Here is a 105204-nt window from a genome sequence, read left to right as displayed (position 1 = left end):
GTTTTTCATCGTGACAGTTTGAATTTAAAGTTAATAAATTCGAATTATGAACTGTCCTATTTTTTGGGAAGCCTACAGAAGCATACGAGAAAATTGAATTCACAGAATCAAGTATTGTTCAGTTGAACAAATCTGTAAAATTTATTCATGATAATCTTGACACGCTTTATTCTTTTGGCTGTTCAAGAGATAGTGAATGTGATTCTACTTCTACAAATGACAGAAATTATGTTTATTTAAATTCACATTTAATTGAAAAGAGTGTAAATACCAACGACCTAAAATATTGGAATAAATTAACCGAAATTACCACGAAGAAAAACACCTATAAAATAGACGAAGTCAACTTTAGTAGAGACAAGGTTATAAATTTTTCTAATTTTAAAACTGAAACCAAATGCGATACCACAATAAAACATAGTTTACTATATTTACCTAAAGGTATAATACTGAACAAAAGAGGCTATTATGTAGAACATTCTTATTCTGAAAAGCTAACTGATAATTGGGTTTATATAATTACTAAATGCCTTTATAATGGTGACCATTGCGAATACATAATGGAGAAATAAAGTTATACGACGCTTTATTAAAATTAATAAGGGTGTGCTCTTACCGCAAATTATATGGTGTTTTCAATCCAATTTATATTTAAAAAAAAATTTACGATTGAGTAGAATATATGAAACTACGCAAAGCAAGTTGTAACGCACAAGAAATAACGTTGTCAAAATCAGAAATCGTTTTTTTTAAAAAGCATTTGCATAAATCAATACTTGATATAATACTTACGCTGCTATACTTTTTTATAGTTTATTCATTTCTATTTTTCATTGCTGATAAACATGGCGTTAGTTCGATAGATAATCATGGTTTTTTTAAAGTATTCTCTTGGCTGTTTTTAGTAACAGGAACAATTGCCTTTTTAATGATTAAATATTTAAAAATTTATGAATTAAAAGTAGATTTAAAAGAGAAATTGAAGTTGAGAACACATGGCACTGTTAAAAGGGCAGGTAGTTATAAAGATGAATATTATTTAATACTTGTAACTGGTAAACCTATTAGATTACGCTCTCGAAAACAAAGTTTTTATCACTTATGTAAAGGTGATAAAATTGAGTTTGAAGCATATAAAAATTCATCAGGCTTTGTATATCATCATAACTAGACTATAAAATTAAAATAAACCAGCAATTCAATTAGCTAAGGGCAGCGAGACAGGCTTTATGCTAAAGCCCGCAACATACCAATATTAAAAACTACTTATGTCTAACAAACCAGTATTATTATTTACTTTAATTTTCATTCTTGCAATTACGAAAACATATGCAGGTTGGTATAAGTGTTACACCTATAAGGGAACCATAGGAAAATCTCCCATAACACTTTCTATTCAAGTTACAGAGGGCTATTTTGGTATAAAAGACAAGCAAGGTTTTAATGTTAATGGTGTTTATAAATATGATAAATACAATAATCCCATTAAACTGGAAGGCATCTTAAAAAACAATAATATTCAACTCTACGAAATCTATGACGATAAAAAATCTGCTATTTTAGAATTTAATATATCAGAAGATAGTGTTATTGGTACTTGGCGAAGCTTACAAAATCAAAAAACTATACCGTTAAAATTAAAATATATATCTAAACTCATAGATACCTCAGATGATAATGTATTTGAAAATATAGAAATTTTACAAATAAACACTCTTAAAGATTATTACTTTGTTGGTATTTATTCCAAAAATAAAAATGAGGAAAGAGCTCGAATGTTAACGTTAGAAATTTTTAATAAACGAGATAATTCATTATTTCAAGTTCTTGATTTTAGCGATTTAGACTTTGGTGTAGGTAATGTTATTACAATAATATATCAGAATATAGAAGCTAATAGTTCCACAAATAATAAATTAGATATCTGGTGTGATGTTGGAAGAATGGGTGGATGGTTCTCACTTTATTATGATGATCATAAAAGACAATTTATTCCAAATTATGAGCTAAATCTAGATGGAGAATAACCAAAAAACCGTAAATATATAATGAATAAACTATTTGTTTTATTTTTATTAATGTCATTGAACATGACGTATGGCCAGGTTCTTCAGAGTGGCCTTATTTTACCAGAAGAAAATGATGATAATGAAATATGTTGCATTTATTCACCAAAGAACGGCTTCACTGTTTATAGTGAACCAAATGGAGAATCAATTGGTCTATTAACAAAAAACGTATATCAGAATATTGGAGACCAATCTCCTTACAGAATCTACTTTGTAGACCAAAAAGACAATACAGAAACACAAATTGAATTACAATACTTTCGAGAAATAGGATACGAACTTTGGGCTTTGACCTATACCGAGAGACAAGATGAATTCGTTAAAATTAAGTATAAAAACAAGAATTTTTGGTTAAAAGAAAGTGAGCTTCATGAAGTTGGTTTCCAGTTAGTTGAATGGCAATCTTTTATTACTGATAATGTTAATAATCTTTTGGGCTTTTATGCTAATGAACCTGGATTAAATTTAAGAGAAAAACCAAATACTAATGCAAGAATAATTAAAACCCTAAAAGGAGATAACGTTCAAATTTTACCAACAAAAGAACACAATGGTCTATGGACAAAGGTCAAAGTAATTATTACTAAAAAACACCCTTGCAAAACTGACTTAACAGAAGAAGAAAATAGAATGGAAGAATTAGAAGGATGGGTAAAAATTATAGATGATAGTGGTCTTCCCAATATATGGTATTATTCTCGTGGATGTTAAAAAATTGGCTTGCTACTATTGCTTTATAAATATGCTTTTCGGAACATTTTTTAATATGCGAGAACGAGGTGACGGATTAATAAAATAAATTTTATTCGTACTAACCTATAACTTACTCGCGTTATAAAAAGACACAATGCACAAAATTTAAAATAATTCTATGAGATTAACCCTTTCAAACATTTTAATCATTGCAGTTCTTTCTTATTTTTTGATTGCCGATGGTCAAATATTAAAGGGTAATTATCAAGAAAACACCTTTGAACATCTGATTGAGAAAAAGGTAATTTCAGATAGTCTAAATTGGAATAGAAAAAAAGCAAAAATTACGGTTGTTAATGAGATTTATGGTAGAAAAAACTTTTATAACAAAGTCCTTTTAGGGGTAGAGTACAATTTTAAAACTTCAACAAATCGCAAAGCCTATAACCTCATAGAAATACCATACTTGCTACTCATTGGAACCACAAAAAAAGTTGGTGACAGTGTTGATATAATCTATAATGACAACATAGAATGGTCAGAAAGAATTAATGCAATTTATTTACCCTCAAAAAAAGATTTATTAGATAAAAAGATGATAAGCGGAATTAGACTAATGATCATGCTTATTTTCTTAGTACTGTTTATACGTGATGAAAGAAAAAAAAGAAGCCTTAAGCATTACTACTGATTTCCAGTTAATACCTTATTATGAAAAAATTTATAAGAATCGCAGTATATATAGTATCCTGGTCCGTTATCATATATGCATCAATTTTGACTTTAAAATATGCAAAGGCTGCAATATGTAAAGAACTAGACAAGTTTTTTATAGAACTATATATAGTTTTTTCAGGGCTTTATAGTGCCTTATCCATTATACCTGTATTTTTACTTATAGATTACTACATATACATTCCAAAAATTAAAAGGAGAAGCCTATTAAACGTTGCTCGCATTCTAACACTTTTATTGATGATTACGGCTGTAGCAGTTATTGAATATTTCTTTTTTTAAGCATAAAAATTTCTTACGAACCCGTGTACTTCCCTTTCTTTTTCACTAGTATAAAATGCAAGAACCACAATATAATTTATTACTAGAAAGACTCAAGATAAGGCAACTTTTCGCTCGATTGTAAAAGCTGTAATTCTATTAAAAAAGGAAAGTTAATTCTATAACAGCCACCACTTAGTTTGTTTAATGCCTAATCACTCGTTTAACTTCATTCGCTTTCCATTATATCCATACAATTGCGATTGCTGTCGTTAGTTTCGAAGATGTATCACATATTTTACAAATTAAAAAAGATTGGTTGGTTATTGATTTTTGAGGTAATTCTCTTCTGAGTTCAAATAATGACTAGTTAACCCATTAAAAATTAGAGCGATTATAGATCCCGAAATAAAATTAAACATGTAAAATTGTAGATTTATTCTTAAATAGAATATTCGCTAGATACTCTTTAACCACCAAAACAAAAGATAAACGTACTCTGGTACGTTTATACGTACGTTAACAAAAACCACCTAGGCGTACTTTCTCACTCAAATAAAAAGTCCGATTAGAGATGTAAGTCCCGATTTTTTTTTACTTTTTCACCAATCTATGTTTAAATAGATTTCACCCCTAATCAAACTTATTAATGAAGGCTGAATATCCGTAAGGAACTTGACCTTAATAATAAATTTTATGGCTTTTGTTTAAATAGGAATAATCTATTTAATAAATTAATCCCAGTCCATTTTCATAACTCTCAATGCTTATTATTTTTTTTAAAAAAATGCTTGGAATAAAAAAATCGAAACACTAACCTCTATGTTTTTTTCACTAAATTGCTAACTAATAGAAAACTAAAACTGCATACGTTTTTGCATACGATTTTATAATTTGATAGCGGCTGAGCCCAATAAAACCGTTGGAAATTTTCCATACGAGGAGCTCATAACCCGAAGGTCGCTGGTTCGAGTCCAGTCTCCGCTACTAAGAAAAAGCCTCTGAAAATTCAGAGGCTTTTTTTATGCTCAAAACTTTTGAAAGACTTAGAGTATTTTTAGGCTTGACAGCAATTATCTACTATCCTATGAAACATAATATATTTAGTACACTACTCAGCGCATATAATTTCACAAAAATAGCTTACTTCAAATCGGGCACAAAATCTGGCTAATTTAATATTCTATGGACTAAAAAAAACTATGAGGACGAAATGATTTTGCCATATGTTCTTGTGGCAATACCCCTACCTCATAGAACTAAACATATTATAAATTCTTAAAGATTTCATTTAACCTAAAATGCCATATTTAAACCTTACCAATGGTCATCAACTCCCCCCATTGCGTGGTAAACCGCGGACTGCGATGTTCTTTAATTAGTGCCCACTCTTTACTTCGATTACCTACCGTAGCGACCTTAATTTTATTCTTACCATACTTACCGTTTAGATTATCGATTAGATTGGTAATAACATCACTCTCGCTCTTATGCGGATTATCGAACATGTTGGTCTGAACCTCGTTTCGGTGCACTAACTGTGTTAAGTTTATACCCACTTTTTTATAGCGATACCCTGGTTTAAATATCTGCCGCAAACCTTTCAAAGCTTCTTTTGTTAGCTTAATAGTGCTATCGGTCGGTGTATCTAGATTTATACTAATACTGTTTCTATACTGCTTATCTATCGCACTATGTTGATTGGTCTGTAATGAAATCTCTAGTTGAGCGGCTAGACTATGTTGCTGCCGCAATAAATCTGCCACTTCGGCTACATAATAACTACAAGCTTCCTCTATTAGCGAGTAGTCGGAGAGCTTGAATCCGAATGATTTCGCAGTTCCGATACCCTTTTTAGCATTTGCTTCGGTCTCCAATTCTAAACAAGGTATATTATTCAATTCTCGCCATAAACGCTCACCGATAACGGTCATTTCTTTTCTTACCCAAGCTACGGGCATATTGGCAAAATCCAATGCTGTATGTATGCCATTGTTTTGAAGACGAATAGCATGTTTCTTACCTATTCCCCATATATCCTTCACTTGAAGGTTACGTAATAAATGCTGCCTTTTCTGCTCACTATCTACCACATAGACATTGTTGTTTTTCGGGATTTTCTTAGCGTACTTATTAGCTAATTTCGATAACGATTTTGTCTTAGCAATACCTACGCCCACGGGTATTCCTGTATTTTTATAGACCGTATCTTTGATGGTATGGGCAATTGTAGTGTAGTCATCAACCTTAATACATCCTAAATCTACCCAACTTTCGTCAATACTATATTCTTCTACTCTTGGCGAAAATGTCATTAAAGTATCCATCACCCTTCTAGACATATCACTATACAAAGTATAATTCGATGAGAAATAGGTAACATCGTTATCATCAAGCAATTTCTTTATCTTAAATATGGGCTGAAACATGGGGATTTCGGTCAACGCCTTTGCTTCTTTATTTGCCGCAATAATACATCCGTCATTATTACTTAAAACAACTACTGGTCTGTTGATCAAATCTGGTCTAAATACTTGTTCGCATGAAGCATAAAAACTATTACAATCTACTAATGCTATCATAATACCGACTTTATTATAAAGGTGAGTACTCCCCATATATTCAATTCAGCGTCATTAATTTTATCTATTCTAACAATTTTGAAGCTATCATCTACGGCAGCTAATACGAGTTGATTTAATTTCGGAGTCAACGATTTATCGACAATTAAAACATCGTTCTTAAAAGCACCGAACTCCCTATATTCATCATCTGCTACCCTTATAAAAAAAGTGGAAGATGAATTGGATACCAACACTTCGTTCAAATCGATTCGAGGTTCACTATAATGCGTTGCAGGACTCGAAAAACCTGTCTGCGTCGGACTTTTGACCCTATGATTATTATCAGATTTTTTAATCAAGTGTTTATCTTCTACCATCATAACTTAAAACATAATTTATTTTCGTTCCCTTACCCAAAAATCATTCGGAACATTCCAAAAGCCCAGTACCGGCATTATATAACATACTACTCGCGATGGGTATTTATAATATAGATTAACATCGTGGGTATCGGTCTCATACTCGACAAAAAAACCATCCATTGATATTGGTTTATTTTCGAACAGCCCATTATCCTTTAAGGCGCATTCATAGCGCTCCTTCCCTATCTCCTTTAAAAGAGCTTTTATGGAAGTGATATCATAATTTCTAAACACTGTTTTGGACATTGTCCAAATTTCAGGATATATTCCAAATAAAGTAAATCATTTTCGAAAATATTATTAACAATGGAGCAGAAAAATAAAAACCACCTTAAGGCAAGAGGTTCAACCAAATCTAAATAACAGACTTTGAAAGGTATTGAAGAACTTCAAAAACTCAATTGATGTAAAATATATATCATGAACAATAATAAGGAGTAAATTTTTAGAGGTTTTAAGAATGTAAAAGCGGTTATTCAATCAGGTTAATTATTAACCAGTTAGAGTTATCAAGCTTAAAATCGCTTTCATAAATTGACCCATATTAAATCTCTTCTTACGTAAAGACTAAGATGATATTATGCACAAGTAACCTTAAATTAAAATCTATGAGATCAATTTGGAACGGCTCTATTAGCTTCGGATTAGTATCTATACCCATAAAACTATTTTCAGGTTCTGAGGATAGAAAACTTGATTTAGACATGTTAGACAGCCATGATGGCGCACGCATACGCTACAAAAGGGTGAATGAAGAAACTGGTAAGGAAGTAGAATGGAAAGATATTGTTAAGGGCTATAAAAAAGACGATGAATACATTGTATTGGAAAAAGAAGATTTTGAAAATGCCAATATGAAGAAAAGTAAAACCATCGACATTGAGCAGTTTATAGCCGAAGATGAAGTATCTGATGTTCTTTTTAAAAAACCTTATTTCATTAAACCTCAAAAAGGTGGAGAAAAGTCATATTCATTACTACGCGACGCCTTAAAGAAAACTGAAAAGTTAGGGGTAGCTACATTTGTCATGCGACAAAAAGAACACTTATCGCTCATCGGTATTTATCAAGATGCGCTGGTATTACATGTTTTACGATTTGATGATGAAATTAGAAGTACCAAAGAACTTGAACTACCAAAAACAAAAATTATAAAAAAGGAAATGGATATGGCCATTTCTCTAATCGACCAATACACCGAGAAGTTCAATTTCGCCAAATTCAAGGATGTCTATAACCAACAACTTTTAAAAATCATAGAATCTAAGGCTACAGGCAAAGTTACAAAGCCAGAAAAATTTGAATCTAAACCTACACCTGCAAAAGACTTAATGGCACAACTAAAAGCAAGTCTAGAAAAAAGAGAGAAAAAAGCATCTTAAACTGTGAGCTTAAAAAAGTATTACGAGAAAAGAGATTTTGAGAACACCCCAGAGCCTAAAGGGGTGCTACAGCCTATTTCTCAAAATCAACGTTTCGTTATACAACGCCATGCCGCAAGTAGATTGCATTATGATCTGCGGTTAGAAATAAATGGCACGCTAAAAAGTTGGGCAATACCAAAAGGACCTTCTATGAACCCAAACGACAAACGTTTGGCAGTTAGAACCGAAGATCACCCGTTAGAATATTTAACTTTTTACGGCACTATACCCAAGGGTAATTATGGCGCTGGGAACATGATTATTTGGGATACAGGTACTTTTGAAATAGACATCACAGAAACAGATAAACCGCTTTCGGAACAACTGGCAATCGGTAATATTAAATTGAAGTTTTACGGTAAAAAAATTGGCGGTCGTTTTGCCCTAGTTCGTACCTCAGCTAAAAACGATACAGAGCAATGGCTGTTACTTAAAAAGAAAGATGACTTCGCAATTTCTACTTTTTACGATGCAGAAATATTAGTGCCGTTATCTGAAACTAGAACAAAAAAATTTACAACCCAGTTAAAACTAGGTTCGATAATACAGCCTATGTTGGCATCTACCTCTAAAAAGATATTTAATGACCCTAACTATATATATGAGCTTAAATGGGACGGTTACAGAGTTATCTCGCACATAAACAACACTAAAGTTTTATTACAATCAAGAAACGGTATTAATTACAATTCAAAGTTTTCAAAATTATATGATGAACTCTCTACCATAGAACATGATGTCATCTTAGATGGCGAAGTGGTTCTTGTAGACAAGAACGGTGTTTCAAAATTTGCAGAACTACAAAATTACCCCAATAGCAAGGGTGAATTACGCTATTATGTTTTTGACATGTTATTTCTAAACGGTCATAGTATGCTTGACCTAAAGTTAATTGAAAGAAAAAGTCTTATTCTAGATGTCATTGGTGATTTAAACATTGTTCAATATTGTGATCATATTGAAGGTATGGGAACTGCTTTATATGAAAAAGCAATTGAAGTAGGTATGGAGGGTGTTATGGCCAAAGAAAAAAGTTCTAATTATGTTGTAGGATCAAGAACAGAAAAATGGCTAAAAGTAAAGGCTATTCAAAGTATCGATGCCATTATTTGCGGTTATACCGAATCTACAAATAGTCCTGAATTAGTTGGTTCGTTAATTCTTGGCCAGTACGAAAACAATACATTAAAATATATTGGCAATTGCGGCTCGGGCTTTACAGATAAAAGTCGCAGAGAACTGCAAATGCTGCTATCTAATTATGCGGTCAGTACCAGTGTATTCGATAAAAAAATACCATTAAAGGGAAGAAAAGCGTATTGGACACAACCTATATTAGAATGTGAGGTCACCTTTTCAGAACGTACAAAAAACGATTTACTTAGAAATCCTGTTTTAAAACGGATAAAAAGTGAAATCCCTAAATTAAATTCTGAGCCGAATACCCTGGCGGTTCAAAAGAAAAAAATATCTCCTTCGAAAGATATTATTACTATCGATGGCTTAAAAGTACCCATTAGTAATTTAGATAAAATTTATTGGCCAGAATCAAACCTTACCAAGTATGATTTAATTGACTATTACCTAAACGTTTCTGAATACATATTACCGCATTTAATAGATAGACCGCAAAATTTACATCGACACCCTAACGGTATTGATCAAGAAAGTTTTTACCAAAAGGATAATGAATATTTGCCCGATTGGTTTGAAACTATCTCTATTTACTCAAAATCTTCTGAACGGGAAATAAACTATTTACTGTGTCAAAATGCTGCTTCATTAATCTACATGGCAAATTTGGGTTGTATCGAAATCAATCCGTGGAGCTCAAGAAAGTTAAGTTTAGATTATCCCGATTACGGAATTATTGATTTAGACCCTCCGAAGAACATGGATTTTAAAAAGGTAATTCTGGTAGCGAAGACATTCCATAAAATTTTAATAGACCTAGACATTAAGAGCTTCTGCAAAGTATCTGGTTCTAAGGGTATTCATATTTATCTACCTATGGGGCATGCATACACCTATGAAGAAGTTCGAAATTTCATTAAACTGCTATGTCATTTGGTAGAAGAACGTTTGCCTGAACTTACTACCTTAGAACGCACCATTAGCAAAAGAAATGGTAAAATATACCTAGACTATTTACAGAATCGCAGAGGGCATACCATTGCATCGGTGCACTCGGTTAGACCGATCATGAAAGCACCTGTTTCAGCACCCGTACATTGGGATGAATTAGATGAAGACCTTTATCCGCGAAAATTTCTAATGAAAGGGTACATCAAAAGATTAGAAGAAATAGGCGATTTATTTAATGGTGTATCTGCGTCATATTTTGATATGGCTTTGACTTTAAATAAATTAGATGCTACACTTAATTAAAGGATCAAGCTTAGCCAATAACTGTAAATAACATGAATACCGCTTTTTTTAGCAGACTTTATAATAAGTTGTATCATAGGGCTAAAAAAGAAAAAATAAGTTATTTTTAAAACCATATTGTCAGAAGTTAGCAGTAAAAATATAGGTAATACTTTCGAATATGGGGTACAAGAATAAGTTACACATACTATTAGTTGATGATGATAAAGACGATTGTGATATATTTAAAGAGGCATTAGAGGAGTTAGATGTATCTTCTGCTCTTACAATTCTGCATAATGGAATTGAACTTCTAGAATTTTTATCTTCTGAAGAAGGTAGCAATCCAGATATATTATTTCTTGATTTGAATATGCCAAGAAAAACTGGATTAGAATGTATTAAAGAAATGAAATCATCCACTTCATTACCCAGCATTTCAACTGTAATTTATTCTACATCTTATAACACTAATGTTGTTGATGAACTTTATGATTTGGGTGCTCATTATTACATTCAAAAACCAAGCTCATACAAATGTTTAAAAAAAGTTATTGAACAAGCTATACTTTTATTAAGCGAAGAAAACAATACTTCAATTTCTAGGGCTAATTTTGTCATCAAACCTTAAACTAACTTATGCACGCTGGCGACTCTTCATTTATTTTTTTACAAGGAGGCGGAGAAATGGGGAAACTCATAGAATCGTACAATTGGAAAGAAACCCCTTTAGGTGAATTAAAAAATTGGGCGCAAACATTAAAAGCAAATGTTAGTACAATGCTCAATACCCCATATAGTATGTGTATTGCGTGGGGTAATGAATCTATCGAAATATGTAACGATAGCTTTTGCTCGACCTTAGGCTTAAGCAGAAACCATAATACTTTAGGGAATGGAATGAAATTGAAATTTGCCAAAGATTGGCAAAGTATAGATTCTGCCCTGAAAAATGTAAGAAACGGTAACACTACCAATCGTCAATTAGTTTCGTTACCTCTTAATAGAAATAATAAAACATACAATTATCAATTCGAATTCACCTATAGCCCAATTCGATTAGAGACAGGTGAAATTGGGGGTGTCTTAATTATAGTGCAAGAAAAAGGTTTTACCGATCAAAAATCGTTTGAATCAGAATTACAAGAAAGTAAAAATCAATTACAATTTGCCATTGCAGCAGCTGAGTTGGGCACGTGGGACTATAACCCGCAAACCAATATTTTTACCGCTAACGATAGACTAAAAGATTGGTTTGGGCTACCTCATAAGAACGAGCTTGAATTAACAGATGCGCTTAATGCCATTAATGAACAAGATAGGGGTCGGGTTGCCTCTGAAATTCAAATAGCATTAGATTATTCTTCGGGCGGCAGTTATGATATTGAATTCAGAATTAACAACCTGATCAACAAAAAAGAGATTATTTTACATGCTAAAGGTAGAGCATGGTTTAATGACGACTCTATTGCCTATCGCCTAAACGGTACATTAGAAGATGTAACTACGCGCGTATTGGCAAGAAAGAAGGTTGAAGAAAGTGAAACCCGTTATCACAATCTTATACAATCATCACCATCCTCAATTGCTATTTTATCTGGTGAAGATTTAGTGATCACCATTGCCAACAATACCATTATTGAGTATTGGGGAAAAGGTGAAGATGTAATTGGCAAACCATATTTCGAATTATTGCCAGAACTGATCGATCAGGGTTATGATAAAATATTTAAAGAGGTTTATGAAACCGGCAATCCTTTTACCGCATTAGAAACTCCTCTATATTTAGTACAAGACGGTGTAGCTAAGACGAAATATTACAACTTCATTGTTTATCCGCAGAGAGATTTAGAAAAGAATATTAATGGTCTTGGTATCATTGCGACAGAGGTAACCACGCAAGCACTTTTAAACAATAAGATTAAGGAAAGTGAACAAAATATACGAGCCTTGGTCGAAAGTGCCCCATTCCCTATTGCCGTATATGTTGGAGATGAAATGATGATCTCATTGGCAAACCAGTCTGTTATGGATGCCTGGGGGAAAGGAAATGACGTAATTGGTAAGTTATTTTCAGATATCTTACCAGAATTAGAAAATCAACAAATATTCAAACAAGTTCGTGGGGTATTCCATACAGGAATTCCATTTCACACTAAAAACCAAAGAGTTGAATTAAGAATAGATGGTATTTTAAAAACGTTCTTTTTCAATTATAGTTTTACTCCTTTATTCGATGAATCTGGCAAAGTGTATGCGGTAATGAACACTGCTGCAGAAGTTACTGAATTACACGAAGCTAAAATTAAGGTCGAAGAAAGCGAAAAGAGATTTAGAAATACGGTTATGCAAGCGCCATTAGGCATTACTATTTTTAGAGGACCTGACCATATAGTGGAAATAGCTAACAAAAGTTATCTAGAAATTATAGATAAAACAGATAAAGAATTTATAGGAAAACCAGTTTTTGATAGCTTGCCAGAGCTTAAAACTCTTATTGAACCTATAATCGATGATGTATACAAATCAGGCGAAGCTTTTTATGGTTATGAATTTCCGGTGGTATTAAACACCCAAGGCACTCCTGAAACAAAATATTTTAATTTTGTTTATCATCCGTTAAAAGAGGATAATAAAATTACGGGCATCATGGCCATCGCCACCGAAGTAACCGCAATGGTAAAGGCTAAACATGTTATTGAAGAAAGTGAAGAAAAATTGGGCCTAATTATTGAAGCTAGCGAGTTAGGGGTCTTTGATGTCGATTTAAAAACTGACGATATCATAGCTTCTAAAAGATGTTATGAAATTTTAGGTTTTGATTACGAAACAGACTTAACGCATGAGGTTATGGTGAATTCTATTCACCCAGATGATCTTAACCTACGAAAAGAAGCTTTTGAAACTGCATTTAAAGATGGAACATTACAATACCAATCTCGGGTAATATGGAAAGACCAATCGATACATTGGATCGATGCAAAAGGAAAAATATTCTACGATGAAGACAACAACCCGATAAGATTGTTGGGTACTGTACGCGATATTACAGAAGAGCGTAATTTTCAACAACAGCTATTAGAGCGAGAAGAAAAGTTTAGATTATTGGCAGACTCTATGCCCCAATTTGTTTGGACATCTGATGCCGAAGGAAACTTAAATTATTTTAATAAATCGGTTTTTGACTTCTCAGGATTAACGCCTGAACAAGTTTATAAAGAAGGATGGATTCAAATTGTACATTCTGATGATCGGGAAGAAAATATTAGACTCTGGACAGAAGCTATAAGTACTGGAACCGACTTCTTACTCGAACATCGCTTTAGAAATGCAATTGGAGAATACCGATGGCAATTAAGTCGCGCTATCCCTCAAAAGGATAGTGATGGCAATATAAAAATGTGGGTAGGTACCAGCACCGATATTCAAGAACAAAAAATGTTCACTAACGAATTAGAGAAGATGGTTCAAACACGAACCAACGAACTACAACATAAAAATGTAGACCTCGAAAAAATGAATAAAGAGCTACAGTCGTTTGTTTATATCTCTAGTCATGATTTGCAAGAACCGCTGCGCAAAATTCAAATATTCGCCTCTCGTATTCTAGAAACAGAATTTGAAAGTTTATCAGATAGGGCAAAGCATGATTTTACAAGAATGCAGAAAGCTGCATTTAGAATGCAAACCCTAATCCAAGATCTACTTGCGTATTCTAGAACAAAAGTTGAAGATATCACCTACGAAATTTTAAACCTTAACGAAGTAATTGAAGATGTACAAGAAACGTTAAGTGAAGATTTGAAAAATAACGAGGTTACTTTCAATTTGAATATTCAATGCAAGGTTAGAATTATCCCCATACAGTTCAAACAAATTATACATAATTTAATTAGTAACTCCATTAAGTTCGCTCGCGAAGAGCAACCGTTAGTAATTGAAATTGATTGTGAGCATGTAAAAGGTAAAGATCTGGATATAGAAACCTTAGATAACAATAAGAAATATTGCCACATTCGCTTTGCCGACAATGGTATCGGATTCGAGCAAGAATTCAGTGAAAAAATATTTGAGGTATTTCAACGATTACATAGTAACGATGAATACACAGGGACAGGTATTGGACTTGCAATCGTCAAAAAAATAATTGAAAATCATAAAGGTCATATTATGGCAAAAAGTACCGTAAATGAAGGTGCTGTTTTTCATATTTACATTCCGGCTTAAGTAAGAATTTTGCAATTCGTATTCATCAAAAGCATTATTCACTTAGTTAAAACACTTTTATAAGTTACATTATCATCGTGCATAAGTACCATGGCCTTTTGAATAGTGACACTATTCTATAATCGAAGTTATTTGATTAATTTTGTAGTTTACAATCAACCACTCTTACAGTTTCATCTGACCATTTGGTATTAATAGCTACTTCGTTTGCTATATATACTCAGAATTAATTTTATATGGATTGGCATTTATGCTCGGTCTACAAATTTACTAGAATAGTATAAATGCATTTAAAAGAGGAACTTAACAAGCAACAGTTAAAAGCTGTCGAATTTTCGGGTAAACATCTTCTGGTGCTTGCAGGTGCGGGTACAGGAAAAACACGTACGATAATTGCCAGGGCTGCCTATTTAATTGAAAATGGTGCTAACCCGTCGAAAATTCAAATACTCACGTTTACCAAGAAAGCTGCCAATGAAATTGTTGAGCGAGTAAAAGCTAGCTTGCCACAATCTAGCGGGCGTACGCTTAACGGCGCTACTTTTCACTCGTGGTGCAATCAGTTAATTATTAAATACCCTAATCTGTTCGGTGCAGCCAATTTTACGGTAATCGACCCAGATGATCAATTAGGTTTAATGAAAATGGTTTCTGGTAGCCATAGCGATGTTTATGGTAAGCTTCGTATAAAACCTCAACAGCTATTAGATGTCTATTCTTATGCGAGAAACACTAAAAAGAATTTGACCGAATCTATACGGACCCTTATTTATAAGGGAAAAGAGGATAAGGATACCGAGTATGAGATAACCGCTATGAAACCTAATGTAGAAATTTTACTTAGGGCATATCAAAAGAAAAAGATGGAGCAACGTTATCTAGATTATGATGATCTGTTGTTAGTGGTATCGACTCAATTAAAATCTAACCCCGAAGCTAGAAAGTTATTATCTCAGGATCTTGATTATCTTCTAGTTGATGAAATGCAAGATACCAACCCTTTGCAATGGGAGTTGCTTTCTCCATTCATAGATATCTGTAGTTTGTTCTGCGTTGGTGATGATGCCCAATCGATCTATTCTTTTAGAGGGGCAGATTTTAGAAATGTGCATCAATTTAAGGAGCGTGTACCCAACTCTGAGGTTTATAAGCTTGAAAAAAATTACCGCTCTACGCAAGAGATATTAGATATTTCAAATTGGTTACTAAACAAATCGCCCATAGATTATAAAAAACAACTACAGTCGGTACGAGGAAGCGGAGAAACACCAATATTGCTGAACGTAAGTGATGATTGGCAAGAAGCAAATTGGGTAGCCGATGAAATCTTAAAAAATTATACGGATGAGGACCGTAAGTTTGCAGATCATTTAATATTATCGCGTTCTCAGTATTATACGAAAACATTACAAGCTGTTTTCATAAGAAGAAAAATACCCTATGTTACCTATGGCGGACGTAAATTTTTACAAGCTGCACATATAAAAGATTTGGTTTCATTATTGCGAATAGTCAACAACCCATACGATGAAATTGCTTGGGTGAGATTCCTGACTTTTTGGGAAGGTATCGGTGAGGTGAGAGCTTCTAGAATTATGGCCGTTATTATTGCCGATGAAGGTAAAACCGATATCCCTACGCTACTACAAGGTGCTATACCTGGAACAGACGGAATCAAAATTGCCGAGCTATATAATGCCGTTCAAAAAGAAAAAGGTAAAGTCGGTAAAATGGTAGACATCGCCTATGAAGCCATGTCATTAGGCTTGGCTTTTAGATACCGAAAAGATTGGATAGAAAAGCGTAAGGGTGATTTTCCTGTATTAAAACTTTTGGCAAATAGCTACTCAAGCTTAGGGGAATTTATTGGCGAGGGACTTTTAGATAATGCTGAAAAAATGAATGGTGCACCTGTTTTAAGTGAATCGCAATTAGAAACCGACGAAGAAAAAGATCACGTTATTATATCGACCATTCACTCCGCCAAAGGATTGGAAGCCTACGTTTGTATTGTTCTTAATGTATCGCCGAAGGCATTTCCCTCCGCTTGGTCTTTAGACGATGTAGATGCCATTGAAGAAGACCGCAGGGTGCTGTATGTTGCATTAACTCGTGCTAAGAATAGATTGATAATTACCCGAAATACCGCTTCTATATCGGCAATTCATGGTAAATCTATTCCCACAAATTCGGGGCAGAAAGCAGATGACGCAGAAACGTATTTTTTAACGTCTATACCTGACGGATTGGTAAAACAAGAAACCATTGGCTACGATTTTAAGCCTGTGAAGGATGCCGCAGAACCGAACAATATGGACTTATCTTCAGGTATGGATTTTAGCTAAACATCAAAAATGCCGGAAAGAAAATTTGCCATTATTTCGATGACCACTTTTGGTTACAAACCAAATCCTTTGAGAATAGTTCAGCTGACTATAAGTAAACTTAAAGGTGAATACTACGAACCTATATTACAAACAAAGATCGATCCTGAAGAACGCATACCAAATTACATTCAGCAAAAAACAGGATTGACCGATACCTTGTTGTTGAAGGCACCTACGTTCTCAGAAGTTGCCAATACTATTTTAAGAGAACTTGATGACCACATATTGGTGGGTCATAATGCGTCATTTCTACATTATGCTTTACAATCTGAATTCAAATATTTGGGGTATTCTTTTAATACTCCCCAGCTATGTACCGTGCGATTGGCAAAGAAGCTTATACCGAATATGACCAGTTATGAATTACCCTATTTGAGCAGTGTTCTGAATATTCCGTACACAGAATCTAACGATTTAGATGATGACAATGCTGCGGTTGCCATACTATTTCAAAGATTGAATTTGCTTGATGATGACGAAATGGTCATCTCTAAATTCTTAGAACCTAAAGCTGAGGTCGAAAATATAGCACCCAAAAATATAGCTTATCAAAAACTAAACTCTTTACCTAATTCTCCTGGTATTTATAAGTTTCAAGATGAAAGAGGTGAAGTGGTTTACGTGGGTAAGGCAAAGGATATTAAAAAAAGAGTATTGAGCCATTTCTATAACTCGAGCGAGAAAGAAATAACACTTTGTGATGCTACCTACCACATAGATTTTGAAACTACCGGTAGCGAACTGATTGCCCTATTACGAGAGGCGGACCTAATCGATAAATTAGACCCATCATTTAATTATATTCAAAAGAAAAGTTATGTAACCTACCATATCGTACCACAAAAAAATAGAAAGGGAATTCTACAATTAAAAATTGAAAGAAGTCCTTTTCAACACTCCCCCACCGAAATATTCTTAAAGCGAGGTGATGCTATTAAACGCTTATTAGAACTGACGAAGAAGTTTAGATTATGTCCCTTACAAACAGGATTAAAGAGTAAATTAGGAAGATGTACCCATGGTGAATATAATGAATGTGATGGCGTCTGTACCGGTGATGAAGAACTGGGACTTTATAACGAGAAAGTTGAAAATGCATTAGATTATCTCAACAACGATAATGAAAATTATGTACTTTTTGAAAAAGGGCGTACTAAAGAAGAACGAGGTTTTGTCTTAATTCTTCATGGTGTGTATCAAGGCTTTGGTTTCCTCGATAATTCTCAAACAGTTTCTAGTTTAGAAGATTTAAAAACTATGCTTGACCCGAAAAAACATTCCTATCATACAGCAAAAATAATTTCAGCTTACACACAGCGAAATCCATGGAAAATTAAGCCTTTGGAAACTGCGGGTATAAATCAATTTTGAAATTTAAAATTTAGGTAATAAAAGCGTAATTTCTGTACCAACATTGCTTGTTGATTCTATTGAGATGCTTCCTTTATGTAACGTCATTATTCGTTTGGCATACGTAAGACCAATACCCAAACCTTCGCTCAAATCAAGTTTTTCGAATAAATTAAAAACCTTATCCGCATATTTTTTATCAAAACCAATACCGTTATCGGCATAGACAATACGAACAAATTTTCCATATTCAAATTTATCTTCTGTTTCGCTAAAAATGTTTTGCATAAAGTAATCTGTGGTCACCGAAATCTTCAATGGTACATTGGGTCTTTGAAATTTCAGCGAGTTGTCGACCAATTCAATGAACAAGCTTTCTAGATAGATAGCATCTGCAGGGAAATCGAAAAAATCTCCTTCTACCGTAATCATTTCATTATTCGATATCGATAACTTTTTTCTAACGTTTTCTATAACAAGATTTAAATCGACATTCGAAATTTTGAAATTTTCGCTATCGATGGCATGTAACCGTTGAATACTAATCAAAAGATTTCGGAGCCGTTCTGAAGATTTTAAAATCTTGGAGAGGTTTAATTTAACTTCTGCATCTAAATTTTGCATTAAGCTACCAAATAGTCCAATTTTTCTAAGAGGTTCTTGTAAATCATGCGAAAGAACCTTGGCTATTTGTTTATGCTGCTCATTGAATTCTACAATTTGCTGAAGCTGACGTTCAATTAATTCATCGCTCGCATTAAGTGCCTTTTTTAACTTTACATTTTCAGTATTTTCTAACAGCTCTTTTAGTGCCTTATCTCTTGATTGAATAATTTCTGATTCATATTCATTTCTATTCGGTATGCTTACTCCTGTAAAATAAATTTTGACAATATCATTTTCACAAACCCGAATTGCATCTAAAACTACTGGTAAAGATTTACCCTCTTTTGTTTTAAATGACAAAAATACCTCACTTGCTTTTTCTTGTAATTCAATTAATGGTTTTAGATGTACGCGAAAATAAATCATACTCCCAGAATCAAGAATATCATTGATTTTTATATGCTGCGAATTTTTAAACCCTAAAGAATCTTTAAAATTATTATTCGATAAAAGTAGTTCTCCACTATCTGATAATGTAAAATTAAATCCTGGAGAGTTGGTGTACAACCTCTTCCATTCATTTTCAGAAGTTTCGCTCATGCTTTTAATTTTATCCAGCTTTGGTTAAAAAATTTTTAATGGCAGCAATAGTTTCTTCAGGATGGCTCATATGCGGACAATGTCCGGTAGCATTCATCCTAACAATTGTACTCCCACTAATTTTCTTATGAATAAATTCGCCAACAGTATCTGGTGCAATATCATCATCAGAACATTGCAGAATTAAAGTCGGCAACTTCACTCTTACGATATCATCACGATTATCAGAAAAAAATGTCACCCTCGCGAAATTTCTATTTATTGCAGGATCAGCTGCGCAAAAACTATTTTCTAACTCTTCGGTTAGTTCAGGCCTCTCAGCATTCTTCATAACCATTAGTGCTAGAAATTTTGCCCATCCGGTGTAGTTATTATCCATCACATCTAGCAAACCTTCTAAATCTTCTTCCGAGAAGCCACCAACATAATCTGTATCATCAATATATTTCGAGGAAGGTGATACCAGTATTAAGTTCTTAAAAACTTTAGGAGCCTGCAAACTTGCCAAAACCCCAATCATGGAACTTACAGAGTGACCAATAAAAATAACATTCTGCAGATTTAATACATCACAGATATCTAAAACATCTTGAGCATACCCATATAAAGAACCATATTTACCTTCGTTATATGCGCTGGTGTCTGAATTACCACAACCCACATAATCAAATTGGACTATTTTATAATCATCCACAAAGGCCGGTGAGATAAAACGCCACATATTCTGATCACAGCCAAAACCATGAGCGAACATGATCACTTGGGTACCATTACCAAAAACCTTTACGTTATTTCTTTTTAAAATATCCATCCGTAAAATTAATAATCAAAAATAATAAAATATGGAATAATAGACCACAGTAAATTATAGACCTAATTAGGGACTTTTATTGTCGATTTTAACAGACATTACTAACAAATTGTTCGACATTTTAAGAATAATACACACGAAAAGACTGCTAAAATATATTCATACCAGAATTGATATCTTTAAGTGGTGCCCTTTTATAAAATGATAATTAGAACACTGTGATGAATAAAACGCACTTTGGTTTTAATCTATTCACCGGTATGTATAGTAACAAAAAATGTTACCCTTACTTAATAACAATAACTCGGTTAATTAAGGGTAATATTATATCTAGAAAAACACTGATTAAAGGTGTGTATTTTCACTATACACTTTAGAAACTTGTTCAATAGAACCTTGATTAAGACCTTCTCGATTACTGAAATTAACCCAATTTGTCACCATTATTTCGGTTGTGGCACTGCAAGCCTGTAACCCGTATGAATACGGTCTTAAACCAGAGGCATGAGTAAAAGAAACATCATAAATAGTATCGTTAGGTATACCATCTGTATTTCGAATTCGATAAGATGCATCTATAGCTATACCCCCAATTTCTATAAATGATTTAGAACCTTCGGTAATGATATTATAGTTGTCTTTATCTAATTTATCTGGCTCTGTTAAAATAGCTTTTGCCGAACTTATATAGTTTTCGCTGACTAATGTTTTAAATGGATAATCGCTAAGTTCTAAATCTTTTTGACCACCACAACTAATGAACATTTTGTATTCAAATTGCTCGCAAGAATCGTTCTGTGAAATCTTAATTTTTGTAACCTCATCAGTAGGTAATGGTTCTTCAATTTCTACCATTCCGCTTTGTAATGTCAATTTACCAGCCTCGTAAAGGGAAAGTAGAATTTCGCCAGATTGAAGTGGCAAGGCGGCAATAACATTCATTAAAAATGGCTTTACTTCTTTGCGAAAAAATACATGGTCGTCTGCAGGCATAAGCTCTGCATGATAGTTGAGAGTGTACATTAAGTCATCTATAACCTCTTTCCAATGAATAGGTTTGTTGTTTAGAACAGAATTTTTAGCCTCTACCATCTCTATTTTCATGCCTTCAAAAGCATTTTCATACTCGTGCCTTTCAGACATGCGGGTAACGAACTCTTTAAATCCGAAATTGGGATCCTTTAATGCAATAGCGAGCGCAGAAAGATTGTCTTTTAAAAACGCCTTTTGAAGCGCAGGTTTGCAAATTTTATCAAAATACATATGTATTCTTAAATGTTTTTGATCATCTAAAATCTGAAAGATATCTTCTCTTGAAGCATGCCGATAAATTTCTCGCATGGGCTCATCTTGTTCGTATTGCAAATTTGGCAACCAACCATTTGCATCATGCAGTACCAGTTTAAACTCGGTGGTGTTTTCAAAAGGATGATACACCAACTTTTGTCCGTTTTTAGAAAAAGTACCATGGCGATTTGCAATAGAGGCAACAACATCAAAAGCGCTCAAAGAGGCACCCAAAATACCAATTGGAAAATTATAGATTTCACCATCGGAAGGGAGAATTTTTGATATAGGCCAAGGTGAACTATAAAAATTGGTTTTTAAATTATCTTGCTCTGACCAAGAATGACCGGTAGCTATGATCACCTTATCGGTTATAAAAGATGACATGTTTTTAGTGATAAGCTCATACGTGTCATTTTTAGGAATAATATCAATTATTTCTACCGACGGATGTTCTACTATACGAATGCCACTATTTTGTAAACTCGCAATACAATGCTCATACTGAGACCGAAAATACAAGCCCAAAGCTAAACGGCTATACACCTTAGCATCGCTTATTTCTGATTTCTGAATATGGAATCGTTGCAAAGTGTCTTCTGGCTGCTCTCTTAACCAATCTGCAAAACTTATAAATAGCTCTGGTATTTCTTCTGAAGAAATGTTGGCCATGTTATAAATATCTGTGGTATTGGGGCTATATGGCATTCCCATACCTGTAATATCCGCCTTTTCAAAAATGGAAATTTGCGTAATTTCTGATTTTAAAACAGCTATGTTTTTAAAAATATGTCTAAGCAAATATATAGTCGTTGCACCACTACCTATTATAGACACTTTTGCAGGTTTGAATGTCATACAGATATAAATTACAATACGTAAAATTAGCTGCAGTACCATTCAAAATTTAATTCAATCAAGCGTAATTTTAACCATAAGTACCATTAAGTGATACTTAATTTTAATGTATAAGAAACAGTGCGATGAGGGAACAATTGAAATTAGAATTGACCGTAATTAACTACTGAAGTATTCTAGACTTCCCCAAATATTTTAAAAACTAACTCTTTGGTCAGTGGTCGCCCATTTGCTTTTTCACGAATAGTATCGAAACTACACCTAAAGTCGCAACCAGCTTTGTATTCGCTGCAACCATAAGCCGATTTTCCTTTTAAAATAATTCCCTTATTGCATTTCGGACAACTATTTTCTTCTGATGTGGGCTTTGCTTGAACTTTACCATTTTTAGGTTCTAACTTCAGCTTAAAACCATCATCAAATCTAACTAACCCTTCAACTGAAGGATTGTTGACTTTAAAGCCTTTTAAGTTTACGGTAGACCCTTTTTGAAACAACCTAATAAATTGCTTTTCTGAAATAGTTTTACTTTCGAATACAAACGGAACTACAAAATCGCAAGACTTATTAAATTCAGAGCAACCATAAGCTGATTTCCCTTTTCGAATGGTTCCTTTTTTACATTTAGGGCATACCTCTGATGTAATACCCGTAGCCTTTTCAACTGCTTTTTTCTTAGCCGCTGTTGCTGACTTATTATTTACAGCTGAGATATTTGCCTTTCTAGTTTCACTACGCACATCATAAACCAATCGGTCTACCATTTGCTTCATCTGTTTAATAAAACTACCAGCGCTAAATGTACCTTTTTCGATATCCTTTAATTGCTTTTCCCATTTACCGGTAAGCTCGGCAGATTTAAGCATTTCATTTTGAATGGTATCTATTAACTGAATACCAGTGACGGTCGGTAAAACCAGTTTTTTATCTCTCTTAATATATTTTCTACGAAACAAGGTTTCAATTATATTGGCACGCGTAGAAGGTCGACCAATACCATTTTCTTTCATTAACTCGCGAAGTTCATCATCATCGACCTTTTTACCTGCGGTTTCCATGGCACGTAAGAGCGAAGCTTCGGTATATTGTTTCGGTGGCTTGGTTTGTTTCTCGAGAAAAGAGGGTACATGTGGTCCTTTTTCGCCTTTCTTAAACGTTGGTAATATTCCTGATTCTTTACTTTTTTGGTTACTGAGCGTATTCGAAGTATCGAAAACAACTCGCCATCCTTTTTCTAAAATCTCTTTTCCAGTGGTTTTAAAATTTACTGTGTCCGCCTTTCCTATAACGGTAGTATTCGAGACTTTACAATCTGGATAAAACACGGCAATAAAACGACGTACAATAATATCATAAACTTGCTGCTGATTGTATTGCAAGTTCATTTGCTGACCTGTGGGAATAATGGCATGGTGATCTGTAACCTTACTATCATCAAAAACCTTTTTTGTTTTCTTTAATTTCTTACCCTCAAGAGGCTTCGATAGCGTATCGTACTTCGTAAGGTTCTTAAGTATACCTGGTACTTTAGGGTATACATCATTTGGTAAAAATGTAGTATCTACTCTAGGGTAGGTTACTACTTTTTGCTCATATAATTTCTGAACGATCTTTAACGTTTCGTCAGCACTGAATCCGAATTTGGTGTTACAATACACTTGCAAACCTGTTAGATCGAAAAGCTTTGGTGCATATTCATTGCCCGCTTTTTTTGTCGTGGAAACAATTTCGAAATCATGTTCTTTAACAATATTAGCAAGTTTCTCACCATCTTCTACTTTTAAAAAACGACCTTCTTCATAACTGAATAAGGTTTCGCGATATAATGTTTGTAGCTCCCAATAGGGTTGCGGCTTAAAATTCTCTATCTCTTTAAACCGGTCTACTAACATTGCCAAGGTTGGGGTTTGCACACGACCCACAGATAACACTTGTTTGTACCCACCATGTTTTAAGGTATACAAACGGGTTGCGTTCATACCCAAAAGCCAATCGCCAATAGCACGAGAAAAACCTGCGTAATATAAATTATCATAGTCTGTAGATGGTTTTAAATTATTGAAACCTTCTTTTATAGCTTCAGTGGTCAATGACGAAATCCAAAGTCGCTCAACCTTGCCTTTATAGTTCGCTTGGTTCAATACCCAGCGTTGAATTAATTCTCCTTCTTGCCCGGCATCACCACAGTTTATGACGACTTCTGCTTTATCGAATAATTTTTTTATGATTTTAAACTGTTTTTGAATACCAGCATCTTTAGTCACTTTGGTTTCAAAATGTTCGGGTAACATTGGTAGGTTATTTAAATCCCAACTTTTCCAATGCGGTTTATAATCGTTTGGCTCTTTTAATGTGCAAAGATGCCCAAATGTATAGGTAACTGCATAACCATTACCTTCATAATAGCCATCATGTTTGGAATTTGCCCCAAGAACAGAAGCAATTTCTCGAGCTACAGATGGTTTTTCGGCAATACAGACTTTCATTTTATGTGTTGAAAATTAAAGATTTAGGCATGGTTTTCGCCGAAGCGAATACCACATAATAATATTAACCGTAGTGGTAATTATGAATTAAAAACACACCTTTGGTCTAACATTATAATTAGACAAATATAGAAATTGTTTATAGAAGCAACTATGATATAAAAAGCCGCTAAAACAGAGTTTTAGCGGCTTTTCATTTGTATTATTTAGCTATAGGTAAAATAGGAGCTAATACCTTAGCTTATATACCGATAACAAATCTAGAAACTAGCTATCGATTCGTATTTATTTCTTAATAGGTCAACGTATTGTAACCGTTTGCTTGTAATTGGAGCATGCGTACCGAAGCGGTCGGGGTTACATCGAGACCATCAAAAAGGGTTTCTTCTGCTACGCCTAATTTTTCCATGGCAACACTGCACACACTTACTTTTACCTTACCCTTATATTTTTGAAAAAACTCTTCAAGTTCAGAGTTTTTGGTCAATAACGTTACCACTTTGCCTTTTACAACAATTTCGTATTCCTCAATTTCTACTCCGTTTTCAATTAGAAGGTCATACATACTTAACACGCCTTTAAAATGCCTTTCTGTGGTGAGTATAAAACCATATTTAGGTGTTTTCTGTAAATCTGTAACAGCTTGTTGGTCTAATTTCTTTTGACCTTGTACTTCTGTAATACTTGTAGCCATGAACATAATGACTAAAGCAATTTGAAAAAAAGTTTTCATAATGGTTATTTTGATAGCTATTTTGGTGAATTAAAAATACAGATTATAATTTCCAATAGCGATTTAAAGATCTAAAAAATGATTCTTTAATTCCCCCTAAAATCTCATTATCAAATAATTATTATGAGCATAGTATAAACGTTCAAATTAGATTAATACTACAAATTCATCTTTTAAGATCACCTGTTTATTCTGTATCGGTACCTGTTTTAAAGACTTGAGCAATAATTCTTTTAGCTCTTTTAAAGAAGATGATTTTTTCAAGAATTGATTAGCTCCATCCTCTTTTAGTTGATTCACTTCTCGGTCTCTATATATGGAAGAATAGGCGATAATATAAATGTTATTGAATTTCTTGAAATTTCTAATGTCGATAAGGCACTCAAAACCATCCATAATAGGCATATATAAATCTAAAAATATTATTTGTGGCAATATATCATCAGAGAATAGTCTATCCATTAAATCGACTCCATTATTAAATTGAGATACTTCTGTTTCTATAGAAATATCATTCAATGCCTCAATAAAAAAATCACGATCATCTAAATCGTCATCCGCAATATATATACTTAATTTTTCCATTATTTCTATATAAGAACAGTATGTCCTCCAAAAATAAGAGGAAATCGCATTTAAAATTCTACCAATAAAATAGAAAAATAACTCAATAACATAATTATTATAAATACCTTCTAAAAATATAAATATATGTAGTAAAATACTTACATTTAATATTTTGCGTTAGTTAACAAATGCTCCCCCATTTAATTTATAAAATAAGTTATGGCATTTAAAAACAGTAATGAACTCTCATTGCATCTGCAACAATATCAGCTTGACTACTACACTAAGGGTAATGCTTTAAAAGTGCATGTGTTACTTACAGAATTAATGCCGACAATCGAATTTGAAAATGAGAAGTTTGCTTTAGAATTTAGCAAGAGATGCGAATATTTAAAAAGTGTCGAGAGTCTAACTGACATACGTGACTATTCTAATAAATTTGCTGAAAATCTACTTAAAATAATTCTTTTGTTAAATAGCTCTACATTATCAACAAACCTCGGCTAATTCGGCTTATCTAATACGCCAGAAAGCCAAAAACAATTTTGAAATTCAGTTATCTTGAATCTTAGTATAAAATGAATTATTGATTACAATCGGTAGCGCGATTACGAAATGGATATGTTATCGATCTTTATTGAAATTCTCATGCCCTATTTTATTCAATAACAGCTTAGCCGCCAACCAAAATCGTTTTGAAGTTGGATTTGGTACAACGGACATATTAGGAATGTCGAATTCAGGATTAACCATTAGTTTTATATACTGAAATGCTTCATTCGGAAGATTATTTGATAGATAGGCCATACTCCAAGTATCAAACTCTCTAGTATAAATACTGCCTTTAGAAAGCAGGATAACTTCATAGTGACGAGCATCTATCCTAATTTTTTCAAAGAGAGTCGAAACAATATCTACATTGCCTTCTAAGTATTGGATAAAAAATCCGTCATGATAGATAAGACATCCGGTAATATCATGCTTACCATTGAAGTTTCTAGACTCAACTAAAATTTCATCAATTTGTGTCGGTGAAAGGGAATTTGCTACAGATTTATATACAAGATTGAACATATATCGCTTTGAAGAATGAACTGCCAAATAAAATATAAGATACCAACTTTCACCTAATATCAAGTATTAAAAAGTATTCTTTTTCTTACAAAAAATACTCAATAATCACATCTATAAATTTTAATATTAATCTAGTACTGCTATTAGTTGCGTCAATTATTAATTTGATTGCGACTAATGACCCGTGTTTTAAGATATAATTTCACCAAAGAATCTTTAAATAAACACGTTATGAAAATTAAAATGATATCGATGTTAGCATTAACCATAGTATTAACATCATGCTCTAGCACTAAGAAAACAAGTACAGAAAACTCGAAAGATAGCATGGTTGCTCAAGAAACTTCTAATACCACTTCAAACACTGCGGTTATAAATAATAATAGGACTACGCTAAATAATGAAACATCGACAGCGAGAAAATCATCAAATTCTACAAACGAATACGCACCCATGTATTCATCTTTAGAAATGACCGATGAGCAAATACGCAAATTTAGCACTGCAATGGACCAATTTAAAGGCAAACAAGCCAATATGGCAAGCGGCGAAATGTTAGGAACGATTGAAAATGAGCGTACTCGTCAATTAGAAACTATACTATCTAGCTCGCAATTGGCTAAGTACGAGAAATGGTTAATGGACAATCAATAAATAGCTGTTTACATATTTATGTATTGCATCAATTCTAAAAAGTATGCAACAAAGCTTTTGTAAAAGCCTAGCATACCTTTATGAAATACTAATAATAAGATAATATTATCATGATAAAACCCACAACACAAGTACCTGAACTAAAATTACCTTTAATTAATGATACGCAATGGAGTTTGTATGATCAGACTAGTAAATCGTTTACAATGCTGGTCTTTTACCGAGGTCTTCATTGCCCAGTTTGTAAGAGTTACCTAGAAGCTTTAACAAAAAGACTAAAAGATTTTAGTGACCGAGGAGTGCACTTAATTGCTATTAGTAGCGATAGTGAAGAACGTGCAAAAAAAGCTGGAAAAGAATGGAAAATTGCAGAACTGCCTGTAGGATATAATTTACCTATTGAAACTGCTCGAGAATGGGGATTATTTATTTCTAAAAAAACATCTGAAAAAGAACCCGATGCATTTTCTGAACCTGGTCTATTTTTAATCAGACCTGATAATACCCTCTATGCAAGTGCAGTACAAACGATGCCTTTTGCTAGACCAAATTGGGACGATATATTAAATGCTATCGATTATGTCAACAAAAACGATTATCCTGCTAGAGGGGGCGAATAGAATAAACTTCTAAAATATTTTACATAAAAAAAAGGTGATAAGTTCTGTTATAGCGCTTATCACCTTTTTTATTATTTACTTAAATGAGTAATTACATCTTACTTGACTTCCATTTCTCGAACTTTGCTTTTGCCTCTTCACTTACCATGGGGTAGAGTCCTATCACAGGTTCTCCTCCTTGCACCATTTCCAAAACAAAATCTTCATACAGCGTCATCTGAATACATTCATCGGCAACCTCATCGGCAAGATGTGCCGGTATTACCATTACTCCATCATCATCTCCTAGTATAATATCACCAGGAAAAACGGCTACGTCGCCACAACCAATAGGGTCATTTATAGCAATAGCTTGGTGTAAAGTTAGATTTGTAGGTGCTGTTGGTCTATTGTGATATGATGAAAAATCTAAATCTGCGATCTCGGCAGAATCTCGAAAACCACCATCGGTAATAATACCCGCAGCTTTTCTTACCATTAATCGTGTCACCAAAATAGAACCTGCAGAGGCCGCTCTTGCATTTTGCCTACTATCTATAACCATTACACTACCTTCTGGACATTCTTCAACGGCTACTCTCTGTAAATGCTTAGGATCCCTAAAAACAGTAATGGGATTTAAATCTTCTCGTGCAGGTATATACCGCAATGTATACGCCTCGCCCACCATGGTTGGTCTACCTAATTTTAATGGTCTTACACTTTGTATAAACTGATTTTTAAGTCCTTTTTTAAAGAGGCAGGTGGCAACGGTTGCCGTGCTTACCTTTCTTAATTTCTCTCTTGTTGCGGTTGATAGTTTGGTCATTATAAGTGTGTATACGTTTTTATTATTCAGCGCTTTGCCAAGCATTCTTGATAAAAATCAAATCTCTTTTCATGCTTGCAAAGACTTCTTTTTATCTATTGTAATTTCTGAAGCTCCGTGTTCGGCTCCTCCCAAATCATATTCTAAATGTAGCGATATTGGCACATCGATATTATACTTTTTAAGTAATGAAAAATAGCTGCTAAAATCTACCATACCCTCCCCTAGCGGAGTGTTTATCGGTTGCCATTTTCTGTCTTTGTATCCCCATTTAAAATCTTTTATAACTATTGATTTTATAAAAGATTCTATACGACGTAGGTCTAATTGCCAACTGTTACCGCCTTCGACTACCGCGTGTCTAATATCATACTGGCATCCTAAATAATCAGTATCAGATTTTGATAAAATGGGTGGTAGATCCCAAATTGGTGCCCCAACATGATTGCCTGCATGATTTTGATAACACCCTATCAAGCCCAATTTTTTATTGACCTCTGACAGATTAATTGCCTCGCCTGCATATTTCGCCTGACTTTCTTCTATTGATATCTCTTCGGGATACGTCAACCAACCGGTACGGTAATGACTAAAACCAGTTGAGCTCGCTGTTGATAACACTTTCATTTCTGTGTTATCGGCTAATCCCCAAACATTTGTGGTCAGCATTTGCGGATTCAAGCCATACTTTTTCATTGCCTCTACCGCTTTAGGTAGATCATCGGCAACTCTTTCTGGTAATACATGCCCTTTTGGGCGTACGGTCAAATCTAGTCCGTTAAAACCGATTTCTGCCGCCGCAGCCGACATTTCATTATAATCTAAAAATTGTAAATGCTTAGAAAATACATTTACCTGAATGTCTTCAATTACTTTTTTACTCGAATTAAAAAGCTCATTAGGTAGCCCTATAAATGGTACACTTGCAAGAGCTGCAGCAGATAACTTCGTAAAATTCCTTCTTGATAATACTTTTTTATCTTCTATCATTTTTAATTACCTTTTTATACTTGGATAATTGGTTTTATGTTAAATAGTTGCGATTCTTACAAATATATGTATTTTTGGTAAACCAAACTGGTTTACCAGTTTATTGCTTTTACATCTATAAACCCCTCTTTTTTAAGCCTTTTAAAGTTCAACCAATCTAACAATTCTATAATGAAAAAGTGCTTCATACTATTAGCTCCCCTTCTTTTACTCATCTCATGCGGTGAAAATTCTAATGACCGTGCGATAACCGTAAAAGATATTAATGAGTTGAACACTGCCATATCTAAAGCAAAAGCCGGCGATGATATTGTTATGGCCAATGGAGACTGGAAAGATGTGAATATCAAATTTGTTGCCTACGGAAAAGAGCAAAATCCTATTACTTTACGTGCAGAAACGCCTGGCGAAGTTAGAATTACCGGCACCTCTGATTTGAAACTTGCTGGCGAGTATTTAGTAGTCAACGGACTCCAATTTATCAATGGATCATCGCCTTCAGAAGCGGTTATCGATTTCGGTATTAGTGAAGACTCTGTCGCAAATCATAGTAAGATTACCAATTCTGCTATTATAGATTTTAACAAAGCACAGCGAAATCAAACAGATTTATGGGTGTTGTTTAAAGGTCGACACAATGAGCTAGACCATTGCTATATTACCGGAAAATCTAATAGAGGACCAACTGTAAGAGTTGACCTTGCCGGAAACAATAGTATAAAGAACTACCATAAAATAACAAATAACTATTTCGGCCCTCGACCACCAAAAGGTGGTCCAAGTGCAGAGACCATACAAATTGGCAATAGTTTTACCTCAATGGCACCAAGCTATACTCTTGTTGCCAATAATTATTTTGACCACTGTAATGGCGAAGTAGAAGTCATTTCTAGTAAGACTAATTTCAATGAATTTAGAAACAATGTATTTTTCAAAAGCGAAGGTTCTTTAGTTACTAGGCATGGTAATTACTGCATTATCGATGGTAATATGTTTATTGGGGATGAAAATTCTGAACAAATTGGTGGTGTACGATTAATAGGAACGGGACACTGGGTGACCAATAACTATTTCTACAATTTAAACGGAAAAACTTTTAGGAGTCCGCTTGCAGTAATGAACGGTATTCCAAAATCTCCCCTGAATAGATATTTACAGGTTACCGATGTTGTTGTCGCTAATAATTCGTGGGTGAATTGTGTATCGCCATGGCAATTTGGCGTGGGATCCAATACTGACCAAATAGATATTTTGCCTAAATCTGAGATTCGATCTGCTACACCAATACGAACTATTGTTGCAAATAACCTTATTTACAATGATAAGGGCGATAAGCAACCTATTGTTGAACACGACTTTATCAACGGTATTGATTTCAAAAGCAATGTCATCAATAATCAAGGTGTGATGTTAAAGGCTGTTGACGGACTAATTCAAAAAGATTTTGGTACAGCTGTAGCAGACGGAGATATTTTAATGCCCGATAATTCATTAGCTGACTTTGAACTTTATAACGGATTTGAATTTGACCAGATCACTGCCGATTTATTCGGTAACTCTAGAGCTGACAAAAATTTGGTTGGTGCTGTAATAGGTAAGCCAGTCAATAAAAAAGATATGATGAACGTATCTCAATATGGTCCTGACTGGTATGCTAACACAACTTCTAAGAACAACGAAAACAAAACTCATTCAGCAAGTACCGTTGCCGAACTTACCAGTGCTCTTACAAATGCAAGTAGTGGAGATACTATTCTTTTATCATCTGCTCGTTATGATATAAGTTCCCCTTTAAAAATTGATAAAATAGTTACCATACAAGCTGCGCAAAAAACTACTATCCAATACAACGGAGCTGCTGAAACTGCCGCTTTTGAAATGAACCCAAAAGGTCAACTTACCCTTAAAAATGTTCATCTAATTGGCAACAACCAACAATATGCTTTTGCCAGTTTAAAGAATAATATGTCTAGCCTTTACAACCTTACCGTTGTTGACTGTGAAATATCGAATTTCGATTATGTTTTAAAAGCCTACAAATTGTCGTTCTCAGAGTACATTACTTTTAAGTCTACACAAATTAAAGATTGTGCCAATGGTTTAGAACTGTCTGAAGAAACTGATGACAAAGGTGAGTACAATGCCGAAAATATCATCATTGACGATTGCCTATTCGATGGCGTTGCAAGTAACGTGGTCGACTATTATAGAGGCGGCTACGACGAATCTACCGTTGGTGGTAATTTAATAGTGACCAATAGCACATTTACTAATTGTGGATCACAAGCTGAAGAAGCTCTACTACTTAACACCTATGGTATTGTCAATGTAAATCTTGCCAACAATAAATTCATTGACAACCCTGTACAAATAGTAGCTCGCCTTTGGGGCGCTAAAAACAACAGGTATTCTGATAACGAAATAAAAAACTCTGGTAAAATTCTAGTTGAAGAAAATTTACCTCTTAAACTGATGTATTAAACTCACTCTCGTAAGAACATTATAAAATGAAAAAATCACTATTTACCATCATTGCAGTATTCGTATTATTTGCCTGCAAAGACAATTCAAAGAAAGCTTCAGATACTAACGAAGAAGCAACAACCGAAATTGAAACGGCTGTAAAATATCCTAGCGATATTATTCCGTTTATGAACGAATGGAAAATTCTATTAGGTGATGGCACCTACGAGGATAATCTTAAAGATTACGCCAAAGATGATTTCTTTTATGTTGCTAATGACGGAAAAACCGGTTGGGTAGTTTACAAAACACCTAACAGTGGTATTACTTCAAAAACATCTAGTAATACCAGAACAGAATTAGGACAAAAAGCACATTGGATTCCTGAGACCGGTGGCAAATTAACCGGAACTTTAAAAGTACAACACGTGTCTACTTCTGGCGATGCAAGAGTTGCCGCTTCTTATGCTGTTGTGGTAGGACAGATACATAGTGATGAGGGACATGAGAATGAGCCGATAAAAATATTCTATAAGAAATTTCCGGGACATACAAAAGGTTCTGTTTTCTGGAATTATGAGATTAACACAGCAGGTGATAATTCAAAAAGATGGGACTACTCCTCGGCTGTTTGGGGTAATGACATGTCTGTTGTTGGATTAGACGCAACAACACCTCCTGCAGAACCAGTAAATGGTATCGAATTGGGTGAAGAGTTCAGCTATGAAATCAATGTTTACAAAGGCATCATGTACCTGACTTTTAAAAGTGACGGACATGAAACTGTCAGATTCACTAAGAATCTATTAGCATCAGAATTTACTAAAACAATACCCGAACAGATTAAGACATTATACGCCTCTATTGGTCGTGATGGTCTTGAGCGTGAGAATGCTTATGCTGGTGAAATTCAATATTTCAAACAAGGTGCATATAATCAAACTAATGGTAAATCTCCTGAAGATAATATTGTTTGGAGTACAGGTGCAGACACCTATGATGGCGATATTGCAAAACAATATGCAAATGGCGATTACACTGAAGTATGGTTTAGAGAAGCAAGTGTAGGTGCGGGCACACCACCAAGTGAAGAATAACAAAAACTTTTCTTATATGGTAATTTAAAGTCAATTGAAGTAGTATATAAAACGCTCTTTTGCTGACTTAATTATCATCTAATAATAGAAGTATTTGGCTTTACATATTTTATCGAATTGATGATTTATCAAGCAAATACTTATCAATCCGTAATTATAACACCCCTTTTTCTGTTAAATATTTGCTAGTCTTACAAATATCCTTATTTTTGGTAAACCAATTTGGTAAACCAATTCTAATCTATGAGACGCTACCACCTTTTATTTCTATCCGCTTTTTTGTGCGCGATATATTCTTTTACTACTCCGCAACCTAGTAAACTAGTAAAAAATGTAGCTGAATTTGAAGAGATGCTAACCAAAGTTCAACCAGGTGATAGCATTGTTCTTGCAAATGGTATTTGGATGGATGCAGAACTGGTCTTCGAAGCAAACGGTACAGCAGAAAAACCTATTACACTTATCGCAGAAGAAAAGGGAAAAGTGACTCTTTCTGGAGCTTCAAACTTAAGAATCGCCGGCAATCATTTAATCGTTAAAGGTCTCGTATTCAAAAATGGCTATACGCCTACAAACGCTGTAATATCCTTCAGAAAAAGTAGAGAACAAATGGCTAATAATTCTCGACTGACTGAATGTGTCATCGATAACTTTAATAATCCTGAGCGTCAAGTTCAAGATTATTGGATAACCATTTATGGAAAAAATAACCGAATTGACCATAACCATATTGCAGGTAAAAAGAATTTAGGGGTTACAATGATCGTTGGTTTAGATACTGAAGATAGCAGAGCAAATAATCATCAAATAGATCATAATTATTTTGGACCACGCCCTACCTACGGAAACAACGGAGGTGAAACTTTAAGAATAGGAACTAGCCACCATGCATTGGAAAAATCGAACACCTTGGTTGAATCTAACTATTTTGACAGAACCAACGGCGAGCATGAAATCATCTCCAATAAGTCGTGCAATAACACTTTTAAATACAATACATTTTTTGAATGCACTGGTACTTTAACCATGCGCCATGGTAACGAAACATTGGTAGATGGTAATGTGTTTATTGGCAATAACAAACCTAGTACTGGTGGAGTTCGTGTCATTAATGAAACACAAACTGTTATTAACAACTACCATATTGGTTTAACAGGATATCGTTTTAGAGGTGCCTTTGTAATGATGAACGGTGTACCAAATTCACCACCAAACAGATATGTACCGGTGATAGATTCTAAAGTAAACAACAACACTTTTGTAAACTGTGACAACATACTTTTTGGTGCAGGTAGCGATGCAGAAAGAAGTCAGGCACCACGTACTTCTGAGTTTTCAGAAAATATCATTTATAACGACACAAAGAAAGATGTTTTTACTATTGATGATGATATTAGTGGTATCACTTTCAAAAACAATATTCTTGGTGAAAACTCAGAAACTACTATTGCAGAAGGATTTAAGAATGCCAAAATTAAACTGGTAAAAGACAAAAACGGATTCCCGATTCCTACTTCAAGTAAGATTAAAACTAAGGTTGTTATAAGTCCGAATATCGCAACTAAAGAGAATACAGGTATATCATGGTATTCAAAGGCAAATAATACTGTTGCGTTAAACTCTGGTAATACTATCAATGTTGCCGCAGGTATTAATACGCTGTACGATAAAGTAAAAGAAACGAAAGCAGGTGATATTATCATTCTTGAAGATGGCGGCACCTACTTATTGACTAAAGCCGTTCAAATTAATCATCCACTTACCTTTAAAACACTAGGCAAAGAAAAAGCTACGATCTTATTTGAAAGAATGATGGCTTTTGAAATTGAAAATGGCGGTAGTCTATCTCTAGAAAACATCACTTTTGATGGTACCAAATCGCCAGATTACGCAGGTAACTCTGTTATCAGTACCAGCAAAAAATCTATGATCGATAATTATAAGTTATTCATTAATAGATGTGAGTTTAAAGATATGGTAGTAAACCACTCTTTTGATTTATTACGTGTTGCTAAAGGAACTTTTGCCGATACTATTAGCATTCAAAACTCTACCTTCAAAAATATCTCTGGTAGCATTGCAGCCTTAGATAAGGAAAGTGATGATATCGGTGCTTACAACGTAGAGTATTTCTTAATGAAGAATAATGCTATTACCGACTTACAAGGTGCAGCTTTACGGCTGTATAGAGGTGGTAAAGATGAAAGTACTTTTGGTCCGTTTTTAGAAATGGAGCATAATGTATTTGACCATGTCGGTTATGGTTCTAAAAATAAATATGATGCTACCGTTTCTTTATACGGCGTTCAAGAAACAGCTATTAAAAACAACATTTTTAAAGATAGTAAGGCCATTAACATGCATCTGGTAGTCGGTGAACCAATGGTCAAAGTTCTTAATAATGCTTTGAGCAATTCAGAAAAACTTATGGTCACTGGCGATCAGAAATACCAAGTAGAAAATCAATGGGAACTAGCCCCTGAATTTTCTAAGGACACCAACTATTCATTACCTTCAGATTCTCCATTGAAAGGGAAAGGTACTGATGGTAAAGACTTAGGGCTACTAAAAATCGAATAACAAGCATGATTAAATACTTAAAAACAGTACACGTTTTTATTTGCGCAATTTTAATAACGTTCAGCGCAGCTGCACAAGAACACCCTAGCCTTATTCTCACCAAAGAAGGGGTTGAAAAAATAAGAGCAGAATTAGGTTCTGTACCTCTATTTGATGCCTCGTTACAACAGTTAAAAGAAGAGATCGATGCCGAAATCGCTTTGGGTATCGATACACCAATACCTAAAGATTATTCTGGTGGTTACACTCATGTGCGACATAAACGCAATATGATCGTAATGCAACAGGCTGGTGTCTTATATCAAATATTAGATGATGAAAAATATGCGATCTATGTAAAAGACATGCTCATGCAATATGAAGGCATGTATAAAACTTTACCACTACACCCAAAAACAAGATCTTATGCTCGAGGTAAATTGTTTTGGCAATGTTTAAACGATTCTAACTGGTTGGTTTATGTTAGCCAAGCTTACGACTGCGTATATAATTACTTAAGTTCCGCTGAAAGAAAAAAACTAGAAAAAAATCTTTTTAGACCATTTGCAGATCACATTTCAGTCGATAGTCCCCAATTTTACCAAAGAGTACACAACCATAGTACATGGGGTAATGCAGCTGTTGGTATGATTGGTTTAGTAATGAACGATAAAGAATTAATTGATCGCGCTTTATACGGTATTCCAGATTTAGAGATGGACAAAACTGCTAAAGACGATGATGGCGGATTTATTAATAAGGAAGGTAAAGCCGGATTCTTAGCGAACATAGAGGAACCTTTTTCACCTAATGGATACTATAACGAAGGTCCATATTATCAGCGTTATGCCATGTATCCATTTTTGATTTTTGCAGAAGGCCTACACAATGTAAAACCAGAATTGAAAATTTTTGAATACAAAGACGGAGTACTTTTAAAATCAATAAATGCCCTTTTAAATTTATCTGATGCAGATGGAGATTTCTTTCCCCTTAACGATGGTCAAAAAGGAATGTCTTATTACAATAATGCTTTGGTTACCGCTGTAGATATTTCTTATTATTTCGGAAACCAAGACCCAGGTTTATTAAGTATCGCAGAAAAGCAAAACAAGGTTTTACTAGACGACTCTGGATTGGCAGTTGCACTTGGTGTAAAAAATGGAAAAGCAAAACCTTTCGATAAAAAATCAATTAATCTATGTGATGGACCTAACGGAAAACAAGGTGGTGTTGGTATTTTACGAAGTGATGACTTAGAACTTGTTTTTAAATATGCCGCTCAAGGCTCAAGCCATGGCCACTATGATAAGTTATCGTACTCCTTCTACGAAAATGGTGATGAAGTATTGCAGGATTACGGATTAGCTCGTTTTGTAAATATTGAACAAAAAGGTGGTGGTAATTATCTGAAAGAAAATAAAACTTGGGCGAAGCAAACCATTGCCCATAACACCCTTGTGCAGAATGAGAAATCTCACTACCAAGGCAAATTTGATATTGGTAGTAAGTACAATCCAGAGTTGTATCTTTTTGATGATTCTAATGCCGATATACAAATTGTTAGTGCAATAGAAACTAATGCGTATCCTGGAACAGAAATGTACAGAACAATGGCTATTATTAAAGATGCTGAATTTGAAAAGCCTTTCATGCTTGATATTCTACGAGTTAAGTCTGATAGCACCAACCAATATGATCTGCCCTTTTATTTTATGGGTCAAGTATTGAACACAAATTTTGAATACGAAGTTCCGAAAACACTTGAGCCTTTAGGTGCTGATAACGGCTATCAACATTTATGGTCAGAAGGCTGTGGAAGTACAACAGAAGAAAACACTAAATTAAGTTGGCTAGAAAAAGGGAAGTTCTATACCTTAACATCTGCAACATCAAAAGATGATGAGCTACGATTTGTACGAATAGGCGCCAATGACCCTGAATTTAATTTAAGAAGAGAAGCTGGTTTTATTATCCGCAGAAAAGATACTCAAAACACAACTTTTGTTTCAGCTATAGAAGCACATGGAAGCTATAGCCCGGTTTCAGAGTCTGCTGTTAATTCTAATAGTTCTATCTCAGCGTTAAAAGTGGTTTTAGATACTATAGGTTACACCGCAATTTCAATAACTACCGTAAAAGATAAGACCAAACTATTTATTTTAGCAAACACAAACGCTTCAAAAGAAGCAAAACATAAAGTTAAAATTGAGGATAAGAATTATGAGTGGTCTGGTTCTTATTATTTTAAATAGAATATAGAAAAATTAATATTATGAAAAGATTTAGCGAAAAATATGTCATCACTAAAGACATGGAATGGGAAGTGCTTGGCGGCGGAGTATCAAGAAAATTCTTAGGGTATGACAACCAAATAATGATGGTACGGGTAAAATTCGATAAGGGTGCTTTAGGTGCACCTCACCAACATTTTCACACACAAGCTACCTATTGTGTTTCGGGCAAATTTGAATTTGTAATCGATGGCGAAAAGCAAATTATTGAAGCGGGTGACGGAGTTTATATTGAACCAAATTTATTACATAGTGCAGTTTGCTTAGAAGAAGGCGAACTAATTGACACTTTTAGCCCTGTACGAGAAGATTTCTTAAGTGGTGATGCAGTTTCTTACTTTGGAGACAAGGCATAGGTTAAAATTTAGCTTGTAGCCTCTGCTGGTGTTTTATGCAAATTTTTGAAGTAATTCTTAAATAACATTCTGAATGCTGAATCTAAAATCATGACAACTGAAAATTGTTCCCTTACAGGAAAATTTAAGAAACGTCTCAAAGATTTTGGTCCAGCATTTTTTATTATTGGTAATGTTGTAGGTACTGGTAGTGTAACTTCAATGGTAGTTTCTGGTGCTAAGTTTAGCTTTTTTTGAGAACTATTACCCTCTTTAATACTCAGCACATACCTTAACCCTGTTTTCCTAAAAGGGAAATTAAACCGTGTCTGCATATTCATTAATCAAATGTACTTGCATCGTTGGTATTTATTTAGAATTGAGTTTTTTAATCAATACTTCTATAGCTTTAACCAAGTAAAATCTATCATTTTCTAGTCTTCCATTTCTTCTTGCAGTTATGGTAGACATAATCCACTCTTCTGGCATGCTTCCATCTACTTCTTGCGTGTCTTTTTTCCACATATCAATCAGTTCCCCTCCTTCATAAGTTCGCCAGACTCTGTTCGAAAATTATTTAAGGGGCATATAAGCGTAGTGTTTAAAAACTTTCTTTATAAATGCAGTATGTATTGCTCACTTAACATGGACAGAAAACAATGAAAATCAAAATATTGAGATTATTAAATGTTATAATAAACCAAATAAATAATTGAAATATAGCGCGAAAAACACGTCAAAACTAACGAATAACCAGTAAAATTTTACTGAAAAATTAGCTTGAAATTGTATATAGTGAAATAAAACAAATAATAATTAAAATGTTAACCAAATACCATATCCTCAATATAACGGGGTTTTACAGAGCGTTTCAAAAATTAAAATCGACCAAATCTTGTTAAAATGTAAAATTCTATTTTTTTAACGAATAAATAACATATATTTGGTAAACCAGTTTGGAAAACCAATTTGGAAAACCAAAATTAAATGAATACTACTCAAATTGAATTCGAACTTAAAACACTATAAAAAAGTTATGATAAAAAACTAAGAAATACACCTTCATCACATCACAGCTTATTTAAGTGATAGAATTATTACAACATGTACTATTTAACTGAATATGTTTCTCAAAAAAATTTGAAAAAAACATTACAGTAGTAAAAAATGAATCTAAACTCAATATTCATTTTAAATGCTTTAATCAGACTTTATCAAGTCGAACTTAAATTAACATAACAAGACAACAAATGAATTTAAAAACGAAATTAGTATTAATGATGATTATGTTATTCAACATATCATTATTCGCACAAGACGGGTACAACGTGACCGGTACTGTTAATGACAACACCGGCATACCGGTACCAGGTGCCAATGTTGTTATTAAAAATATAACGACTGGTACTTCTACAGATTTTGATGGTAATTTTTCTATTACTGTTAAAAATGGTGATGTATTGGTATTTTCTTCGATTGGTTATTCTAAAAAAGAAGTTGCAATAACTGAACAACAAACCATAGACGTTGTGCTTACAGAAGACGCTAGCCAACTTGAAGAGGTTGTTGTTGTTGGTTACGGTACTATTAAAAAATCACATCTTACAGGTGCAGTGGCAAAAATTGGTGGAGCTGAGGTTGCTGCCGTTCAAGTTGCGCGTGTTGATGATGCTTTAGCTGGTAAGTTACCTGGGGTAAGAATTCAAAACCAAAGTGGTGAGCCAGGTTCTGCACCAAAAATTCAAATTAGAGCTGCTTCTTCTGTTTCTGGAGATTCTGACCCACTTATTGTGGTTGATGGTTTTCCTATTTCAGGTAATTTGGCTACCGTTAACCCAAATGATATTGAGAGTTTAGAGGTGCTAAAAGATGCTGCCTCTGCTGCTATTTATGGATCCTTAGGTGCTAATGGGGTTATTTTAGTAACTACTAAAAAAGGAAAAAAAGGAAAAGTTAATTTTAACTATAACACCTATACCAGTACTTCTAGCAAATATGTTAAAGACATTGAAATGCTTAAGACTGCAGGAGAATGGGCACAAGATCTACAATCGGGTGACTATGATTTATCTAATACCGACCCAGCATTGTTACAATATAGATTAGATGCATATACTAATGCACCTGATGTAATTAGTATGGAAGATTGGCTTTTTAGAAATGGTAGTTCAACTAGCCATGACGTTAGCGTTAGCGGTGGTTCTGAAAATTTAAAAGCATTTGCTTCTTTGGGTTATCTAAATACCGATGGTATTGTAAGAGGTCAAGGTTATGAAAGATATAATGGCCGTGTAAACATAGAAGCTAACTTAAGCGAAAAGTTAAAAGCTGGTATCAGTATGAACGGATTTGTTGGTGATCAAGAAATTGTGCCTTGGGAAATGAGAGATCTTTTAAGAGCCTATAGTATTAGCCCTGTTTATCATACACAAGAGTCTATCGACTTCATTCAACAATTAGATCAAACTAGACAATCGGTTTACGACGCTAGTGTTGCACGTGGCGAGCCAATATCGCAACTAAGTAGCTCATTTGACAGTAACTATCGAGGTATTGGTTTAGATCCTACAAGTATTTATGATTTACAACCAGGTGATGTAGTTCATGATTGGCAATATGGTAGAAACCAAAATGGTATCGGTGGTACTGGTGATGCTGGTGTAGGTGCTAAATTTAACGAATCAAGAAGATTTAAAAAGACATACTTCGCCAACGCAAGCTCTTATTTACAATATGAACTTTTAGACGGTTTAAATTTAAAAACCATTTTCGGAGCTGATATTCAAGATACTCAAACCTATGAGTACCATGGTCAAGTAACTGATGGTCAACAACGTTCAGATCGTTCGCAATTGTCGAATTCAAGTATTAAAAAATCTACGGTTTTAAGCACCACTACTTTAAGTTATGCGAAAACATTTGCTGAGAAGCATGATATATCTGCAGTGGTAGGTATGGAATTTGTAAATACGTATTTTAAGGGCACTTCATCAGATGGAACGAATTTACAATTTGGTCTACCGCTTAATTATTCTTTTGTTAATCCTGCAGATGTAAATACAACTACTATCGATGCTAAGCAATCAAGAAGAGGTTATTTTGGTAGAGTTGCCTACGCATACGACGATCGTTATTTAGTTTCTGCTTCGCTTAGAACAGATGGTGATTCGCGTTTTGGTGCAAATGAGAAATACGCTGTTTTCCCAGCGCTTTCTTTAGGATGGAATGTAAGTAATGAATCATTTTTAGAAAATAATGAGAAATTAAGTCTTTTAAAGTTACGTTTTAGTACTGGTTCTTTAGGTACTGCCGCTTTCTTAGGTTCTTATCAATCACTAAGTATTTTAGGTACTTCAGCAACTGCTTTCGGTACAGGTTTCCTTATTCCAGAAGATGTAGCAAATCCGAACTTAACATGGCAGACAAACACAGAGACGAACTATGGTGTTGATTTAGGTTTTATAAACAACCGTTTCAGATTTAGCGCAGATTATTATACTTCTGATGTTAACGATATGTTGATCAACCAAAGTATTTCTGAAGTTAACGGTACACCTTCTATCGCACTTAACCGTGGCGATGTTACAAGTTCTGGTTTAGAACTTGAATTAACTACTAAACTAATATCAAATGAAAATTTCTCTTGGAATGTTAGTGCTAATTACTCAACAGTTAATTCTGAAATTACAAGCTTAGGTGATTTAGATGAATTACCTAGACAAGTTTATGGTGGTCCAAGTGGTAGAGGTGCTGAGTTCAGAAACTATGTAGGTGGTGAAGTTGGTGAAATGTGGGGCTACGCTGTAACTAGCGAGGTTGAAACACAATTCATTAACGATCCTTCTAGAAATATCGGTTTTGGTAGCTCAGAATGGTACGTTGTTGATCAAAACGGAGATGGTGAAATTACGTATGAAGGTGACTATGTGAAACTAGGATCTGCAACGCCAGATTTTTTCTGGGGACTTTCTAGTGATATGACCTACAAGAATTTTGATTTTGCATTTCAATTTCAAGGTTCTCAAGGGGCAGAAGTTTACAACCTTGATCCTATTTACTGGAAATCTCAATTTGGTGGTAGGTTAACAGATGCCTTTGATCCAGATGGTGATCGTATTGCAGATATAGGCCCTAATGCAGGTAAGCATTATGTTGAAACTAGAAATGCACATGGTGCAATGGTTCAAGATGCCTCTTTTATCGCATTAAGAAACCTAACCTTAGGTTATTCTCTTAATTCAGATTTAATAGATAGAATAGGTCTTAGTTCTTTAAGAGTGTATGCTGCAGCAACTAACTTGTTGTACATTTTTGCAGATGATTATACTTCGTTTAACCCTGAGGGTGTAGAAATCGAAAATTCAGGATATGCAGGACCAACAACCTACGGTTATCAAGAAGGTGCAAGCCCAATTGTAAGAAGCTTCACGCTTGGTCTTAATGTTAATTTTTAATAAAGAAAAGATGATAAAAATAAAAACTATATCTATAGTAGCAATTTCTATGCTGTTGATGACAGCATGTGAGAATGAACTAGATCAAACACCCCCTGTAGAACTTGAATCTAGTGCTTTAACCAATTTTGATGGTGTTTTAAATGCCGCATACTATTACCATACAGGTGTTGTTACACCGCAAGCGGTAATGGGTGAATTTAGAGCAGACAACATAACATTTGATGATGAACCACCTTACCCAGATTTTCATAAATATAATTCAGATTTAGGCGGGTTAGCGATATCAGAAATATTCTTTCGTCCGTTTTATAGTAATTTATATAAGTCTATTCTAAGTGCAAACAATGTAATTGACAATTCTGACGATGCAACTCAAGTAGCAGAAGCTCAGTTTTTAAGAGGCTTATCTTATTTTAAGTTAGTACTAGCATTTGGTGATGTAACTTTGAACTTATCTCCTTCACCAGATTCATCAGATTTGACTCTTTTAACGAGACAGCCAGCAGCTGACATTTATACAACTGTTATCATTCCAGATTTAACGAATGCAATTGCAGGTTTAGACAATTCTGGATTAGGTAGTGGTCGTGCTTCTAAAATTGCAGCTCAAAGTTTATTAGGTAAAGTGTATATGTTCCTTAATGATTTTCCTAATGCAAAAATAGCACTTGAAAATGCTGTAAATGCCGCATCTGGTGCAGGGGTATCTTTAGAACCTGATTTCGCTAATGTTGTTATCGATGAGAGTTCAGAAATTATTTTTGCAACTCAGATATCTAGCTCTATTTCTAATTCAGCCGGTGGTACTATTTTTTCTGGTTGGTTTCAAGGTGGAGATACTAAAGCAGATGAACAAAATATTACTTTAAGCTTAATAGAAGCTTTTGATGCAAATAGCACCGCTGGTGGTGGTACAGATTTAAGAGAAGCTTTAACCATTGATGTAGAAGCAAGAAAAGGCGTGAAGTATTTAGGAGGTCTTGATCAAGATTTTATAGAGCTAAGGCTATCTGATGTGATATTAATGTATGCAGAAGCTTTAAATGAAACGAACTCACCTGCTTCAACTGTTTTACCATTATTAGACCCTATTAGAACAAGAGCTGGTTTAACTAGCTTAACTGGTACTGCAAGTTCACAAACTGATGTAAGAGCAGCAATCGCGCAAGAAAGAAGACTAGAATTAGCCTTAGAAGGCCATAGATGGTTCGATTTGGTTAGAACGGGTACTGTTGATACTACCATGGGACAAACCATTGATAGCAACTATTATGTATTTCCAATTCCACCTTCAGAAGTACTTGCTAGTGGTGGTGTTATTACACAAAACCCAGGGTATTAAGTTATACGCTGTAATTTTTACTATCTGTAAATTCATGAATTAGCTTACATAATTTAATAGGTAATGAAAATTAAAGTATTTATTAGACAAAGTTGTTTGAGTTAGTTTTTTAAGATTGCTGGCTTGTTAAGCGGGCCAGCAAATCTTTATTAGTCATTATTTTAAGTGAATTCGCAAGATTAAAGTCTTGAAAAATTTGTTTGCACAGTTAATTTCTTAAATTTGAGAAACCAATCTGGTTAACCAATTATTTTAGATAAAATGTGATATATGAAGTTAGAAATCCTCACTAAAAATGACAACCAAGAACTACAACACGAGATTATTTCAAAAATTCGTGATCTAATAAATCACAAAAACCTGGAACCAGGTGATAAGTTACCTTCAGAACGAATGTTATCAGAACGTTTTGAAGTTAGTAGAAGTAATGTTCGCGAAGCAATTCAAAAACTTGAATTCTACGGTATATTAAAATCAAAACCACAAAGTGGAACTTTCGTAGCAGATATTGGGCAAGTAGCTATGAACGGTATGATGGATGACATTCTTGGTTTAGAAGACCCCGATTTTAAATCTTTGGTCGAGACAAGAATTCTTCTTGAACTTAAAACCGTAAGATTAGCGGCTCAAAGAAGAACTGACGACGATTTAGAAAAAATGCAAGCTGCCTTAGAGGCTTATAAAGAAAAAGTATCGAACAACGAAGACGCTGTTCAAGAAGATTTACTTTTTCATTTAGCAATCGCCCAGGCATGTAGAAATAGTACGATTAATAGGATGATGCTGATAATTACACCAGAAATCATTAACAACTTTGAAAAATATCATGTTTGTGATAAAGATCAAGGAGCTATTAGAGTAATAGAGCATCAAAATATTTTTGAAGCTATAAAAGAACAAAATACGCAGAAAGCAAAAGATATGATGAAAGTTCATTTTAAAGAGCTTTATAGATATTGTTATAATATTTAGAATGTACAAACCATACGCTCTAATTACCAATCAAATTACATGGTACTTCTAGAAAATTCAAAAGATTATAATAGTCGAGCCAAAACCAAAAAAATAGAATTATGAAAATAAAAGGTCTAAGATGGTGGGTTATTGCTTTAATTGCAATAGCCACTATAATCAACTACATTGACCGTCAATCAATTGGCGTTCTTTGGCCCGACATTGCAGAAGACCTATTTCCTGAAAGTTCAAATGATGAACGAAAAGAAATTTTCGCAACTATTTCAGTTGTTTTTATGTTCGCATATGCTTTTGGGCAAGCCATTTTTGGTAAAATTTTAGATTGGGTCGGGACAAGAATTGGTTTTGCCATTTCTATTGGCGTTTGGTCTATTGCAACCGCACTTCATGCATTAGCTCAAGGGGTTCTAAGTTTTGGTTTTTTCAGAACAATTTTGGGTATTGCAGAGGCTGGTAACTGGCCAGGTGCCGCAAAGGCAAATGCAGAATGGTTCCCTACAGAAGAACGCGCATTTGCACAGGGCTTATTTAATTCAGGCGCTGCTATTGGCGGTATTATAGCTATACCGGCTATTGCTTTTATGACTGTTTATTTCAGTTGGCAAATGATATTTGTATTAGTGGGTCTTTTAGGGTTGTTATGGCTTATTCCATGGATGATTTTAGTTAAAGCTCCACCAAAAAAACACCCTTGGATTTCTGATAAAGAAAGAAACTACATTCTAACAGGTCAAAAAAATCAAGATATTGACAACGATGGTACGCCAGACGAAGGGTTTAATCCAGATACCGCTAAACTTTTAAAGCATAAACAAAGTTGGGGCGTAATCATTGCCTCAGCAGCAATTGATCCTATCTGGTGGTTATTCGTGGTTTGGATACCTATTTATCTAAACGAAGTTTACGGTATGGATGTAAAAACAATTGGTATTTATGGATGGGTACCTTATGTAGGTGCTATGCTAGGTGCTTGGTTTGGAGGTCTATTTGCTCAAAATCGTTTAAAAGCAGGATGGACTGTCGATAAAACTAGAAAAATAATAATTACCATAGGTTGCTTAATTATGTTACCAAGTTTGTTAGCGATGGCTAACCCAGGTGGACCTACCGGAGCCGTATTAATTATGGCACTAATTTTATTTGGTTTTCAGACCGCAATCGGAAATGTTCAGACTTTACCGAGTGATTTTTTCGGAGGAAAAACAATAGGTACTTTATCAGGTATTGCAGGAATGGCTGCTAAGTTAACAGCTGCAGCATTAATTTATTTAGTGCCTTGGTTAACTTCTGGCGGTAACTATACTCCAGCATTCGTAATAGGTGCAACAATGGCTATAATTGCTTTAGCAAGTATTTGGTTATTATGCGGTAAAATTGAACCGTTAAAAGGATAAAAATATTGAATTAAGAATTGATTAAAATAAAATATATCATGAGTACAGAAGGAAAAGTAGCAGTAATTACAGGCGCAACTGGAGGAATCGGTTTTGAAGTTGCTAAAAGATTAGGACAAGACGGTTTTACCGTCATCTTAAACGGTATAGATGACGCAGCAGGTGCTGAAAGAATTAAAGAACTTACCTCAGAAGGTATTACTGCCGAGTACGTAGGGTTTGATGTTACCAATGAAGAAGCGGTAACTAAGAACATAAAAGCTATTGGTGATAAATACGGCAAAATAGATACGTTAGTAAATAATGCTGGTGGTTTAGGTGGTAGATCTCGTTTCGAAGAAATGACTACTGAATTTTACAGATCAGTAATGGCATTGAACCTTGATTCAACTTTCTTTGCTTCAAGAGCAGCTATCCCTTACCTTAAAAAAGGTGTTCACCCATCAATCATTAACTATACATCTAACGCAGCTTGGACAGCTGGTGGACCAGGTGCTGGTATCTACGGTACTTCTAAAGCTGGTGTTAATGCAATAACTAGAGCTTTAGCTAAAGATCTTGCTGAATACGGTATTAGAGTAAATGCAGTATCTCCTGGTACTATCGATACTCCTTTCCATGCACAGATCAAGGCTACTAAGCCAGAAGTTTTTGCTTCATGGGCCAACAATATTATGTTAGGTAGATTAGGTCAACCTAGTGATGTTGCTGGTGTAGTTTCTTTCCTTGCAGGTAAAGACGCAGCTTTCATTACTGCAGAAACTATCCAAATTGGTGGTGGTCAAGCTTTAGGTATCTAATAAGTAGAATTATTTATACTTTATAAAAAAGCGTTATTGTAAGATTACAATAACGCTTTTTCTATTTCGAAGAATCGCGAATGATCAATTCCGAATCTAATATGATTTTATTCAAAGATTGTTTCACTACATCTTTATCGACATAGCTTAAAAAAGTCTCTGCAGCAAGTTTACCTATTTGCTTGCTATGCTGACTTACACTTGTAATCGAAGGGGTTACCAAAGAAGTGAAGGGTTCATTTCCAAAACCTACTAGTTTAATTTCTTCCGGTACTTTAATGTTTTTCTCCTTTAATACTTGTAGCGCACCTAAAGCAGCATAATCACTGGCTACGTAAATTGCATCAGGCCTATTCTTTAATAACAATAATTTTTCTATTTGTTGCCTTCCATCTTCCAATGTTAAGCTGCTTTCTATCAATAATTCATCATCATGTGGCAGGTCATGTTTTTTTATGGCATCTATATATCCTCTAATTCTGTTGTTGAAAATTCGAGTTCTACGGTATCCTCCAATATGTGCAATTCTCTTACACCCTTGCGCTATTAAATGTTCAACAATTATATGACTGCTATCATAATCGTTGATACCTACATAATCTACATTCAAATCATTCTCTCCCCTATCGAATAGAATTAAAGGAATTCCATTAGATTTAATTTTTTCGTAATAAGATAGATCTACCGTTTCATTTGCCATAGAAGCAATGATACCATCTACCTGTAAATAAAGTAGTGTATCTATATTGTTACACTCCTTTTGAAAAGACTCGTTAGACTGTGTTATTATGATATTATAGCCAGCTTTATTAAGAACACCCTCCATGCTCTCAACTACCGAAGAAAAGAAATGACTATTAGTTCTAGGTACTATAACGCCAACTAATTTGCTTTTCCCTTTTCGAAGTGCACTTGCCAAATGATTAGGTTGATAGTTCAACTCTTTGGCAACTTGCTTTACGGCTTTTTTAGTTTTTACGCTTATACGCGGATCATCATTTAAAGCTTTGGAAACAGCTGCAGTTGAAATACCTAAAACATTTGCAATGTCTTTTAAAGTTGTTCTTTTATTATTCAATTACTTTATATATATTTGTTCAATCGATTAACCAAAAGTAAGACTTTAATTAACTATAACAAAAAATGTCTGTTTTGGTTATTTTTTACTCAAAGTGGTTAATCGATTAAACAAGCGATAAATCAGTACTTATTAAACTTAATATTCACATGAAAAAAGTAGTAACATTCGGCGAAATAATGCTTCGCTTAGCTCCTGAAGGATTTTTGAGATTTTCACAAGCAAATAGATTTGATGCTATTTACGGTGGTGGCGAATCTAACGTAGCGGTTTCTTTAGCTAATTATGGCGTTCCTGTAGATTTCGTAACACGTTTACCAAAGAATGATATTGGTGAATGTGCCATGATGGAAATGCGTAAAAGAGGTGTTGGCGTAGATAAAATTGTTTACGGTGGCGATCGTTTAGGTATCTATTTCTTAGAAACTGGTGCAGTATCGAGAGGTAGTAAGGTAGTTTACGATAGAGCACATTCTTCTATTGCAGAAATTAAATCTGGAATGATTGATTGGGATGCTGTTTTTGAAGGTGTAGAATGGTTTCATTGGACGGGAATTACACCTGCTATTTCTCAAGGAGCCGCAGATGTTTGTTTAGAAGCTGTAAAAGCTGCTAGTGCAAAAGGTATTACTATTTCTACCGATTTAAATTATAGAGCTAAACTTTGGACATTCTGTGATGATGCTCATAGAGAAAAAATTATGTCTGGTTTAACTGAATACTGTGATGTTATTTTAGGTAACGAAGAAGATGCCGAAAAGCATTTTAACATAAAACCAGAAGGTTTAGACATTACTACCCAAGGTCATGATGTTAAAGCAGAAGCATTCTTATCTGTATGTAAGCAGATGATGAAAAAATTCCCGAAAGCCAAAAAGGTAATCACAACCTTAAGAGGTTCTATTTCGGCATCTCACAACACGTGGGCCGGTGTTTTATGGGATGGTACAAAAATGTACGAAACTCGTCAATACCAAATTACAGATATCGTTGACCGTGTTGGTGGTGGAGATTCTTTCATGGGTGGTTTGATCTACGGATTATTAAAATACCCAGAAGATGATCAGAATGCACTTGACTTTGCAGTAGCTGCATCATGTTTAAAGCATACAATTAAGGGTGATGCCAACCTTGTAACAGTTTCTGAAGTAGAGAAACTAATGGGTGGTGATGCTTCTGGTAGAGTTGCTAGATAATTAGAAAATTGCTTTAAACTTCTAAAAACTAAAAATGTCGAAAAAATCTGTTTTAATTCTTTGCGGTGGCGGCCCTGCACCTGGTATCAATACCGTAATCAGTACCGTGGCAAAGGCTTTCTTAAAAGATAATTATCGCGTTCTAGGTTTACATGAAGGGTTTAAAGGAATTTTTGATGAAAATCCTAAAATCAAAGAGTTTGATTTTTTCCATGCTGATAGGATTTTTAGTAGAGGTGGCTCCACATTAATAATGAGCCGTTTTAAACCTAAAAACGAAAAACTAAACACTAGCCTGTTTATTGATAATAATGTAAAACTGTTGGTAAGTATTGGTGGTGATGACACTGCTTCTACTGCCAACAGAATTACAGGATTTTTAAAGAAAGAAGGTATTTCAATTGCTAACATTCACGTACCTAAAACCATTGATAACGATTTACCGTTACCAGATAGAAACCCAACATTTGGTTTTCATTCTGCAAAAGATGAAGGTGTACGTATTGGTACTACTACCTATGAAGATGCGCGTACCAGCCAAAATTGGTTTGTAATGTCTACCATGGGTCGTTCTGCAGGGCATTTAGCGTTCGGTATTGCAGCGAGCTGCCACTACCCTATGATGATTATACCTGAAATGTTTGATCGTACTGCTATCACTTTTGACAAAGTGGTTAGAATGGTCATCTCTTCCATGATCAAACGAAAGATTGAAGATATACATTATGGTGTCGCATTAATAAGTGAAGGGGTTTTTCATAATATGCCAGACTCTGAATTAAATAAGTGTGATATTAAATTCACCTATGATGATCATGGGCACCCAGAATTAGGTAATGTTAGTAAAGCGCATATTTTTAATATGCTGGTTCAAAAAAAATTAAAGGAGTTAGGTATTGATATAAAAAGTAGACCTGTTGAACTAGGCTACGAATTACGCTGTTGTAGACCTATTGGGTTTGACCTTACCTTATGTACGGTTCTAGGTCTTGGCGTAAAAAAATTATTTGACGAGGGTAAAAGTGGCTGTATGGTTACTGCGAATTCTAGAGGTGAAATTACCCCTCTATTCTTATCAGAAATTCAAGATGAGAACGGTAAAATTGCTCCTCGATTGGTAAATATCAATTCAGAATTGGCAGAATTATGCTTCCAAAACTTATTCTATATAGGTGAAGAAGATTATGAGGATGCAAAAAAATATGTAGTCAACCCTTCGGAGTACGATTTCAACAAAATTTTAACTGAGAAATAAAAAACAGATGGCACAATATTCAAGAATAGAAGTAGCAAACGTAATGAAGGAATCTGGTATGGTTCCATTATTTTATCACCCAGACATCGAGTTAGGTAAAAAAGTTTTACAAGCTTGTTACGACGGTGGCGCACGTTTAATGGAATTTACTGCTCGTGGCGATTTCGCTTTCGAAGTATTTTCTGAATTGAACAAATACGCTATCAAAAACTTACCAGGTATGATAATGGGTGTAGGATCGATAACAGATGCAGGCGCTGCTTCATACTATATGTCTATTGGTGCTAATTTTATTGTAACACCGTCTTTGAGAGAAGATATTGCAATTGTTTGTAACCGTAGAAAAGTATTATGGTCTCCTGGTTGTGGGTCATTGACCGAAATTAACAAAGCCGAAGAAATGGGCTGTGAGATTGTAAAATTATTTCCTGGCGACCTTTACGGACCTGGATTCGTAAAAGGTATTAAAGGACCTCAACCATGGACAAGCATTATGCCTACCGGCGGTGTTAGTACCGATGAGGCCAACCTTAAAGGTTGGTTCGATGCAGGTGTTACTTGTGTTGGTATGGGATCAAAACTTATTAGTAAAGAAATTTTAGCAAATAAAGATTACGCTGGTTTAGAAGCTTTAGTAAAAAACACCTTGGGTACCATCAAAAAACTGCGTTCATAAAGTATAGAGGCAACGCCAAGTGAATTCAACATTCACAAAGTGCCGCCTTTTAAAAGTGCATATTTAAGTTGTTAGTTGGAAAAGGGCATTTAAACTTTGGCATTACGCTGAAGTTTGGTGCTCTTTTTGTTTGTCCTAATATCAAGGCCCTTCTCATTATTAATTAACTCATTCATATTCAGAGCTATAATTTTATAGGAGTAATAACTACGCTCTAATTCAAAAAATAATACTCAAAAAGTTCTACATTAGAGGAATGAAATACAACAAGGTTTCATTTATACTACATCTTTTCAATATTATAGTTTTTGCTTTTAGTTTTTCTTTAAGTGCCAAAGCACAAACATCTTCTGATAATTCTATTTATTATCGTAATGCCATTGTAAACCCTACAGAACCAAATGACCTACCATCGGGCATTCACTTTTTTACCAAGAAAAAAAATAAAGATTTAGAATCAAACGACACCTTAAATGCTATTTACGATTTAAGGCTCTTATCTATCGCTGAATTTAAAATAGGAAACAATTTCAACAGCGAAAATCATGTTGTAGAAGCCTTGAACCTCATTAATTCAATGGCTACCAAAGACACGTTGATTAACGCCAGAGTAGGTTTATACAATCAATTAGGTAGAATTTATAGAACATCGAGTAGTTATAACGATGCTATTGATACGTTTGACCAGGCTTTACAAATCGCCACTAAATTAAAAGACAGTGTAATTATACTAAATAATAAAGCCAATATTCATAAAGACGAATTAGCATATTTCAAAGCTCTCGAGATTTATACCTTACTACATAAAAAACAATCGCAATTAAACAATTATGAACTGGGTTTAGTGGTCGATAATTTAGGTCATGTACAGGGCAAACTCAACCTACCAGATGCATTACAGAATTTAAAAAGGGCATTTGATATTCGTAAAAAAAATAATGATATTATTGGTCTTCATTCTAGCACCACACATTTGTCTCAATATTATTTAGATAGAAAAGACACCACCAATGCATTAGTATTTGCTGAAAGAACATTAGCATTATCAGACAAAATAAATAGTAGCTCATTTAAGATCGAAGCTATTTCTTTACTCATGAATTTAAATAAGAATCCGCTAGTTCATGAATATATAAGATTAAACGATAGTATAACCAAAGCCAAACAAATAGCAGAAAACAAAAATGCTTTTCTAAAATATAACGTTGCCGAAGAACAAAAGAAAACCCAAGCCAGTATATTACTTCAAGAAATTGAATCTCGTAAACGACTGGCTTATCAAGCTCTGGCCTTCATCATTTTTTTAATCTTAGTTGGTTCTTATTTTATCTATCGAAACAGATACCGCAAAGCTAAAATTGAAGAAATCTATAAAACGGAAACCAGAATTGCCAAAAAAGTACATGACGAGGTAGCTAATGATATGTATAAAGTGATGACATCACTTGAAAATAATTCGGGTATTGACAGCAAGGTTATTGATGAAATGGAGAAAATTTATACCAAAACAAGAGATATTTCAAGAGAAAATAGTGCAATTGACCTAAGAAATGATTTTGATCTTCAATTAAATGATTTATTGCTTGGCTACAAAAATAACAAGGTAAATGTGATTACCCGTAACCTGTCTAAAATACCATGGAATACTATAACAGAACATAAGAAAACCGCTATTTACAGGGTGCTGCAAGAGCTTATGACCAATATGCGCAAGCATAGCGAAGCATCATTTGTTACGCTAGTTTTCAAAAAAGAAGGGTCTAAAATTCAAATAATTTACCGTGATAATGGGGTGGGTTGTGATCTTTTTAAAAAAAATGGGCTACGACATACGGAATCCCGTATCGCTTCTTTAAATGGAACTATTAATTTTGAATCTAAGCAAGGTGATGGCTTTAAGGCATCAATAATAATTTAATGCATGTTCAAAAAAGTTTTAATCGCGGAAGATATGGAAGACATCAACAAAGGTGTATTTTCATTACTGACCGAATTAGGGGTTTCTCAAATAGACCAAGTACAGTATTGCGATGATGCGTACTTAAAAGTAAAAAGAGCCAATTTAGATGGCGAGTCTTTTGATTTAGTGATATCTGACCTCTCTTTTAAAGTAGACCATAGATCACAAACCTACCCTTCTGGGCATTCGTTGGTCGAAAAACTGAAAACGGAATTTCCTGAACTTAAAGTAATTGTGTATTCCGTTGAAGACAGACTACAAGCCGTACGAACGCTATTTAATCAACATCATGTTGATGCTTATGTATGTAAGAGCAGAAACGGACTCAAAAACCTAACCGTTGCCATTAATGAAATAGCTGAAGGAAACACCTATCTATCTCCTGAAGTGGCTAATGCCTTTAGCAGTGAAAATGAATTAGAGATAGATGATTACGATATTTCTCTGTTAGATCATCTAAGTAAAGGATTATCGCAAGATGAAATTAGTGCTTTATATAGAAAAGAAAATATAGCACCTGCCAGTCTTAGTTCTATTGAAAAGCGGTTAAATAAACTCCGTGTTCAATTTAATGCCAACAATGCCATACACCTTGTGGCCATTGTTAAAGATCTAGGGCTGATTTAAAAACTGAAAATTACATCGCCTTACGGAAAACCGTAAAGCTATTTTGTAGAATGTTAGTAGGTTTGCCGTACTTATAAAACAAGAATAAACACTAATCAATATCTATAACATTAATGCTATGGCCATCCTACTGAAAAGGTATTTCGGGGGAACTAACTGATTTGGTAGGTATGGCCTTTATCTAATATCTCAAGAGACTAAATAATTATCTACCGAGGTTGTCTTTCTAAATTTCATTAATTCCTTTTTATAGAAAAATATAACCACACCATTAATCTCATCAAAATTTCGCCTCTAATTTATCAATATCACATTAAACTATTGAATGTGTAAATATCCTTTCAATTTTGGCGTTTTCAGAATTGGTGCTTACCTTGTTTGGCAGTCTATTTTTTAAGCAACCATAAACCATGATAACATTAATTGAAAGAGCCAATTCATTCAGCGAACGAATTGCTATTAAAAGTGATGGCCAAAATTACACATATGACTATTTAGTAAAGCAGTCAATATCTGTTGCCGCTCACCTTTTACAAGGTCAAAAAGATTTAAACCAAGCTAGAATAGCTTTTTTAGTTCCTGCGAGTTTTTCATATGCCGCCGTTCAATGGGGCGTTTGGAGGGCCGGAGGTATTGCGGTTCCTTTATGCGAAAAGCATCCATTACCTTCAATTCAATATGTATTGGAAGACACTAAAGCTACTACAGTCATCTATACCGAAGCTTTCGAAGAATTGCTTTCGCCACTTTTTAAAAATACCAATATCCAATTTCTAAAATATGTGGATATTACTCCTAAAAAATGTGAACTACCAAAAATAACCTTAGACCGAAGTGCACTGATTTTGTATACAAGTGGCACTACTGGTTTGCCTAAAGGTGTGGTAACTACTCACGCCAATATTGAAGCACAAATTACGGCTTTGACCACCTCTTGGGAGTGGAACAAAAATGACCATGTGCTGAATGTTTTACCACTGCACCACGTACACGGTATCATTAATATGTTGAGTTGTGCCTTATGGAGTGGTGCCTGTTGTGAGTTCTTACCAAAATTTAGTCCGAAAGCTATATTTGATATTTTCTCAAAAGACGCGGTTAATGTATTCATGGCCGTACCTACCATATATTTTAAATTAATCACCTATTTCAATGAACTCCCTCAAAATGAACAAACTACAATTTCCAATCATTTGGCCAAATTCAGGCTCATGGTATCAGGGTCTGCTGCATTACCGGTTAGTGTTTTAGAAGAATGGAAAGATATAAGCGGGCATACATTATTGGAACGTTATGGAATGACAGAAATGGGCATGGCAATCAGTAACCCATACAACGGCTCACGTAGACCAGGTCATATTGGCCAACCATTACACGGGGTATCAATTCGACTTGCTGATGAAAATAACAATGCTGTTGCTGCTGGTGAACAAGGAGAAATTCAAATTAAAGGACCGAATGTATTTAAAGAATATTGGGGAAAACCAGAGGCCACGGCAGAGACATTTACGCAAGACGGATGGTTTAAATCTGGCGATATAGCCATTTTCGATGTTGATAGTTATCAGATTTTAGGTAGAAACTCGGTAGATATTATTAAATCTGGGGGTTATAAAATATCGGCATTGGAAATTGAAGAAGTACTGCGCACACATCCGAATATTAAGGATTGTGGCGTAGTTGGTATTCCAGATTTAGAATGGGGTGAAATTATTGGCGCAAGTATCATCTTAAAATCGGGAGCATTATCTACTGATGATTTAACCTCGTGGATTCAAGAAAAACTTCCTGCTTATAAGACCCCTAAAAAGTATATTTTTCAAGATGACTTACCTAGAAATGTTATGGGTAAGGTCACCAAAAACGAAATTAAAAAACTGTTTATTTAAAAAATCATCCAATGAAAATTTACGGGGTAGCACTACTGGCAGCATGTTTTTTAGTCGGAAAACTATTAGGGAATCTCTTAGGGAAACTAATTAACATCAATAGCGATATTGGAGGAGTTGGCTTTGCTATGATTCTTTTAATCGCATCTAGTATTTACCTTCGAAAAAAAGGATGGTTAATTCCTGAAACAGAGAAAGGCATCTTGTTTTGGAGTTCCATGTATATTCCGATTATTGTTGCAATGGCCGCAACATTGAATGTAAAAGCAGCCGTCTCTGGTGGCTTCGTGGCTGTAGTTGCCGGCATTGTAACCACTTTTGTATGTATGATGCTTGTGCCCGTACTTTCCAAAATTGGTAAAACTGATACTAGCCCTAAAAACTAAGCATGGAAATTATTGATAAAGTCATTGCTAAAAACGGACTCATATTTGCATTTCTCTTTGTTGGTTTTGTAATGCTGTTTTCATTTTTAATTTCTAAAAAGCTCTTACGTAATAAAATACCTGGTGTTGCCATTGCCATTATAATTGGTTTGGCGCTCGCATTTACAGGTGATAAAAAAGGTATGGCCGATATTCCCCTATTTGCAGGCATGGCAATTTTAGGCGGTTCTATGTTTCGAGATTTTGCCGTGGTAGCTACAGCCATGAGTGCCGATATTTCAAAAATAAAGCAGGCCGGACTTGCAGGTATTATTTCGCTATTTATTGGGGTAACCGTGACCTTTTTTCTAGGCGCAACCATTGCATATTTTATGGGTTACACTGATGCCATAAGCATGACCACCATTGCCGCGGGTGCAGGTACCTATATTGTAGGACCAGTAACAGGTACTGCATTAGGAGCCAGTTCAGATGTGATTGCTATTAGTGTAGCAACTGGTGTGATTAAAACAATCTTCACGACCATCATTACACCTATAATCGCAAAAAGGATAAAATTGGATAATCCGCATGCGGCAGTTGTATTTGGCGGTCTTATAGGTACTACAAGTGGTGTAGTAGCCGGTTTGGCAGCAACTGACGAGAAGCTTGTGCCTTATGGAGCTTTAACAGCTACATTTTATACTGGGGTTGGATGTTTGTTATACCCTTCAGTTTTTTATCTGATCTTAAAGTTCTTCGGGTTTTAGTTTTAATGTTAATAAAATAGCTATATGATTTACCGAACGGAAGCAATATCTACCGATACTTTTAACTTACTTTGACCACTGCCATACACCACTCCTTTTAAAGGCGGTACATCATAATAGTCCCTGCCCCAACCAACTACAATGTGTTGGTCTTTGGGAATCATGTTGTTTGTAGGATCAAAATCTACCCAGCCAAAACCCGGTATAAATATCGCGAACCATGCATGCGATGCATCTGCACCTACCAATTTTACCTTACCCGGCGGCGGTAAAGTTTCAATATAACCACTAATGTATCGTGCGGGCAAACCCACAGAACGAATGCAAGCAATGGCAATCTGTGCAAAATCTTGACAAACTCCTTTTTTCTCTTTCATAACTTCCTCTATGGGAGTCGAAATAGTAGAAAACTCCGAATCGAAATCGAAATCGGTATAAATTCGTTGCATTAGTTCGTAAGCTGCTTCAAAAACAGAACGGTTGCCTTTAAAAGAAAGCTCGGCATATTCACGAATAGCCTTATCTGTTCTTCTTATAAAAATAGATTCTAATATATATTGTTTGGCCTCAAGAACTTCTGTTTCCATACCTTGTAATGCCGCTAGTGCATCATTCATCGTAATACTTTTGCAAGCTTCGCTACTGAACGATTCATGAAACTTGGCATATTCGCGCTTAATTTTACTTTTGGTAGTCACCTTTAAGGTTCTATGCTCTGTCTGTATTGAAAAACGTGTAATATAGTTACCAAAAAAATCGATTCGTTCACTTATTTCTGCAGGTTCGGGCGTAATTTCTATTTGATATGATAATAGATCTTGACCTTTAGATTCTCTTGGTCTAAGGGTTGCTATATTATGACAATAGCTAACGGGGGCATTATAATCGTACTTGGTAATGTGTGTTACGTTGAATATCATAATCAAATAGGAAAAGACTGTGTAAACAATTGGGTCTGCTTGGCTGTATGATTGAAATAGGTATTTGTTATAGCTTGCGAAGCTTTATACAATAAATCTGAAAGCTCTTTTAATAATACCTCTAAATCTTCTCGCGTGAAATCTTTTTCTGATTTGGTCATTGCCAATTTTGAAGACTCTGCCAATCGTAACTTCGAGAATGCCTCGAATACATATTTCTGATAATTACTTAATTGATGATCATGTTTAGAATGTGGTAGCCGTGCTATATCTTTTTGAATACGATTGATCATAAAAGTCAATGATCGTGCATAATCTAAATCTAGCACTACCAAATCTAACACATGCGCTAATTCTATATGAGAACGGTAACTATATCTATATATATTTAAACTTTCGTGACTGGTCAATAAATATTCTAAGACATCATATTCTACTTGCTCTTCATATTTTATTGTCAATAGAGCTCTACATTTGGTTATTGTTAAAGTACTCTGTTCTAATTGCAGGCCAATAAAGTATAACAACAAACCTTGTTGCACCATAATGCTTTCTTCAATTAACCCCATAAATGCTATTAAGCGGGTAATTAACTGATTTAATACTTTTAATATTTTATTGATGGAATGATCTTCACCATCTACTAAAGAACTCCACAATTTTTGAATATTTTCAAAAACACGCCACATATCTGAAGACCAAAGATTACGAATGGAATAATAGGAATTACTGAACATTCCTATGGTATGTGCCAAACTACCTATTCTATTTTTATCAAGAATTACAGATAGCATTTCTTCATACGGATTGTCCATTGCCAATTTTCCGTTTTCGTCCTTTTCTATAAACCCCGGATATGTACCTGTTAATTGTGTAACAGCTTTAAACAACACTTTAAGCTTTTCAGAATCTGGCTTTTCATCCCTATTCTGAACTATGGCCATTTGGCGCATTACAGTTCTTAAAAATCGTGCATTGACCAATGTACGACCGACATAGCGACCCGCCCAATATAAATTCTCGGCCGTTAAACTTGGTAGGTCGTTAAGTCCAGAAATTGCTACTGAAGACTTTTGATGCCAATGTCTATTTTTTTCTTCTTTGACTTGGTTTTCATCTAATATCCAGAAATCTTTACTGGTACCGCCTCTTTGGTTTGAAACACGTACAGTTTCGCCATCGGGCGCCACTCTTACTAAACCACCTGGCATTACCGAATATTGGTCATTTGATGCAATACAAAAAGCTCTAGCAACCACATTTCTAGGTTCTAATTTTTCACCGGAAAGATTAGGTGCCGTAGAAAAATTAATGCGCTCTTGAGCAACAAAACGGTATGGGCGTTCTAAAATAACTTTTTTAAGGTTTTCTAATTCTTTAGCGCTCATTTGCTCGCAAAAGTATATACTCTCTCTATTGGTACGATCTATTCTCTTTATAACTAATTCAGATATATGCTCAAGTACATAGTTTCTTTCTTTCTCTTGCCCACACCACCATGAAGCTATCTGAGGTAATTTCAATTCTTCCTTTAAAAAGTACTTTGCAATTGCGGGCATGAATGGAATTAATCCAGGATTTTCAATTACACCGCTACCAATAGGATTGATGACAGCTACATTTTTTCTTCGTACTACATCTAGCAATCCGGCTACGCCCAAATGAGAATCTTCACGCAATTCTAACGGATCTGTAAAAGCATCGTCAACTCTACGTAAAACAACATCTATCTGCTTTAAACCTTGCAATGATTTCATCCAAAGAAAACCATCTCTCACTACCAAATCATTACCCTGAACTAACGGGTAGCCTAAGAACGACGCCATGTAGGCATGCTCAAAATAGGTTTCGTTATGTGAACCGGGAGTTAGTATTACAATTGTCGGATTTTCTTTTTTGCCAGGTGCCGCATCAATAAGCATTTGATTGAATTCTTGAAAGAAGCCAGACAATCGCTTCACCTTCATTTCTGCGTACATATCTGACAGAATTCTACTGGTGGTGGATCTATTCTCTAGCGCATATCCCATTCCCGAAGGTGCTTCTGTACGATCATTTACTACCCACAAACGCCCATCTGTACCACGGCAAAGATCTGCTGCATATATAGATAGAAACTTTTCTAATTTAAGCTCCATACCAGAGCATTGCCTTAGAAAACCTCGATGTCCATAAACAACTTCATAGGGCACTATGCCATTTTTAATCAGCTTTCGTTCGCCATAGACATCTTTAAGAACTAAATTGAGCAATTCTGCCCTTTGCTTCAATCCTTCTTCTACTTTGGTCCACTCCTCTTGGTGCAACATAAACGGAACCACATTCAGGTTCCATGGTCTGTGCATACCCTTAGGGTCATTATATACATTGTAGGTGACACCGTTTTCTGATAATAACCAGTCAATATCTCTTTGACGTGCGATTAATCCTGATACTCCTAAAGTGTCAAATTCGCTTAATAATTTATTCCAATAGGGCTTTATACCATTGTTCAATGAATACATTTCATCATTGCCCTGTTGGGAATCATAATTATTAAACCAGGTAGTCTCTGTTGTTGGCATTACTTCTTACGTAAATCTGTTACATGCGGATACTCGGGGTTAACCGGCATCTTCTTATATACAAATGTATTTGAACCTGACTTAGGTTCTACCATTCTACCCGTAAAATTTGTTGAAGCGATCAATTCTGTAGGTGTTACCTCTTCTTGCGTTACCCCAATATCCCAAAAACGATTAATTCTTCTCGATTCTGCCTCCAAACTATTTACCGGGTACATATCGTAAGAACGCCCACCAGGGTGCGCTACAAAATAGGTGCAACCGCCAATAGACTTTTGATTCCAATCATCAACGATATCAAATACTAACGGGGTATCTACACCTATGGTCGGGTGTAATGCCGACCATGGCTCCCATGCTTTAAAACGCACGCCCGCAACATATTCCCCTTTTGTACCTGTTGAACTCAATTCTATTTTTACCCCGTTACAGGTCAATGAATAGCGTTTGCTAATAAAATTATTCACTTTTACCTGTACACGCTCTAATGAAGAATCTACATAACGCGATGTGCCGCCACCGGTCATTTCTTCACCAAGAACATTCCAAGGTTCTATGGCCATTCTCAATTCCATTTGAATAGAATTTATTTCTACCATACCATATAGCGGAAAGCGGAATTCGAAAAATGGATCGAACCAATCTAACTTGAACGGATAGCCCGCCTCGTTCAATTGTTCGACTATATCTTTTATATCTTCTTTTACATAATGCTCTAACAAAAACTTATCATGCAACTCGGTACCCCAACGTACCAAATCATGCTTATACGGCTTTTTCCAAAACCATGACACCAATGTACGCACCAGTAACATTTGCATTAAACTCATCTGTGCATGTGGCGGCATATCAAAAGCTCGTAACTCTAAAATACCTAAACGACCCGAAGACGAATCGGGCGAATATAATTTATCGATGCAGAATTCTGCCCTGTGGGTGTTACCCGTGATATCTGTTAATAGGTGACGGAATAATCGATCCGTTAACCAAAACGGCACCTCTTTATCTTCTGGAATTTGAGAAAAGGCGATTTCAAGTTCGTACAAATTCTCTAATCTTGCTTCGTCTACTCTTGGTGCCTGACTGGTAGGCCCTATAAATGCCCCAGAAAACAAATAAGACAACCCTGGGTGATGCTGCCAAAAGGTTAATAGGCTTCTTAGCAATTGCGGATTACGTAATAGCGGACTATCGGCCGGCGTTACCCCGCCCAAGGTTACATGGTTACCACCACCTGTACCGGTGTGCTTGCCATCTAACATAAATTTTTCTGTACCTAAACGGGCTTGTTTGGCTTCGGCATAAAGTGTCAAGGTATTATCGGTTAACTCTTGCCAGTTTTTCGCCGGATGCACATTTACCTCGATCACCCCTGGATCAGGCGTAACCTTCAACACCTCTAACCTGTTATCTCTTGGTGGCTCGTAGCCTTCTAAAATTACCGGTACATTTAGTTCTTTTGCAGTTGCTTCTATACATGCTACCAAATCTAAAAAGTCTTCGGCGCTGTCTAATGGCGGAAGATATAAGAACAATTTATTCTCACGAACTTCGGCACAAATTGCCGTACGTACATACGGGTGCTTTCTTGGGTGCGAAGTTGATTTTAACATTCGCTTTTGTAAAGCGTCGCCAGGCATTGGCAAATCTGGTGTTTTTTCAAACAACTCTACCTCTGCTGTTGGTTCTGACGGAATCGGCGGATCCTTTGGTAGTGCCGCTAAAGGCAAACGCAACCCAATTGCCGAATTACCGGGAGTAAGTAATAAATTCTTATTTCTGAATTCCCATTTATTGGTAATCCATTTATTATCTTTTTTAATCAGCGGATACACATGACCTACCGTTTTGCCTAAACCTTGTTCTAAAATCTCCCCAAGTTTTCTGCGTAGATGGGTATCGTCTTTATTATATTTTTTCGGATTAACATCTACAGGTAGTTTCCCCTCTTCCCACAAAAAGTAAAAAGCATCTTCATAGGCTGGCACTATACTATTGGTCTTACAACCTAAGTAACCACCTAATGTCTTTAAAAATCGTTTGGTAATATTTCTTGGCATCTTATATTCCTCAGAAAATGATGCCAATAAACTCGGGTCTTTCCAAATTGGTTTTCCATCTTTTCTCCAATGTATGCCGATTAACCAACGAGGCAATGCTTCACCAGGGTACCACTTACCTTGTGCGTGATGTAACAAGCCACCTTTACCAAAAACCTCTAATAAACGAATAGACAATTTGCTTGCCAATTCTCGTTTATGCTTACCGTCGGCTGCGGTATTCCACTCTTCAGACTCCATATCATCTATAGAAACAAAGGTAGGTTCGCCACCCATGGTCAAACGAACATCGTTTGCCTGTAGTTCTTCTTCTACCTTAAAACCAAGATTGTAAATAGCATTCCACTGCTCTTCTGTGTATGGTTTTGTCACTCTCGGAGATTCGAATATTCTGGTAACCGAATTATCGAATTCAAAGGTAGTTTCTGCAAAATCTGTGAATCCGCTCACCGGTGCTGCACTTTCATAAGAAGGTGTACATGCCAACGGTATATGACCTTCGCCGGTAAAAAGTCCAGATGTGGCATCTAAACCTATCCACCCGGCACCCGGTAAATATACTTCTGCCCAGGCATGTAAATCTGTAAAATCTTCTTCAGGACCTGACGGACCGTCTAATGATTCTTCATCTGATTTTAATTGTACCAAATATCCAGATACAAAACGTGCCGCCAAACCTAAATGACGAAGTATCTGTACCAATAACCAAGCAAAATCTCTACAAGAACCTAATTTGCCTTCTAAGGTTTCTTCGCATGTCTGCACACCTGGTTCCATACGTAAGGTATAGTTCAGATAATTATACAAGTTGCTATTAAGGTTAATTAAGAAATCGATACTTCGTAGCGGAGTCATATCAATTTTTGACAAATATTCTTTTAGTAACGGACCACTTTCTACTTTTTCTAAATAAGGCAAAAGCTCCTTTTTAGCTTCTTCAGAATACTTGAACGGGAATTCTTCACACGCTTCTTCTACGAAAAAATCGAACGGATTAATAGTCTTTAAATCTGCTATAATTTCTACATCTACAGAAAGTTCAGTCGTTTTATCTGGAAATACAATACGAGCCAAATAATTACCAAATGGATCTTGTTGCCAATTGAAGAAATGGTTTTCTGGTTTTATCTTAATAGAGTACGCCTCTATCGGTGTTCTACTATGTGGCGCAGGTCGTAACCTGAATATATGAGGCGATAGATTTATACTTCTATCATATGTATATTTCGTTTTGTGTTTAATTGCAACTTTTAATGCCATAATGCGATGAGATTTCAGTACTAACTAATATAAGGACTAATACTAGCAAAAAGAAAACACAATTGCTTAATTGCCTAATTTTTATACATAATAACGTTGCAGCGATATTTATTGATAGATTCTTAATGTGATGACAGTATTGTTATTTTTTCTTTGGATGGGATATTGGAGCAAAGGCGATGATTTAAGAGAAGTACATCAAAAAACTTTTAATTTTTGTACTTTAATATCTTCAACCAAATTTTGAGAAAATGGACAAGGCACTGCAAACCATGATTGATAATATGCCCGAGAAAACAGGCAAATCTTTAACCGAATGGAAATCTGTTTTAAAGACTAAATCGTTTACCAAACATTCTGAAGGCGTCAACTTTTTAAAAAAGGAACATGGTGTTACACACGGATTTGCAAATACCATAGTAACATTATCAAAAGAAGAAGAAAACGACCCAGCCGACTTAGTTACACAACAGTATAAGGGAAAAGAAAACTTAACACCCATATACGATGCGCTTATAAAAGTGGTAAAAACTTTTGGCGATGACGTTACTATTACCCCTAAAAAAACCACCGTAAGTATTATTCGGAAAACGCAATTTGCACTTATAAAACCTGCAACCAAAACTAGAATAGACCTCGGACTCAAAATAAAAGACAAGCCTACTACTGACCGTCTAGAATCTTCAGGACCATTTGGTTCGATGTGTACCCATAGAGTTCAACTCACCGAAGCTAATCAAGTGGATGATGAATTAATTGATTGGTTGAAGGAGGCTTATGAAAAAGCGGAGTAAGTTTGTTTAGTTCTTGAAAATCATACAATGAAAAGCATATACATAGTAATTTCAGTTCTATTTCTAAATCTCATATATACTAGTACTCTTTTTAGTCAAGATTTACTTTTCAAAGGAATATCACCTGCCGAATTTGAAATCATTTTACTTGGAGAGCAAACTCATGGAGATGGTGCCGTTTTTGACAAAAAGCTAGAAATGATAAAAGACCTGCATGAGAACTATGGGTATAATCTATTAGTTTTTGAGAGTGGTCTTTATGATAATTTTAAAGCAAATGAGCTTTACAAAAATCAAAAAGAGGAAATTGACATTTTCAAGCAAAGTGTTGGTTGGCTGTATACTACTACCGAAGTTTTTCAACAACTTTTAAATTATCTAGAAACACACCCTGAATTAAAAATACTCGGATTCGATTCTCAAGAATCAAATCTTTTTGAAGAATACTTTCTCAACGACTTTAAATCTCTTTGCTCTAAAAATAACATTGTAATTTCTGATGAAACCTATATCGAAATTGAAAAGACAATGATTGTTAGAGATTTTGAAAATTATGCCTTTAATAAAAGAGACTCTACCAACCTTTACAACAATATTAATGCTGTCATTGAAAAAATTGACGAAATCCCTAAAAATGATATTAAAACAGAAGTGTTAGTTCAAACATTTAAGAGTGTGTTTTCTGACTTGGATTTCGGATTAAAAAGTTTACAAAAAGAAAAAATAGCCATTCAAAACCCTAGAGATAAACAAATGGCTGAAAACCTGATTTTCATTAAAGACATTTACCCTAATGAAAAAATTATTGGCTGGGGCGCTAGTTACCATTTTGCCAATAAATTGAATGAATTCGAGTACACCTTAGAAACTGAAAATTACATTAAAAAACAAATTACGATCACAGACAGTATTCACGGTGATAGCCACACCAACACTGAAGAAGAAATTTCACAAATAAAAGAATTGAAATATGCCGTACCAATGGGTCAAATTCTTAAAGAAAAATACGGCACAAAGTTGTTTAGTTTAGCTTTCACCTCTTATGAAGGTTTCTATTTTGATTTTTCAGTAGAACAGATTTCTCCAATTTTACAACCGCCAGCTAATAGTATTGAATCCGATTTTAAAAATCAGAATAGTAAAGCAGAACTATATGTATTAAATGATATTCCGCATAAATTTTATTCATCTGCTCTAGGCTACATTCCGCTATCTGCCAATTGGGAAAATATTTTTGATGGTATTTATTACATTGAAAAAATGTACCCTCCAAAGTATGTAATATATGATAATGAAAAGACTAAGACAGTTACATTTAAAGGCAACAGCATAACGGGCTCTATTATTGACGCCGATACTTCTGAACCCATAAATTATGCCGATGTATATTATTCTAATCTGAATTCAAGTACAGTTTCAAACGCAAAAGGACAGTTTAACATCCCGAATAAAAAAAGTTCAAAGTGCTATTTAGTATTTTCTTCAATTGGGTATGAAAGCGATTCTATTTCTACCAATTCACTAACAAAACCAATTAACTTACGTCTTAAAAAATCTAAAGATGATATTGTTTTAAATGAGGTCGTTGTTTCGGCTGCAAGGGTAGAATTAAGTGCTGAAGAAATCATTAAAAAAGCTCGGGAAAATATTGAAATTAATTACGTGCAAACCCCCTACAACCAAAGTTTCTTATTTAAAATAAGTCAACTCAATAGCACAGATTCCTTAGGCATTGGTGAAGAAGCTATTATTAAAACATATAACAAAAAGGGAATTAACGGAAGTAATAAACCTGAGAATAACATATTTGCGGAAATTGAACACTTAAGAGCCAATACAGATGCTTATGAGAAAAGTAAATGGCATAATGGAATAGGCGCATTATGGGCAGTTTTAAATAGGGATATCATTTTAAGCAAGACTAATGTTTTGTACAGAATAGGTTCTTATGACTTAAAAAAATATAAAACCTTGAACTATGAAGGACAGAAAGTATATCAGATAAATTTCACTAATAATTCTCCAGGTTCTTATTCTACTGGGTATGGTTACCCTGCGCCAATAGCATCATCTGGCTGTATTTATATTGGTACAGAAAACTATGCTGTTTTAAAATATGAGCATAATATAGAGCGTGCAGAATACCAAAATAAAAAATCTAAAAAATGGATAAAACAAGAGCACAACATTGTACAGACCTATAAAAACGTACAAGGAAAATACTTTTTTAATCTATTAGAAGTCTCAACAAACACTGATATATTCTCAAGTGACCATCAATTTTTACAAAGCACGTATGCTATTAACAAACTTGTCTCTAATGATATTGAAACCTCATCGGTAGAAATTTTAAAAAGACCACTTACAGAATTAAAACAAGGCTATAAAAAGAAACTAAACGACCCATATTGGGAAGACAAACCAATGGATTTTATGATTGAAATACCGTCAAGAAATTTTTAATATTAACTACTAAAATATATCCTTTCATATTCAAGACTACTACCTTTGCATTATGAGTATTGAACAGACGGCAATCAAGACCACATATTTCAGCATCATCGGTAACATATGCCTGGCTTTGATTAAAGGTCTTGCAGGTTTTTTTGGTAATTCTTATGCCCTTATTGCCGATGCTATTGAATCTACCACTGATATTTTTTCTTCTATTCTGGTTCTCTTAGGTTTTAAATATGCCGAAAGACCGGCAGATGAAAATCACCCTTACGGACACGGAAAAATTGAACCAATAATTACATTTTTAGTTGTCGCTTTTTTAGTGATTTCCGCCACTGTTATCGCTTACGAAAGTATTGAGAACATACAGACTCCGCATAAAGTTCCAAAAGCATGGACATTAATCGTTCTGGGTTTAATCATCGTATGGAAGGAAATATCGTACCGCATTGTTATCAAAAAAAGTGAGGAGACACAAAGTACCTCTTTAAAAGCAGATGCTTGGCACCACAGAAGTGATGCTATTACTTCTATAATGGCATTTATTGGTATTTCTATTGCTGTAATACTGGGCAAAGGTTATGAAACGGCAGATGATTGGGCAGCCCTTATGGCATCGGGCTTTATCTTGTACAATAGTTACTTAATTCTAAGACCTGCTTTAGGAGAAATAATGGACGAGCAACGTTATGACGACCTCTTGGAAGACATACGTATTAAGTCATTAGAAGTACCAGGGATAACAGGTACCGAAAAATGTTTTATTCGTAAAGCGGGAATGAAGTTTCATGTTGACTTACATGCCATGGTCGATGGTAATATTTCTGTCACTGAAGGGCATGATATTGCCCACCTATTACAAGATCATCTTAACAAGGAAATTCCGAATCTAGAACATGTGCTGATTCATATTGAACCTGATCATCTTTAATTTGGAATAAATTTATGCTCTGGTTAGTTATTACAAATGTAACAATGCCAATGCATCTTCAGTTCTACCATCTACTAACCATTGTTGAGCTAGTTTATGCAATTCTGTATTATCCTCATTTCCATTAATAATAGATTTCACCTCAGCGTGTTCTGCAATGTTTTCGATAGCTTCTTTCGTTGGCAATTCTTCTAAATTACCTAGTCTCCCTAAATTATTCCCCGTTAAAACCGAGCTATTTCGAACAGCTTCGGGTAGCATATCTACTCCTATGCCTTGGGTGCGTATTGGTTTCGGTATTTCGAATAAAGCATCGCCGTTGGCTCTGCAATACCAATTACCACCCATACGGGCGACTAAATCTAACTTCGGTGTATCGAGATTTCCATCGGCATCTAAAAAGGCTTTTTTTACATGTATCTGAACGACTTTTGCTAGCACCAAGTTTCCTGCTCCTGGTCCGTCACCCAAGGCTATGACTTGATCTACCACACACTCAAATGCTACGGGAGCCTCGCCTACTCTCGGTGGTTTGACCTTATCACTTGGTACTTGCGTAAATCCTGCTTTTACAAACTCATTTACTCCATCACCGTATTCGGTGCTTGACAATGACATTTGTTCTACCATGTCATAATTCACGATATTAATTACCGTTTCTTTAACTTCCAAAACATTGTCTAACGTATGCTTCGTAGTATTATCTCTACCACGTCTAGAAGGTGAGAAAATCATGATTGGCGGATTTATACTGAATAGATTAAAGTAACTGAACGGACTCAAATTAACATTGCCATCTTTATCAATCGTACTGGCAAAACAGATAGGTCTTGGTGCTACGGCAGATAATAAATACCCGTGTAATTCTTGTTGAGAAATACTGTTTGGATCTATAGAATTGATTTCTTCGTTCTTTGACATTGTGCTACTATTAAGCTATTTAAAATATTTTTATTTACTTGGTAAAATGGTTCCGGTTACTTCACCGAATCCTACTCTCTTACCTTCTTTTTCTGCAAAACCTCTTATGGTTACCGTATCGTTATCTTCTATAAAAGTACGTTTGCTACCATCATTTAATTCAAATGGTTTTTTACCGCCCCAAGAGATTTCTAACAATGAGCCATATGAACTTTCGTCTTTTCCAGATATGGTTCCCGATGCCATTACATCACCTACATTCAAATTACATCCGTTTACGGTATGGTGAGCCAACTGCTGCATCATATTCCAATACATATATTTGAAGTTAGATGTACTAATTGTTGTTTCTTCAGAAGTTGATGAAGACATACCCACTTCTAACTTAATATCGTAATTATGCTCTCCCTCGTATTTTAAATAAGATAGCACCTCTGGTTTCTGTTCAGGTCCCTGAACTTTGAATGGTTCTAAGGCCTCTAAAGTAACAATCCATGGAGACATAGATGATGCAAAGCTTTTTCCTAAAAACGGACCTAAAGGCACATACTCCCATTTCTGAATATCGCGGGCAGACCAGTCATTGAACAGCACTAATCCGAAAATATGTTCATCAGCATCTTTTGTAGAAACGCGTTCACCTAACTCGGTACTTTTACCCACTACAAAACCCATTTCCAATTCAAAATCTAAATTACCGGAAGCTTTAAAAACCGGCACTTGCATATCATTCGTTTTCACTTGACCCATGGGTCTGTGAATATTTGTACCACTCACTACTATTGATGATGCACGACCATGATACCCAACCGGAATATGCTTCCAATTTGGCAACAAAGCGTTTTCTGGATCACGAAACATTTTACCCACATTGGTAGCATGCTCTATACTTGAATAGAAATCGGTATAATCACCTACATGAACTGGTAAATGCATTTTAGCATCTTGCTGCGACACAAAAACTTTTGAGTGATTTTTCAGCGGAGAATTCTCAGATATCAATAAATTTTGAATATCTAATCGGACTTTATTTGTGATTTTCTTTCCTAATGCGATAAAGTCATTTAAGGTTTTCTGTCGAAAATAAGTAGCACTGACTTCTAATAAACCTAATTCTGATACTGCTGCTAAATCAACTATCTGTTCGCCAATGGCGATTCCTGCTTTTGGGGCATCATCATTTACCGAGAATATTCCAAAAGGAAGATTATAGATAGAAAAATCTGAGTTTTCGGGTATTGAAACCCATGTATTAAGTGTTGTCAAGTCTTTACTTATTTTACCATTCTAACTTATCTAACCTTCGACTGCGCTCAGGGTGACATTGTTTCCGTTTTAAAACTTTGTTTTAAGACCTATTTATTTAACCAAGATTGATAATAGTCTCCATCATCTAATTTCATTGCGTTTTCTGTTACCATTAAAGGTTTAAAAGTATCTATCATAACCGCTAGTTCTTCAGACCCTTTTTGACCAATACTGCGCTCTGCCGCACCAGGGTGCGGACCATGAGGGATACCTGCCGGATGCAAAGAAATATTACCTGGCTGCACTCCATTTCTACTCATGAAATCTCCATCAACATAATACAGCATCTCATCAGAATCTATGTTCGAATGATTATAAGGTGCCGGTATAGAAAGTGGATGATAATCGTACAATCTTGGCACAAAAGAACAAATTACAAAGGCATTTGTCTCAAATGTTTGGTGCACTGGTGGCGGTTGATGAACTCTACCGGTAATGGGTTCAAAGTTGTGAATAGAGAATCCGTACGGGAAATTATAACCATCCCAACCTACAACATCAAAAGGATGCCCAATGTAGACCATTTCATGCATAACCCCTTGCTTCTTAACTTTAATCAAGTGCTCATCGGTATCGGTAAACGTTTCTAAATTTTGCGGCAGTTTATAATCGCGCTCACAAAACGGTGAATGCTCTAATAATTGTCCGAACCAATTGCGGTATCGCTTAGGTGTGTATATTGGAGAAAACGATTCTGCGTATAGAATGCGATTGTCTTCTGTATCAAAATCTATCTGATAAATCGTTCCTCTTGGAATAATTAAATAGTCTCCGTATTCAAAGGGAATCTGTCCGAAAATAGTTCTTAGTATACCTGTACCTTTATGAATGAACAACATTTCATCGGCATCGGTATTCTTATAGAAATACTCGCGTAACGATTTTCTAGGTGCAGCTACTCCAATAATAATATCGCTATTCACCAAAAGTGGTTCTCTAGCTTCTAAAAAATCATCTTTTGCCGGAGCATTAAAACTGACCAACTTCAATGATCGTATATTTTTCTCTAAAGCAATTTTCGGAGAAACATCGGTACTCTTTAATATCTCTTTGACCATTGTTGGTCTATTGTGGTGATATAATAAAGAGGACATACCGTCAAACCCTATAGTACCGAACAATTGTTCTGAATACAATTCACCATTTGGTTTTCTAAACTGCGTGTGCCTTTTAGGTGGCATCGCTCCTTGTTTATGATATATAGGCATATGAGTTCGTTTTAGTTGATGATCGAGATTATATACTTCGAGGTTTGCGTCGAAATATAAAAAATACTTAGTAATAAATACCTCAAGAACTAGCCTCGAGGTATTTATGATTACTTACTTTAAAAATAATCTATTTTAAGATTCTCAAGAAATCTGTTGAACCTATAAAGTTCCTCTTAATTCTTGCTCACGCTCAATAGCTTCAAATAATGCCTTGAAATTTCCTTTTCCGAAAGAAGTAGCTCCTTTACGTTGAATAATTTCAAAAAACATTGTTGGTCTTGCTTGAACAGTTTTAGTGAAAATCTGAAGTAAATATCCTTCATCATCACGATCCACCAAAATACCTAATTTTCTTAGCGATTCTATATCCTCATCGATCTCACCAACTCTTTCTGTCAATACATCATAATATGTAGTTGGTATCGTTAAAAACTCAACCCCTCTATTTTTTAAATCGGTTACCGTTTTTACGATATTATCTGTAGCTACGGCAATATGCTGAACACCTTCACCTTCGTAAAATTCTAAATACTCATCTACTTGAGATTTTTTCATACCTGGTGCCGGCTCGTTAATCGGGAACTTAATACGACCGTTACCATTACTCATTACCTTACTCATTAATGCCGTGAAATCTGTAGAAATATCTTTATCGTCAAAAGACATAATTTGCTTAAAGCCCATAACATTGGCATAGAAATCTACCCAATAGTTCATTTTACCCTCGTGTACATTACCTACCATATGATCCACAAATTTTAAACCTGTAGAAGTTGGTTGATAATCACATTCCCATTTTTGGTATCCTGGTAAAAATGTACCGTTATAATCTTTACGCTCCACAAAAATATGAACTACCTCACCGTAAGAGTAGATACCAGAAGTAACCACTTTACCATGTTCATCTTTCTCCGTCTTAGGCTCCATATAACTTTTGGCTCCTCTTTTCATAGCCTCTTCATAAGCATATGTAGCATCATCTACCCATAGCGCAGTAACTTTTACTCCGTCACCATGTTTATCAATATGTCTACCTACATCAGTACCACTTTTAAGCGGAGATGTCAATACCAATCTTATCTTATCTTGCTCTATTACATAAGATTCAAATTCTCTACTACCAGTCTCTAAACCTTTATAGGCTAAAGATTTGAAGCCAAATGCAGTTTTGTAATAATGTGCTGCCTGTTTAGAATTACTTACGTACAGCTCTAAATAATCTGTACCGTTAATAGGCATAAAATCTTGTGCCTCTTTGTGTTTGTTTTCTGCTTTTGTTGCTGTTGACATATTGTTGCGTTTTATTTTTGTTTTATTAATCGTTGCTTCTGCAACATATAGTATAAAAAATTATGCTGTGGTCGTTTGTGTTTTCATGAGTACTTCTAAAGCTGCAAAGAGCGCTTTGTTCGCCTCTCTTACTCCGAACGAAATTCTCACTTTTCCCGGAGCCCCAAAAACACCTACGGGTCTCACCATAATACCACGTTGCTCTAAAAACGCAGTAAATTCCATATCATTGATTGGCGGGTCTATTAATACAAAATTACCTTGTGTTGGCCAGTATTTTATGTGTAAAGCATCAAGTCCGTTCAAAACAAACCTTCTTTCCTCTTTCACCAATGCCACAGTTTTATGAACAAAATCTACATCTTCCAATGCTGCAATTGCACCTTCTAATGCTAAAGATGACAATAAGAATGGCTTACATATTTTACGCATGTAATTACTGATTTCTACAGGTGCATAGCAATACCCTACACGCAGACCTGCCAAACCGTAAGTCTTAGAAAAACTATTAATGGCAATTACATTTTTACCTTCTACTACAAAAGGTAAACCCGATGTATAATCTTCTGCCTCTGCAAAATGTCTGTAAACTTCATCTAAAACCAAAATAACATGCTCTGGTAACTTATCTATAAAATTTCTCAGGTCTGCCATAGGAATATAATTTCCTGACGGATTGTTAGGCGATGCTAGAAATACCAACTTCGTTCTATCAGTAATTGCTTCTAAAATGCCTTCTAAATTGTAATCGTAATTCTCGGTCATGGGTACATTGATCGCCTTTGCCCCCATCCAACGGGTAAATGCAGTGTACGGAAGAAAACATGGCTGACTCACAATCACCTCATCACCTTCACTTAAAAATGCCTTAGAAATCATATCTATAATTTCAGAACCACTATTTGCGGTAATGAAATTATCTGCAGATAAGACTCCATCAAAATCCTTCACCAAGGCATCACGTAATCTACTATCTGTATTATCTGGGTAGTAACTTAAATCATCAAGAGTTTTTGCTAAAGCTTCTTTCACTTTTGGTGAATACCCTAACGGATTTTCGTTCGACGAAAGCTTGTGCACCGTTACACCATCTGGCATAACAATTTTCTTGCCTCCACCTTTATAGGTGCTATCTTCTAAAATATAGTTCTTGAAACCTAGTTGCATATATCTTCTTCTTTAGAGCATTTTGTCAGTAGTAAAAATACACTTTTTTTTGAATATTGTTGCATTAACAACAATATTAACGATAAACTCCGTTACTTTTGGAGGAATAACATTTGGATTATGGACAGGACTGAAGGATTCGGAGTATATATTGATCGCACCCTTAAAAAGGTTCAAAGCACCTTTTTACAGGTATTTGCAGAGAATAATATTGATTTGACGATTGAGCAATGGGTAATATTACAACGGGTACATTTAGAAGGTAAAGATGCTTCTCAAGCCGATATTGCCAAATCTAACTTCAGAAATAGGGCGACAACTTCTCGAGTTATTAGCGGACTTTGTAAAAAAGGGCTGTTAAGAAAGTCTAGATTCAGAGATGATCAAAAAAGATATAAATTGGTGATTACAGATGAAGGATCTGCATTGATCACCCAGGTAATGCCATTTATAAAAGATTTACGAAAAGTTAGTACACTGGGTATCACCGAAGAAGAGTTTGAAATTTTCTATAAAGTTCTTGATCAACTATGGGAAAATTTCGATCAATACGAGGGTCGTTCATAGCGGGATTATAATACAAAAAAGAAATAATGAAAATTTTGTTGATTTTGGTTTTACCAGTCTATAAAAATCACTAAGTTTGCACCCACATTTGAAAAAATGGTGTCGGTCGCATAGCTCAGCTGGATAGAGCATCTGCCTTCTAAGCAGACGGTCGGAGGTTCGAATCCTCCTGCGATCACTCAAAAGCCCCTTTTAGGGGCTTTTTTGTTTTATAACATTTGCTATTTCGCACGCTATCACACTACTACAAGTATTTGATTATTTGTTTTTACATTTTTATTATTTTTGCCGGCTAAGAAAAATTTCATTTTAGATGTATACATTGACTTATGAATCTGTTGCCACCGATAAAATTAAGGGCGCAGAAATGGAAGAATTACTTGAAAAGGCTCGTGCAAATAATCAACGCGATGATATCACAGGTTGCTTAATCTATTATAAAGGTCGCTTTGTTCAATTGTTAGAAGGCAATAAAGAAAAAATAGAAGTGCTTTACGAAAAGATCAAACTAGATCCTCGCCATAAAAATGTAACTCTTTTTTCTGATGACGAAACCAGCAAAAGAACATTCCCGAATTGGGGAATGGCCTACTACCCTATTGACGAGAACAATACCAACAAATACGAGTACGAGCAATTCAAAAGAAATCTAATTTTGATGGCAGATCTAATTGAGCCTACAAATGTTACTTCAAAACACTTTTGGAAAAAAATTAAATCGATGGTGGCAGAACCGCCTTTGTAACCTTAAAGGTTTTTTTACATTTTAACTAAAAATTGTACTACGTGCTCATAATAATACGTTCGTATTTAGCTATTGAGCTATTTTTAAAATTAATCGAATTACTGAATAGACATCTTAATTTTTACCTTGCTTACAGTTTTTAAAAAAAAAATATAATTCATGTTCTTCTAGAACTGTTGTATTTAGAGTTAAAATATTTGGTATGAACAAAACTTTACTTAATGTCTTTCTAGCAGATGATGACAGTGACGACAGAACTTTTTTTTCTGATGCATTACGCGAAATTCCAATAAAGACTAAGATATCTGAATTTAATAATGGTGTAGATTTAATGGCTGGGTTATTATCTGAAACCAACGAAACACCAGACGTTATATTTTTAGATTTAAAAATGCCAATGATGGATGGGTTCGAATGTTTGGCAGATATTCGTGAACTTGAAAAATATGCAAACACTCCCGTGATTATCTATTCTACCTCTTATCACCCAAAAGAAATTATACGTTTAGATGAAATGGGTGCTTCTTTGTATTTACAAAAGCCTTCTTCATATAATCAACTAAAAACGCTTTTACACAAATGCCTTAGTTATGTAAATAATAATGAAGGAAACCGAAACGACAAAGAGTTTGTTATTTCTATTTAAAACAACCTTTCACACACTTACTACTATCCTTTTAAAATAAATATCCTTCTAAGATTTTTGTTAGTAGTATTTTCTTGCTTTTCAATCTTTTCTCCAGTATTTACTTCACTATATAAAACAACAAAGCCAGCTCAATAGAGCCGGCCTTAACTTTTTTGTACTGTTATATTCTATGCTGAAAGCGATACGTTTCTAATATTCATTAGGTATGCTTTTGGAGTACATTTAAATTTATTTCTAAAAATTTTAGAGAAGTAACTTCTACTGGTAAATCCTATAGAATATACTATTTCTGAAATATTCATATCAGACGTTTGTATTAGTTCTTCAGCCAAAACCAATCTTTCATTTCTAATGAAGTTAGTTACAGTAGTACCTTCCATTACCTTAAAACCTTCTTGAAGCTTAGTTGGTGAAAGACCATATTCTTTACTTAAATCTGTTACCGTATAAGGAAACTCTGGTTTTCTTTTAATAGCGTTTACTGCTTCTTCAATTCTTAAAAGCTCTTTTTTAGTTAGCATTGTGGAAACTTGACCACTGTTCTCTATATCTTGCTTACAGTGTAAGATCTCTAAAGCCAAAGTAAAGTTTACTATACCTTCAATAAGAAGTTTTCTAACCAAACCTACTTGTGTAATTGCTCTTATTTGAAGTAACTGCTCTTTTATTTTCAAGTTAAAAGTACCTATATGTGCCTCGCCATCTTCATTTAAAAATGCAGTGAATAATTGCTCATACAACTCATTATTTGCATTTTTGCTTAGTGACTCACCATCTTGAGTTACCTTGATTATTGATAGGTTACTTTTAGTCGCCTCTCTTAATTTTATGTTGATAGTTTCATTTGAACCTCCTATCACGACAGTCTGTAAAGCCTCTACTTTATTATTTTCTTTACCTTGAGAAAACCTGAAACTACCTTCTAGACAATAAATAAAATACAAACTACGGTTTTCATCCAACTTCAAATCGAAATTGAAATCTTCTTTTAAATCCATATCGTATTCTGTATAAGAAATTCCTGATCCTAATGATACTGTCTGAATTCTACCATTTCCTTTCTCATTGTCATATTGAAGAATACGATCACCTTGAAAGCTTGAAATACTTCCTCCTAAAACACTATTGAAATAACTTAATTGATTATGAACTATTTGCATGATATATTATTTAGTTGGTTATTATTTAATGTAGTCTCTTCAGCATTAAAAGCAGCCGAAAAGCTAGAACCATTTTGTTGTGTATTCACAGTTTGCTGATAAGCATCTTTGTGTCTTATAGCACCTACTCTAGCGTATTGAAGATTTTTCATAAAGCCTACATTTCTTGTTGATACAAAGATGCGGCCAATGAGATGCAAATGTGTTACATCATTTTAAGAAGCTATTACACAATTTTAAGAATGCCCTATTTATATGGAGAAATGTATGGTTATAATAAGGTAGGTAGGTAGACCGTAAATTCGGCACCTTTGTTCAATTCTCCTTTAGCCACTATAGACCCGTTATGAGATTGAACGATTTTTTTACAGATAGATAGTCCTAAGCCTGTACCTGAAAATTCTGTTTTACCATGAAGACGTTGAAAAATTTGAAAAATTTTCTCTTGATACTTTTTCTCGAAGCCTATACCATTATCAATAAACTGTAATTTTACATAGTTGATATTTGGCAATAAGCTATCCTCTGACGATTTGCTTCCGGATATAACACTGCTTTTAATTTTGATATGGGGCTGAACACCTTCTTTTACATATTTAAGTGAATTGCCGATAAGATTGGCAAATAGTTGCTCTAATTGAAATTGAATACCATTGACCACAGGTAAACTTGTAGCATCTATTTCTGCATTTAAATCATTTATGAGCTCACCTAAATCTTCTAGTACATTATTCAATACATCATTTAAATCTACGCGTTTAGGTTGCTCAATTAGCTCATCTACCTTTGAATAAGCTAGAAGATTATTTATAAGGCTTCGCATTCTATCTGATGAAGACTTGATTTTAGCCAAATAACCAAGAGACCGATTGCTTAAACGCCCCTGCTCTTCTTCATCTAAACGGCTAACGAACATTTGAATCTTACGTAAGGGCTCTTGCAAATCGTGACTGGCAACACGGTTAAAAGCTTCTAAATCGGCATTTGTTCTTTTTAATTCTGAATTCTTTATTTGTAATTTAGACTCGCCCTCTATTTCTTTTGTTACATCTCTAATTACACCGACCATATACCAATTACCGTCTTTCTGGTAATATTCGCCTATCGTATTCATATATCTTAATTCGCTCGATTTTGTATAGATACGAAAGACCAGATCAGATTTTGTCTTATGCTTTTTGCTTTCTTTAAAACTAGATTTTACCTTCTGCACATCATTGGGGTGTAAGAATGATAGTAATCTATCATACTTATCATCAAACTCATTAGGATCATAACCGAACAATCTGTAAACGTTGTCAGAATATTTAACTTCCTTTTTACTTAAATTCCATCGAAAACTACCAATATTGGCAACACGTTCTGCCTCTGACAATAATCTATTCTGAATAAAAAGTTGCTCTTCGTATTTCTTTTCTTGAGTTACATCTTTTGAAAAAAGAATTAAGCCATCGTTCATTTTAATTGCCCTTGTTGTCAACCAAATAACCTCTTCATCAAAAATAAATTCTTTCGTATACTCTTTATTTTCACCAGATATATAACCATCTGCTAAAATCTCTAGCACTCCATTCTCTAGATTATTGGGATAGTACTCCAATATAGTTTGACCTTCAATTAGTGCAGATTCTTCATTGGCAATTTCGCCCATTCGATTATTGATATAATCTATTCGAAAATCTTCAACTGCACCCTTCTTATTGAAAATAGGCTTCAAATAACAAATAATACTATCATTACTATCTAATACCCGTATACCAAAAAGACTAGAAATTTCAAGCTCACGCTTTCTAGATTCTAAGTTACCTAACGGAAGTTTGGATTCTTTATCGGTAATAAAATCTGGCTTAAGTAAGGTCAAAGCAAATAATAGCCCTGTATTAACCGAAGTAATTCTGACGTTATAATTATGAAGATTGTTATCTTCTTTGACTATGATATTGAAATTTTCTTCACCTCCTACTTCTAAAACCTTATTGGCTAAAATTAAAACTTCATCATATTTTACAATTTCACCTAACGATTTACTTTCATTGCGATTTGAAGAAATGGAGAAGAAATTTTGCGCCTTTTGGTTCGCATACTTAACTACATACTCTTTTGAATGTAAAGAATTCGGTACCGATGACTCAGCATATAAAAAAGCAGTGTTGGCATCGTCAACTATTTTTTTAAAAAAATCTTCTGCTATAGTATTCATCATTGGTATATACTTTTCTCCCTTTTATTAAGATACTACGAAATAAGTGTTTAAAACCCAGCTCGACTAGTCCTAAAACAAAAAAAGTTGTTCCGAATGAAACAACTTTTTTACTATAACTTTATTCGAGACCTTATATTTTCAATAAAAAATTCTCTTTCTTAAAATCATTTAAATGATATGCCCAGTTCATTTTAACCACCTGTTTCAATGACTTTTTAAGTTCATTAAAGCTTGAAGGTTTTTTAATGTAGATGTTCGCTCCTTTTTCAAAAGTTTCTTCGATATCTCTTTCTGCCGATGAGGTAGAATAAATAGCTACCAACAAGTCTTTTAAATGAGGGGTACGTCTAATTGCTTCTAAACATTCGAACCCATTCATAATAGGCATATTCAAATCTAGAAATACTAAATCAGGTGTATTATCGGTATCGCTCAATAAATACTCCATACAGCTTTTACCATTTTCTAATTGGTGTAAATCTGTATTAAGTTCAATTCCTTCCAATGCATCTGCAAAAAACTGTCTGTCGTCTTCGTCATCGTCAACGAGTAGTATTCTTAATTTATCCATTTTCACTTTTCATGTATTGAAAGAAGAACCATTCTTCTTACTTTTTTCTAAACTTAATATACTGGGTGATGGTTAACCCAGTTACCTTCTTAAACTGATTCGACAAGTGAGGCACACTACTAAAATTCAAGTCATGAGCAATTTCACTTAAACTTGTATTATCCAATAGCACTAAATCCTTCACTTTTTCAATGCGCACTAATATATAAAAATTCTCTATTGAGGTAAACGTTTTACTAGAAAATAGATTAGAAAGATATGGATAACTAAAACCCAATTGATTGGTGAGCAGTTCAGAAATTTTTACATTTCTAATATCGCCCTCATAAACCATCTTCTTAATATAAATCTTAATTTCTTCAACGATATCTCGATTCTCTCTGGTTTGAATCTTTATACCAAAACCTTCAAGCTGCGATGAAATAGATGTAAGTTTTTCTTCACTTAAATCATTGGGCAACTTAATGGTACCGTCTTGCAACATTTCAAAATCAATCTCTGCAGCGACCATTATTTTTCGAAATACTTCATTAACCAATTTTTCAGGGTTATATATGAAACTATATTCCATTCAATACATCACAATTAGTTTGCTGCATAAGAGCTTGTAAAATTATTATTTTAGAAAAACATTATATAACAAAATACAATAAAATATTACCACTTTTAAATCTTAGCTTAAAAAACGGCTTAATTTATTAGTTTAAAGCTAATAAAAAGCCGTCTGTAATAATGAATAACAGTAATACGATTAAGATTTCGTAAAAATTAATGCCCCATAAGCCGGAATATTAATTTTACCCGTCCAGTTTTTAGCGTCTGTGCTTTCTTCAACTACTTCAACACTATCTACCGGTAATTCTGAGAAATCTTTATCGTAGATTTTACTACCCGCATTAATCCTTAATCGAAATGGTTCGTTTTCATTTAAACCTATACCATAGTCTTCATATTCTTGATTGCTAAAGTTCAAAACTACAAGAACTGGTTCTGTTGGATCATTACCGTCGAAACGGGTATATGCCAATATTTTAGTTTCATGGTTACTATGTAAAATCTCAATATGTTGACTTCTTAACCCTTTACCGCCTTCAGTTTCTCCTGTTCTCAACTTAATAACATCTCTAACCAAATTCTCTATACCCTTGTGCTTTTCTTGTTTGTTCCAATCTAGGCCTTCGGTATCTTGAAAATACTCATCTTCAATAAACTCTTGCCCTTGAAAAAGCATTGGTATACCTGGCGATGTTAACGTCAACACCATACCCAAAATGGCTCTTTTCTTAGCAAAATCACTTTCTGCATCACCGGGTTGAATTTCTTCTGGAACCCTTGCCTTACCATTTGCAACCTCATCATGAGATTCGGTATATACAATTCGGCAAAAAGCATCATTGCTATATCTAAACTCTAATGCATCAATAATTTTCTGCAAATCTCTACTGTCGTCATGTGTATCTTCTATGACCTCTCTTACCGGATGAACAAAATTCATATCCCACTGAGAACCATATGCCAACCCGTTGTGCTCAACAGCATCGGTAACCCTACTGTCGCCTTTTAAATCTTCTGCAATTGTTAATACATGCGGATATTTTTCTCTAATCTCTGAATTGATATCGCGCATTAATACATTGCCTTCTTCAATTTCTGTATCGTAACCTAACCCACCACCTTCGTAACGTATATAAGAAGTAGCATCCATTCGTAAACCGTCACAATGATATTTCTCGATCCACATCATGGCATTGTCACGCAAGTATTGACGTACTTCTTCTCTACCATAATCTGGTCTGGTATCTCCCCACGGGGTTTCGCTCTTATGATCGTTGTAGAAATAAATGCCGCCTTTGTCATTTTCGCTCCACCCATCGAATTGCCATAAATCTACATCTGACGGACCGAAATGATTATATACAACATCCATAATAACGGCAATGCCCATTTTATGGGCCTCATTGACCAGTTTTGCAAATGCATCCGGACCACCATAATCTTGCTCTATTGCAAATGGGTGAGCGGGATTGTAACCCCAAGATATTCCACCTGCGAACTCAGCCACGGGCAGTAATTCTATACAATTGATACCTAAGTTCTTTAAGTATGCTAATTTTTCGATGACATCTTCGAATGTACCCACCACATCTGGTGCAGAACGATTAAAAGTACCTACGTGAAGTTCATAAATGACAAGCTCGTTCCAGCTTGGCATTTTAAAATCTTCATCTTCCCAGTTGAAATCTAATGTTCTTATTATAGAATTACCGTTGCTATTTGTTACCTCATAGGCATACGGGTCATTTCTTGACAAAAGCTTACCGTTATATTCGATAAAGAATTTATATTCATCACCTTCCGATGCTTGATCTGTACTTACAGACCAATATCCATTATTTTCTGCTTCGAGAACAATCTCGTTTTCAGACCAATTATTAAAGCTACCGCCAACGAAGACTTTCGCTGCATTCGGAGCCCATACTCTAAATGTTACAGCACCATCATTTATGACAGCGCCCATACCTGCCGATTTTGTTATTGTAGTATTCATGAGTCAAAAATAGAATCGAATTCACCCATGTAATATCCTTAAAAGAATATGCTTTAACTCAAAAAAATTTTCTTTTAAATATCTTGAAAATAAACGAATTCAACTAGCTATTGAAATGGAATACAATGACATAGAAATTTATCCTAATCAATATCAATGAATAGATTTCTAGAACTTTAGATAAAAATATGGGTTGTATTTATTGCTTTTTAGGAAGTACAATTGTAAAAACAGATCCTTTATTTAATTCACCTGAGGCACTAATGACACCCGCGTGATTTTGCACAATTTTCTTTACAATAGCCAAACCAATACCTGTACCTACGTATTCTTGCTTAGAATGTAGTCTTTGAAAAACCTCGAATATTTTCTCTGAAAATTGGTCTTCGAACCCAATACCATTATCGGTAATGGTTATTTGAACGTATTCTTTAGTATTCGACAGACTTGGATCAATAGATTTCGCTTTTTTAATTACCTCGGTTTCTATAGTAATTACAGGTGGTACATCAGCCTTTGAATATTTTATAGAGTTCGATAACAGGTTATAAATCAATTGACGGAATTGAAAATGAACAACTTCTAATTGACAAGAGTTTTTTAAAGTGATGGTACCATCTTTTTTACTTAATTCTTCTCCCAAATCATTTTTAATATCTTCGACTAAATCTTTTAAATCTATCGTTTCAAAAACCCTTTGCTCTGTATCTGTGCGAGAATATGATAGTAAATCGTTGATAAGAGCCTGCATTCGATTGGCTGCAGATTGTATCTTTTCGAACTTAACTTTACCAGAAGTAGATAATTGATCGTATTCATTATCCATCAACACTTCTGAAAACATTTGTATTTTACGCAACGGCTCTTGTAAATCATGACTAGAGATATATGCAAAAGACTGTAACTCTTTATTCATTTTTTCTAGCTTTAAATTACTAGAAGCCAATTGTCTCGTGCGATTGTCTACCTCTTCTTTCAATTGATCTGCAAATGATTTTTGCTTATCAATATTCATACCCGTACCAATAAAACCTATCCTTTTACCTTCTTCGAATTTAGGAACACCTAAAACCTTAAACCACTCATATTTATCGGTACGATGATTTTTTACTCTATATTCTAAAGCAAACCCCGTTTGCTCCTCTAATGCCTTGCCGAAACCCGAATACACCACATCTAAATCATCAGGATGAACCACATCGACCCAAACTTGCCCTGTAAATTCAGATTCGTCTTCTACGCCAACATAATCTAATAATGCCTTATTCGAATATTCTATATTTATTTCATTATCGGTGATCCAAATCCAAACTGGAGATAGGTCTGCCAACTCTCTAAATCTTCGCTCACTCTCTCGTAACCTTCTCTCTGCTAAAACAGCCTCAGTAGTATCTGTTACAATTACTAGAACGCCAGATACGTTTCCAGATTCATCTTTAACAGGGCTATAACTAAATGTCCAGTAGACATCTTCCATTCTACCATTCCTATAAATAGGAATCATTAAATTTTCTCTCCAAATAGACTCTCCTTTTTTAGTTACCACACTAAGCATCGGAAAAATATCTTTCCATATCTCTGCCCAGGCTTCTTCCCCGTTTAGACCTAAAATTTTGGGGTGTTTACCGTCTACGCCTAAAATTGGCCTATAGGCATCGTTATAAAATCCTTTTAGGGTATCTCCCCAAAACAAAAACATTGGAAAAGGTGTATTTAAAATAATATTAATCGTAGTTCGTAAACTTTGCGGCCACTCTTCTGGCGGACCTAAAGGCGTCATTGACCAATCTTTTTCGCGCATTAACTTACCCATTTCGCCACCATCATCAAGAAAATGAAACTCTTTATTCATACGATTAAAATTGAACTACATACTAAAATTTATGCTTACACTATTGCGTGTATAGGTGTATAAAAATACATCTTTAAGACAATACGATTAAGTAAAATACTTTCAGATTTGATTTACAAATAACGCTATTCGCAATTTAAATTGTGGTGAATTGAGCATTTGAGATACTTTTTTTCGCATTAGAGCAACTTATCTTTCAAGAAGTAATCTCAAATATCTAATCCATCACTATTTTGAATAAACATATGGCGCATTGCTACACTATTCTTATTTTGCATACACATACCAATCACCACTCATAATGACCAAAACTGCAAATTCAAGATTACTAACCAACATTTTTATTCTACTTTTTGTCAGCACACCTTTAATAGCATTAGCTCAAGACACAAGTTCCAATCAAAATTTAGTTGAACTTTTTAAAAAGTGGCGTTCTTTTGAAAACCCGCCTTTACTAGACGGCACCCCAGACTATACTGCTGAAGCTTTCGAAAAGAGAGCTCCTGAATTCAAAACATTACAGCAACAAATACATGCTATTGATACTACTGGGTGGTCAATACCTGATAAGGTTGATTGGCATATTGTAAATGCCGAGATGAACGGCTACGATTTTAATCAACGAATTTTAAAACCGTGGGTTAGAGACCCCGCATTCTACAAGACAATTTGGACAGACCGAAGCGATGTACCTGCGCATGAAGGTCCGGCGCACCATGCCATAATCGATATATGGAAATACAATTTTCCATTAGACAAAACCGACCAAAGCAAATTCATTGCCGCCTTAAAAGTAATACCCTTTCTTAACGAACAAGCGAAGAAAAACTTAACGGGTAATGCTAAAGATCTATGGGTCGCAGGTATTCGCGATATCGAAAATCAAAGCCAAGACTTAGCGCAGCTAAAAAATCGTGAAGGAGTTCAAAGAAATAAAAAAATAGTTACGGCTATTGATGCCGCAATAACCTCAACAAATAATTTAGCTGAATGGTTAAAAACCGAAGCAACCAGTAAAACGGGACCTTCAGGTATTGGTAAAGATAATTATACGTGGTATTTACAAAATGTACACCTGGTGCCTTTAACTTGGGAAGATGAAGTAATGCTCTTAAAACGTGAGCTTACGCGAGCTTGGTCGGCACTAAAATTAGAGGAACATAGAAATCGAAATTTACCTGAATTAGATGATGCCAGTAGCGTTGAAGAATACAATAAAATGGCAAAGGCTTCAGCCAAAAGCCTTCTAGATTTTTTAGACAAAAATGAAATTGTTACGGTAAAAGACTATTTCGAGACTGCACTAAATGACCATTTAGGTGCTTTTGTACCGAAAGAGAAAAGAAACTTTTTTTGGATTACAGCACATTTAGATCAGCGCCCGCTATACTCTCATTTTTACCATTGGTTCGAATTGGCTAGAATGGATAATGAACCTAACCCACGTGAGATAAGAAAAGAGGCGTTGCTTTATAATATATTCGATTCAAGAAACGAGGGTACGGCCACAGCTGTTGAAGAAATGTTTATGGATGCAGGTTTATATGATGACCAAACCCGTTCTAGAGAAATCGTATATATTATGATTGCACAACGTGCCGCTAGAGGTTTAGGTTCGTTATATGCACATGCAAACCTTATGACTTCTGAAGAAGCCGGTAGTATTCACTCTAACTACACCCCAAGAGGATGGATGAAAACAGAAAAAGACTTATTGCTTTTTGAACAACATCTTTACCTTAGGCAACCAGGTTACGGCACCAGCTATATAACAGGTAAATACTTGTTAGAAAATACCATGGCAGAATATGCCAGAATGAAAGAGAGCAAGAACGAACCTTTTGAAATGAAAGCCTTTTTTGACGAATTAAATGCTATTGGGAGCATACCAATAACCTTGGGCAGATGGCAAATGACGGGTGTAACATCTTTTCTAAATCAAGAATAGTCTAAGCCGCTGTAACTCTTTTTAAATGTCAAAAACTACCTCAAAAAAACTAACTCGGCAAATGGGGCTATTAGCCCTTACCGCTACCGGCGTGTGCTCTATGTTAGGGGCTTCTATAAATGTTGTTCCTTTCATGATACAGCGTAATGTACCCGGTATTGGTCCGTACGTATTACCTGCTTTTGCTTTTGCTGCTATACCCGCATTATTTGCCGCTTTGGCATATGGTATTTTGGCATCGGCTATGCCACGTGCGGGCGGTAGTTATATTTATGCTAGTAGAGGATTAAATCCGTATTTAGGGTTTGTTGCTAGCTTCTCCCAATGGTTCGGACTCTCGATTGTTATCGGAGTTATCGCTTACGTAACCGTACCATTTATTCGTGACGTAACCCTGAGTTTAGGATGGGAAAGTATTTCTACCGGATTAGAAATAGGATGGATACGCGTAACCATCGCTCTGGCATTAATTTGGTCTTTTGTCACCATAAATATTCAGGGAATAAAAAGTTATGAGCGCATTTTATTACCCATGATGTTTTTGATGTTCGCCCTCGGCGGGATTGTTATTGTGTCGGGACTCATTTACGACTCGACAGATTTCTTGACAGGGTTACAAGAAAAAACCGGACGCACTTTTGAACCCATTAAAAATATTGATTTCGACTGGCGCATATTTTTGTCGGCAGCCGCACTTTTATTTTCAAGTTTTATCGGTTTTGACTCCATAGCACAAGCTGGTGGCGAGGCTAAAAATCCGACTAAATCATTACCACGAGCGATTCTACTAGCCATATTCGGAGTAGGCTTATTCTACTTTCTTTTTGCTTCGGCGGTATATCATATTGTTCCTTGGAGTTTTGTTGCCCAAGAAGCAATGACTAAAGATATTTCTGCCCCTGGCTTATTAAGCTACGTGCTGCCCTCTGGTTTAGGTATCGCTATTTTGGCAGGTGCTGCAATTGCGTTAATCAACGATTTACCTGCCATGCTGTTATCGGTTTCACGCTTAATGTTTGCTTGGGCGAAAGATGGTATTTTTCCTAAATCTATCTCTAAAATCCATTCAAAAAATCATACACCTCATATTGCATTAATTGTAGCGGGTATCATGGCAAGCATTGGTGTTCTAGGTTCTCACTTCGCAGGCGACTTCTTTTTAGGTATCGATATTATGGTCACTTCTATGATGATCAATTTTCTTTTAATGTGTATTACCCTAGTCACTATTTCCAAAGTAAATCCCGCTTTGGCGAAACAAATTTCAGTACTAAAAAATAGAACATTGCAATTATGGATTGCTTGGTTAGGTATTTTTACCCTATCCGCCTTTTTAGGTATTCACACCTATAAAGATGTAACATCAGAAACAACGGCGTGGTATTTTCACTCCACACCTATATGGCTAATTGTTATGGGCTTGGCAAGTTTACTTTTTGCCTATTATTGGAAAAAATTGAAAATACAGCACAACAATACAAACGAATTATTTTTAGAACTCCCTGAAGAATAAAAGATGCAGTCAACAATTAAATTAGCAAAAGATTTAGAGATTTCTAGAGTGGTTACCGGGTTATGGCAAATAGCTGACATGGAACGTCATGGTAATACATTAGACCCTGTTGAAACCGCCAAATTTATGAAGCCTTATGTTGATGCCGGACTCACTTCTTTCGACATGGCCGATCACTACGGCTCTAGTGAAATCATAACCGGTACTTTTAAGAATAGTCTTACTGATAAAAACAGCGTACAGCTATTTACAAAATGGGTTCCAAAACCAGGTAAAATTACTCGCGATGATGTTAGAGCTGCCATACAATTAGCTTTAGACAGAATGCAACAGCCTAGTATTGATCTTTTACAATTTCATGCATGGTACTACCCCGATGCTAGTTGGTTAGACGGTCTATTTTACCTTAAGGAGTTACAAGAAGATGGATTAATTAAACATATTGGAGTAACTAATTTTGATGCCGCGCATTTACGAATTGCTCTAGCAAGTGGTATACCCATTGTCAGTAATCAAATTTGTCATTCTTTGATAGACCAGCGTGCGAATGGAAACATGGCTGCCGTTTGCAGAGAGTACGACGTAAAACTATTGGCATTTGGAACACTTGCTGGCGGATTTTTAACCGATAAATGGTTGAATAAAACCGAACCTACGTATGATCAATTGACCACGTGGTCACAAATGAAATATAAACGTTTTATTGACGCCGCTGGCGGATGGGTGCCATACCAGAACCTATTACAAATAGTAAAAAAGATTGCCGATAAACATGATGCTTCGATTGCAAATATTGCAAGTAGATTTATTCTAGAGGGTGATGCGGTTGCTTCTGTTATCGTTGGCGCAAGATTGGGCGAAAGTGAGCATATTGAAGACAATAGAAAAATGCTGGATATTACGCTAGATTCAGATGATATCAACGCCATCAAAAAAGCACAATTTCAACTAACATTAATACCTGGCGATTGTGGTGACGAATATAGAAAACCTCCATTTTTAACAGCATCGGGTGATCTTAGTGATCACTTAGAAACGATACCAAAAGCATTTACCCCAATAAAAACTGGAGAAAACAGAGAACAGATTTTTAGCGGTACCGAATGGGAAGAATATGCAGGGTACTGTAGAGCGGTAAAAATCGGCAATACCATTCATGTTTCAGGCACCACGGCAACTCACGGAAGTGACATGATTGGTGGCACAGACCCGGCTGCCCAAGCCCATTTTATTATTGACAAAATAGAGGGTGTTATCACTTCATTTGGCGGCACTTTAGCCGATGTAGTGAGAACCCGAATTTTCGTCAACGAACTAAAAGACTGGGAACCTGTAGCACGAGCACATGGCGAACGTTTTAAAGGTATCAATCCGGCAAATACATTGGTAGAAGCCAAATTGGTAGGCGATGGCTATATGGTAGAAATTGAAGCAGAGGCAATTTTATCTTAGTTACCTCAACTTCATTATATTACTCATCCCAAGTGATGTTGCTATTTTTGACCATAGTTACAAAGGGTCCCCATTCATTTTTCATAAAATTGGTTACTGTTTCTGAAAATTCCGTCACCAATAATTCTCCCTGTTCAAGAATTTCTTGATGCTGGGCAGAAGTCTCATTTATTTGTGCAGCAGCGATACTTAAAGCTTCTCGTATTTTTGAATACGGCGATGTCTCGAAAGACTGCCACGCCCCTACTTGTCTTTCTGGCTTAGGGGTTTGACCTTTTGCCTTTAATATCTTTAGGGACTGTTTCATATTTTCAAGCTTGGTCACTAATGCTTGATCAGGTGTATTCTCAGACTTACTTATTTTGCTTAACAAACCATCTACTTTTTTGCTTTTAGCATCAATTTCAGTTAAGTGTTTCGACAAGATTTCGACTTGACTATCTACAGCTTTTTTATATTCATAAAGTGCTTTGTCTACATTTGATTTTAATTCAAATCTAGGATCTGCAATTACGGTTACTTTAGTAGTATCGGTTTGTGCACCATACCTTAAAACAATAGTATACTCGCCAGGCAAAACAGGAATATCTCTTGAAAAATCATCGCTCCATGAACCAGGTAAAGATGCTGCTGACTCATCTAGTTTCCAAATCATGTAATTCAACCCTTTAGTGAGTTCTTTAGTTTCAACCGTATTTACCAATTTATTTTCTTGATCATAAATCAATGCCGTAACGCCAGTTTCCGCTGTTGGCTCGTCAGATAAGTAAAACGGAATTTGAGTTTTCTGAAAGACTTTATTCTCACCCTCGAAAGTGGTATGAAAACCTGTCCAAATATTTCCTGGTGGATTAATGAATAATCCTTTTACTTGCACGGCATCATTCATTGGTAACGCGGTTATACCAGATTTTAATCGGTCACCAGCTATTTCCCTTAAAGTCAACAAATCATCTAAAACCCATATTGCCCTACCAAAAGTTCCAACAACCAGTGCAGATTCTGTTTCCTGTATCTTTAAATCCATCGTTGAAACTGACGGGAATCCGTTTTTAAATTGAGACCAAGTCGCCCCTTCATCAATACTTATCCATAGACCATTCTCAGTTCCTAAAAACAACAAATTCGGTTCTACGGGATCTTGTATAATTGTTAATGCATAACCATTGACCATAAATTTATCAACTACTTGTTTCCATGTTCTCCCTAAATCTTCAGTTTTAAAAACATAAGGATCATAATCTCCCTTTCTGTAATTATTCACCACCACCCAAGCAGTTTTAGCATCGTATTTAGAAGCTTCAATTTGAGCTATCCATCCTTCATTTGGCAGCCCTTTTAACCTTTTAGTGATGTTTTTCCATGTTGCACCACCATCTGTTGTTAATTGCACTTGACCATCATCAGTACCTACCCAGATTATTTCATCATCTATACTACTAGGCGCAATACTCAAAATAGCATTGTAGCGCTCTGCACCCGAAACATCCAATGTTAATCCGCCATAATCAGGTTTTTGATGCTCAGGATTGTTAGTGGTTAAATCAGGAGAAATTATTTCCCACGTTGCTCCTTTATCTTTTGTAAAATGAACAAATTGTGACCCATAATAAGCTGCATTATCATCCATAGGGTTTCTAGCAAAAGCAGCATTCCAGTTAAAACGTAAAGGGATCTTCATATCTGGAGCAGGTGGTTTTATACTTACATAATACCCGGTTAATTTATCATACCTGTATAAATCTCCATTTTGAGATGATCCATACCCAAATCTAGAATTATCTAAATCAGGAGAGATATCAAAACCATCTCCCCCAACCAAATACTGCCAATACAAAGTTCGAATTCCGCCTCTTTTCCAAGTATATGCTGGTCCAGACCAATTGCCATTGTCTTGCATACCGCCATATACGTTATACGGAGTATCATTATCTACACCCACATGGTAAAATTGTGCAACAGGTATGGTTTCCGGAAAATACCAACTTTTACCATGATCTTGGGTAATTCCCAATCCGCCATCGCCACCAATAATAAAGTGTTTTGCATCTTTCGGGTTCACCCAAAAGGCATGAAAATCGGCATGAATACCCTTTGTCTCATCGGCAGGTATCATAGGTATCGTATCGAAAGTACTGCCACCATCATAGCTTACCGACAAAGGCTGATAAATATTATAGACTCTATCTGGGTCTTCTGAATCTACAGCCAGGTCTTGAAAATAAAAGGGTCTATTATTCGCAAATTTGGGATTGTCATTGATCATTTTCCAACTTTCACCACCATCGTCACTTCGATAAATTGCATTCTTCTTCGCTTCTATTTTAGCATAGATTCTGTCTGGTTCAGAAGGTGCAATAGCAAAACCTATTCTACCTAAATCTCCAGCAGGCAGTCCGTTTTTCTCTCCTAATTGCTTCCAATTTTCACCTGCATCGTTGGAAACATAAAACCCTGACCCTTCACCACCTGAGGTAAAGTAATACGGAGTTCTTTTATGTTCGTATAGCGCAGCAAATAGTTTTTTAGAATTTTTAGGATGCATTACCAGATCTGCAATACCAGATTTCGTATTGGAGTATAAAATCTTTGTCCAATGAAGACCGCCATCGACCGTTTTATACAAACCTCTATGCTCATTTTCTTTAAAAGGATCACCCATTGCGCCTACATAAACAACATTGGGATTATAAGGGTCTATACTGATTCTATGTATGGTTTTAGTTGCCTCTAAGCCCATATGTTTCCAAGTTTCTCCCCCATCGGTACTTTTAAAAACACCCATTCCTAAATTCATAGAATTACGAGGATTACCTTCGCCTGTACCTACCCAAATAACATCAGGATTACTTTGCTGTATAGAAAGTGCTCCTATATTCTGTGTTGGTTGTTGATCAAAAACAGGTTTCCAAGCAGAGCCGCCATTTTCAGATTTCCAAACTCCGCCAGAAGCCGCACCAACGAACATTATCTTCGGATTCTCGGCAACCACATCTATTGCCGTAATACGCCCGCTCATATTTGCAGGACCTACATTTCGAATCTTCAAATTTTCAAGACTAGAGAAATCTATTTTTTGTGCGTATAAAATAGTAGTACTACTTAATAATATGAAGAAGGTGATTATTCGAATTTTCATGCTCTATTAAATTGGTTACTCAAAAATAAATATCAGCCTTTATATAGAAGCATAATACTGCTCTTAAATCATTTAATTGAACAACAATTTTATTTAACGAAAATTATAGCTAGACTAATACGCTTAGCCATTAAATAATACCGCTGGTTTTACAAAAAACACAAGAATAATAAAATTCGATAATCATCATTTTTACCTAAAAATGAGCTAAAAACTATTCAAAACACACAAATTAATCACAAAACATGTCAATTTCTTGTATTTTAACTAAAATTTACTATGTTATAAATTAATCTAACATCATTCTATGCGACAATTAAAGATTACCAAACAAATTACGAACAGAGATGCCAAATCATTAGAAAAATATTTTCAAGAAATCAGTAAAATAGATTTAATTACTGCAGAAGAAGAAGTTGAATTGGCTCGAAAAATACGTGATGGTGATCAAAAAGCGTTAGATAAATTGGTGAGTGCAAATTTAAGGTTCGTAGTATCTGCAGCTAAGCAGTACCAAGGTAGGGGTCTGCGCCTTACCGACCTTATCAACGAAGGCAATTTTGGTCTGGTCAAGGCAGCTAAACGCTTTGATGAAACTAGAGGGTTCAAATTTATATCTTATGCCGTATGGTGGATTCGCCAGTCTATTCTTCAAGCACTATCCAATAAATCAAGAATAATTCGTCTACCACAGAATAAAATAGCGGTAAGCAGTAAAATATACCAAGTATATTCCTCTTTAGAGCAATCAAATGAAAGACCGCCAAGTGCCGCTGAAATTGCTACAGAATTAGACCTAAGCGTATCTAAGGTCAAAAGCTCTATGAAAAATTCTGGTAAATCAATTTCATTAGATGCCCCTTTTAAAGAAGGGGAATCTTCTTCTTTATATAATGTGCTGGAGTCTACAAACAAGAACAGTCCAGATAAAAAGGTAATGGCCGAATCATTAGAAATCGATATCGATCAAGTACTCCATAAAATTCCGGAAAGACAGGGAGATGTACTTCGTTTGTACTTTGGTCTGGGTAATCAACCAGCAATGAGCTTGGTTGAAATTGGTGAAATCTTTGATGTTACCAGAGAAAGTGTACGCCAAATTAAAGATAAAGGGCTTAGATCCTTACGCCGCACCTCTAATACCGAAATTTTACGCGCCTATTTATAAACATCACATCAGCATATACCATTATTCGGAAAACCCTTTTCCAACCTTTATTCTATTCACTTTAAAATAGTATAACATAAACTTAACAACTCTAATTAGGAGTTGGTAATGCATTTGTTATGTTACTATTTGAAATACCATTACATGAAATTTATTTATATTAAAAGAGAAAGCAATACCAAAGAATTATACAGAACACGCAACGGACTCAAAAAGTCGAAGGTGACCTCCATTACAAAATACTTTATGGGCATCCCCGTAAAAACCCTGCACACTTACAGACAAATTTATTACAAGCGTAAAAACAACGCTATCGAGAAAATGTTATTTATCTAAGTACACGATCACATATAAATTGAATTTATGAAAATACTAGTAATAGGAGCCGGAAACATGGGATTGACGTATGCAGAAGGCATGTCCAAATCAAAATTACTGAAGAAAAGAAATATAATGGTACTCGATACTTCTGAAGATAAACTGGAAGAATTAAGAAAGAACCCACAATTCGATGCTTTTGATGATCTTAAAAATTGTGCACCACAGGCAGATATCATTTTTATAGCCGTAAAACCCTATCATGCAGAGGGTGTTTTTAAAAAATTAAATCCGCTAGTAAAACCGGGTCAAATCATTATTTCGATTATGGCGGGTGTTACCATCGGTACTATAAAAAACTTAACCGGACTCACAAAAATAGTGCGTGCCATGCCTAATCTACCAGCTTCGATTGGTAGAGGACTTACATCATTCGTTGCTTCTGAAGAGGTAACTAGAATTGAACTACTGACCATTGAAAGTTTGTTAGATACAACAGGTAAATCCATTCAAGTAAGTAACGAAAATTTCATTGACGCCTCTACCGGTATATCAGGTAGTGGTCCGGCTTATGTATTCTATTTTATGCAAAGCATGATGGAAGCTGCTTTAAAAATGGGCTTTACACCAAATGTCTCTAAAGTACTCGTAGCGCAAACATTTACCGGGGCAATTGAACTTTTGAACCAAAATGAACTATCACCAAATTCTTGGATGGATAAGGTTGCCAGTAAAGGTGGTACCACACGTGCGGCATTAGATTCTATGGAGAATAATAATGTAGGAGAGTTAATTAAAGAAGCCGCGTTCGCCGCATTTGAACGTGCCGTTGAACTTGGAAAAGAAAAGGTAAATGTATAAACAGTAATAAGTGTAGGCGCCGTAATGACCTATAAAATTTCTAGCGTCTATTTTATGTAAACTCTATAAAATCCATTTGTTATACATATGCTGATCTCGAGTAACGAAATTCCATAAAATATCTATTGTCTCATTTTAAAACAATAATCCTTTGATGTCATTTAATTTTGTGCTTTATTTGATAAATACTACTAAATTTTATCAAATTCACGCATGAAAGGTTCAGAAAATACGAAATTCATTCCCAACCTTTCTTATGATTGTGTAATCTTTGGGTTCAACGGTGTAAAACTAAAAATTCTCATTTTAGAATATCACAATACTGGTTTATTTGCACTTCCCGGAGGATTTATAAAACAAAACCAAAGTTTGCAAGATGCTGTAAACAAGGGGGTAGAAGAACGTACCGGAATAAAAAACGTATTCTTGGATCAATTTCAAGTTTTCGGAGATCCAGATAGAACAGATCCTTCAACCACCCGTCGAATTTTAGAAGCAAATAATAAGGATTTAGCCGATAATGAATGGATGACGGAACGCTTTGTAACCGTAGGCCATTATGCATTAATAAATTACGAAAATGTGAATCCGAAACCGGATCACTTATCAGACAGTATTGAATGGTACGACATCGATAATGTTCCTAAATTAATGATGGATCATAATGAAATTGTAAACAAGGCTCTTGAAGTACTTCGTAATAATATAAGTGAGAAGATAATAGGAATGAATCTGTTGCCTCCGAAATTTACCATGAAACTCTTACAACAAGTTTTCGAAGCAATCTTAGACCAGACATTAAGACGCACTAGTTTTCAGCGTAAAATGTTGTCTCTAGACATATTGCAACGGCATGAAAAGCTTTTTGAAGGTAAAGCTCACAAAGCCCCGTACTTATATAGTTTTAAATAAAATTAGACACTTAAAATAACAACAACAATGAACAAATCAACACTCAACAACTTTTTTAAATGTGCCGTTCTCGCTGCTTTTATGTTCGGCTCATTAACGACCTACGCCCAAAAGAAATTTGGCGGTCTTGCTCTTTATACCGTAAGGGATGATATGGGTACAAATGCAAAGGCAACTTTGCAAGCCGTTTCAGATGCCGGCTATAAAAATATCGAAGCTGCCGGTTATGAAGACGGTAAGTATTATGGTATGACTCCGGCAGATTTTAAAAGTTTATTAAAATCTTTGAAATTAAAGCCCATTAGTACCCACCAAAGTGCCGTAACTCTTGACAATGCCGACCAAATGATGGCAGATGCAAAGGCTGCAGGTTTTAAATATTTTGTAGTTCCGATTCCACCTATGGGCATGTTCACTTTTAACCAAGAAGACAGAACAATGGGTATGACCGGTACAGTTGAAGACTTAGCTAAAATATTAACTACTCTTGGCGAAAAGGCTAACAAAGCAGGCTTGAAATTACTATACCATAATCACAATTTTGAATTCAAGAAAAATGCTGACGGCATTACACCTATCGATTACTTGTTAGAAAATGTAGACCCTAAATTATTAAATTTTCAGATGGATTTATATTGGGTAACCAAAGCAGGTGCCAACCCTATCGCCTACTTCAACAAATACCCAGGGCGTTTTAAAATATGGCATGTTAAGGATATGGATGAACAAGGTAGATTTGCGCCAGTAGGTACAGGTTCTATAGGTTTCAAAAATATTCTTGATAACAAAGAACTTTCTGGCATGAAATACTACATGGTAGAGCAAGACATGACTTTTGAAGGCCTTAAGCCTTTAGATGCTATTAAAATTAGTCATGACGGACTTAAAGAAATAGGTTTTAAATAAGCAGTAAAACTACAATGTACATTATGAAAAATCTTATTCAATTAACGACTATACTAGTCGTAACGATATTCTGTACCTCTATTTCTGCGCAAGATTTGGTACTTACAGGATCACAGGTTCCTGCTACAAATACTGAATTCGGACAAATACGGGGTTATATCCATAATGATATTACTACGTTTAAAGGTATACCCTATGCACAGGCAAAAAGATTTGAAGCTGCAGTAAACCCTACAAAATGGGAAGGTATTAAAAGCACGACCATGCATGGTCCTGTTGCTCCATTATTGAATCCTACTACGGCTATTCAAGATGAATCTGAATTCGTTTTTGATCATGATTGGGGATTTCCAAATGAAGATTGCCTTAGTTTAAATGTGTGGACACCTCAAGCAAGTACCGCTAAAAAAAGACCGGTATTATTTTGGATTCACGGTGGCGGATTCACAACTGGCTCTAGTCACGAATTACCATCTTATGATGGAGAGAACTTAGCTAAAAAGGGTGACGTAGTGGTCGTTTCCATCAATCACCGGTTAAATGTTCTTGGTTTTTTAGACTTATCCGCTCATGGCGAAAAATATAAACACTCTGCCAACAACAGTATTCTTGATATGGTAAAGGCACTGGAATGGGTAAAGAACAATATCGAAAACTTTGGTGGCGACCCTAATAATGTTACCATTTTTGGTCAATCTGGTGGTGGAGCCAAAGTAACTACCCTTATGGCGATGCCTAAAGCTAAAGGACTTTTTCATAAAGCTATAAATCAAAGTGGCTCTTTTAGAACGGCCATGTTAGAGAAAGAAGATACGCAAGCAATTGCCACAGAAACATTAAAGATTCTAGGGCTAAACACAACTAATGTTGACAGTATTCAAAATATACCTTTTGAAGTTTTAGCAGAAGCAAGTGGCAAAGCACTTAAGGTTGTTGGCGCACAAATGAAAGCGGCAGGCAAACCTGTTATTGGTTTTGGATTAAATTGGGGACCTAGTAGAGATGGCACTGACCTACCATATCAATTAAGCTCTAAAGAAGCGTTAGCAGTTTCTAAGGATATTCCTTTTTTGATTGGTACCGCAAAAAACGAGTTCGCCCCTTTTGCTAATATGCGTTTTGTTGGAGCTTCTGATGAAACTATCATGAAGCATATTAAAGATACCTACAAAGACAAAGCTGATGCCTATGTAAAAGCCGTTAAAAAAGCCTACCCAAACGATACAGAAGCAAAAGATCTTCTAGATGTTGACACCATGTTTAGACCCGGAGCCGTACAAGAAGCCAATGACAAATCTGGATTAAATGGAGCTCCCGTATATATGTACTTATTTACATGGCAATCTCCAGTCTTTGATGGTAAATATAAGGCACTGCATTGTATGGAACTTCCATTTGTTTTTGACAATATAGATCTTGCCAATAAAATGACCGGTGGCGGTGAAGAAGCGCATCAACTTGCTGATAAAATGAGTAGCGCATGGCTAAATTTTGCGAAAACCGGCAACCCTAATCATGCTGACTTACCAGAGTGGCCAGCGTATAACAGTAACAATACCGCAACAATGCATTTTAATGTTACGTGCGACGTAAAGCCACAGTTAGATAAAGAATTATTCGATATTGTTGCAGGTAATTAAAGATGGCGAACCTTTTTTCCGAAGAATAAGCCCTGTCGTTTAGATAGATAAAACTGTCGTTAACAGCATTTCATTCGTTAATTAACTAGACAGCATTTAAATTCCTTACATATCAACTTAATACACACATTAAATGAATAAATCAACTATTAAATTTAGTACAGCTACCCTCATCATCCTTACGATGATGGTTAGTTGCGGTGAAAAATATACCTCTACAATCAAAGAAGGTATAACCGTAGTAACGAATGAAGATGGTGCCACGTTAGGCTTTTCAGAAACCTCTGGTGTTGCCATTATAGCACAAGACAGATATGCGTTTAAAGATTTAAATAAAAATGGAACGCTCGACAGTTATGAAGATTGGCGATTACCGGTAGCGGAACGCGCTAAAGATTTAGCAAGCCAAATGAGTTTAGAAGATATTGCGGGACTAATGCTTTATAGTTCTCACCAATCCCTTCCTGGTAGCAGTCGAGGCTTTGGGTCCTCTTCCTATAATGGCAAGCCGTTTCCAGAAAGTGGTGCTGTTGCGAGTGATCTGTCTGATGAGCAAAAAAAATTCTTGACCGATGACCATTTGCGTCATGTATTGATTACCTCTGTTGAGAGTCCGGCAGTAGCTGCACAATGGAACAATAATGCTCAAGCATTTGCCGAAGGATTGTATTTAGGAATTCCTGTAAACACCAGTTCCGATCCAAGACATGGTAGTGATTCTTATGCAGAATTTAATGCAGGTGCAGGTGGTGCTATTTCTATGTGGCCAGGTACTTTGGGCATTGCTGCATCTTTTGACCCAGCGTTAATGCAACAATTCGGAGAAATCGGTTCTAAAGAATATCGTGCTTTAGGTATAGCCACATCACTTTCCCCTCAAATAGATTTGGCTACAGAACCACGTTGGAGCCGTTTTGATGGCACCATGGGCGAAGATCCAGATTTGGCTACCGATTTGGCCCGTGCATATGTAGACGGCTTTCAATCGACCGATGGTGGCGATTGGGGCATGCAAAGCGTAAATGCCATGGTAAAACATTGGCCAGGTGGCGGACCGGAAGAAGGTGGTCGTGATGGTCACTTTGGTTATGGCGCTTATGCCGTTTACCCAGGTAAAAATATTTCGGATCACATGAAACCGTTTACCGAAGGTGCTTTTAAATTAGATGGTCCTACTAAAATGGCAGCTGCCGTAATGCCCTATTATACAATATCTACAGGCGAGGGTGAAAATGTAGCCAACGGGTATAACAAGTATTTAATCACCGATATCTTAAGAGGTAAATACGGTTATGAAGGTGTATTATGTACAGATTGGGGCATTACTAGAGATATTACCTCGGTATCTAAATTTGAAGGAAAACCTTTTGGTGTAGAAAACCTATCTGTTGCAGAACGTCATTATAAAGCTATCGATGCAGGTATGGACCAATTTGGAGGAAATAATGACATGGGTCCGGTTTTGGAAGCCTATAAGCTAGGTTCGGCTGCTATGGGCGAAGAAGCAATGCGCGCACGATTTGAAGCATCAGCAGTTCGATTATTGACGAATATTTTTAGAGTAGGTTTATTTGAAAATCCGTATTTAGATGTTGCGGAAACGACCAAAATTGTGGGGAACAGTGAATATATGAAAGCTGGTTTCGATGCACAATTGAAATCGATTGTTATGTTGAAGAACAACAGCAAAACGTTACCTGTAGAAGGCAAGAAAAAGGTATATGTACCACAACGGTATATAGCGCCTAGCACTAACTGGTGGGGAATAACTTCTGAAGAAAAAATGGTAGATGCCTTTAATATGGAAGTGGTTGCAAAATATTTTGATGTGGTAGACACTCCCGAAGAAGCAGATATTGCTTTAGTAGGAATTTACAGTCCAGATGGTGGTGTTGGTTATGATAGTGCCGATTTAGAAAATGGCGGTAACGGCTATGTACCTATCAACCTACAATATGGAGATTACACGGCAGATACCGCTCGTGAAGTCAGCTTGGCTGGTGGTAGTCCATTAGAAGATTTTACCAATAGAACCTACAAAGGGAAATCGGTAAAAACGATAAACACTACAGATATGAAATTGGTTACCGATACAAAAGCAAAAATGGGCAATAAGCCGGTAATCGTTTCGGTGAAAGTTAGCAAACCTATGATTTTCTCTGAAATTGAAGGTAGTGCCTCGGCCATATTAGTGCACATGGGCGTGCAAGATCAGGCGTTAATGGAAATTATTACAGGTGCAGCAGAACCTTCTGCCCTATTACCTTTTCAAATGCCAGCCGATATGTTGACCGTAGAAGCTCAATTTGAAGATGTACCTAGAGATATGAAAGCATATACCGATGCCGATGGCAACACCTATGATTTTGCATATGGATTGAACTGGAACGGAGTTATAGCCGATGAACGTGTAAAAGCCTATAAATAATTACAATTACCAAACAACGGAGATTGCCCTAAGGAGATTTTTCTTCTTGGGGTTTTCTTTTTTAAGTACCATCTCATTAAACCTTTCATCTTTAAAACTGTCTTAATCACTTATAAGAATATGTGCTTATTTTTGCACTCCTAAACCAACTATTAAAAATGACCATATGAAAATGACAACAAGTTTACGCATAAGAATTATTCACCGATATCTAGGTTTCTTTCTAGCTGGTATTATGGCGATGTATTCTATTAGTGGAATCATTATGATTTTTAGAAACACCGATTTTCTTAAAAGTGAAAAAATTACTGAACAACAACTAAAACCTAATTTAAAAGCCGGTGAACTTAGCGATGCACTACGAATAAAAGGCGGAGTAAAACCTGAAAAGACCGAAGGCGATGTTGTTTACTTTAAGCAAGGTGAATATAACGCCGCAACAGGCATGGCTACCATAACAAAAATGGAGCTTCCATTAATTTTAGGAAAAATGGAGCACTTACATAAAGCGACCACAAACAGCCCCGTATATTTTCTGAACATATTTTTCGGACTCTCACTACTATTTTTCGTGGTGTCTTCTTTTTGGATGTTTATGCCCAAAACTACCGTATTTAAAAAAGGACTGTACTTTTCACTTGGTGGTATCGTATTGACTATTATATTGCTGTTCGTGTAAGAAGGTAAAATGAATTGATATCAAATCCGCTTTTAAGAAATGTCTTTAAAGCGGATTTTTGTTTTTGATAAACATCATAACCAACAAAATACCCACCCCTAGCCCCTCCCAAGAGGGGAATAGTGAGTCACATGAATTAGACCATAGAAAAAATAACTTTTATGAAAACAGAGATTTCAACTAACTCTAATTTCGCAATCAATAACGTACTTCTCCCCTCTTGGGAGGGGATTAGGGGTGGGTCTTACGATGAGAAATATTATTCCATATAATCCAAAATTAGTTGAACTCGCTAGAACACTAAGAAACAACATGACTCTTGGTGAAATTGCGCTATGGAGAGAAATCAATGGTAAAAAACTAGGTCAAAAATTTAATAGACAAATTCCTATCGATCAATATATAGTTGATTTTTATTGCAAAGATCTTCAACTCGCCATAGAAGTAGATGGTAGTATTCACTTTGAAGAAGGACATGAGGAAAAAGATAAGAAAAGGCAAGCACGCTTAGAGTCTCTAGGGGTACATATGCTAAGATTTTCAGATACCGATGTGAAGAATAATTTGGGCTTTGTTTTAGAGGAAATTAAAGAACAAATTGAGAAATTAGAACAAACAAGAACCCACCCCTAGCCCCTCCCAAGAGGGGAACAGTAAGTGACATTAATTAGACTATTGATAAAATAGAACTTATGAAAACAGAAGTTTCAACCAACACATATTTCGCAAACAAAAAAACAAATCTCCTCTCTTGGGAGGGGATTAAGGGGTGGGTACTACGGTGCTATAGATTTTATTAAACTCCCTTACACAAAATACAGACCCCAAGCCCCTCTGAGGAGGGTAACAATCAGTGACTATTATTAAACTTTTTAAGTCAAACTTCTGTATCTTGCTGTAACCAATAAAGTCCACTCCCCTAACACTTTATGATGCTATTTTAATCAAAGAACTATTGCTATTGTATTCTTTGAAAAAGACTATATAAATCCAAACATTATTATATGAAACAATTTTTATCCCTCCTTCTCCTTTTAACAGCGACATTACCCGCAATTGCACAATCAAAACTGATCAAAGCAGATTCTTACTTAGATGTCAGAACCGGAAAATTAATTTCTCCTGCTAATCTGCTCATCGAAAACGGAACCATAAAATCTATTAATCCAAAGGCACTTCCCGAAGGTATTGAAACAGTCGATTTAACAGGTAAAATATTATTGCCAGGTCTTATGGATATGCACGTGCATTTAGACGGTGATTTTACAGGCAGCTGGGATTATGTGTATAAAGAAAGTGCTAGCCAAGGTACTGTTAGGGCTGTGGTCAATGCAGAAAAAACACTAATGGCAGGGTTCACTACCATAAGAAGTATAGGGCAATTACACATTACACCCGAGCTTATCGATGTTGCCGTTTCTGAGGCTTCTGATAAAGGGATGATCGCTGCACCTAGAATCATTCCATCGGGACATATGATTTCTATTAGTGGCGGACACGGAGATATTTCTCTTGGTCTTGCCGAGGGATTAGTGACTGTTGGACCTAATGACGGAATCATAAACGGAAAATATGATGCTATCGAAGCGGTGAGATATCAAATTAAACATGGTGCTAAATTCATTAAAATGCATGCCACGGCAGGTGTACTTTCTATGGAAGATGCTATTGGCGCACAACAATTAAGTAATGAAGAAATGAAAACCGTTGTAGAAGAAGCTGCAAGACATCATATTAAAGTAGCTGCCCACGCACATGGTACCGAAGGTATTAAAGAAGCTATTAAGGCTGGTGTGTATTCTATTGAGCACGGTTCTATAATAGATGACGAGGGCATCAGGTTAATGAAAGAAAACAATGTTTACCTTGTTCCTACAAGAGGACTTGCTACCATAATCGAGCCTATGATCGACAAAATGGATCCTGTTATGGCCGGCAAAGCAAACTATGTAATGCCTATTGCAAAACAGAACCTTACTAAGGCTATAAAAGCAAATGTCAAAATTGCTTTTGGTACAGATACCCCTATAATCCCTCATGGTAAAAATGCCATTGAATTCGCTGCATTAATTGACTGTGGCATGAGTACTAAAGAAGCAATTAAAACTGCTACTACCAATAGTGCAGAAATGCTAGGACTCACTGATCGTGGTGAAGTAAAAGAAGGTTTATTGGCAGATATTATTGCCGTAGATGCCAACCCCATATTTGATATCTCCACTTTAGAGAATGTAAAATTTGTTATGAAAGACGGAGTCATTTATAAGAATGAAAAGTAAATAACCTCGGGGCAAGCCCGCGATACATTGTATTGAAAAATAATTAATATTTCGACCCAATCGTCGCGGCATTTGAATCTCGATTATCGAGTAGAAGCCACTTGTTGGTACTATAGTCAATCAATTAAAAAACGAACATCATGAAATCATCGCATCACATTTTAATCAGAACACTTCTTTTAGGCTTTTCCGTAATATTATTTTCAGGTACCGTAGCATACGGCCAAACGAAAGCCGAACAGATAGATGAGCTTTTAAAGGAATATCTAGCCTATTCTAAATTTAATGGTTCTGCTCTAGTTGCCAAAGATGGAAAGGTCATTTTCAAAAAGGGATATGGCATGGCGAATATGGAATGGGATATTCCAAATAACCCCAACACCAAACATCGCCTAGGCTCTGTGACCAAGCAATTTACTGCCATGCTTATTCTACAATTGGTAGCCGAAGGTAAACTAGATCTGCAGGCACCTATTACTAACTACTTGCCAGAGTATCCAAAAGAAAACGGAGACAAAATTACCACCCATCATTTATTAACCCATACTTCTGGTATACCGAACTACACGTCATTTCCCGATTTTTTCAAAGACGTAAGTAGAGACCCGTACACCCCAGAAGAGTTTACTACAAAGTTTCAAGATATGGAGCTAGAGTT

At 35.3% G+C, this 105204-nt stretch carries 83 protein-coding genes and 1 tRNA gene (1 of these 84 cut by a window edge); 53 read left to right on the top strand and 31 right to left on the bottom strand.

Translation table 11 applies throughout. The features are described from left to right. Nucleotides 1-122 precede the first annotated feature (122 nt). The 5 genes from ACEN2N_RS11975 to ACEN2N_RS11955 all read left to right on the top strand — a co-directional run bounded on the left by ACEN2N_RS11975 (nucleotide 123) and on the right by ACEN2N_RS11955 (nucleotide 3453). Nucleotides 123-572: a hypothetical protein gene (locus ACEN2N_RS11975; RefSeq protein WP_441824544.1), complete on the top strand. Its 450-nt coding sequence runs from the start codon at nucleotides 123-125 to the stop codon at nucleotides 570-572. 152 nt (nucleotides 573-724) lie between these two features. Further along, nucleotides 725-1171, top strand: coding sequence for a hypothetical protein (locus ACEN2N_RS11970; protein WP_441824543.1), 447 nt, complete (start codon nucleotides 725-727; stop codon nucleotides 1169-1171). A gap of 97 nt (nucleotides 1172-1268) precedes the next feature. Beyond that, complete coding sequence (locus tag ACEN2N_RS11965) at nucleotides 1269-2027, top strand: hypothetical protein (protein ID WP_441824542.1); 759 nt, start codon at nucleotides 1269-1271, stop codon at nucleotides 2025-2027. A 21-nt stretch (nucleotides 2028-2048) separates the two neighbouring features. Beyond that, nucleotides 2049-2780, top strand: a complete 732-nt coding sequence (locus tag ACEN2N_RS11960; protein ID WP_441824541.1) for an SH3 domain-containing protein — start codon at nucleotides 2049-2051, stop codon at nucleotides 2778-2780. 160 nt (nucleotides 2781-2940) lie between these two features. Next, the gene (locus tag ACEN2N_RS11955; RefSeq protein ID WP_441824540.1) at nucleotides 2941-3453 is read left to right on the top strand and encodes a hypothetical protein; all 513 of its coding nucleotides are present in this window, start codon (nucleotides 2941-2943) and stop codon (nucleotides 3451-3453) included. 1615 nt (nucleotides 3454-5068) lie between these two features. On the opposite strand, the gene ACEN2N_RS11950 is transcribed toward ACEN2N_RS11955, so the two are convergent. The 3 genes from ACEN2N_RS11950 to ACEN2N_RS11940 are packed head-to-tail and all read right to left on the bottom strand — an operon-like array spanning nucleotide 5069 to nucleotide 6990. Then, the gene (locus ACEN2N_RS11950; protein ID WP_441824539.1) at nucleotides 5069-6340 is read right to left on the bottom strand and encodes a Y-family DNA polymerase; all 1272 of its coding nucleotides are present in this window, start codon (nucleotides 6338-6340) and stop codon (nucleotides 5069-5071) included. Beyond that, entirely contained in the window at nucleotides 6337-6702 is a 366-nt protein-coding gene (locus ACEN2N_RS11945) for a S24 family peptidase (protein WP_441824538.1), read from the bottom strand. Before ACEN2N_RS11945 ends, ACEN2N_RS11950 begins: the two co-directional genes overlap by 4 nt. 15 nt (nucleotides 6703-6717) lie before the next feature. Next, nucleotides 6718-6990, bottom strand: a complete 273-nt coding sequence (locus tag ACEN2N_RS11940; RefSeq protein ID WP_025614893.1) for a hypothetical protein — start codon at nucleotides 6988-6990, stop codon at nucleotides 6718-6720. Nucleotides 6991-7352: 362 nt separating this feature from the next. Here ACEN2N_RS11940 and ku point away from each other — a divergent pair, with 362 nt between their 5' ends. The 6 genes from ku (at nucleotide 7353) to ACEN2N_RS11910 (ending at nucleotide 18520) form a co-directional block, all read left to right on the top strand. Then, entirely contained in the window at nucleotides 7353-8126 is a 774-nt protein-coding gene (gene ku / locus ACEN2N_RS11935) for a non-homologous end joining protein Ku (protein ID WP_441824537.1), read from the top strand. A gap of 3 nt (nucleotides 8127-8129) precedes the next feature. Then, complete coding sequence (ligD, locus tag ACEN2N_RS11930) at nucleotides 8130-10556, top strand: DNA ligase D (protein WP_441824536.1); 2427 nt, start codon at nucleotides 8130-8132, stop codon at nucleotides 10554-10556. A 160-nt stretch (nucleotides 10557-10716) separates the two neighbouring features. Beyond that, a complete protein-coding gene (locus tag ACEN2N_RS11925) occupies nucleotides 10717-11166 on the top strand; it encodes a response regulator (protein WP_441824535.1) in 450 nt (149 codons plus the stop codon). 8 nt (nucleotides 11167-11174) lie between these two features. Next, entirely contained in the window at nucleotides 11175-14762 is a 3588-nt protein-coding gene (locus ACEN2N_RS11920) for a PAS domain-containing sensor histidine kinase (protein WP_441824534.1), read from the top strand. Nucleotides 14763-15046: 284 nt separating this feature from the next. After that, nucleotides 15047-17107 (top strand): ATP-dependent helicase, encoded by a 2061-nt coding sequence (locus ACEN2N_RS11915; protein ID WP_441824533.1) that lies wholly within the window; start codon nucleotides 15047-15049, stop codon nucleotides 17105-17107. Between the two features lie 9 nt (nucleotides 17108-17116). After that, nucleotides 17117-18520 carry an exonuclease domain-containing protein gene (locus ACEN2N_RS11910; protein ID WP_441824532.1) on the top strand — a complete coding sequence of 468 codons (1404 nt, stop codon included), beginning with the start codon at nucleotides 17117-17119 and terminating at the stop codon, nucleotides 18518-18520. Between the two features lie 3 nt (nucleotides 18521-18523). Here the strand turns inward: ACEN2N_RS11910 and ACEN2N_RS11905 are convergent, their stop codons facing one another. From ACEN2N_RS11905 to ACEN2N_RS11880, 6 genes are all read right to left on the bottom strand, one after another. Then, the gene (locus ACEN2N_RS11905; protein ID WP_441824531.1) at nucleotides 18524-19705 is read right to left on the bottom strand and encodes a sensor histidine kinase; all 1182 of its coding nucleotides are present in this window, start codon (nucleotides 19703-19705) and stop codon (nucleotides 18524-18526) included. A gap of 10 nt (nucleotides 19706-19715) precedes the next feature. After that, entirely contained in the window at nucleotides 19716-20516 is an 801-nt protein-coding gene (locus ACEN2N_RS11900) for an alpha/beta fold hydrolase (RefSeq protein WP_441824530.1), read from the bottom strand. Nucleotides 20517-20861: 345 nt separating this feature from the next. Continuing rightward, on the bottom strand, nucleotides 20862-22661 hold the full coding sequence (locus ACEN2N_RS11895; RefSeq protein WP_441824529.1) for an FAD/NAD(P)-binding protein: 1800 nt from the start codon (nucleotides 22659-22661) through the stop codon (nucleotides 20862-20864). Between the two features lie 176 nt (nucleotides 22662-22837). After that, nucleotides 22838-25147, bottom strand: coding sequence for a DNA topoisomerase 3 (locus ACEN2N_RS11890; RefSeq protein ID WP_441824528.1), 2310 nt, complete (start codon nucleotides 25145-25147; stop codon nucleotides 22838-22840). Between the two features lie 292 nt (nucleotides 25148-25439). Continuing rightward, nucleotides 25440-25880 (bottom strand): DsrE family protein, encoded by a 441-nt coding sequence (locus ACEN2N_RS11885; RefSeq protein ID WP_441824527.1) that lies wholly within the window; start codon nucleotides 25878-25880, stop codon nucleotides 25440-25442. Between the two features lie 147 nt (nucleotides 25881-26027). Next, the gene (locus ACEN2N_RS11880) at nucleotides 26028-26465 is read right to left on the bottom strand and encodes a response regulator (protein WP_441824526.1); all 438 of its coding nucleotides are present in this window, start codon (nucleotides 26463-26465) and stop codon (nucleotides 26028-26030) included. 201 nt (nucleotides 26466-26666) lie between these two features. On the opposite strand from ACEN2N_RS11880, the gene ACEN2N_RS11875 reads away from it, so the two are divergent. Beyond that, a complete protein-coding gene (locus ACEN2N_RS11875) occupies nucleotides 26667-26954 on the top strand; it encodes a hypothetical protein (protein WP_441824525.1) in 288 nt (95 codons plus the stop codon). Nucleotides 26955-27071: 117 nt separating this feature from the next. Here the strand turns inward: ACEN2N_RS11875 and ACEN2N_RS11870 are convergent, their stop codons facing one another. Next, nucleotides 27072-27521 carry a BLUF domain-containing protein gene (locus tag ACEN2N_RS11870; protein WP_441824524.1) on the bottom strand — a complete coding sequence of 150 codons (450 nt, stop codon included), beginning with the start codon at nucleotides 27519-27521 and terminating at the stop codon, nucleotides 27072-27074. A 231-nt stretch (nucleotides 27522-27752) separates the two neighbouring features. Here ACEN2N_RS11870 and ACEN2N_RS11865 point away from each other — a divergent pair, with 231 nt between their 5' ends. Continuing rightward, nucleotides 27753-28175 carry a hypothetical protein gene (locus ACEN2N_RS11865; protein WP_441824523.1) on the top strand — a complete coding sequence of 141 codons (423 nt, stop codon included), beginning with the start codon at nucleotides 27753-27755 and terminating at the stop codon, nucleotides 28173-28175. Nucleotides 28176-28285: 110 nt separating this feature from the next. Continuing rightward, the gene (locus ACEN2N_RS11860) at nucleotides 28286-28795 is read left to right on the top strand and encodes a peroxiredoxin-like family protein (protein WP_441824522.1); all 510 of its coding nucleotides are present in this window, start codon (nucleotides 28286-28288) and stop codon (nucleotides 28793-28795) included. Nucleotides 28796-28886: 91 nt separating this feature from the next. Here the strand turns inward: ACEN2N_RS11860 and ACEN2N_RS11855 are convergent, their stop codons facing one another. Both ACEN2N_RS11855 and ACEN2N_RS11850 read right to left on the bottom strand, forming a co-directional pair. After that, nucleotides 28887-29603 carry a ribonuclease activity regulator RraA gene (locus ACEN2N_RS11855; RefSeq protein ID WP_441824521.1) on the bottom strand — a complete coding sequence of 239 codons (717 nt, stop codon included), beginning with the start codon at nucleotides 29601-29603 and terminating at the stop codon, nucleotides 28887-28889. 69 nt (nucleotides 29604-29672) lie between these two features. Continuing rightward, on the bottom strand, nucleotides 29673-30593 hold the full coding sequence (locus tag ACEN2N_RS11850) for a sugar phosphate isomerase/epimerase family protein (RefSeq protein WP_441824520.1): 921 nt from the start codon (nucleotides 30591-30593) through the stop codon (nucleotides 29673-29675). Between the two features lie 171 nt (nucleotides 30594-30764). Here ACEN2N_RS11850 and ACEN2N_RS11845 point away from each other — a divergent pair, with 171 nt between their 5' ends. The 5 genes from ACEN2N_RS11845 to ACEN2N_RS11825 all read left to right on the top strand — a co-directional run bounded on the left by ACEN2N_RS11845 (nucleotide 30765) and on the right by ACEN2N_RS11825 (nucleotide 39362). Continuing rightward, nucleotides 30765-33074 carry a chondroitinase-B domain-containing protein gene (locus ACEN2N_RS11845; RefSeq protein WP_441824519.1) on the top strand — a complete coding sequence of 770 codons (2310 nt, stop codon included), beginning with the start codon at nucleotides 30765-30767 and terminating at the stop codon, nucleotides 33072-33074. A 26-nt stretch (nucleotides 33075-33100) separates the two neighbouring features. Beyond that, nucleotides 33101-34153, top strand: a complete 1053-nt coding sequence (locus ACEN2N_RS11840; protein WP_441824518.1) for a polysaccharide lyase family 7 protein — start codon at nucleotides 33101-33103, stop codon at nucleotides 34151-34153. Nucleotides 34154-34396: 243 nt separating this feature from the next. Next, a complete protein-coding gene (locus ACEN2N_RS11835; protein WP_441824517.1) occupies nucleotides 34397-36733 on the top strand; it encodes a chondroitinase-B domain-containing protein in 2337 nt (778 codons plus the stop codon). A gap of 5 nt (nucleotides 36734-36738) precedes the next feature. Next, complete coding sequence (locus ACEN2N_RS11830) at nucleotides 36739-38967, top strand: alginate lyase family protein (RefSeq protein ID WP_441824516.1); 2229 nt, start codon at nucleotides 36739-36741, stop codon at nucleotides 38965-38967. A 20-nt stretch (nucleotides 38968-38987) separates the two neighbouring features. Further along, nucleotides 38988-39362 (top strand): cupin domain-containing protein, encoded by a 375-nt coding sequence (locus ACEN2N_RS11825; protein WP_441824515.1) that lies wholly within the window; start codon nucleotides 38988-38990, stop codon nucleotides 39360-39362. 8 nt (nucleotides 39363-39370) lie between these two features. On the opposite strand, the gene ACEN2N_RS11820 is transcribed toward ACEN2N_RS11825, so the two are convergent. After that, nucleotides 39371-39676 carry a hypothetical protein gene (locus ACEN2N_RS11820; protein ID WP_441824514.1) on the bottom strand — a complete coding sequence of 102 codons (306 nt, stop codon included), beginning with the start codon at nucleotides 39674-39676 and terminating at the stop codon, nucleotides 39371-39373. A 34-nt stretch (nucleotides 39677-39710) separates the two neighbouring features. Beyond that, nucleotides 39711-39866: a hypothetical protein gene (locus ACEN2N_RS11815; RefSeq protein WP_441824513.1), complete on the bottom strand. Its 156-nt coding sequence runs from the start codon at nucleotides 39864-39866 to the stop codon at nucleotides 39711-39713. A 725-nt stretch (nucleotides 39867-40591) separates the two neighbouring features. On the opposite strand from ACEN2N_RS11815, the gene ACEN2N_RS11810 reads away from it, so the two are divergent. From ACEN2N_RS11810 to ACEN2N_RS11790, 5 genes are all read left to right on the top strand, one after another. After that, nucleotides 40592-43795: a SusC/RagA family TonB-linked outer membrane protein gene (locus tag ACEN2N_RS11810; protein ID WP_441824512.1), complete on the top strand. Its 3204-nt coding sequence runs from the start codon at nucleotides 40592-40594 to the stop codon at nucleotides 43793-43795. Between the two features lie 10 nt (nucleotides 43796-43805). Then, on the top strand, nucleotides 43806-45140 hold the full coding sequence (locus ACEN2N_RS11805; protein WP_441824511.1) for a RagB/SusD family nutrient uptake outer membrane protein: 1335 nt from the start codon (nucleotides 43806-43808) through the stop codon (nucleotides 45138-45140). A gap of 270 nt (nucleotides 45141-45410) precedes the next feature. Continuing rightward, nucleotides 45411-46112 carry a FadR/GntR family transcriptional regulator gene (locus ACEN2N_RS11800; protein WP_441824510.1) on the top strand — a complete coding sequence of 234 codons (702 nt, stop codon included), beginning with the start codon at nucleotides 45411-45413 and terminating at the stop codon, nucleotides 46110-46112. Nucleotides 46113-46213: 101 nt separating this feature from the next. Next, complete coding sequence (locus tag ACEN2N_RS11795) at nucleotides 46214-47509, top strand: MFS transporter (protein WP_441824509.1); 1296 nt, start codon at nucleotides 46214-46216, stop codon at nucleotides 47507-47509. Between the two features lie 38 nt (nucleotides 47510-47547). Beyond that, a complete protein-coding gene (locus ACEN2N_RS11790) occupies nucleotides 47548-48309 on the top strand; it encodes an SDR family NAD(P)-dependent oxidoreductase (RefSeq protein WP_441824508.1) in 762 nt (253 codons plus the stop codon). 61 nt (nucleotides 48310-48370) lie between these two features. Here ACEN2N_RS11790 and ACEN2N_RS11785 read toward each other — a convergent pair whose 3' ends face one another. Then, nucleotides 48371-49387: a LacI family DNA-binding transcriptional regulator gene (locus ACEN2N_RS11785; protein WP_441824507.1), complete on the bottom strand. Its 1017-nt coding sequence runs from the start codon at nucleotides 49385-49387 to the stop codon at nucleotides 48371-48373. A 149-nt stretch (nucleotides 49388-49536) separates the two neighbouring features. Here ACEN2N_RS11785 and ACEN2N_RS11780 point away from each other — a divergent pair, with 149 nt between their 5' ends. From ACEN2N_RS11780 to madM, 8 genes are all read left to right on the top strand, one after another. After that, nucleotides 49537-50583 (top strand): PfkB family carbohydrate kinase, encoded by a 1047-nt coding sequence (locus ACEN2N_RS11780; protein ID WP_424002606.1) that lies wholly within the window; start codon nucleotides 49537-49539, stop codon nucleotides 50581-50583. Between the two features lie 34 nt (nucleotides 50584-50617). Continuing rightward, nucleotides 50618-51838, top strand: coding sequence for a 6-phosphofructokinase (locus ACEN2N_RS11775; RefSeq protein ID WP_441824506.1), 1221 nt, complete (start codon nucleotides 50618-50620; stop codon nucleotides 51836-51838). A gap of 7 nt (nucleotides 51839-51845) precedes the next feature. Further along, entirely contained in the window at nucleotides 51846-52514 is a 669-nt protein-coding gene (locus tag ACEN2N_RS11770; RefSeq protein WP_441824505.1) for a bifunctional 4-hydroxy-2-oxoglutarate aldolase/2-dehydro-3-deoxy-phosphogluconate aldolase, read from the top strand. Between the two features lie 256 nt (nucleotides 52515-52770). Then, nucleotides 52771-54432 (top strand): tetratricopeptide repeat-containing sensor histidine kinase, encoded by a 1662-nt coding sequence (locus ACEN2N_RS11765; RefSeq protein WP_441824504.1) that lies wholly within the window; start codon nucleotides 52771-52773, stop codon nucleotides 54430-54432. A 3-nt stretch (nucleotides 54433-54435) separates the two neighbouring features. Then, nucleotides 54436-55101 carry a response regulator gene (locus tag ACEN2N_RS11760; protein WP_441824503.1) on the top strand — a complete coding sequence of 222 codons (666 nt, stop codon included), beginning with the start codon at nucleotides 54436-54438 and terminating at the stop codon, nucleotides 55099-55101. A gap of 410 nt (nucleotides 55102-55511) precedes the next feature. Further along, nucleotides 55512-56990 (top strand): acyl-CoA synthetase, encoded by a 1479-nt coding sequence (locus ACEN2N_RS11755; protein ID WP_441824502.1) that lies wholly within the window; start codon nucleotides 55512-55514, stop codon nucleotides 56988-56990. 11 nt (nucleotides 56991-57001) lie between these two features. Beyond that, nucleotides 57002-57376, top strand: a complete 375-nt coding sequence (gene madL / locus ACEN2N_RS11750; RefSeq protein WP_441824501.1) for a malonate transporter subunit MadL — start codon at nucleotides 57002-57004, stop codon at nucleotides 57374-57376. Between the two features lie 2 nt (nucleotides 57377-57378). After that, entirely contained in the window at nucleotides 57379-58125 is a 747-nt protein-coding gene (gene madM / locus ACEN2N_RS11745) for a malonate transporter subunit MadM (RefSeq protein WP_441824500.1), read from the top strand. A gap of 29 nt (nucleotides 58126-58154) precedes the next feature. Here the strand turns inward: madM and ACEN2N_RS11740 are convergent, their stop codons facing one another. From ACEN2N_RS11740 to ACEN2N_RS11730, 3 genes are read right to left on the bottom strand one after another with little or no spacing between them, the layout of a single operon-like run. Continuing rightward, complete coding sequence (locus tag ACEN2N_RS11740) at nucleotides 58155-59045, bottom strand: transglutaminase family protein (protein ID WP_441824499.1); 891 nt, start codon at nucleotides 59043-59045, stop codon at nucleotides 58155-58157. Between the two features lie 2 nt (nucleotides 59046-59047). Continuing rightward, complete coding sequence (locus ACEN2N_RS11735; RefSeq protein WP_441824498.1) at nucleotides 59048-61609, bottom strand: circularly permuted type 2 ATP-grasp protein; 2562 nt, start codon at nucleotides 61607-61609, stop codon at nucleotides 59048-59050. After that, nucleotides 61609-64929 (bottom strand): transglutaminase family protein, encoded by a 3321-nt coding sequence (locus tag ACEN2N_RS11730; RefSeq protein WP_441824497.1) that lies wholly within the window; start codon nucleotides 64927-64929, stop codon nucleotides 61609-61611. The genes ACEN2N_RS11735 and ACEN2N_RS11730 overlap by 1 nt, the downstream gene beginning before the upstream one ends. A 251-nt stretch (nucleotides 64930-65180) precedes the next feature. Between ACEN2N_RS11730 and ACEN2N_RS11725 the strand changes: the two genes are divergently transcribed. From ACEN2N_RS11725 to ACEN2N_RS11715, 3 genes are read left to right on the top strand one after another with little or no spacing between them, the layout of a single operon-like run. Further along, on the top strand, nucleotides 65181-65723 hold the full coding sequence (locus ACEN2N_RS11725) for a DUF4287 domain-containing protein (protein WP_441824496.1): 543 nt from the start codon (nucleotides 65181-65183) through the stop codon (nucleotides 65721-65723). Nucleotides 65724-65750: 27 nt separating this feature from the next. Continuing rightward, nucleotides 65751-68186 carry a carboxypeptidase-like regulatory domain-containing protein gene (locus ACEN2N_RS11720; RefSeq protein WP_441824495.1) on the top strand — a complete coding sequence of 812 codons (2436 nt, stop codon included), beginning with the start codon at nucleotides 65751-65753 and terminating at the stop codon, nucleotides 68184-68186. 52 nt (nucleotides 68187-68238) lie between these two features. Beyond that, entirely contained in the window at nucleotides 68239-69111 is an 873-nt protein-coding gene (locus ACEN2N_RS11715) for a cation diffusion facilitator family transporter (protein WP_441824494.1), read from the top strand. Nucleotides 69112-69141: 30 nt separating this feature from the next. On the opposite strand, the gene ACEN2N_RS11710 is transcribed toward ACEN2N_RS11715, so the two are convergent. The 5 genes from ACEN2N_RS11710 to ACEN2N_RS11690 form a co-directional block, all read right to left on the bottom strand. Continuing rightward, nucleotides 69142-70032 (bottom strand): flavin reductase family protein, encoded by an 891-nt coding sequence (locus ACEN2N_RS11710; protein ID WP_441824493.1) that lies wholly within the window; start codon nucleotides 70030-70032, stop codon nucleotides 69142-69144. A 30-nt stretch (nucleotides 70033-70062) separates the two neighbouring features. Continuing rightward, on the bottom strand, nucleotides 70063-71298 hold the full coding sequence (gene fahA, locus ACEN2N_RS11705; protein WP_441824492.1) for a fumarylacetoacetase: 1236 nt from the start codon (nucleotides 71296-71298) through the stop codon (nucleotides 70063-70065). Nucleotides 71299-71387: 89 nt separating this feature from the next. Further along, on the bottom strand, nucleotides 71388-72548 hold the full coding sequence (locus tag ACEN2N_RS11700) for a homogentisate 1,2-dioxygenase (RefSeq protein ID WP_441824491.1): 1161 nt from the start codon (nucleotides 72546-72548) through the stop codon (nucleotides 71388-71390). A gap of 162 nt (nucleotides 72549-72710) precedes the next feature. Then, nucleotides 72711-73841: a 4-hydroxyphenylpyruvate dioxygenase gene (hppD, locus tag ACEN2N_RS11695; RefSeq protein ID WP_441824490.1), complete on the bottom strand. Its 1131-nt coding sequence runs from the start codon at nucleotides 73839-73841 to the stop codon at nucleotides 72711-72713. 60 nt (nucleotides 73842-73901) lie between these two features. Further along, nucleotides 73902-75008 (bottom strand): pyridoxal phosphate-dependent aminotransferase, encoded by a 1107-nt coding sequence (locus ACEN2N_RS11690; RefSeq protein ID WP_441824489.1) that lies wholly within the window; start codon nucleotides 75006-75008, stop codon nucleotides 73902-73904. A gap of 120 nt (nucleotides 75009-75128) precedes the next feature. On the opposite strand from ACEN2N_RS11690, the gene ACEN2N_RS11685 reads away from it, so the two are divergent. The 4 genes from ACEN2N_RS11685 to ACEN2N_RS11670 all read left to right on the top strand — a co-directional run bounded on the left by ACEN2N_RS11685 (nucleotide 75129) and on the right by ACEN2N_RS11670 (nucleotide 76966). Then, complete coding sequence (locus ACEN2N_RS11685) at nucleotides 75129-75575, top strand: MarR family winged helix-turn-helix transcriptional regulator (protein WP_133688103.1); 447 nt, start codon at nucleotides 75129-75131, stop codon at nucleotides 75573-75575. Nucleotides 75576-75679: 104 nt separating this feature from the next. Continuing rightward, a tRNA-Arg gene (locus tag ACEN2N_RS11680) sits at nucleotides 75680-75753 on the top strand. A gap of 135 nt (nucleotides 75754-75888) precedes the next feature. Then, nucleotides 75889-76320 (top strand): BLUF domain-containing protein, encoded by a 432-nt coding sequence (locus tag ACEN2N_RS11675; RefSeq protein ID WP_441824488.1) that lies wholly within the window; start codon nucleotides 75889-75891, stop codon nucleotides 76318-76320. A 202-nt stretch (nucleotides 76321-76522) separates the two neighbouring features. Further along, nucleotides 76523-76966, top strand: a complete 444-nt coding sequence (locus tag ACEN2N_RS11670) for a response regulator (protein WP_441824487.1) — start codon at nucleotides 76523-76525, stop codon at nucleotides 76964-76966. A 170-nt stretch (nucleotides 76967-77136) separates the two neighbouring features. Here ACEN2N_RS11670 and ACEN2N_RS11665 read toward each other — a convergent pair whose 3' ends face one another. From ACEN2N_RS11665 to ACEN2N_RS11635, 7 genes are all read right to left on the bottom strand, one after another. Then, on the bottom strand, nucleotides 77137-78129 hold the full coding sequence (locus ACEN2N_RS11665) for a helix-turn-helix transcriptional regulator (RefSeq protein WP_441824486.1): 993 nt from the start codon (nucleotides 78127-78129) through the stop codon (nucleotides 77137-77139). Beyond that, nucleotides 78120-78281, bottom strand: coding sequence for a hypothetical protein (locus ACEN2N_RS11660; RefSeq protein ID WP_441824485.1), 162 nt, complete (start codon nucleotides 78279-78281; stop codon nucleotides 78120-78122). Before ACEN2N_RS11660 ends, ACEN2N_RS11665 begins: the two co-directional genes overlap by 10 nt. A gap of 119 nt (nucleotides 78282-78400) precedes the next feature. Beyond that, nucleotides 78401-80332: a sensor histidine kinase gene (locus ACEN2N_RS11655; protein WP_441824484.1), complete on the bottom strand. Its 1932-nt coding sequence runs from the start codon at nucleotides 80330-80332 to the stop codon at nucleotides 78401-78403. A 130-nt stretch (nucleotides 80333-80462) separates the two neighbouring features. Then, entirely contained in the window at nucleotides 80463-80903 is a 441-nt protein-coding gene (locus tag ACEN2N_RS11650) for a response regulator (RefSeq protein ID WP_133688114.1), read from the bottom strand. A gap of 37 nt (nucleotides 80904-80940) precedes the next feature. Then, nucleotides 80941-81474: a helix-turn-helix domain-containing protein gene (locus ACEN2N_RS11645; protein ID WP_441824483.1), complete on the bottom strand. Its 534-nt coding sequence runs from the start codon at nucleotides 81472-81474 to the stop codon at nucleotides 80941-80943. A 180-nt stretch (nucleotides 81475-81654) separates the two neighbouring features. Continuing rightward, nucleotides 81655-83451 carry an alpha-amylase family glycosyl hydrolase gene (locus ACEN2N_RS11640; RefSeq protein ID WP_441824482.1) on the bottom strand — a complete coding sequence of 599 codons (1797 nt, stop codon included), beginning with the start codon at nucleotides 83449-83451 and terminating at the stop codon, nucleotides 81655-81657. Nucleotides 83452-83650: 199 nt separating this feature from the next. After that, nucleotides 83651-85303 (bottom strand): ATP-binding protein, encoded by a 1653-nt coding sequence (locus ACEN2N_RS11635; RefSeq protein ID WP_441824481.1) that lies wholly within the window; start codon nucleotides 85301-85303, stop codon nucleotides 83651-83653. 301 nt (nucleotides 85304-85604) lie between these two features. Between ACEN2N_RS11635 and ACEN2N_RS11630 the strand changes: the two genes are divergently transcribed. From ACEN2N_RS11630 to ACEN2N_RS11620, 3 genes are read left to right on the top strand one after another with little or no spacing between them, the layout of a single operon-like run. Next, nucleotides 85605-87251 (top strand): hypothetical protein, encoded by a 1647-nt coding sequence (locus tag ACEN2N_RS11630; RefSeq protein WP_441824480.1) that lies wholly within the window; start codon nucleotides 85605-85607, stop codon nucleotides 87249-87251. A 25-nt stretch (nucleotides 87252-87276) separates the two neighbouring features. Further along, complete coding sequence (locus ACEN2N_RS11625) at nucleotides 87277-88764, top strand: APC family permease (protein WP_441824479.1); 1488 nt, start codon at nucleotides 87277-87279, stop codon at nucleotides 88762-88764. A gap of 3 nt (nucleotides 88765-88767) precedes the next feature. Continuing rightward, on the top strand, nucleotides 88768-90216 hold the full coding sequence (locus tag ACEN2N_RS11620; RefSeq protein ID WP_441824478.1) for an aldo/keto reductase: 1449 nt from the start codon (nucleotides 88768-88770) through the stop codon (nucleotides 90214-90216). A 19-nt stretch (nucleotides 90217-90235) separates the two neighbouring features. On the opposite strand, the gene ACEN2N_RS11615 is transcribed toward ACEN2N_RS11620, so the two are convergent. Further along, nucleotides 90236-93355, bottom strand: a complete 3120-nt coding sequence (locus ACEN2N_RS11615; protein ID WP_441824477.1) for a WD40/YVTN/BNR-like repeat-containing protein — start codon at nucleotides 93353-93355, stop codon at nucleotides 90236-90238. Nucleotides 93356-93662: 307 nt separating this feature from the next. On the opposite strand from ACEN2N_RS11615, the gene ACEN2N_RS11610 reads away from it, so the two are divergent. The 11 genes from ACEN2N_RS11610 to ACEN2N_RS11560 form a co-directional block, all read left to right on the top strand. Continuing rightward, nucleotides 93663-94523 (top strand): sigma-70 family RNA polymerase sigma factor, encoded by an 861-nt coding sequence (locus tag ACEN2N_RS11610; protein ID WP_441824476.1) that lies wholly within the window; start codon nucleotides 93663-93665, stop codon nucleotides 94521-94523. A 144-nt stretch (nucleotides 94524-94667) separates the two neighbouring features. Further along, nucleotides 94668-94859: a hypothetical protein gene (locus ACEN2N_RS11605; protein ID WP_441824475.1), complete on the top strand. Its 192-nt coding sequence runs from the start codon at nucleotides 94668-94670 to the stop codon at nucleotides 94857-94859. A gap of 27 nt (nucleotides 94860-94886) precedes the next feature. Further along, nucleotides 94887-95702, top strand: a complete 816-nt coding sequence (gene proC / locus ACEN2N_RS11600) for a pyrroline-5-carboxylate reductase (RefSeq protein ID WP_441824474.1) — start codon at nucleotides 94887-94889, stop codon at nucleotides 95700-95702. Between the two features lie 213 nt (nucleotides 95703-95915). Continuing rightward, nucleotides 95916-96614, top strand: coding sequence for an NUDIX hydrolase (locus ACEN2N_RS11595; protein WP_441824473.1), 699 nt, complete (start codon nucleotides 95916-95918; stop codon nucleotides 96612-96614). 27 nt (nucleotides 96615-96641) lie between these two features. Next, nucleotides 96642-97520 carry a sugar phosphate isomerase/epimerase family protein gene (locus tag ACEN2N_RS11590; protein ID WP_441824472.1) on the top strand — a complete coding sequence of 293 codons (879 nt, stop codon included), beginning with the start codon at nucleotides 96642-96644 and terminating at the stop codon, nucleotides 97518-97520. Nucleotides 97521-97543: 23 nt separating this feature from the next. After that, on the top strand, nucleotides 97544-99160 hold the full coding sequence (locus ACEN2N_RS11585) for a carboxylesterase/lipase family protein (protein ID WP_441824471.1): 1617 nt from the start codon (nucleotides 97544-97546) through the stop codon (nucleotides 99158-99160). Nucleotides 99161-99293: 133 nt separating this feature from the next. After that, a complete protein-coding gene (locus ACEN2N_RS11580; RefSeq protein ID WP_441824470.1) occupies nucleotides 99294-101588 on the top strand; it encodes a glycoside hydrolase family 3 N-terminal domain-containing protein in 2295 nt (764 codons plus the stop codon). 166 nt (nucleotides 101589-101754) lie between these two features. After that, nucleotides 101755-102267, top strand: a complete 513-nt coding sequence (locus ACEN2N_RS11575; protein WP_441824469.1) for a hypothetical protein — start codon at nucleotides 101755-101757, stop codon at nucleotides 102265-102267. 249 nt (nucleotides 102268-102516) lie between these two features. Next, nucleotides 102517-102900, top strand: coding sequence for an endonuclease domain-containing protein (locus tag ACEN2N_RS11570; protein ID WP_441824468.1), 384 nt, complete (start codon nucleotides 102517-102519; stop codon nucleotides 102898-102900). A 371-nt stretch (nucleotides 102901-103271) separates the two neighbouring features. Continuing rightward, entirely contained in the window at nucleotides 103272-104546 is a 1275-nt protein-coding gene (locus ACEN2N_RS11565) for an amidohydrolase family protein (protein ID WP_441824467.1), read from the top strand. A gap of 140 nt (nucleotides 104547-104686) precedes the next feature. Next, nucleotides 104687-105204: the 5' portion of a serine hydrolase gene (locus tag ACEN2N_RS11560; RefSeq protein ID WP_441824466.1), read on the top strand. The gene runs 1243 nt beyond the window's last position; the window shows 518 of its 1761 coding nt (coding positions 1-518); the start codon lies at nucleotides 104687-104689; its stop codon lies beyond the right edge, outside the window.

This window comes from Maribacter spongiicola (assembly GCF_052119685.1).
Classification (GTDB): domain Bacteria; phylum Bacteroidota; class Bacteroidia; order Flavobacteriales; family Flavobacteriaceae; genus Maribacter; species Maribacter spongiicola_A.
This window is presented reverse-complemented; position numbering and strand designations above follow the sequence as displayed.

Coding starts and splice junctions, on each gene's coding strand:
- ACEN2N_RS11965 (WP_441824542.1), top strand. CDS start 1,269: ATGTCTAACAAACCAGTATTATTATTTACTTTAATTTTCATTCTTGCA.
- ACEN2N_RS11960 (WP_441824541.1), top strand. CDS start 2,049: ATGAATAAACTATTTGTTTTATTTTTATTAATGTCATTGAACATGACG.
- ACEN2N_RS11955 (WP_441824540.1), top strand. CDS start 2,941: ATGAGATTAACCCTTTCAAACATTTTAATCATTGCAGTTCTTTCTTAT.
- ACEN2N_RS11950 (WP_441824539.1), bottom strand. CDS start 6,340: ATGATAGCATTAGTAGATTGTAATAGTTTTTATGCTTCATGCGAACAA.
- ACEN2N_RS11945 (WP_441824538.1), bottom strand. CDS start 6,702: ATGATGGTAGAAGATAAACACTTGATTAAAAAATCTGATAATAATCAT.
- ACEN2N_RS11940 (WP_025614893.1), bottom strand. CDS start 6,990: ATGTCCAAAACAGTGTTTAGAAATTATGATATCACTTCCATAAAAGCT.
- ku (WP_441824537.1), top strand. CDS start 7,353: ATGAGATCAATTTGGAACGGCTCTATTAGCTTCGGATTAGTATCTATA.
- ACEN2N_RS11925 (WP_441824535.1), top strand. CDS start 10,717: ATGGGGTACAAGAATAAGTTACACATACTATTAGTTGATGATGATAAA.
- ACEN2N_RS11920 (WP_441824534.1), top strand. CDS start 11,175: ATGCACGCTGGCGACTCTTCATTTATTTTTTTACAAGGAGGCGGAGAA.
- ACEN2N_RS11915 (WP_441824533.1), top strand. CDS start 15,047: ATGCATTTAAAAGAGGAACTTAACAAGCAACAGTTAAAAGCTGTCGAA.
- ACEN2N_RS11910 (WP_441824532.1), top strand. CDS start 17,117: ATGCCGGAAAGAAAATTTGCCATTATTTCGATGACCACTTTTGGTTAC.
- ACEN2N_RS11905 (WP_441824531.1), bottom strand. CDS start 19,705: ATGAGCGAAACTTCTGAAAATGAATGGAAGAGGTTGTACACCAACTCT.
- ACEN2N_RS11900 (WP_441824530.1), bottom strand. CDS start 20,516: ATGGATATTTTAAAAAGAAATAACGTAAAGGTTTTTGGTAATGGTACC.
- ACEN2N_RS11895 (WP_441824529.1), bottom strand. CDS start 22,661: ATGACATTCAAACCTGCAAAAGTGTCTATAATAGGTAGTGGTGCAACG.
- ACEN2N_RS11890 (WP_441824528.1), bottom strand. CDS start 25,147: ATGAAAGTCTGTATTGCCGAAAAACCATCTGTAGCTCGAGAAATTGCT.
- ACEN2N_RS11885 (WP_441824527.1), bottom strand. CDS start 25,880: ATGAAAACTTTTTTTCAAATTGCTTTAGTCATTATGTTCATGGCTACA.
- ACEN2N_RS11880 (WP_441824526.1), bottom strand. CDS start 26,465: ATGGAAAAATTAAGTATATATATTGCGGATGACGATTTAGATGATCGT.
- ACEN2N_RS11875 (WP_441824525.1), top strand. CDS start 26,667: ATGGCATTTAAAAACAGTAATGAACTCTCATTGCATCTGCAACAATAT.
- ACEN2N_RS11870 (WP_441824524.1), bottom strand. CDS start 27,521: ATGTTCAATCTTGTATATAAATCTGTAGCAAATTCCCTTTCACCGACA.
- ACEN2N_RS11865 (WP_441824523.1), top strand. CDS start 27,753: ATGAAAATTAAAATGATATCGATGTTAGCATTAACCATAGTATTAACA.
- ACEN2N_RS11860 (WP_441824522.1), top strand. CDS start 28,286: ATGATAAAACCCACAACACAAGTACCTGAACTAAAATTACCTTTAATT.
- ACEN2N_RS11855 (WP_441824521.1), bottom strand. CDS start 29,603: ATGACCAAACTATCAACCGCAACAAGAGAGAAATTAAGAAAGGTAAGC.
- ACEN2N_RS11850 (WP_441824520.1), bottom strand. CDS start 30,593: ATGATAGAAGATAAAAAAGTATTATCAAGAAGGAATTTTACGAAGTTA.
- ACEN2N_RS11845 (WP_441824519.1), top strand. CDS start 30,765: ATGAAAAAGTGCTTCATACTATTAGCTCCCCTTCTTTTACTCATCTCA.
- ACEN2N_RS11840 (WP_441824518.1), top strand. CDS start 33,101: ATGAAAAAATCACTATTTACCATCATTGCAGTATTCGTATTATTTGCC.
- ACEN2N_RS11835 (WP_441824517.1), top strand. CDS start 34,397: ATGAGACGCTACCACCTTTTATTTCTATCCGCTTTTTTGTGCGCGATA.
- ACEN2N_RS11830 (WP_441824516.1), top strand. CDS start 36,739: ATGATTAAATACTTAAAAACAGTACACGTTTTTATTTGCGCAATTTTA.
- ACEN2N_RS11825 (WP_441824515.1), top strand. CDS start 38,988: ATGAAAAGATTTAGCGAAAAATATGTCATCACTAAAGACATGGAATGG.
- ACEN2N_RS11820 (WP_441824514.1), bottom strand. CDS start 39,676: ATGCAGACACGGTTTAATTTCCCTTTTAGGAAAACAGGGTTAAGGTAT.
- ACEN2N_RS11815 (WP_441824513.1), bottom strand. CDS start 39,866: ATGTGGAAAAAAGACACGCAAGAAGTAGATGGAAGCATGCCAGAAGAG.
- ACEN2N_RS11810 (WP_441824512.1), top strand. CDS start 40,592: ATGAATTTAAAAACGAAATTAGTATTAATGATGATTATGTTATTCAAC.
- ACEN2N_RS11805 (WP_441824511.1), top strand. CDS start 43,806: ATGATAAAAATAAAAACTATATCTATAGTAGCAATTTCTATGCTGTTG.
- ACEN2N_RS11800 (WP_441824510.1), top strand. CDS start 45,411: ATGAAGTTAGAAATCCTCACTAAAAATGACAACCAAGAACTACAACAC.
- ACEN2N_RS11795 (WP_441824509.1), top strand. CDS start 46,214: ATGAAAATAAAAGGTCTAAGATGGTGGGTTATTGCTTTAATTGCAATA.
- ACEN2N_RS11790 (WP_441824508.1), top strand. CDS start 47,548: ATGAGTACAGAAGGAAAAGTAGCAGTAATTACAGGCGCAACTGGAGGA.
- ACEN2N_RS11780 (WP_424002606.1), top strand. CDS start 49,537: ATGAAAAAAGTAGTAACATTCGGCGAAATAATGCTTCGCTTAGCTCCT.
- ACEN2N_RS11775 (WP_441824506.1), top strand. CDS start 50,618: ATGTCGAAAAAATCTGTTTTAATTCTTTGCGGTGGCGGCCCTGCACCT.
- ACEN2N_RS11770 (WP_441824505.1), top strand. CDS start 51,846: ATGGCACAATATTCAAGAATAGAAGTAGCAAACGTAATGAAGGAATCT.
- ACEN2N_RS11765 (WP_441824504.1), top strand. CDS start 52,771: ATGAAATACAACAAGGTTTCATTTATACTACATCTTTTCAATATTATA.
- ACEN2N_RS11760 (WP_441824503.1), top strand. CDS start 54,436: ATGTTCAAAAAAGTTTTAATCGCGGAAGATATGGAAGACATCAACAAA.
- ACEN2N_RS11755 (WP_441824502.1), top strand. CDS start 55,512: ATGATAACATTAATTGAAAGAGCCAATTCATTCAGCGAACGAATTGCT.
- madL (WP_441824501.1), top strand. CDS start 57,002: ATGAAAATTTACGGGGTAGCACTACTGGCAGCATGTTTTTTAGTCGGA.
- madM (WP_441824500.1), top strand. CDS start 57,379: ATGGAAATTATTGATAAAGTCATTGCTAAAAACGGACTCATATTTGCA.
- ACEN2N_RS11740 (WP_441824499.1), bottom strand. CDS start 59,045: ATGATATTCAACGTAACACACATTACCAAGTACGATTATAATGCCCCC.
- ACEN2N_RS11735 (WP_441824498.1), bottom strand. CDS start 61,609: ATGCCAACAACAGAGACTACCTGGTTTAATAATTATGATTCCCAACAG.
- ACEN2N_RS11730 (WP_441824497.1), bottom strand. CDS start 64,929: ATGGCATTAAAAGTTGCAATTAAACACAAAACGAAATATACATATGAT.
- ACEN2N_RS11725 (WP_441824496.1), top strand. CDS start 65,181: ATGGACAAGGCACTGCAAACCATGATTGATAATATGCCCGAGAAAACA.
- ACEN2N_RS11720 (WP_441824495.1), top strand. CDS start 65,751: ATGAAAAGCATATACATAGTAATTTCAGTTCTATTTCTAAATCTCATA.
- ACEN2N_RS11715 (WP_441824494.1), top strand. CDS start 68,239: ATGAGTATTGAACAGACGGCAATCAAGACCACATATTTCAGCATCATC.
- ACEN2N_RS11710 (WP_441824493.1), bottom strand. CDS start 70,032: ATGTCAAAGAACGAAGAAATCAATTCTATAGATCCAAACAGTATTTCT.
- ACEN2N_RS11700 (WP_441824491.1), bottom strand. CDS start 72,548: ATGCCTATATATCATAAACAAGGAGCGATGCCACCTAAAAGGCACACG.
- hppD (WP_441824490.1), bottom strand. CDS start 73,841: ATGTCAACAGCAACAAAAGCAGAAAACAAACACAAAGAGGCACAAGAT.
- ACEN2N_RS11690 (WP_441824489.1), bottom strand. CDS start 75,008: ATGCAACTAGGTTTCAAGAACTATATTTTAGAAGATAGCACCTATAAA.
- ACEN2N_RS11685 (WP_133688103.1), top strand. CDS start 75,129: ATGGACAGGACTGAAGGATTCGGAGTATATATTGATCGCACCCTTAAA.
- ACEN2N_RS11675 (WP_441824488.1), top strand. CDS start 75,889: ATGTATACATTGACTTATGAATCTGTTGCCACCGATAAAATTAAGGGC.
- ACEN2N_RS11670 (WP_441824487.1), top strand. CDS start 76,523: ATGAACAAAACTTTACTTAATGTCTTTCTAGCAGATGATGACAGTGAC.
- ACEN2N_RS11665 (WP_441824486.1), bottom strand. CDS start 78,129: ATGCAAATAGTTCATAATCAATTAAGTTATTTCAATAGTGTTTTAGGA.
- ACEN2N_RS11660 (WP_441824485.1), bottom strand. CDS start 78,281: ATGAAAAATCTTCAATACGCTAGAGTAGGTGCTATAAGACACAAAGAT.
- ACEN2N_RS11655 (WP_441824484.1), bottom strand. CDS start 80,332: ATGATGAATACTATAGCAGAAGATTTTTTTAAAAAAATAGTTGACGAT.
- ACEN2N_RS11650 (WP_133688114.1), bottom strand. CDS start 80,903: ATGGATAAATTAAGAATACTACTCGTTGACGATGACGAAGACGACAGA.
- ACEN2N_RS11645 (WP_441824483.1), bottom strand. CDS start 81,474: ATGGAATATAGTTTCATATATAACCCTGAAAAATTGGTTAATGAAGTA.
- ACEN2N_RS11640 (WP_441824482.1), bottom strand. CDS start 83,451: ATGAATACTACAATAACAAAATCGGCAGGTATGGGCGCTGTCATAAAT.
- ACEN2N_RS11635 (WP_441824481.1), bottom strand. CDS start 85,303: ATGAATAAAGAGTTTCATTTTCTTGATGATGGTGGCGAAATGGGTAAG.
- ACEN2N_RS11630 (WP_441824480.1), top strand. CDS start 85,605: ATGACCAAAACTGCAAATTCAAGATTACTAACCAACATTTTTATTCTA.
- ACEN2N_RS11625 (WP_441824479.1), top strand. CDS start 87,277: ATGTCAAAAACTACCTCAAAAAAACTAACTCGGCAAATGGGGCTATTA.
- ACEN2N_RS11620 (WP_441824478.1), top strand. CDS start 88,768: ATGCAGTCAACAATTAAATTAGCAAAAGATTTAGAGATTTCTAGAGTG.
- ACEN2N_RS11615 (WP_441824477.1), bottom strand. CDS start 93,355: ATGAAAATTCGAATAATCACCTTCTTCATATTATTAAGTAGTACTACT.
- ACEN2N_RS11610 (WP_441824476.1), top strand. CDS start 93,663: ATGCGACAATTAAAGATTACCAAACAAATTACGAACAGAGATGCCAAA.
- ACEN2N_RS11605 (WP_441824475.1), top strand. CDS start 94,668: ATGAAATTTATTTATATTAAAAGAGAAAGCAATACCAAAGAATTATAC.
- proC (WP_441824474.1), top strand. CDS start 94,887: ATGAAAATACTAGTAATAGGAGCCGGAAACATGGGATTGACGTATGCA.
- ACEN2N_RS11595 (WP_441824473.1), top strand. CDS start 95,916: ATGAAAGGTTCAGAAAATACGAAATTCATTCCCAACCTTTCTTATGAT.
- ACEN2N_RS11590 (WP_441824472.1), top strand. CDS start 96,642: ATGAACAAATCAACACTCAACAACTTTTTTAAATGTGCCGTTCTCGCT.
- ACEN2N_RS11585 (WP_441824471.1), top strand. CDS start 97,544: ATGAAAAATCTTATTCAATTAACGACTATACTAGTCGTAACGATATTC.
- ACEN2N_RS11580 (WP_441824470.1), top strand. CDS start 99,294: ATGAATAAATCAACTATTAAATTTAGTACAGCTACCCTCATCATCCTT.
- ACEN2N_RS11575 (WP_441824469.1), top strand. CDS start 101,755: ATGAAAATGACAACAAGTTTACGCATAAGAATTATTCACCGATATCTA.
- ACEN2N_RS11570 (WP_441824468.1), top strand. CDS start 102,517: ATGAGAAATATTATTCCATATAATCCAAAATTAGTTGAACTCGCTAGA.
- ACEN2N_RS11565 (WP_441824467.1), top strand. CDS start 103,272: ATGAAACAATTTTTATCCCTCCTTCTCCTTTTAACAGCGACATTACCC.